This is a genomic window from Clostridium sp. CM042 (assembly GCF_055080995.1).
Map to the genome: position 1 here is coordinate 633,217 of NZ_CM143646.1, position 115,343 is coordinate 748,559.

At 30.7% G+C, this 115,343-nt stretch carries 114 protein-coding genes, 1 riboswitch and 1 other annotated feature (2 of these 116 only partly in view); of the genes, 22 read left to right on the plus strand and 92 right to left on the minus strand.

The window, feature by feature from the left end; translation table 11 throughout:
- A protein-coding gene (menA, locus tag ACWJJ7_RS02985; RefSeq protein ID WP_462963863.1) for a 1,4-dihydroxy-2-naphthoate polyprenyltransferase crosses the window boundary here: on the minus strand, window positions 1-312 show its start. The gene continues 639 nt to the left of window position 1, outside the view; the window shows 312 of its 951 coding nt (coding positions 1-312); its start codon is at window positions 310-312; the stop codon falls past the left edge of the window.
- 151 nt (window positions 313-463) lie between these two features.
- Here menA and ACWJJ7_RS02990 point away from each other — a divergent pair, with 151 nt between their 5' ends.
- On the plus strand, window positions 464-1,018 hold the full coding sequence (locus ACWJJ7_RS02990) for a biotin transporter BioY (protein WP_462963864.1): 555 nt from the start codon (window positions 464-466) through the stop codon (window positions 1,016-1,018).
- A 70-nt stretch (window positions 1,019-1,088) separates the two neighbouring features.
- Here the strand turns inward: ACWJJ7_RS02990 and ACWJJ7_RS02995 are convergent, their stop codons facing one another.
- Window positions 1,089-1,427 carry an arsenate reductase family protein gene (locus tag ACWJJ7_RS02995; protein ID WP_462963865.1) on the minus strand — a complete coding sequence of 113 codons (339 nt, stop codon included), beginning with the start codon at window positions 1,425-1,427 and terminating at the stop codon, window positions 1,089-1,091.
- A gap of 245 nt (window positions 1,428-1,672) precedes the next feature.
- Entirely contained in the window at window positions 1,673-3,043 is a 1,371-nt protein-coding gene (locus ACWJJ7_RS03000; RefSeq protein ID WP_462963866.1) for a hypothetical protein, read from the minus strand.
- A gap of 413 nt (window positions 3,044-3,456) precedes the next feature.
- On the opposite strand from ACWJJ7_RS03000, the gene ACWJJ7_RS03005 reads away from it, so the two are divergent.
- A complete protein-coding gene (locus ACWJJ7_RS03005) occupies window positions 3,457-3,729 on the plus strand; it encodes a hypothetical protein (RefSeq protein WP_462963867.1) in 273 nt (90 codons plus the stop codon).
- Window positions 3,730-3,748: 19 nt separating this feature from the next.
- Here ACWJJ7_RS03005 and ACWJJ7_RS03010 read toward each other — a convergent pair whose 3' ends face one another.
- From ACWJJ7_RS03010 to ACWJJ7_RS03025, 4 genes are all read right to left on the minus strand, one after another.
- A complete protein-coding gene (locus tag ACWJJ7_RS03010) occupies window positions 3,749-4,627 on the minus strand; it encodes a tRNA 2-thiocytidine biosynthesis TtcA family protein (protein ID WP_462963868.1) in 879 nt (292 codons plus the stop codon).
- A 100-nt stretch (window positions 4,628-4,727) separates the two neighbouring features.
- Entirely contained in the window at window positions 4,728-6,383 is a 1,656-nt protein-coding gene (locus tag ACWJJ7_RS03015; RefSeq protein ID WP_462963869.1) for a YncE family protein, read from the minus strand.
- Complete coding sequence (locus ACWJJ7_RS03020; RefSeq protein ID WP_462963870.1) at window positions 6,343-6,609, minus strand: putative Se/S carrier-like protein; 267 nt, start codon at window positions 6,607-6,609, stop codon at window positions 6,343-6,345. Before ACWJJ7_RS03020 ends, ACWJJ7_RS03015 begins: the two co-directional genes overlap by 41 nt.
- Window positions 6,610-6,716: 107 nt before the next feature.
- Entirely contained in the window at window positions 6,717-8,252 is a 1,536-nt protein-coding gene (locus ACWJJ7_RS03025) for a glycoside hydrolase family protein (RefSeq protein ID WP_462963871.1), read from the minus strand.
- Between the two features lie 242 nt (window positions 8,253-8,494).
- Between ACWJJ7_RS03025 and ACWJJ7_RS03030 the strand changes: the two genes are divergently transcribed.
- From ACWJJ7_RS03030 to ACWJJ7_RS03040, 3 genes are all read left to right on the plus strand, one after another.
- Window positions 8,495-9,268, plus strand: a complete 774-nt coding sequence (locus ACWJJ7_RS03030) for a hypothetical protein (RefSeq protein ID WP_462963872.1) — start codon at window positions 8,495-8,497, stop codon at window positions 9,266-9,268.
- A gap of 342 nt (window positions 9,269-9,610) precedes the next feature.
- The gene (locus ACWJJ7_RS03035) at window positions 9,611-10,369 is read left to right on the plus strand and encodes a hypothetical protein (protein WP_462963873.1); all 759 of its coding nucleotides are present in this window, start codon (window positions 9,611-9,613) and stop codon (window positions 10,367-10,369) included.
- Window positions 10,370-10,522: 153 nt separating this feature from the next.
- Window positions 10,523-11,188, plus strand: a complete 666-nt coding sequence (locus tag ACWJJ7_RS03040) for a DUF4489 domain-containing protein (RefSeq protein WP_462963874.1) — start codon at window positions 10,523-10,525, stop codon at window positions 11,186-11,188.
- A gap of 23 nt (window positions 11,189-11,211) precedes the next feature.
- Here ACWJJ7_RS03040 and ACWJJ7_RS03045 read toward each other — a convergent pair whose 3' ends face one another.
- From ACWJJ7_RS03045 to ACWJJ7_RS03055, 3 genes are all read right to left on the minus strand, one after another.
- Window positions 11,212-12,360 carry an aminotransferase class V-fold PLP-dependent enzyme gene (locus ACWJJ7_RS03045; protein ID WP_462963875.1) on the minus strand — a complete coding sequence of 383 codons (1,149 nt, stop codon included), beginning with the start codon at window positions 12,358-12,360 and terminating at the stop codon, window positions 11,212-11,214.
- A gap of 314 nt (window positions 12,361-12,674) precedes the next feature.
- Window positions 12,675-12,833, minus strand: a complete 159-nt coding sequence (locus ACWJJ7_RS03050; protein ID WP_462963876.1) for a hypothetical protein — start codon at window positions 12,831-12,833, stop codon at window positions 12,675-12,677.
- A 238-nt stretch (window positions 12,834-13,071) separates the two neighbouring features.
- Window positions 13,072-13,701, minus strand: a complete 630-nt coding sequence (locus tag ACWJJ7_RS03055) for a hypothetical protein (protein WP_462963877.1) — start codon at window positions 13,699-13,701, stop codon at window positions 13,072-13,074.
- 249 nt (window positions 13,702-13,950) lie between these two features.
- On the opposite strand from ACWJJ7_RS03055, the gene ACWJJ7_RS03060 reads away from it, so the two are divergent.
- Both ACWJJ7_RS03060 and ACWJJ7_RS03065 read left to right on the plus strand, forming a co-directional pair.
- Window positions 13,951-14,166, plus strand: a complete 216-nt coding sequence (locus ACWJJ7_RS03060; RefSeq protein ID WP_462963878.1) for a YwbE family protein — start codon at window positions 13,951-13,953, stop codon at window positions 14,164-14,166.
- 679 nt (window positions 14,167-14,845) lie between these two features.
- Window positions 14,846-15,028, plus strand: a complete 183-nt coding sequence (locus tag ACWJJ7_RS03065) for a hypothetical protein (protein ID WP_165412806.1) — start codon at window positions 14,846-14,848, stop codon at window positions 15,026-15,028.
- A 172-nt stretch (window positions 15,029-15,200) separates the two neighbouring features.
- Here ACWJJ7_RS03065 and pulA (ACWJJ7_RS03070) read toward each other — a convergent pair whose 3' ends face one another.
- Together pulA (ACWJJ7_RS03070) and ACWJJ7_RS03075 are read right to left on the minus strand one after the other, a co-directional pair.
- Window positions 15,201-17,093: a type I pullulanase gene (gene pulA / locus ACWJJ7_RS03070; protein WP_462963879.1), complete on the minus strand. Its 1,893-nt coding sequence runs from the start codon at window positions 17,091-17,093 to the stop codon at window positions 15,201-15,203.
- 277 nt (window positions 17,094-17,370) lie between these two features.
- Window positions 17,371-18,369, minus strand: coding sequence for a LacI family DNA-binding transcriptional regulator (locus ACWJJ7_RS03075; RefSeq protein WP_462963880.1), 999 nt, complete (start codon window positions 18,367-18,369; stop codon window positions 17,371-17,373).
- Window positions 18,370-18,598: 229 nt separating this feature from the next.
- Here ACWJJ7_RS03075 and ACWJJ7_RS03080 point away from each other — a divergent pair, with 229 nt between their 5' ends.
- Complete coding sequence (locus ACWJJ7_RS03080; RefSeq protein ID WP_462963881.1) at window positions 18,599-19,186, plus strand: protein kinase; 588 nt, start codon at window positions 18,599-18,601, stop codon at window positions 19,184-19,186.
- A 67-nt stretch (window positions 19,187-19,253) separates the two neighbouring features.
- On the opposite strand, the gene ACWJJ7_RS03085 is transcribed toward ACWJJ7_RS03080, so the two are convergent.
- On the minus strand, window positions 19,254-19,733 hold the full coding sequence (locus tag ACWJJ7_RS03085) for a PIN domain-containing protein (RefSeq protein WP_462963882.1): 480 nt from the start codon (window positions 19,731-19,733) through the stop codon (window positions 19,254-19,256).
- 288 nt (window positions 19,734-20,021) lie between these two features.
- Here ACWJJ7_RS03085 and ACWJJ7_RS03090 point away from each other — a divergent pair, with 288 nt between their 5' ends.
- Window positions 20,022-20,210, plus strand: a complete 189-nt coding sequence (locus ACWJJ7_RS03090) for a hypothetical protein (protein ID WP_462963883.1) — start codon at window positions 20,022-20,024, stop codon at window positions 20,208-20,210.
- A 47-nt stretch (window positions 20,211-20,257) separates the two neighbouring features.
- Here the strand turns inward: ACWJJ7_RS03090 and ACWJJ7_RS03095 are convergent, their stop codons facing one another.
- The gene (locus ACWJJ7_RS03095) at window positions 20,258-22,276 is read right to left on the minus strand and encodes a YgiQ family radical SAM protein (RefSeq protein WP_462963884.1); all 2,019 of its coding nucleotides are present in this window, start codon (window positions 22,274-22,276) and stop codon (window positions 20,258-20,260) included.
- Window positions 22,277-22,477: 201 nt separating this feature from the next.
- On the opposite strand from ACWJJ7_RS03095, the gene ACWJJ7_RS03100 reads away from it, so the two are divergent.
- Window positions 22,478-22,864 carry a hypothetical protein gene (locus ACWJJ7_RS03100; RefSeq protein WP_462963885.1) on the plus strand — a complete coding sequence of 129 codons (387 nt, stop codon included), beginning with the start codon at window positions 22,478-22,480 and terminating at the stop codon, window positions 22,862-22,864.
- Between the two features lie 206 nt (window positions 22,865-23,070).
- On the opposite strand, the gene ACWJJ7_RS03105 is transcribed toward ACWJJ7_RS03100, so the two are convergent.
- The 3 genes from ACWJJ7_RS03105 to ACWJJ7_RS03115 form a co-directional block, all read right to left on the minus strand.
- Window positions 23,071-23,382, minus strand: coding sequence for a hypothetical protein (locus ACWJJ7_RS03105; protein ID WP_462963886.1), 312 nt, complete (start codon window positions 23,380-23,382; stop codon window positions 23,071-23,073).
- A 119-nt stretch (window positions 23,383-23,501) separates the two neighbouring features.
- Complete coding sequence (locus ACWJJ7_RS03110) at window positions 23,502-24,458, minus strand: ROK family protein (RefSeq protein WP_462963887.1); 957 nt, start codon at window positions 24,456-24,458, stop codon at window positions 23,502-23,504.
- 310 nt (window positions 24,459-24,768) lie between these two features.
- Window positions 24,769-24,909 (minus strand): hypothetical protein, encoded by a 141-nt coding sequence (locus ACWJJ7_RS03115; RefSeq protein ID WP_462963888.1) that lies wholly within the window; start codon window positions 24,907-24,909, stop codon window positions 24,769-24,771.
- A gap of 168 nt (window positions 24,910-25,077) precedes the next feature.
- Between ACWJJ7_RS03115 and ACWJJ7_RS03120 the strand changes: the two genes are divergently transcribed.
- The gene (locus ACWJJ7_RS03120) at window positions 25,078-25,230 is read left to right on the plus strand and encodes a lmo0937 family membrane protein (RefSeq protein ID WP_462963889.1); all 153 of its coding nucleotides are present in this window, start codon (window positions 25,078-25,080) and stop codon (window positions 25,228-25,230) included.
- Window positions 25,231-25,304: 74 nt separating this feature from the next.
- Here the strand turns inward: ACWJJ7_RS03120 and ACWJJ7_RS03125 are convergent, their stop codons facing one another.
- From ACWJJ7_RS03125 to ACWJJ7_RS03145, 5 genes are all read right to left on the minus strand, one after another.
- Window positions 25,305-25,610: a hypothetical protein gene (locus tag ACWJJ7_RS03125; RefSeq protein WP_462963890.1), complete on the minus strand. Its 306-nt coding sequence runs from the start codon at window positions 25,608-25,610 to the stop codon at window positions 25,305-25,307.
- A 54-nt stretch (window positions 25,611-25,664) separates the two neighbouring features.
- Window positions 25,665-26,609, minus strand: coding sequence for a TRM11 family SAM-dependent methyltransferase (locus ACWJJ7_RS03130; RefSeq protein ID WP_462963891.1), 945 nt, complete (start codon window positions 26,607-26,609; stop codon window positions 25,665-25,667).
- A 14-nt stretch (window positions 26,610-26,623) separates the two neighbouring features.
- A complete protein-coding gene (locus tag ACWJJ7_RS03135; protein WP_462963892.1) occupies window positions 26,624-27,532 on the minus strand; it encodes an alpha/beta hydrolase in 909 nt (302 codons plus the stop codon).
- A 76-nt stretch (window positions 27,533-27,608) separates the two neighbouring features.
- Window positions 27,609-30,353, minus strand: coding sequence for a type I pullulanase (gene pulA / locus ACWJJ7_RS03140; protein ID WP_462963893.1), 2,745 nt, complete (start codon window positions 30,351-30,353; stop codon window positions 27,609-27,611).
- Between the two features lie 249 nt (window positions 30,354-30,602).
- Window positions 30,603-30,839 (minus strand): TIGR04540 family protein, encoded by a 237-nt coding sequence (locus ACWJJ7_RS03145; RefSeq protein WP_462963894.1) that lies wholly within the window; start codon window positions 30,837-30,839, stop codon window positions 30,603-30,605.
- A gap of 196 nt (window positions 30,840-31,035) precedes the next feature.
- Between ACWJJ7_RS03145 and ACWJJ7_RS03150 the strand changes: the two genes are divergently transcribed.
- Window positions 31,036-31,824, plus strand: coding sequence for an EFR1 family ferrodoxin (locus tag ACWJJ7_RS03150; RefSeq protein WP_462963895.1), 789 nt, complete (start codon window positions 31,036-31,038; stop codon window positions 31,822-31,824).
- A gap of 79 nt (window positions 31,825-31,903) precedes the next feature.
- Here ACWJJ7_RS03150 and deoD read toward each other — a convergent pair whose 3' ends face one another.
- A complete protein-coding gene (deoD, locus tag ACWJJ7_RS03155) occupies window positions 31,904-32,617 on the minus strand; it encodes a purine-nucleoside phosphorylase (RefSeq protein ID WP_462963896.1) in 714 nt (237 codons plus the stop codon).
- Window positions 32,618-33,061: 444 nt separating this feature from the next.
- Here deoD and nudC point away from each other — a divergent pair, with 444 nt between their 5' ends.
- Window positions 33,062-33,889: an NAD(+) diphosphatase gene (nudC, locus tag ACWJJ7_RS03160; RefSeq protein ID WP_462963897.1), complete on the plus strand. Its 828-nt coding sequence runs from the start codon at window positions 33,062-33,064 to the stop codon at window positions 33,887-33,889.
- A gap of 575 nt (window positions 33,890-34,464) precedes the next feature.
- Window positions 34,465-35,640 (plus strand): DUF4317 family protein, encoded by a 1,176-nt coding sequence (locus ACWJJ7_RS03165; protein WP_462963898.1) that lies wholly within the window; start codon window positions 34,465-34,467, stop codon window positions 35,638-35,640.
- Between the two features lie 101 nt (window positions 35,641-35,741).
- On the opposite strand, the gene ACWJJ7_RS03170 is transcribed toward ACWJJ7_RS03165, so the two are convergent.
- From ACWJJ7_RS03170 to ACWJJ7_RS03215, 10 genes are all read right to left on the minus strand, one after another.
- Window positions 35,742-36,437: a response regulator gene (locus ACWJJ7_RS03170; RefSeq protein ID WP_462963899.1), complete on the minus strand. Its 696-nt coding sequence runs from the start codon at window positions 36,435-36,437 to the stop codon at window positions 35,742-35,744.
- Window position 36,438: 1 nt separating this feature from the next.
- Complete coding sequence (locus ACWJJ7_RS03175) at window positions 36,439-38,013, minus strand: ATP-binding protein (protein ID WP_462963900.1); 1,575 nt, start codon at window positions 38,011-38,013, stop codon at window positions 36,439-36,441.
- Between the two features lie 20 nt (window positions 38,014-38,033).
- On the minus strand, window positions 38,034-38,384 hold the full coding sequence (locus tag ACWJJ7_RS03180) for an FMN-binding protein (protein ID WP_462963901.1): 351 nt from the start codon (window positions 38,382-38,384) through the stop codon (window positions 38,034-38,036).
- Between the two features lie 145 nt (window positions 38,385-38,529).
- Window positions 38,530-39,273, minus strand: coding sequence for an ABC transporter permease (locus ACWJJ7_RS03185; RefSeq protein ID WP_462963902.1), 744 nt, complete (start codon window positions 39,271-39,273; stop codon window positions 38,530-38,532).
- A gap of 2 nt (window positions 39,274-39,275) precedes the next feature.
- A complete protein-coding gene (locus tag ACWJJ7_RS03190) occupies window positions 39,276-40,022 on the minus strand; it encodes an ATP-binding cassette domain-containing protein (protein ID WP_462963903.1) in 747 nt (248 codons plus the stop codon).
- Window positions 40,019-40,600 carry a UbiX family flavin prenyltransferase gene (locus ACWJJ7_RS03195; protein WP_462963904.1) on the minus strand — a complete coding sequence of 194 codons (582 nt, stop codon included), beginning with the start codon at window positions 40,598-40,600 and terminating at the stop codon, window positions 40,019-40,021. The genes ACWJJ7_RS03190 and ACWJJ7_RS03195 overlap by 4 nt, the downstream gene beginning before the upstream one ends.
- Window positions 40,601-40,616: 16 nt before the next feature.
- Window positions 40,617-41,474: a UbiA-like polyprenyltransferase gene (locus ACWJJ7_RS03200; protein ID WP_462963905.1), complete on the minus strand. Its 858-nt coding sequence runs from the start codon at window positions 41,472-41,474 to the stop codon at window positions 40,617-40,619.
- On the minus strand, window positions 41,455-42,900 hold the full coding sequence (locus ACWJJ7_RS03205) for a menaquinone biosynthesis decarboxylase (protein WP_462963906.1): 1,446 nt from the start codon (window positions 42,898-42,900) through the stop codon (window positions 41,455-41,457). Before ACWJJ7_RS03205 ends, ACWJJ7_RS03200 begins: the two co-directional genes overlap by 20 nt.
- Window positions 42,901-42,924: 24 nt before the next feature.
- Window positions 42,925-43,896: a polyprenyl synthetase family protein gene (locus ACWJJ7_RS03210; protein WP_462963907.1), complete on the minus strand. Its 972-nt coding sequence runs from the start codon at window positions 43,894-43,896 to the stop codon at window positions 42,925-42,927.
- A gap of 178 nt (window positions 43,897-44,074) precedes the next feature.
- Complete coding sequence (locus ACWJJ7_RS03215) at window positions 44,075-45,931, minus strand: FAD-dependent oxidoreductase (protein WP_462963908.1); 1,857 nt, start codon at window positions 45,929-45,931, stop codon at window positions 44,075-44,077.
- A gap of 414 nt (window positions 45,932-46,345) precedes the next feature.
- On the opposite strand from ACWJJ7_RS03215, the gene ACWJJ7_RS03220 reads away from it, so the two are divergent.
- The 3 genes from ACWJJ7_RS03220 to ACWJJ7_RS03230 all read left to right on the plus strand — a co-directional run bounded on the left by ACWJJ7_RS03220 (window position 46,346) and on the right by ACWJJ7_RS03230 (window position 50,598).
- Window positions 46,346-47,296 (plus strand): ABC transporter substrate-binding protein, encoded by a 951-nt coding sequence (locus ACWJJ7_RS03220; RefSeq protein ID WP_462963909.1) that lies wholly within the window; start codon window positions 46,346-46,348, stop codon window positions 47,294-47,296.
- A gap of 82 nt (window positions 47,297-47,378) precedes the next feature.
- Window positions 47,379-49,304, plus strand: a complete 1,926-nt coding sequence (locus tag ACWJJ7_RS03225; RefSeq protein WP_462963910.1) for a peptidase U32 family protein — start codon at window positions 47,379-47,381, stop codon at window positions 49,302-49,304.
- 16 nt (window positions 49,305-49,320) lie between these two features.
- Window positions 49,321-50,598, plus strand: coding sequence for an aspartate aminotransferase family protein (locus tag ACWJJ7_RS03230; protein ID WP_462963911.1), 1,278 nt, complete (start codon window positions 49,321-49,323; stop codon window positions 50,596-50,598).
- Window positions 50,599-50,730: 132 nt separating this feature from the next.
- On the opposite strand, the gene ACWJJ7_RS03235 is transcribed toward ACWJJ7_RS03230, so the two are convergent.
- Both ACWJJ7_RS03235 and ACWJJ7_RS03240 read right to left on the minus strand, forming a co-directional pair.
- Window positions 50,731-51,096, minus strand: a complete 366-nt coding sequence (locus ACWJJ7_RS03235; protein WP_462963912.1) for a hypothetical protein — start codon at window positions 51,094-51,096, stop codon at window positions 50,731-50,733.
- 131 nt (window positions 51,097-51,227) lie between these two features.
- Window positions 51,228-51,350, minus strand: coding sequence for a hypothetical protein (locus tag ACWJJ7_RS03240; protein WP_462963913.1), 123 nt, complete (start codon window positions 51,348-51,350; stop codon window positions 51,228-51,230).
- A 196-nt stretch (window positions 51,351-51,546) separates the two neighbouring features.
- Here ACWJJ7_RS03240 and ACWJJ7_RS03245 point away from each other — a divergent pair, with 196 nt between their 5' ends.
- The gene (locus ACWJJ7_RS03245; RefSeq protein ID WP_462963914.1) at window positions 51,547-52,038 is read left to right on the plus strand and encodes a methylated-DNA--[protein]-cysteine S-methyltransferase; all 492 of its coding nucleotides are present in this window, start codon (window positions 51,547-51,549) and stop codon (window positions 52,036-52,038) included.
- Between the two features lie 60 nt (window positions 52,039-52,098).
- Here the strand turns inward: ACWJJ7_RS03245 and ACWJJ7_RS03250 are convergent, their stop codons facing one another.
- From ACWJJ7_RS03250 to ACWJJ7_RS03390, 29 genes are all read right to left on the minus strand, one after another.
- Complete coding sequence (locus ACWJJ7_RS03250; RefSeq protein WP_462963915.1) at window positions 52,099-52,305, minus strand: hypothetical protein; 207 nt, start codon at window positions 52,303-52,305, stop codon at window positions 52,099-52,101.
- A 68-nt stretch (window positions 52,306-52,373) separates the two neighbouring features.
- Window positions 52,374-53,117 (minus strand): amino acid ABC transporter ATP-binding protein, encoded by a 744-nt coding sequence (locus ACWJJ7_RS03255; protein ID WP_462963916.1) that lies wholly within the window; start codon window positions 53,115-53,117, stop codon window positions 52,374-52,376.
- Window positions 53,118-53,130: 13 nt separating this feature from the next.
- Window positions 53,131-53,814, minus strand: coding sequence for an amino acid ABC transporter permease (locus ACWJJ7_RS03260; RefSeq protein WP_462963917.1), 684 nt, complete (start codon window positions 53,812-53,814; stop codon window positions 53,131-53,133).
- A 12-nt stretch (window positions 53,815-53,826) separates the two neighbouring features.
- The gene (locus ACWJJ7_RS03265; RefSeq protein ID WP_462963918.1) at window positions 53,827-54,624 is read right to left on the minus strand and encodes an amino acid ABC transporter substrate-binding protein; all 798 of its coding nucleotides are present in this window, start codon (window positions 54,622-54,624) and stop codon (window positions 53,827-53,829) included.
- 181 nt (window positions 54,625-54,805) lie between these two features.
- Window positions 54,806-55,243: a hypothetical protein gene (locus tag ACWJJ7_RS03270; protein ID WP_462963919.1), complete on the minus strand. Its 438-nt coding sequence runs from the start codon at window positions 55,241-55,243 to the stop codon at window positions 54,806-54,808.
- A gap of 197 nt (window positions 55,244-55,440) precedes the next feature.
- Window positions 55,441-56,613 carry an NAD(P)-dependent malic enzyme gene (locus ACWJJ7_RS03275; protein ID WP_462963920.1) on the minus strand — a complete coding sequence of 391 codons (1,173 nt, stop codon included), beginning with the start codon at window positions 56,611-56,613 and terminating at the stop codon, window positions 55,441-55,443.
- 27 nt (window positions 56,614-56,640) lie between these two features.
- Complete coding sequence (locus ACWJJ7_RS03280) at window positions 56,641-57,921, minus strand: dicarboxylate/amino acid:cation symporter (RefSeq protein WP_462963921.1); 1,281 nt, start codon at window positions 57,919-57,921, stop codon at window positions 56,641-56,643.
- Window positions 57,922-58,291: 370 nt separating this feature from the next.
- Window positions 58,292-59,719, minus strand: coding sequence for an aspartate ammonia-lyase (locus ACWJJ7_RS03285; protein ID WP_462963922.1), 1,428 nt, complete (start codon window positions 59,717-59,719; stop codon window positions 58,292-58,294).
- Between the two features lie 506 nt (window positions 59,720-60,225).
- Entirely contained in the window at window positions 60,226-60,456 is a 231-nt protein-coding gene (locus tag ACWJJ7_RS03290) for a hypothetical protein (RefSeq protein WP_462963923.1), read from the minus strand.
- Window positions 60,410-60,661 (minus strand): hypothetical protein, encoded by a 252-nt coding sequence (locus ACWJJ7_RS03295; protein ID WP_462963924.1) that lies wholly within the window; start codon window positions 60,659-60,661, stop codon window positions 60,410-60,412. The genes ACWJJ7_RS03290 and ACWJJ7_RS03295 overlap by 47 nt, the downstream gene beginning before the upstream one ends.
- A gap of 200 nt (window positions 60,662-60,861) precedes the next feature.
- On the minus strand, window positions 60,862-61,398 hold the full coding sequence (locus tag ACWJJ7_RS03300; protein WP_462963925.1) for a group II intron maturase-specific domain-containing protein: 537 nt from the start codon (window positions 61,396-61,398) through the stop codon (window positions 60,862-60,864).
- A 118-nt stretch (window positions 61,399-61,516) separates the two neighbouring features.
- Complete coding sequence (ltrA, locus tag ACWJJ7_RS03305; RefSeq protein ID WP_224578743.1) at window positions 61,517-62,761, minus strand: group II intron reverse transcriptase/maturase; 1,245 nt, start codon at window positions 62,759-62,761, stop codon at window positions 61,517-61,519.
- 508 nt (window positions 62,762-63,269) lie between these two features.
- Complete coding sequence (gene ltrA, locus ACWJJ7_RS03310; RefSeq protein WP_462963926.1) at window positions 63,270-64,136, minus strand: group II intron reverse transcriptase/maturase; 867 nt, start codon at window positions 64,134-64,136, stop codon at window positions 63,270-63,272.
- A gap of 596 nt (window positions 64,137-64,732) precedes the next feature.
- The gene (locus ACWJJ7_RS03315) at window positions 64,733-65,698 is read right to left on the minus strand and encodes a hypothetical protein (RefSeq protein WP_462963927.1); all 966 of its coding nucleotides are present in this window, start codon (window positions 65,696-65,698) and stop codon (window positions 64,733-64,735) included.
- A gap of 72 nt (window positions 65,699-65,770) precedes the next feature.
- Window positions 65,771-66,427, minus strand: coding sequence for a DUF4135 domain-containing protein (locus ACWJJ7_RS03320; protein ID WP_462964932.1), 657 nt, complete (start codon window positions 66,425-66,427; stop codon window positions 65,771-65,773).
- Window positions 66,428-66,773: 346 nt separating this feature from the next.
- Window positions 66,774-68,216, minus strand: coding sequence for an IS4 family transposase (locus tag ACWJJ7_RS03325; RefSeq protein WP_462962131.1), 1,443 nt, complete (start codon window positions 68,214-68,216; stop codon window positions 66,774-66,776).
- A gap of 192 nt (window positions 68,217-68,408) precedes the next feature.
- The gene (locus ACWJJ7_RS03330) at window positions 68,409-68,849 is read right to left on the minus strand and encodes a GatB/YqeY domain-containing protein (RefSeq protein WP_462963928.1); all 441 of its coding nucleotides are present in this window, start codon (window positions 68,847-68,849) and stop codon (window positions 68,409-68,411) included.
- Window positions 68,850-68,994: 145 nt separating this feature from the next.
- Complete coding sequence (tenA, locus tag ACWJJ7_RS03335) at window positions 68,995-69,648, minus strand: thiaminase II (RefSeq protein WP_462963929.1); 654 nt, start codon at window positions 69,646-69,648, stop codon at window positions 68,995-68,997.
- A 127-nt stretch (window positions 69,649-69,775) separates the two neighbouring features.
- Window positions 69,776-69,875: riboswitch (TPP riboswitch) on the minus strand.
- Between the two features lie 113 nt (window positions 69,876-69,988).
- The gene (locus tag ACWJJ7_RS03340) at window positions 69,989-70,912 is read right to left on the minus strand and encodes a polysaccharide deacetylase family protein (protein WP_462963930.1); all 924 of its coding nucleotides are present in this window, start codon (window positions 70,910-70,912) and stop codon (window positions 69,989-69,991) included.
- A 207-nt stretch (window positions 70,913-71,119) separates the two neighbouring features.
- Entirely contained in the window at window positions 71,120-72,598 is a 1,479-nt protein-coding gene (spoIVA, locus tag ACWJJ7_RS03345) for a stage IV sporulation protein A (protein WP_462963931.1), read from the minus strand.
- Between the two features lie 146 nt (window positions 72,599-72,744).
- Complete coding sequence (locus ACWJJ7_RS03350; protein WP_462963932.1) at window positions 72,745-73,737, minus strand: NAD(P)H-dependent glycerol-3-phosphate dehydrogenase; 993 nt, start codon at window positions 73,735-73,737, stop codon at window positions 72,745-72,747.
- 1 nt (window position 73,738) lies between these two features.
- On the minus strand, window positions 73,739-75,055 hold the full coding sequence (gene der / locus ACWJJ7_RS03355; protein WP_462963933.1) for a ribosome biogenesis GTPase Der: 1,317 nt from the start codon (window positions 75,053-75,055) through the stop codon (window positions 73,739-73,741).
- Window positions 75,055-76,392: a DUF512 domain-containing protein gene (locus ACWJJ7_RS03360; protein ID WP_462963934.1), complete on the minus strand. Its 1,338-nt coding sequence runs from the start codon at window positions 76,390-76,392 to the stop codon at window positions 75,055-75,057. The genes der and ACWJJ7_RS03360 overlap by 1 nt, the downstream gene beginning before the upstream one ends.
- A 315-nt stretch (window positions 76,393-76,707) precedes the next feature.
- Window positions 76,708-77,532 (minus strand): substrate-binding domain-containing protein, encoded by an 825-nt coding sequence (locus ACWJJ7_RS03365; protein WP_462963935.1) that lies wholly within the window; start codon window positions 77,530-77,532, stop codon window positions 76,708-76,710.
- Window positions 77,533-77,597: 65 nt separating this feature from the next.
- Window positions 77,598-78,254, minus strand: coding sequence for a phosphate signaling complex protein PhoU (gene phoU / locus ACWJJ7_RS03370; protein ID WP_462963936.1), 657 nt, complete (start codon window positions 78,252-78,254; stop codon window positions 77,598-77,600).
- A gap of 23 nt (window positions 78,255-78,277) precedes the next feature.
- Entirely contained in the window at window positions 78,278-79,030 is a 753-nt protein-coding gene (gene pstB, locus ACWJJ7_RS03375; protein WP_462963937.1) for a phosphate ABC transporter ATP-binding protein PstB, read from the minus strand.
- A 12-nt stretch (window positions 79,031-79,042) separates the two neighbouring features.
- Window positions 79,043-79,930: a phosphate ABC transporter permease PstA gene (gene pstA, locus ACWJJ7_RS03380; protein ID WP_462963938.1), complete on the minus strand. Its 888-nt coding sequence runs from the start codon at window positions 79,928-79,930 to the stop codon at window positions 79,043-79,045.
- Window positions 79,930-80,841 carry a phosphate ABC transporter permease subunit PstC gene (gene pstC, locus ACWJJ7_RS03385; protein WP_462963939.1) on the minus strand — a complete coding sequence of 304 codons (912 nt, stop codon included), beginning with the start codon at window positions 80,839-80,841 and terminating at the stop codon, window positions 79,930-79,932. The genes pstA and pstC overlap by 1 nt, the downstream gene beginning before the upstream one ends.
- 118 nt (window positions 80,842-80,959) lie before the next feature.
- Complete coding sequence (locus tag ACWJJ7_RS03390) at window positions 80,960-81,847, minus strand: phosphate ABC transporter substrate-binding protein (protein WP_462963940.1); 888 nt, start codon at window positions 81,845-81,847, stop codon at window positions 80,960-80,962.
- Between the two features lie 252 nt (window positions 81,848-82,099).
- Here ACWJJ7_RS03390 and ACWJJ7_RS03395 point away from each other — a divergent pair, with 252 nt between their 5' ends.
- Window positions 82,100-83,422, plus strand: coding sequence for an IS3 family transposase (locus ACWJJ7_RS03395; protein ID WP_462961899.1), 1,323 nt, complete (start codon window positions 82,100-82,102; stop codon window positions 83,420-83,422).
- Between the two features lie 57 nt (window positions 83,423-83,479).
- On the opposite strand, the gene pnpS is transcribed toward ACWJJ7_RS03395, so the two are convergent.
- The 23 genes from pnpS to ACWJJ7_RS03510 form a co-directional block, all read right to left on the minus strand.
- Entirely contained in the window at window positions 83,480-85,183 is a 1,704-nt protein-coding gene (pnpS, locus tag ACWJJ7_RS03400; RefSeq protein ID WP_462963941.1) for a two-component system histidine kinase PnpS, read from the minus strand.
- A 2-nt stretch (window positions 85,184-85,185) separates the two neighbouring features.
- Entirely contained in the window at window positions 85,186-85,881 is a 696-nt protein-coding gene (locus tag ACWJJ7_RS03405; protein ID WP_462963942.1) for a response regulator, read from the minus strand.
- Window positions 85,882-86,141: 260 nt separating this feature from the next.
- The gene (gene nrdR / locus ACWJJ7_RS03410) at window positions 86,142-86,597 is read right to left on the minus strand and encodes a transcriptional regulator NrdR (RefSeq protein WP_462963943.1); all 456 of its coding nucleotides are present in this window, start codon (window positions 86,595-86,597) and stop codon (window positions 86,142-86,144) included.
- Between the two features lie 60 nt (window positions 86,598-86,657).
- Window positions 86,658-86,918, minus strand: a complete 261-nt coding sequence (locus tag ACWJJ7_RS03415) for a YlmC/YmxH family sporulation protein (RefSeq protein ID WP_462963944.1) — start codon at window positions 86,916-86,918, stop codon at window positions 86,658-86,660.
- Between the two features lie 239 nt (window positions 86,919-87,157).
- A complete protein-coding gene (sigE, locus tag ACWJJ7_RS03420; RefSeq protein WP_165412728.1) occupies window positions 87,158-87,865 on the minus strand; it encodes an RNA polymerase sporulation sigma factor SigE in 708 nt (235 codons plus the stop codon).
- 54 nt (window positions 87,866-87,919) lie between these two features.
- Entirely contained in the window at window positions 87,920-88,726 is an 807-nt protein-coding gene (gene spoIIGA, locus ACWJJ7_RS03425; RefSeq protein ID WP_462963945.1) for a sigma-E processing peptidase SpoIIGA, read from the minus strand.
- 285 nt (window positions 88,727-89,011) lie between these two features.
- Window positions 89,012-90,103 carry a cell division protein FtsZ gene (ftsZ, locus tag ACWJJ7_RS03430; protein ID WP_462955941.1) on the minus strand — a complete coding sequence of 364 codons (1,092 nt, stop codon included), beginning with the start codon at window positions 90,101-90,103 and terminating at the stop codon, window positions 89,012-89,014.
- 15 nt (window positions 90,104-90,118) lie between these two features.
- On the minus strand, window positions 90,119-91,372 hold the full coding sequence (gene ftsA / locus ACWJJ7_RS03435) for a cell division protein FtsA (RefSeq protein ID WP_462963946.1): 1,254 nt from the start codon (window positions 91,370-91,372) through the stop codon (window positions 90,119-90,121).
- Window positions 91,373-91,748: 376 nt separating this feature from the next.
- Window positions 91,749-92,804, minus strand: a complete 1,056-nt coding sequence (locus ACWJJ7_RS03440; protein WP_462963947.1) for a type IV pilus twitching motility protein PilT — start codon at window positions 92,802-92,804, stop codon at window positions 91,749-91,751.
- Window positions 92,805-93,049: 245 nt separating this feature from the next.
- Window positions 93,050-93,778, minus strand: a complete 729-nt coding sequence (gene sigK / locus ACWJJ7_RS03445) for an RNA polymerase sporulation sigma factor SigK (RefSeq protein ID WP_462963948.1) — start codon at window positions 93,776-93,778, stop codon at window positions 93,050-93,052.
- 113 nt (window positions 93,779-93,891) lie between these two features.
- On the minus strand, window positions 93,892-95,649 hold the full coding sequence (locus ACWJJ7_RS03450; protein WP_462963949.1) for a penicillin-binding transpeptidase domain-containing protein: 1,758 nt from the start codon (window positions 95,647-95,649) through the stop codon (window positions 93,892-93,894).
- Between the two features lie 60 nt (window positions 95,650-95,709).
- Window positions 95,710-96,345 (minus strand): uridine kinase, encoded by a 636-nt coding sequence (gene udk / locus ACWJJ7_RS03455; RefSeq protein ID WP_462963950.1) that lies wholly within the window; start codon window positions 96,343-96,345, stop codon window positions 95,710-95,712.
- Window positions 96,345-97,577: a peptidase U32 family protein gene (locus ACWJJ7_RS03460; protein ID WP_462963951.1), complete on the minus strand. Its 1,233-nt coding sequence runs from the start codon at window positions 97,575-97,577 to the stop codon at window positions 96,345-96,347. The genes udk and ACWJJ7_RS03460 overlap by 1 nt, the downstream gene beginning before the upstream one ends.
- The gene (locus ACWJJ7_RS03465; protein WP_462963952.1) at window positions 97,574-98,242 is read right to left on the minus strand and encodes an O-methyltransferase; all 669 of its coding nucleotides are present in this window, start codon (window positions 98,240-98,242) and stop codon (window positions 97,574-97,576) included. Before ACWJJ7_RS03465 ends, ACWJJ7_RS03460 begins: the two co-directional genes overlap by 4 nt.
- Window positions 98,243-98,342: 100 nt before the next feature.
- Window positions 98,343-99,341, minus strand: a complete 999-nt coding sequence (gene mltG / locus ACWJJ7_RS03470) for an endolytic transglycosylase MltG (protein ID WP_462963953.1) — start codon at window positions 99,339-99,341, stop codon at window positions 98,343-98,345.
- A 21-nt stretch (window positions 99,342-99,362) separates the two neighbouring features.
- Window positions 99,363-101,186, minus strand: a complete 1,824-nt coding sequence (gene typA, locus ACWJJ7_RS03475) for a translational GTPase TypA (protein WP_462963954.1) — start codon at window positions 101,184-101,186, stop codon at window positions 99,363-99,365.
- A 249-nt stretch (window positions 101,187-101,435) separates the two neighbouring features.
- Window positions 101,436-101,888 carry a Fur family transcriptional regulator gene (locus ACWJJ7_RS03480; RefSeq protein WP_462963955.1) on the minus strand — a complete coding sequence of 151 codons (453 nt, stop codon included), beginning with the start codon at window positions 101,886-101,888 and terminating at the stop codon, window positions 101,436-101,438.
- Between the two features lie 182 nt (window positions 101,889-102,070).
- Entirely contained in the window at window positions 102,071-102,328 is a 258-nt protein-coding gene (locus ACWJJ7_RS03485) for a DUF1292 domain-containing protein (RefSeq protein ID WP_462963956.1), read from the minus strand.
- A gap of 71 nt (window positions 102,329-102,399) precedes the next feature.
- On the minus strand, window positions 102,400-102,819 hold the full coding sequence (gene ruvX, locus ACWJJ7_RS03490; protein WP_462964933.1) for a Holliday junction resolvase RuvX: 420 nt from the start codon (window positions 102,817-102,819) through the stop codon (window positions 102,400-102,402).
- A gap of 76 nt (window positions 102,820-102,895) precedes the next feature.
- Window positions 102,896-103,153 carry an IreB family regulatory phosphoprotein gene (locus ACWJJ7_RS03495; RefSeq protein WP_165412743.1) on the minus strand — a complete coding sequence of 86 codons (258 nt, stop codon included), beginning with the start codon at window positions 103,151-103,153 and terminating at the stop codon, window positions 102,896-102,898.
- 184 nt (window positions 103,154-103,337) lie between these two features.
- Window positions 103,338-105,983 (minus strand): alanine--tRNA ligase, encoded by a 2,646-nt coding sequence (gene alaS, locus ACWJJ7_RS03500; protein WP_462963957.1) that lies wholly within the window; start codon window positions 105,981-105,983, stop codon window positions 103,338-103,340.
- Between the two features lie 118 nt (window positions 105,984-106,101).
- Window positions 106,102-106,295 (minus strand) — a binding site (T-box leader).
- A gap of 84 nt (window positions 106,296-106,379) precedes the next feature.
- The gene (locus ACWJJ7_RS03505) at window positions 106,380-107,408 is read right to left on the minus strand and encodes an AI-2E family transporter (protein WP_462963958.1); all 1,029 of its coding nucleotides are present in this window, start codon (window positions 107,406-107,408) and stop codon (window positions 106,380-106,382) included.
- Window positions 107,395-107,901 (minus strand): PRC-barrel domain-containing protein, encoded by a 507-nt coding sequence (locus ACWJJ7_RS03510; protein ID WP_462963959.1) that lies wholly within the window; start codon window positions 107,899-107,901, stop codon window positions 107,395-107,397. The genes ACWJJ7_RS03505 and ACWJJ7_RS03510 overlap by 14 nt, the downstream gene beginning before the upstream one ends.
- Before the next feature lie 450 nt (window positions 107,902-108,351).
- On the opposite strand from ACWJJ7_RS03510, the gene ACWJJ7_RS03515 reads away from it, so the two are divergent.
- Window positions 108,352-109,023, plus strand: a complete 672-nt coding sequence (locus ACWJJ7_RS03515; protein WP_462963960.1) for a YiiX/YebB-like N1pC/P60 family cysteine hydrolase — start codon at window positions 108,352-108,354, stop codon at window positions 109,021-109,023.
- A gap of 34 nt (window positions 109,024-109,057) precedes the next feature.
- Window positions 109,058-110,146, plus strand: a complete 1,089-nt coding sequence (locus ACWJJ7_RS03520) for a hypothetical protein (RefSeq protein WP_462963961.1) — start codon at window positions 109,058-109,060, stop codon at window positions 110,144-110,146.
- 24 nt (window positions 110,147-110,170) lie between these two features.
- On the opposite strand, the gene nifU (ACWJJ7_RS03525) is transcribed toward ACWJJ7_RS03520, so the two are convergent.
- The 5 genes from nifU (ACWJJ7_RS03525) to ACWJJ7_RS03545 all read right to left on the minus strand — a co-directional run bounded on the left by nifU (ACWJJ7_RS03525) (window position 110,171) and on the right by ACWJJ7_RS03545 (window position 113,811).
- Entirely contained in the window at window positions 110,171-110,563 is a 393-nt protein-coding gene (gene nifU / locus ACWJJ7_RS03525) for a Fe-S cluster assembly scaffold protein NifU (RefSeq protein ID WP_462963962.1), read from the minus strand.
- A gap of 113 nt (window positions 110,564-110,676) precedes the next feature.
- Entirely contained in the window at window positions 110,677-111,753 is a 1,077-nt protein-coding gene (gene mnmA, locus ACWJJ7_RS03530; protein ID WP_462963963.1) for a tRNA 2-thiouridine(34) synthase MnmA, read from the minus strand.
- A gap of 10 nt (window positions 111,754-111,763) precedes the next feature.
- Window positions 111,764-112,192 (minus strand): Fe-S cluster assembly scaffold protein NifU, encoded by a 429-nt coding sequence (gene nifU / locus ACWJJ7_RS03535; protein ID WP_462963964.1) that lies wholly within the window; start codon window positions 112,190-112,192, stop codon window positions 111,764-111,766.
- 1 nt (window position 112,193) lies between these two features.
- Window positions 112,194-113,378, minus strand: a complete 1,185-nt coding sequence (gene nifS / locus ACWJJ7_RS03540; RefSeq protein ID WP_462963965.1) for a cysteine desulfurase NifS — start codon at window positions 113,376-113,378, stop codon at window positions 112,194-112,196.
- Window positions 113,371-113,811, minus strand: a complete 441-nt coding sequence (locus ACWJJ7_RS03545; RefSeq protein ID WP_462963966.1) for an RrF2 family transcriptional regulator — start codon at window positions 113,809-113,811, stop codon at window positions 113,371-113,373. The genes nifS and ACWJJ7_RS03545 overlap by 8 nt, the downstream gene beginning before the upstream one ends.
- Window positions 113,812-114,149: 338 nt before the next feature.
- On the opposite strand from ACWJJ7_RS03545, the gene hisS reads away from it, so the two are divergent.
- Window positions 114,150-115,343, plus strand: partial view of a histidine--tRNA ligase gene (hisS, locus tag ACWJJ7_RS03550; RefSeq protein WP_462963967.1) — the 5' portion only. The gene runs 123 nt beyond the window's last position; 1,194 of the gene's 1,317 nt are visible here — the first part of the coding sequence; its start codon is at window positions 114,150-114,152; its stop codon lies off the right edge, out of view.

Genomic DNA, 115,343 nt, shown 5'->3' on the forward strand with positions numbered 1-115,343 from the left:
GAAAATTGCTATTGCAAGCAAGGTAAAAATTATAGCTACAGCTGTGGATTCTTTGATGTTATATCTGATGATTCCATTTTTATTTTCATGATTATGTCCGTTACCCTTTAAATCTTTTTTGTAATCAATATAATTGTTAATTGCGGTTGTAGCCATATCGAATGTTAATAGTGAGATACCCATAATAACAAAATTTTTCAAATTAAAGCTTTTATATCGGTATAAAGAATAAAGTGTTCCCAATATAAATGGTATCATACTGGCCAATTTTGTTTTAATTTCAATAAATTCAAGAAAACTGATTAAAGACAATTTTAAACCCTCCTGTTGAATAATAAATTCTTAGTTATAGTTTGTTTGACTTTCAAAATAATCCATGATAATATAATTGTAAACTACAAATTTTAATTTGGTTTACAATACTTTAGACATCATATTTATATTTTTTAGGGAGGAATTTATTTTGAAATTATCTACACGAGATTTAATAATTACTGGATTATTTACTTCACTAACGGCAGTTGGAGGCTTTATTTCTATACCTCTAGGTCCAGTTCCTATAACACTACAATCTTTTTTTGTTGTTTTATCTGGACTTATCTTAGGGGCCAAGTTAGGTGCACTATCTCAAATTACATACGTCATTTTAGGTTTAATTGGATTACCTGTTTTTGCTGGCGGAACTGGAGGATTAACTTCTGTAGTAAGTCCTACCTTTGGATTTGCAATGTCTTTTATTGTTGTAGCATATGTAATTGGTAAGATTACATATAAAAATAAATATCTTCCTAAAATAATATATTCTGTTATTTTAGGAAGTTTCGTAATGTATCTTATGGGGATACCCTACTTTTATTTTATTTTTACGAATTATTTAGGGAAAAATATAAATTTTTATGCAGCCCTTAAATACGCTTGCATACCGTTTATACCTGGCGATATTATAAAGGCAATTTTAGCTATAATCTTAGCTAAACAATTAATCCCTAGATTATCAAAACATTCGAATTCAAATTAATATTCATAAGTTATTGTAGCATTTTAGGAGATAGTCTAATGATATCTTCTAAAATACATATTTAATATTATTATTCCCAGGTTGTCCATATCTCTGGTACATAGCCCACAGTGGCCTCTTTTCCATTACGGACTATAGGGGTATTAAGAAGTTGCGGATTTTTTAATAAGATTTCTTCTTTGGTCTCCTCACCTCTAATTTGCTGCAAATTTAATTTTTTATAATCCTTTGCTTTTGTGTTAATTAAATTGTTTAATCCTACAGAATGCTTCACACTTTGTAATTCACCATTACTTAGTCCTTTAATATTTAAATCTATAAATTGATATTTTATATTTCTTTCCTTAAAGTATCGCTCAGTCTTTTGTGTGTTAAAACACTTTTTTCTTCCAAAACATTGAATATTCATTTTTAAAAATCTCCTTAAAATATATTATTCTATTTATTATTTAGATGATTAAATCATCACCTGCGGTGCTGCACAGCTTCGAAGAAGATGCATTAACGACTTCAGAAGGTAATTTGTACTCCCGCTGAAGTTTACTCTTTGTTATAGCATAACCCATTTGTAGGCCGCTGAAGCAGATAACAATTATCAATTGTTATCCCCCCACTTATAGAAGAGGGAGACTTTCCTTCTGAAATGTCGTTAAGCTATAATATTATCATAGCTAGTAGCACAGTAGCAACTATTCCACAAATAACAGGAATAACATTTTTTCTAGCTACGTCAAAGGGTTCAACCTTACATATTCCGGCTGCAGCAACTACACTCCAAGGAATTATAGTTCCTCCACCTATCCATATGGTAATTATTTGACCAAATGCCGCAACCTTTTCCTTGTCTATATTAATAGTATTTGAAAAGGTGTTAGCTAAAGTGCCTACGAGCGGTAGACCTGCGAAACCTGAACCGCTAAGTCCAAGAAGAGTGCTTACCGCTGTTTGTATACCTATAACAGAGTATTTAGATAATGGTATCCTGCTTGCAGCATATATTCCTATGTCACTTAGAAGGCCGCTAGCTCCATTACCAAGTATATCAACTGCGGTACTTTCACTTCCTAGAAAAAAGAAAGCACCAATAATTATAATTGGTGCAAATATGTTTATACCAAAAGTAAAACCGCTTTTAATATATTTAGTAACCTCCCCTAATGATGTTTTAAAATCAGTATTAATTATAGATGAAATTATCATTATTACTGCTGCTGTACCGCCTATTAGAGCTGTAGAGTCTGAACCTATGAAGTTGAATTTTTTTATGAATATAATATCTACTATAAATGCTAAAGGGGTAACTATTGCCATTATTTTTATTCCTATTGAATGATTTTGTATTGATTTTTTAGTTTCAATTATTGTTGCATCAACCATAATTGCAGAGGTTTTATCTTTTTTCATAAGTATAAATGCTAAAGTTATAGTAACTATACTCATTATACCCCAAAAGGGAAGGCATTCTTTTATAATTCCTAATGCATTAGGCAAGTTTGCAGTCTTAGCGGTTATTGATGGTGCTGCTTGAAGAACAAAATCGCTTGATAAAGCAACCCCATTTCCGAATAAACATAAAACTACTGCGGACCATACAGGTGGCAATCCAGATTCTATTGCCGCAGGCACCATTAAAGCACCTATAAAAACTATAGCAGGTGTTGGCCAAATAAACCATGAGGTCACAGTAACAGTAACTCCTAGAACAAAAAATGACATAGTTTTATTTATCATTAATTTCCTTATAGGTTTTATAATTAGTTCATCTGCACCCAGGTCATGTAATGAACTAGACATTGAATTAACTAATGCAATAACTACAACTATTTCAATAAATTCTTTACCCGATACTACTACTGCCTTATATATAATCTGAACAGCACTTAGAACATCACCTGTAAAAATATAACCTATTACGCCAATGCCTAAAATACATGGAAGTATTACATCTTTTTTAAGTGTAATTATAACTGTTATTATTAGAATAATGATTATATATGCATAATGAATTACACTTAAATTTATCATATGTTTTTATCCCTCCTATGTATTATTCACAATACATACAAATATTTGTATATTGATTTGATTAAGTATTTTAATAATCGAAACGCGCTGACTAATTATTTTTTTAAAATACATTAAATTGAGTATATGCAATATTTAAAGAAAATAATCAATTTTTACTGTTTTCAATTAAAATAAAAAATATGCAGCATATTATTGAGGCACATAAATATAAATTGGCTAGCATACTGTATTGCTATTTATTTTTATGGACATAACATATTACATGACTTTAACTTTCATTTATGATAAACTTGTGATTAGCAAAAAAATATTCGACTCTAAGGGACATTCAATCATATTATATTTTCTAAACCAAGAGGATAATAGATAACAGCTGTTATCTATATGCAAAGTTAATCAAGGAGGAAAAGATGTTAAAAATCTGGGGTAAATTAATCAAAGATAATAGAATTATTGAGGATGAAGTGTCAATGTCGAAGTTAGAAGATAATTACCAAGAAAATCTAAAAGCGTGCATATCAGAGTTATGTTACAAATTTGATATTTCAACACCGTACTGGCTAAAATCTAATATTAATGAATACAATAAAAGACATAAAACTGCCTTTGATGAAAATAATTTTATAGAGGAAATTTACTTTGATAAATTTATGATAGAAGAATTAAAACCAACTGAAAAATAGTGCCAATAAGCACTATTTTTTAATCTTCATCTTCATCTTTATCATAAAAGTCTAAATACGAATAATTCTCACCGTTTTTTTGCCAACCTAAGATAGAATCCATATTAACATTTTGTGCGGCTCTAAAAATAGATTTATCAGCACCGCTAAAATTCTTCTTTAGCCCTTTAACTAAATCTTTAATTTCATGACGTTTATTGCCTATCTTTTTAGCTGCCACCATGCATGCACAATTTAGTGGCCAAATACCACTGTTTTGAGTAAAATCCTCAATATATTGTTCTTCAATATAATAAAGAGGACGAATTAATTCCATACCCTCGAAATTTTGTGCTTTTAATTTTGGAAGCATAGTCTTAAAATTTCCTGAATAAAGAACATTTAACATAGTGGTTTCGACTACGTCATTAAAATGGTGGCCAAGGGCGAGTTTATTACAACCTAACTCTTTTGCCTTTGCATATAATGCACCTCTTCGCATTTTTGCACACATATAACAAGGATAATCTTTAGCTATGCTATCAATTATATCAAAAACTTTTGACTCAAAAATTTTCACAGGAATATTTAGATGTTTACAATTATCAATTAATAGTTCTTTTATATTTTTATGGTAACCAGGGTCCATAGCAATATACTCTAATTCAAACTTAAATTTACCGTGAAGTTGTAACTCTTGAAATAATTTAGACATTATTAGGCTATCCTTACCTCCAGAGATAGCTACAGCAATTTTATCACCCTCGCAAACTAAATTATAATCTATTATAGCCTTAATGAATTTTCTCCAAATAGGCTTTCTAAAGGTTGTAATAAGACTACGTTCTATTTCTGCTAGTGGTTTTCTTTCATTAAATGGAACTAATATTTCACAACCTTCTCCTGCAATACTACTCATAAAATCACCCCTTCTGTACATTAGAATATTATAACATAGTAAAGAGTGGTTTGTCTTTGCAAAGTAATACACGCCAATACACATTAATATAAAATTCTATCTAGAAAGGAAAAATTTTATCATCAGGGAAAATGGAACCATTAAAACCATCGAATGCTTCGAAGTGCTCTCCAACATTATCTGTGTTTTCTTTCGAATTAATAAGATATATTTCATCATCACCTATTATATTTAACTCCATCAAAGTAGTGACACCAAAGCTAATAACATTATTAAGAATTTTTGGAGTATCTGTAAGTTCAGTAGTTGTTTTAATATTGAGTTGAAATTCATTTAATTCACGTTCTTTGGGAATATCTAAAAAAACATCTATAGGTTTTTCAAAAAATCCATTTATACTGTTATTTTTGTTGTCTTCAAGATAATCAATTATATAATTAATTCTTTCAATAAATTTAATACTTGAAAAGCCAGATGTTGTAGATAAGCGGCTCCTGAATTCGGAATGCTCTACAATAATACCAGGTTCAAATTTTATTTTTTCGAAAATATAAGAACCGGTTATACCTTTAGGTAAATTTATATTTATTATAGGAAAATTAAGATTTTCATTGTATGACGCAAATATTTTTTTTACTATAATGGTTATTATCTGATTTCCTGGTTGTAAATTAGTTATTGCAGCTGGTGGGACATATGTATAAGGAAGTCTCAGTGAAATAACATCATACGGTTGGCTATTAAGTGTGTTCATCAGAATTGAACCAATTACAGAATTTGATTTTAAATCTATTATATCAATCCCGCCATGATTTTCACGGTTTCTGTTAGCTACCAAGAGCTTAGTATTGTCATCAGTTATAAAAAGTCTAGTAGGTTCAGGTTTCGAGGTAATAATAAAATCATATGCTTCATTAGTATGAATATTTATTAACTCTATTCTGTTTAGTCCAAAATTTGATGCATATAAGGTAGCGTCTTTTAATATCATTCCAGCAATTAAGGATCCTTCAGGTAAAATTAAATTAGTAACTTTTTCTGAGTTAATATCTATTTTTAATATATAATTTCGCATTGAAATGTAAGCAGTTTTATCATCGTCGGATATTAAAAGATAGGTTGGATTTATACCTAGGTTTTTAAATGAATGTATAAGGCTATAACTTTCTGTACTATAAATTTTTAATTCCTTTAGTAATGTATCTAATACATATAGCTTAGACCCTTCTTCGTTAAGTCTTAAATCAATAATTGCTGATAATCCTTTAATGCGACCTAGTAGATTTTCTAAATTTATATCATATATAGTGACTTCAGAAGTATTTGAAACATATATTTTTTTGTTTATGGTATCAATTTGAAGATTACCATTATTAGGGATTATGCTTTCTTTTATTTCACCAGTAATACAGTTAACAAATGAGATAGTATTACTCATATCACAAGCAACGCCAATGGTTTTATTATCTTTCAAGGCTAATTTAAATGGACTTTTTCCTACAGCTATTTCTTTTAATATCGTGTTGCAAAGACCATCAATTATAGTTAAGGTTCCAGTTTTAACATTTGAAACAAAATAAAAACTTTTTCTAATACTTTCAGCTATTTCAATCACATCCTTTATACTTATTAATAGAAAATATGCTTTAACAATAGAGAATATGTCAATAAAGGATTTGGAAATCCCAAATCCTAATAATTTCTGCGGATATGAACTAGACCCTTTCGTAGCTAGCAAATTTTCCTTTTTTAACAATTTTGTACACACCTTTTGCTTTTATACTAATCTTTCGAATTTCGTCACTAACAATATTCATATAGACTTCTTTAAATTTAATGGATTGACTGCAACCATAGGATATTATTGTTGGGGTTGATACTAATTCAACCTTGCAAGATTTCTTTAGAAGTCTTTGGTACAAAAGTGTTGCAACATTATGACCTGGGTAAACAACTAAATATTCACTTTCTTCTACTTTCATAGCTTTGAACATCTCCCTTATAGCTAATCAAGTTTATAAATCAATTTGTATAATAGATAAACTAGTAGACTACTCCATAATATGAAAATATGTTATTGATGTGATATCTATCTGACCGGTCTCTTTTTTAAAATTCTATCTACAATTCCTATGTTTTTTTCATAATTTAGTTCTTGTTTCAGACCTTCTTTTTCACTAGTTATTCGCTCTAGTTTATTGTTCAATTCATTTACAACAATATCTTTGAACATTTTCTGTTTTTTCAATCCTTCGTATTCATTAGTAAGTTGTTCTGATTTATTCTTTAATTCATTTATAACTACATCCGTAGATGTTTTTTCGATTTTCATTACTTCTAATTTTTTTATAGAAGTTTGGTGTATTTCAGCTATTATTTTCAATTTCTCTTCAGCTTTTTTCTTTGCATTTGAAATCTTAAAGAAATTATTATCTGATTCCGCTAGAATTCTTAGTTTTTGCTGATATTTTATTTGTAAATCTATTAGTTTTTTTTCTAAATCTTTGTTAATATTTTTTAGAACTAAAATCTCTTCTTGAATATCTAGTTTGTTTTTTTGCATATCAGAATCTAATTTAGTTTCAGGAGCTACTTTATTTAGTTCTGGAAAGTCATCTCTATAGTCATTATCTTTGTATTGAGGTAATAATAAATTTATTTCTGGAGAATTAGTTCCTAGCATATATTTACACTTTATATTACTATGCTTTTTACTTAAAGATAAAAATTTATATAGTAAAATTTCATTGTTTAATTTGGTATACTCTTTATTTGGTTCGCTCCATTGATTTTTATATGAAGAAGTTAGAATGTTTTTGCCTTCAGTCCATATTGCCCAAAGGACTCCACTAATTTCAACTAGTAATAGATTGGTTGGCTTATCGAAACTTTCATGAATTTTATAGCTTTTCATTTTTCCATCAGGTTCAATTAATACATGTTCTATAAAATGCAAAGAGCCCTCTTTAGACAGATTCATTATATTTATTTTATTTAAATATAATAATGTGCAAAAATTAATGCTATTACCGATAATACCATATAATCTTCTTGGAATACTCCAGTTACTGTTTTTGTATTCTGTGAAATTAATTACTATTTCATTTTTTTCATGCTTGATAAATATTATGGATAAACCTCCATTTTCTGAATACTGTACCTGATAATGGCATAAAACTTCTTTTAGAAATGGTATGTTATCTATTGTATTAAATAAACTTTTATTTTTATTTAAGCACAAATGCATTAAAGAACATTGGATTTTCTTTATGCTATTTTTGCCAATGAAAAATATATGAGTTTGTTCACCAATTGTAATAACATTTAATTCAGTCATCTCATAGCCTTCATTTTCAAAACTATAAATGGTTTTTCCAAACCATTTATTTTGTTCCCAAACACAATACTTAAGATCGCTAGCTCCAACACTATATATAATGTAAATTTTGTTATCTATATCAAAATTAACGGTGAAATCAAAAACTTCATTGTCAATTTTGGTTTCTTTAGTCCATTTATCTTCATCATACATAATACTGTACATTAAATCCCTATCATCATTTACATAGAATCTCCATATATGATCTTCACTATCATAAAATAAACATGGACTACATATTCTCATATTACTCATCTCCTTATAGAAATTATATTTTATTCCAAAGTAATATATGACCTAAAAATTAATATTAGAGGCCATATATAAAGTATTTGCATAATATAGTATTAGATAATTTTAAATTAACACTTAGGCACTATTTGTATTACTAAACAAGTATACCAATCACACCTTGTAGATACCTGCATACAATATTATCGAGAACACGCATTAGAGGTGTATCCATTGACATAAAAGGAGGATAATTTATGGCTATTACTCGTGATGAGTTTATTCCAAGACCTGGTGTTGTTAACAGACAAGGACACCTTCCCGATCCAGCTGAGCTGGTTTGCGTTGAAATTCCAAAAGTTTTTGACCAGTGCCTGATTAAAAGATGCTTAGGTTATGATTGCGGACCAGATACGCTAGATACAGATGCTGACTTAAGAAGTGGCATTCTTGATAATCCCAAAACATTCACGGGGTGTAGGGATTTTGAGTTAAAGCTTATTTCAGTAGAGAAAATTCCACTTAATAAAAATCATAGTTATAAAAAAGTAATAATTTGTTTTGTTATTTCATTTTATGCAGATTTTATAAATTGTAATGGAGAGACAAAATGTGAGTTTTATGAAATTAATCGTACAGAAGTTATATCGAAACTATATTGTCCAGATTCAATAGCACAAATATCTGCTAGCTTTGTGTCTGGCTTATCAGAGGATTTTGATTCTGAAATTGTAAAACTTGAATTGGTAGCAGAATGTTTAGATGGAGTTTTCTGTGAAAATGATTGTTGCGAAAGTGTTTTAGATATCACTTTAGGGTTTCATCTTATTGTAAAATGTGAACTAATGGTTCAACTATTAATTCCTGTTTATGGTTATTGCCCAGTCCCTGAGGAATGTGAAGAAGACTTTGAAGAAAACCCTTGCGAAAAATTTGATCGTGCACCAGTTCCAAAATTCTTCCCAGATCAAAATCTTGGACCTTTGTTTGATAATGACTGTGAATGTAATGAAAGTGAATCTGATAAATAAGGTGAATTTACAAATCAAACTTCAGTACAAATGGTAGATGGTACTGAGGCTTGATATTGATTATACAGTTGGTGCTCAACTAAAAATGCAATACTTTCAGCTATAGTAGTACAAACCCAACGTCGTTGCTACTAGTACTGTAATAGATAAAAAGGCTCTATAAAAGGATGCTTTTTTTAATTCATTTAGTACTAAATCTCCATATATAAATTTAAAGTAACATTTAAAAACTATTTATTTTAATTGAAAAATATATTAATCACAACTTATAGGCAACTGCATAATATAATATAGAGAACACGAATTAAACGTGTATCGCTTAACATAAAAGGAGGATAATTTATGGCTATTACTCGTGAAGAGTTTATTGCAAGACCTGGTATTATTAACAAACAAGGGCACCTTCCTGATCCATCAGAACTAGTTTGTGTTGAAGTTCCAAAAGTTTTTGACCAGTGCCTAATTAAAAGATGTTTAGTTTATGCTTGCGGACAAGATACGGTAGATACAGATGAAGAATTAAGAAGTGACGCCCTTGATAACCCAAAAGTATTTACAGGATGCAGGGATTTTCAACTTAAGCTTATATCAGTAGAGAAAATCCCACTAAAGAAAAATCCTAGTTACAAAAAGGTGATTATTTGTTTTAGAATTTCATTTTATGCAGATTTTATAAATTGTAACGGAGAGACTAAATGCGAGTTTTTTGAAATTAATCGTACAGAGGTTATATCAAAACTATATTGCCCAGATTCAATAGCACAAATCTCTGCTAGCTTTATGCCTGGTAAATCCGAGGATCTTGATTCTGAAATTATAAAACTAGAATTGGTGGCAGAATGCTTAGATGGAGTTTTCTGTAAAGCTGACGATTGTCATAGTTTTTTAGATATAACTTTAGGATTCCATCTTATTGTAAAATGTGAACTAATTGTTCAATTATTAATTCCTGCATATGGTTATTGTCCTGTACCTTGTCAATGTGAAGAGGAATGTGAAGAAGATGCTTGTGAAAAATTTGATCGCGCACCAGTTCCAAAATTCTTCCCAGATCAAAAGCTTAGACCTTTATTTGATGATGAATGTGAAGATGATGAGTAAGTAAATTCTAGAAAAATTACGAATAATTAGAACATTTATAGGCCTATCTCATATATTATAGTATGAGAATTCTAAGATATCCGACTTTGTAAACAGTACATTTAGAATTCTTTTACTATATATAACGAATTAAAATTTAGGAGGAATTAATATATGAATTCAATGTCAAAATGTCATTGTCAAGATGAGAAAGAGGATTGCTTTAAAAGAGACAGAGAAAATGAGGGTTGTTGTAAAAGAGACAGAGATAGAGAAAAAGAGGAATGTTGTAAAAGAGACGTAGACAGAGATAGAGAAAGAGAAAATGAAGCTGAAATTTTATTAAAGTGTAAGCCTGGGACCGCAGCATCAGTGGCAGCAGCAACAGATGATGAAGTTACTAAACGACTTGCTACTCTTAGCTTAAATACTGAAAAATTTTGTAATCCATGCTTTAAGTTTGAATTTTCAACCAATATATTTTCTACACTACCAAAAGCAGATGATGAAGGTAATGATAAAAAAATGGCAAGTGTAACTGTTAGATTCCAACTATTTAAGCTTTGTAGACGTGATAGAGTTGCAACCGAAGTTGGACCTGAATGGATATTTGATTTATCAAATCCTTCAGACGATTTCCAATTAATGAAGCATGATATTGTTACTTTTATCGTTTGTGATTGTGATTGTGATTGTGATTGTGATTCTGAATGCTGCACCTATTTTGTACAGTCAACTACTACGGGCACACCTGGTGATGATCATAAGCCAGCAAGCGTCACTTTTAACAATCCAACACTTTCAGTTTTAGTAGCAGAAAACAAACGTCATTGCTGCTAGTACTATAACAGATAAAAAAGGCTCTATAAAAAGGGCCTTTTTTCATGTATATCTTTTAAAGCTTTAATGAGTTTTTCAATATCTTCTAAATTATTAAAATATCCTGGACTTATTCTAACTGTGCCTTTACGATTTGTGCCAAGTATATCATGTATTAGTGGTGCACAGTGAAACCCGGTTCTCACAGCTATTCCTTTTTTATTTAAGAAATATCCCACTTCAGAAACATCAATATTGTCTATAGCCAAAGAAACTACAGCTCCTCTGTTTTTATAATCGCATCCTCCATAAATTTTAACATAAGATAATTTACTTAATTCTTCTACTAAATATTCTACGAGCATTATTTCATGTTTTCTTATATTTTCTATTCCAACTTTTCTAACAAACTTTATACCCTCACATAATCCTGCTATTCCTGGCGTATTTAAGGTTCCACTTTCAAATCTATCAGGTAAAAAGTAAGGCTGTTTCATAGAAAAGGACTCACTTCCAGTTCCTCCTTGAATAAACGAATCAAGCTCTATCTCTTCTCTTATATATAAGCACCCTGTTCCCTGGGGACCATATAATCCCTTATGACCCGGAAAAGCTAATAAATCAATATTGTCGCATGCTACATCTATTGGTATAATACCAGCGCTTTGAGACGCATCAACCATGAATATTATACCTAATCCTTTAGCAAGCTCCCCTATTGATCTTATATCTTGAACTGTTCCTAATACATTGGAAGTATGGTTTATTATTATTGCTCTGGTATTTCTACGTATCTTCTTTTTTAGATTATTAATATTCAAATATCCATTTTCATCTACACCAATAAGAGTAAATGTTATTCCTTTTCCACTTAGATAATTTAATGGTCTAAGAACTGAGTTATGTTCAATTATCGAGCTAATAACATGATCTCCTGGCTTTAAGATTCCTTTTATCCCTATATTCAGCGCCTGGGTAGCATTACATGTAAAAATAATATTTAATAAATTAGGGATGTTGAAAAATTCACTTAGCTCTTGTCTGGTATCCATAATTTTAGATGAAGCCTCGATTGCCATATCATGAGAACCTCTACCGGGATTTGCAGCATAATTTTCCATGCATCTTAAAACTTCGGAATAGACTCCCACTGGCTTTGGAAAACTAGTGGCAGCATTATCAAGATATATCATAAATCCTCCTATTTTGAATATAGCGTTTTATTCTTTATATAGTATAAATATTTTGATATACTTAATAGTATGCTTAATAAATTGTTAATTTTTTTACCTATTTCCTGCGGAGCTGAAGTATTAACGACTTCAGAAGGAGATTTATACTCCCACTTATAGAAGTGGGAGACTTCCTTCTGAAATATCGTTAAAATAATAACACAAAAAATGAGCCTCTAAAAATAAGAGCTCATTTATTTTAACCATTATTAATTTAATTTTAGTATTATCGTATAAATATATTATTGAAACAAGGTCCCATTAATAATATAATCCTATTTATCAAATAAACCACCAGTTTTTTTTGTGCTCCTTGCTGCTTTTTTTGATTTCCCGATTACTTTATCAGCTCTTGAAAGACCACTTTGTTCAGAACTTCTCTTTTTCTTTTCCTCGATAATTTTCTTCATCATTTCAATATTATTATTTGACATAAATTTTTCCTCCTTTGGCATCAAATCAAAGAATGTTAGATACTATAGAATTTATGTTTCAATTTATAATCTCTATATTTTTATTTTCTACACTCAAACTCAACTTGTTGTTTTCCCTACTAATCAGTTTATCTCAATTGTTGTAAAAATTCAATATAATATTGAAAGATAACAGTACTTTTTTATTAAAATGCCATTTAGTCTGTAAAATATTTTTAGATTTTCATATACATAGCAATTAATAAGTAATTCTGTTTAACTTAATTAGTACATTTTTATATCCTGGTTTTATAATTTCATTATCATACAAATTTTCATAGGTTGCTTTATCGATATCAAAGGCTAATGCTTTTGAGAAATTGTTTCCGTAAAGTTTTTTAATAAACATCTCAAAATCTCCTTTTATTAAAATATGATGTATTTCATCACAATGATACCCTTTTGTATCATTATTTAATTTTTCTATAATTCCATATAATTGATAAAGATAACTCATTTCTTTTAAACTGAAAATTTTATCTAAAGCTACAATAGCTTCAGCATATTTAAAGTTCATAGGTATAGGATAAATACTAATTTTATTCCTACCATCAATTTCTTTTAACATTCTTAAACTTTGGAATAAAGTGGTGCATATATCTAATTGTATAATAGCGGCATATTCACTGAGCCTTAAACATTTAGTTTGTTTCTGATGATCTTCATTAGCTTTTTCAATTTTGCTTTCCCTCTCAATTTCAATATTAGTAGAATGTTTATTTATGAACCAACTGAAAACTCCACCTAAAATAGCACCAATTATAATGGAAACAGAGGATATAATTGGATTTATAAGATTAGCAGGTATGAATAGCAAAGATTTTAGCATTCCAATTTCTCCTTTTTAAAAAAGTATTTTCTATAATATAGTTTCCTTACAAATTTATTTTATTCGTCTACAATTCTATACTTTTAGTTTGTATTTTCTAATCATAGAGGAATTAACGAGTTGAAATATATTTTGACAAGACAACGGTAATTAGAGTATTATTTGTATATAAAGTTTACAAAAATAAGATCTTTACTAAAAATTCAAAATATGATTTAAAGTAATTTTAATGAAGGAGACTACAAATTCATGAATATACAAAGTGATAACAGAGGACAAAAAAGAAATAATATACCAATAGGTATTACAGTAGATGTTGTATTAAAAAAAGACCAAAGAACAACTAAACTAACAAGAGGTGTAGTAAAAAGGTTGTTAACCAACTCTGCAGTACACCCAAGAGGTATAAAGGTTATGCTAGAAGATGGACAGGTAGGAAGAGTTCAAGCCATTATATCAAAATAAAAATTAATAGTTTAAAGTCAATTTACTATTGTAGATTGACTTTTGAATTTTTATTTAAAATTCTTCTTGCACTCCTAATCGAAATGATATATAATAATAAAGTTACGTAGTGGAAATAAAACATCTGTAAATACATTGCAAAGTCGGATCATTAAACACTTAGCAAAAGAGAAGACATGAATTTTAAAACTCCAATTCTTAAATTCTTACCCTTTTCACTCTGAAATTTCTTAATGAATCCCTTATTAAAATTTTGTTGAATAACGTACTGATAACGCTTATAACATATCCTAATTTGTTATAGTAGGATTTCAAATCACACTAAAGAAGCAAAGCAATTAATATTTATTTTATGATCTCATAGAATAGCAAGGAGGTGTTTATATGAGAAAAGATGAACTAGTTGAAATTACAGAAGATGTAATTAATGAATGTTTAGAATGTTTAGACTAACAACAAAAAAGCAAATCTGTCACTATTGACGTTCTAGTGTAGGTTTCTTTTTTTTATATAAATATGGTTTATAACTATTAACTTTAAAGTAATATTAAGGAGTATTTTCAAATTCTTAATCTCTAATGAATGTTTTAAAATAAATAATGCTATAAATAGAGGGAATTTCTTTTAAGTAGAGAATATGTGTTAGTAGAGAGAATGTAATTAAAAAGGAGTGTTTATAATGTTAACGATTTCTTTTATTAGTGGTGATACGGAACTATTTGATTTAAAACAATCTGAATGTGATCTGTTTAAAAGTTGGTTTTATAATTTTGAAAACTCCAGGCCTCATGAAGTTAATTCTATGGGTAAAAAATATTTGTTTAATAAAAAAGCAATAGCTTATATTGAGATAGAGCCTTAGGGTTTACTGATATATCAAAGTAGTGAATAATTCTTGATATGAATTGGAATAAAATAGAAAAAACTGCATTTCTATAAGGATGCAGTTTTTTCTATATTAATTATATTTTTTCCAACCTTAGATACTTTTCGCATTATCTAATAAGACGACCTTTAGGTGGCCTTTTTAATGGTTATTTACATAATATATAGGTAGAAAGAGAAGGTACACGTACCTCATTAATACAAGTTTTAATGCCTCTACTTACCCCTGTTTTATTAACTTCATATTCGTTTGCTATAATAGTCCATTCTTTAGTATCTGGTAAAATTATTTTTATTTCTTCTTTATTAGCATTATGAATTATAATTAATTTACTATAATCATCTTTGAATGGGGAAGTTAATTCATAAGCCACGCAGTTACAAGGTGACTCAAGGAATACCAAGGATTTTCTTACATCGCTTGCATTGTCTAGGGTCATAACCTTTTGACTTTTTCTTAAAGCGATTAACCCCTTAATATATTCATAGGTTTCTGAGAAATCAGCTTTTCTACTCCATCGTATTTCATTCACAGCGTCAGCAGAATTATAGCTATTATGATTTCCTTGTTTGGTCCTTAGTATTTCTGTTCCACCTTGAATAAAAGGCACTCCTTGAGATGTAAGGACTATAGATAAAGCCAATCTATTCATTTTTTCTCTTTCCAAAGGAGTATTATTAGAATTGCTTTTTTCAAATTTATCATATAAGCATAAATTATCGTGAGCACTTACATAGTTTATTGTTTCTCCAGGATCTTGCGAGAAATCATATATTTCATTGCTATATTTAATGCCACCAACAATCCCCTTTTTAACTTCTAGCTCGAGGCCTACTCCACCATTTACAAATCCTGATTGGATACCATCATTATCTCCCTTAATTGCATTTCTTAGAGCATCATTATATACAGATACTTGCATACCCTTTTGGCTACCTTTTCTTAGCTGCATAGAAGATGGTAATGATGATGTTCCCCCTGTCCATGGTTCACCATAAATAATAATATTTGGATTAATAATTTTTGCTTGCAATGCTACTTCTTTCATTGTATCAATGTCATGAAGCGCCATTAAATCAAATCTAAACCCATCTATCTTGTATTCTCGGGCCCAGAATTTAACACTATCTACTATAAATTTTCTCATCATTGGTTTTTCTGACGCTGTTTCATTTCCACAGCCTGAACCATTAGTATAGTTTCCTTCGCTATCTGTTCTATAATAATAGCCAGGCACCAAGATGTCCATTGGTGAGTTACCTGTTGTAAAGGTGTGATTATATACAACGTCCATAATTACGCTGATGCCATTTTCATGCAAAGTTTGAACCATGCTCTTAAACTCTCTAATTCGCACAGTACCATCATAGGGATTCGTAGCATAAGAACCCTCTGGAACATTATATAAATAAGGGTCATATCCCCAATTATAGCCACCCTTAGTTTCATCCACACTTTTGAAATCAAAAACAGGCATCAAATGAACATGAGTTATTCCTAAATCTTTAAGGTGATCTAGGCCTGTAACAACACCCGTAGAAGTTTTGGTGCTTTTTTCAGAAAATGCTAAATATTTTCCTTTATTTTTAATTCCGGAATCTTCTGATACTGAAAAATCTCTAACATGAATTTCGTATATTACTGCCTCAGTTCTATTAATTGGTACAGGTTTTTTATGATTTTCCCAATTAGGGGGATTTAAAGAAGGGAAATCAATAATCATACCCCTTTCACCATTGGCACTTGATCCTTTAGTATATATATCTGGTGTTTCCTTTTCCTCGCCACCATTTGATACTAAATAATTATAGTATTTATTTTTAAAATCACCCTTAAGTTTAAACTCCCAAACTCCTTTTTCTTCTTTGGTCATTTCATATTTTTGTCCTAAGTCATCATCGGGAGTTTCATACACTATTACTATAAGTTTTTCAGCAGTAGGTGCCCAAACTTTAAATGTTGTGTAGTCAATAGTATAAACTGCGCCTAAATCATTCCCATAGTATGTGAATTCTTGATTTTCTAATACTTTTATCATCATCAACCTCTCTCCTTAAAAATCCATTAAATCATCACCTGCAGAGCTGTTCATCTTCTTTAAGATGAATTGACGACTCCAGAAGGAGATTTATACTCCCACTGAAGTTTCTTTTTTCTAGGGTAACAAACACCCACATATAAAAGTGAAGGACTTCATTGTAAAATGCTGTTAGACTTTTTATGAAATGGACACGCGTTTGCACAGATATAAAAAAGAGTAAGTGATTCTTACTTTATAATATGTAGTATGAATGAAAAATAATCCTAAAAATCTAGAGTTATTTAGTTGATTCCCTTTCAACTAATTTTGTGTCAATAATATAATTGTCTATAGATCCTTTTTCATTTTCTAATTTGTTTATTAACAGCTTAACTGCAAAATAGCCTAATTCTTCAGAATTAATATCAACTGAAGATAGTGCTGGAGTTCTATAAGCTGAGAGTGGCGTGTTATTAAATCCAACAATTGAAATATGACGCTCTGACATTTCGCTTATAGCTTTGGATGCACCAAAGGCAATTAAATCATCAGTAGTGACAACAGCTGTAGGGGTAGAGCTATTTAAAATTTTTTTCATAGCATTATAACCACTAATTTCTGTAAACTCTCCTAATTGTACCATATTTTCGTCTATTTCCACTCCAATATTTTCTAGCGCTCTCTTGTAACCTTCTAATCTATTTATGGTTACATTAAGCGTAGTCGGACCTCCTATAAATGCAATTTTTCTCTCACCCTTTTGTATAAGAGAATTAACAACACTGTACATGGCGTTAAAGTTATCATTATCAACCCATAAAACCCCTTCGGTACTTTCGGGTTTACCTATTACTACGAAAGGATAATCTGCTTCTTTTAAATAAGCAACACATTTGTCATCCTTCCTTACTGTTGGTAAAATAATCCCATCAACCCTTCTACTATTAATTAAACTTGATATGTATTCAACTTCTTGATCCTCATTGCTGCTGTAAGCATACATAATATAATATCCTTTTTTTTGAGCATAATGACTTATACCTCTCATAACTTGAATGAAAAAAGGATTAACAAATAAATCTTCATCAGTATTAGGTAAAATAAGTCCTATAGTCTTTGTTGTTTTGCTAACCAGGCTTCTAGCTATTGCATTAGGATGATAATTTATTTCCTTCATTGCTTTATAAACCCTATCTTTTGTGGCGTCACTAATTTTAGGATTATCCGCAATTACTCTTGAAACTGTGGATGGCGATACATTTGCTAGCTTAGCTACTTCTTTTATAGTTACAGACATGAAAAATTCACTTCCTAATTTCTAAAAATATTCTATGCTCATTATATTATTAAACATAATATTAATCAAGTTTAGCTTGTATAACTAGCATAATAAACTAACATAACTAAGCTATATGTTAGTTTATTTTTATTAATGTAATACATATAATTTTTTATCCATATGTAGGAAATATTTACAAGACTTAATCATATAATATAGTAATATCTCTTATAAAGAAGATGATAATATGAATGAGGACGGAAATTATTATATCCAATTAAATAGTAGAGTTGAAAAAATGATTAGAAAATCAGAATTTTTAGGTTCGGGTCATAATGGAATAGTTTATTTACTTCCTGACAAAAAAGTAATTAAAATTTTTAAAGATAAGAAAGTTTGTGAGGATGAATATAATATTCTTATAAAAACTAAAAGAAGTAAATACTTCCCTAAAGTTTATGAACATGGAGCCTACTACATTGTACGAGATTATGCAAGTGGAGAGCGGCTAGATAAGTATATCAAGAAGCATGGTCTAAACAAAAAAATATCACTCAACATAATCAAACTTATTCTAGAATTTAAGAAGCTTAAATTTAAAAGACTAGATATTAGGTGTAAAGATTTATACTTAATGGATGATTTTTCGATTAATGTAATCGATCCTAAAAACAATTATTCTAAAAATGTAATTTATCCCAGACATCTAATGAAGGGCCTAAACAACTTAGGTGTAGTTGATGAATTTTTATCAGTGGTTCGTGATGAAAATCCTGAAATCTATGAGTTGTGGAATTTTAAATTCAAACAGTATTTAGAAGAAAATATTAAATAAGTGAACATCAAAATAGTATAGGAGGCTGTAATCCACTAAAGGAGCAGCCTCTTATACTATTGTATTATTATAATACATTTAATTCTCTTAACTCATCTAAAAATTCTTGAAAGTTTATTGCCCTTGAAGGATCTAATATAATTTTTGCGCTTCGAATTAGTTTTTTATCATCCGTCACAAGGATGTAGTCTTTATTCTGCTTGCAAATATCAATTAAACTATAGTCATTTATAGAAATTTTATCTCCATTAACTAAATATATATTTTTATTCTGCTCATATTTAATAAAATCACGACCTACACACTCTTCAGTAAAAGTATGATCATTATTAGTAATAATATGTCCTAATAATTTTAAAAATTTATTAGAGAGTACAAAGTCTTCATTGAATTTTACATACTCTTTCACTGATAATTCTCCAGCTATATCTTCAGATATTTTAAAATTAATATATTTCATATTTTCAATAGTATCAAGCAAGGTAGGATATTTATTCCACATTTTTATAACTATATTAGTATCCAACAAATACTCTTTACAAATCATTGTATTATCTCCTTTTCTAAGTAAGTCTAAATTGAATTTTTAATAAAAAGATATCTGAATCATTAGTTCTATTTATATTATATTCATTAATAATTAAATGGTTAACGACATTTAAGAAGGAAAGTCGTTAACCATTAAATTTCTTGCTTCTTTCAACTTGATAAATATAAATAATGGCATTATAATTTAGATAGTAATATATAATTTTAAAGAATTCTTAAACAAAAATCTTAGTAAATCAAAAATAAATAGGAAGGAGTAGCTGCTTTGCAGCTAATAAATAAAACTATGGAAGTACACGTATTTTTAAAAGGTAATAAAAAAGCTGTTATTTATAAAGGTGACAGAATTGATGTTTTAGATTTTGAAATGAACGGAGTTAAATATAAGCAAATCAGATATTTTAAAAAGGGTTTCAGTAAAAGTGAACTGGTAGAAGAAGAAAGTATAAGTAAAATAGTTAAAACAGAGTTGTAATAAATACCTACATCCACGACGTGGATGTAGGTATTTATTATAACACACTATTTTCTTTTTTTGTTCTTTGCCTTGTTCTTGTTATCTTGTCTGGTTCCATAATTTGGATTGTCGTGATTGCTTAGGGGCTTACTTTTCTTTTTAAAATTTTTATCTAAAGGTTTATCATTACTTTTGATTTTTATATTTTCACCATTGTTCTTGCCCTTTTGTTGTTTTGACTTTATGTTTGAATTACTTAAATGTTCCTTATTTTTTTTACCCCTTGGTTTTACTAAACACTTAGGTTCATAACCAATGAGGTCTTCTCTATTAGCCTCTGTTAAAGCTGATAATACTAAATCGTATTTCATAGGATCTTTATATTGAAGCAATGCCCTTTGCATAGCTTTTTCATTTTTGGTTTTAGGTATATGGACTTCTTCAAGAGTATTTGGATCAAGTCCTGAATAAAACATAGTTGTTGACGGTGTTCCTGGGGTTGGATAAAAATCTTGAACCTGTTCAGGTTGATAATTAATATCTCTAAGGTATTCTGCAAGTTCTATTGCAGAATCAAGTGTAGCCCCTGGGTGACTAGACATTAAATAAGGAATTATGTATTGCTTTTTTCCTATTTTCTCAGTAGCTTTATAAAACTTTTCCATAAATTTATCATAAGTTTTTCCCGCTGGTTTACCCATATATTTTAAAACTTTATGAGAAACATGCTCTGGGGCAACTTTTAGCTGTCCACTGACATGATACTTAATAAGTTCATTGAAAAAGGTATCATTTTTATCTGCCATAATATAATCATAACGCAACCCTGAACGCACAAAAACTTTTTTAACATCTGGCAATGCTCGAAGCGATCGTAGTAAATTTAAATACTCCATATGATCAACATTTAAATTCTTACATGGGCTAGGATGTAAGCATTGCTTATCTATACAAGCTCCTACTTTCAATTGCTTAGCACATGCAGGCTGTCTAAAATTGGCGGTAGGCCCACCTACATCATGAATATATCCTTTAAAATCCTTAAATTTTGTAATTTGTATTGCTTCTTCTATTATTGAATTTTCACTTCTACTTTGTACAATTCTACCTTGATGAAAGGTTATTGCACAGAAAGCACAGCTACCAAAACATCCCCTTGAACTAACTAAACTGAATTTAACCTCCTCTATAGCAGGTATGCCACCTAAATCTTCATAAATAGGATGATAATTTCTTTTATATGGAAGGCCATAAACAGTATCTAATTCCTCTCTAGTAAGAGGCATTTCCGGTTTGTTTTGTACAAGAAACTTATTACTATGCTTTTGAAGTATAGCCCTTCCCCTAATAGGGTCCTGTTCATCATATTGTATTTTAAATGATTTTGCATATTTCTTTTTATCTCTGCATACTTCTTTATAGGAGTCTATTTCAATGTAGTCACATACATTCTCAATATCCTCAATATTATCTACAACATAACATGTGCCAGGTACTTGTGTAATGAATTTTATATCTACACCTTCATTTAATTCTTTTGCAATTTTAACAACTTGTTTTTCTCCCATACCATATATTAATAGATCTGCCCCACTATCGATTAACATAGATTTTCTTACTTTGTCACTCCAATAATCGTAATGTGCAAAACGTCTTAAACTTGCTTCTATTCCTCCAATAACAATAGGAACATTTTTATATGCTTCCCTTACTCTATTGCAATAGACTATTGTTGCTCTGTCAGGCCTTAGACCCATCTTTGCGCCTGGAGAATACATATCTTTTTCTCTTATTTTCTTACTTACTGTATAATGATTAACCATAGAATCCATATTCCCAGAATTAACTAGGAATCCAAGTCTTGGTTTGCCTAATTTTTTAAAGTCTTCTGTATCCTTCCAATCAGGTTGAGCTATTATTCCTACTTTATAGCCTTCACTTTCTAGAACTCTTGAAATAATTGCAGTTCCAAAACTATGATGATCTACATATGCATCACCAGTAACTATAATAAAATCTAACTCAGTCCAACCTCTATCTATAATATCTTTCTTGCTAATGGGTAAATATTTATTATCACTCATTACTTCCACCTTCTTTTGCTTTAATCGTGAATCTCAATATATAATTTAAAATATAATTATATCATTCTTTACGATTTAATTCTTTGAAAATAATAAATAACATTACTAATAACATTTTTTATATAACTACGTATAATAAAATATGATGAATTTATTTTAGAAAATTGACATTCGATGAGAATAATAAAAAGGAGAAAATATATGAAAAAGTTCATTAATAATATAAAAAATGAAAATATTGAATTAACAGAAGTAGCAGCAACAGGTAGCAGTGGCAATATTCAGCAAGCCTTTAAAATAAATATTCATGATGGAAAAGGCTTTTATGAAACTGGGGTAAGTAATGCTTTTTGGTCAACTTTAACTATTACCGCAAAAATTTCTCAGCCTAAAAATGGAGAATGGACAATTATTATTAAAGATAAAGCAAGAAAAAATTTAGTTGTTTATGAAAATTATCATGTGGCACATGATAAAGAGATTTCATTTAATTATAAAACAGGCTTAAAAGTAAATCTTTTAATTGAAGCTACTTGGAATCAAGCTAAAGATACAATTTTGAGTGGAGAATTATCAATTAAGTACTAAAGTGCTGTTTTGAAAATAAAAATCTATCCATATTAAATCATCTCCTGGGTAACTGCAATATTAACGACTTCAGAAGGAGATTTATACCACCACTTGTAGAAGTGGAGACTTTCCTTCTGAAATGTCGTTAAAACAAAAAATCCATTAAAATCTTGAGATTTTAATGGATTTTTTGTTTTATAGAAAATTTAAAAGTGATTATAATATTAGACTTGTTCATTAACTTTTTCTAACAAAATAAAAAAGTCCTCTTCATTTTTACGTTCTAAATATGCGTCTATAAGTGACTGAGTAGACAATTTACTAAAGCCCTTATATCCATTATCTAATATATCAGTTAAAGCATTTATGAAATAATCTTTACTTTTATCTATATCCTTAAGCATATTATACGATATATCCTTTATTAATTCTTCTTTTATATTTTCTCGTAGCTTTTCAGTGTATTCTTTCATAAAAATTTGTGTTTCTTCAGGATATGCAGAAAAATCTCCTGAAATTATATCTTGAATTTCCATCATAGCCACTCCTTAGTAATTTCTGTTTTAAAGCGTATGTTCATTAAAGAATATGAGGGGATCTCATAAAATAAATTACAATAAACTTCTTTTATGGTAATATATTTTTATTTTATTGTTTATTCTATAGTCCCATGTTTTGCAATCATTGCTGCACCAATTATACCTGCTTTATTACCTAGTTCTGCTAAAACAATTTTAGCAATAGGTAATTCAGAATAAGATTTATTCGCCGCTACTTCATTTATAACCTTATCCAAAAGATATTGGCCTGCCCCTGCAACACCACCACCTAATGCTATTATTTCTGGATCAATGAAATTGACTATATTAAGTATGCCTATACCTAGATATTTTACTAAGCGATTCACTGCTATATTTGCTATTTTATCGCCTTCTCTAGCACAATCAAATATTATTTTTGCATCAATATTGTTAATATTTCCTCCTGCCCTTTCTATTATTATAGTGCTTTCATTCATTTCCTCAATTAATTTTTTTGTATGTTTTATTATAGCAGTAGAGGAAGCGAAGGTTTCTAAGCAACCATTTCTTCCACAATTGCAATTATAAAAATTTTCACCAACAACCATATGTCCAATTTCTGAGCCTATACCATTAAATCCACTATATACTTCACCATTTATAATAATTCCACCACCAATACCTGTTCCTAATGTAAGCATTAAGCTACTTTTACAATTCTTCATTGAGCCATTCTCATATTCCGCAAGTGCAGCCACAGTAGCATCATTATCTATATAAATTGGTTTATTAAGTGCATTTCCTAACATCTCTCTTAAATGTACATTTTTCCATCCAAGATTCACACAGAATATCACATTTCCATTTTTATCAGCTAAGCCTGGAATACCTATACCTATCGCTTTTATTCTTTTTAGTGGCATATTGTAATCCTCTAAAGTATTTAAAACTAGAGCTACCATATCCTCTATTATCTCATGGGGGTCCCTCCCAACTCTTGTAGCACATGACTTTTCATACTTTATGTTTCCCTGATCATCAACGATACCAACTGCAATATTAGTGCCTCCTAAATCAATACCTATATACATATACTTCTTCCTTTCATAGCCTCTGCTACTGTTCTTTTATTTAATAAATATATATTCAATTTAAAACCATAAATTTTATTTAAAGGTATTCACCAGCAAGCTAAAAAATGATTGAGTTTTTCATAAATTGTATTCCAATACGCTTTAACATTATATTCATAGAGGATTATAAAGAAATCAGTTCAAACAATTTCAGACGGATTAGTAGTGAATATTTTTAAAATTGGTTTGTTTTTGTATATGAATAAATTATACCATATATACGTATTTTTACTTTATAAATTTACAAAAGAGCCCAAGTAATTTAAAATTACTTGAGCTCTTTTTTAACAGATTTATATTTCGAATTATTTTTTTCATCCGGATTTATATATTCATAATCACCTACTTCATTTTTCCTGATTCCTAAAGATGCCATTTGTTTATTAGTAGTTTTAAGTTTATTAGTCATGTATCCACCTCTTTCTATAATATGGTTGCCATAAAAAAAATATTTATACATTATTTTTATACAAAAACTGGAGTTAAAATCACTTCGCATATTTTAGCTGAATTTAGGTAATTATAATATTAAAATGTATTTAGCAAATAAATATATATGTGAAAGGTGATGTTTTATATGGGAGTTTTACGTTGGATAGGCGGAATAGTAGTATTATTTTGGGCATTAGGTCTTATATTTAGAATTGGTGGCGGTATGATCCATATATTACTTGTAATAGCTGCAATAGTATTCATCGTGGATATGATTTCAGGAAAAAGAAGAACCTAGGGACAATTCTATTGGCATACATGAGAAAAAATAATGTTACACAGGATATCTATTGTTAAACATCCTGTGTAACATTATTTTTTCGCCTTTTTTGCTATGCCAGCATATAAATATTCTAGGTGCTTCGTATTAACGTCTCCCATTTTTAATATATCGATTCTACTTTTAGCCTTATTTAGAACTTCCTTTGCTTCATCAAAGTCCAGTTGCTTTATGCAAGAACTTGCATATTCTAGTAAATAATCGACTTTTATAACTACTTTTGCTAAGTCTTCTTTATCCTCATTTATTAAATTAATCAATAGAGAATATATTTGGGGAGAAGCCGTTGCCTTATAATTATATAAAAGATCATTGTTTTTACTACTTTTTTTTGTCATATTTAATACCTCTTTATTTTTTGACGTTTTGTATGTAACATTACTATTAAAATATTAACTACATATGAATATATGCCTTTTAAAGGCCCCTTTAGACACAGTACACCGATCATCTATGTGAAAGCCAACGGAAGTAATTTGCTCTTCCATATCCTCAAAAGTAATTATTACCATTCTATCTGCTATTCTACGAGTACTACCCATAATAGCTAACTGTTCCCCGGTCGTAATTTGAGTAAATATACCATAAGGAAGATCAACGATGGCCACATTAAATTTATTCACAATATCATTCATATCACAAATAGTTATTACATCATCATATCCGAAATACTGGAGGTTTGCCTTTGCATTTTCACCTATATATGGATTTATCTCATAACCTTTAATATTAATATCCATTGAAATAGCTTCAATTAGCACCGTTCCAATGCCACAACATGGATCTACAACGCTGCAATTTAAATTATTAGCTACAGCTATATTAACAAGGGCCCTACAAACATTCACCTTTAGTGCATTAGAATAAGAAAAAGGTTTTTTATTGTGTAATAGCCAGTCCGAAGTATTGCTCTCACATTCACCAAATATCCATTTGTTAGCTATTTTTGTTATGCCAAAAATAATTCCGGGATTTTTCATTTCAGCTTCTCCTAGTATATTAAAGCCTATTTCGAATTCAATCCTACGCCTCTCATGAAAACCAATATTTTCATCAGTAGCATTGATATAAGCAACTTTATAATTTATGCCGGTAAGTTTGTCCATAACAATTTGATCGATAATTTGTTTCAGTGTTTCTCCTGTATACATTATAGAAATGCATTTTTTTATAAAAGGACTTCTAGAAGGATCCACATAAATATTAGAAAATAAGTGCTTTTCATCAAGGGTTTTATCAAAGAGGCACTTTATTTCCATTTTGCATAAGCTTTCTTCATCACTGGAATAATTAGTTGTGTATAAATACTCCTTTTCATTTTGTGGTAGCTGAAACATTAAAGCACATCCTTTTAAATTATATTGATAGCTTTTAAAAATCCATCAACTTTTTTTTCGTATTCATCTTTGTTCTTCCAATACGCCTCTGCATGTCCGGCACCCGGGGCAATATATATATCTTTGTAGCCCTTCTTTACTGAGTACATTTGTTTACACATAAAAGTAGGTACATAGTCATCTTCGTCACCATGAATAAACAATATTGGGGTTTTCACATTAGGTAAAGTAGTTATAGGTGATACATCTTTGAAGTCCCAGCCAACTCGGATTTTGTTGATTTTACTTGATAATTTTATAAGTGGTAATCTTTTTATACCGTAATCTTTTTCTAATCTGTGTTTAAATAAATCTTGTGCATCAGAGTATCCACAGTCATCTATACAAAACTTAATTCTATCATCTATTGCAATATTCTGAAGAACTATGCCAGCACCCATGGACTCGCCATGCAATCCGACGATGATACTATTTCCTAATTTATTAAAAAGCCAATCAGTACATTTTTTCAAATCAAACTTTTCGTAATAACCAAAAGATGTATCTTTTCCACCACTTAGGCCGTGATTTCTATGATCATAAATAAAGATAGCGAAGCCTCTTTTTAAAAACATATCCATATATTTAACAGAGCCATACAAACTCCAAGTTATTCCATGACACAATATTATAGTTTTTTTTGAATTGTTATTTGGAAAGAAGAAACCATGAATTTTATAACCATATTGAGAATCTAGGTATACTTCTTGTTTTTCCAAATTATTAAATTTTTCTGTTTCTATTTTTCCTTGTTCTACTTCGTAATCGTAGGTATAATTATATTTTGAAACCTTAGGATATATAATTATGCTAGAAAAATACCACCCTATAATAAAAACAGTAATAATAATTAAAATTGATATAAAAAATGTTATATTTAACATTATAATACCCTCCCTAAAAAAAGAGCCCTTGTATTTTACCATAAGGGCCCTTTGGAATACACAATAAGTTGTAATACTAAGATTTCTTTCTAACCTTTAAAACATATATTATGCAAGCAATCCCAGCTAAAATTAATAAGGCATAAATCCAAAAGGTTAATGTCATAAAGATATATTCTGATTCGAAATAAATTACAGTAGAGCTGAGAGCAGGGATTACTAATGAATCACCTTTAAATTGTTTTATAGTTTTAACACCTGCTTTTTCTCCATCTACTACAACATTCCATTTGCCTTTCTTAGATAATTTAATGGTTGTGTCTTCTCTATTTGCATTAAAAGCTACTACAATATTCGCCCAAGTATCCATATTTGCACTGTAGTTCATTTCGTATGCTACCACATTCTCCGGGACTGTTAAAAAATTCAAGTTTTTCTTAATCATATCCGCAGAAGACATTCTGAAGGCAGGATGTGCTTTTCTTAACTCTATTAAACCCTTGAAATAATTAACTGTGCTAATGTTTTCTGATTTTCGAGTCCAATCAAGCTTATTTACACTATCAGGAGACTTATAAGAGTTCTTATCTCCGCCTTTAGTTCTCAAAAATTCCTGTCCTGATTGAAAGAATGGAATACCTTGGGAAGTAAGAATTATAGCATCTGCCATTTTGTGCATTTTTAATTTTACTTCATTATTATCCTTTTGGTTTGTTAAAAGAAGTTTATCCCATAATGTAGTATTGTCGTGAGATTCAGCATAAGTAATAGATTGTACAGGGTCTATCTTTTCCCAAGTTTTTATACCACTTGAGTAATCTATACCTCCGACTATTCCTTTTTTAATCTCTGTCTCCCCATTAGTTTTACCATTAACGAAGCCCTTTGATTTTGATTCGAATACGCTACCTTTTATTCCATCTCTTATTTTATCATTGAAATGTGATATTCCAGGCATTTTACTCGCATTTTTCTGTATTGCCGCTTTATCTTCTGAAAGAGTAGTACCAATATTAGAGCTCTCACCGATAATGAGAATGGAAGGATCTATATTATTTAATTTTTTTCTAACTTCATTCATTGTATTTATATCAAGGAGACCCATATTATCGAATTTAAATCCATCTATATTATATTCTTTTGCCCAATACATTACGGAATCTACAATAAACTTTCTTGCCATTGCATTTTCTGAAGCAATGGTATTCCCATTACCACTTTCATCTGTATTGCTACCATCTTTATCGTATCTATAATAATATCCAGGTACTAATTTATTGAAATTAGAATCATAGCTACTGTACATATGATTATAAACTACGTCCATGTTTACCCTTAATCCATTATCGTGAAGAGATTGCACTGCTTGTTTCAATTCCTTAACTCTAGTGATAGGATTGTATGGATCCGTTGAATAACTTCCTTCAGGTGCATTATAGTTTTTAGGATTGTAACCCCAGTTAAATTGTGGCTTTTTTGAAGTCTCATCCACACTAGCATAATCAAATATTGGCATAAGCTGCACATGAGTTACCCCTAGGGATTTTATATAATCAACACCCGTCTTGGTACCATCTGTTCCCTTTGTACCTGTTTCAGTAAACGCTAAGAATTTACCTTTCTTTTCCATGCCGCTGTTTTGGTCTATAGAAAAGTCTCTAACATGTAGTTCGTATATAATTGCATCATTTAGATTTTTAAAATTAGGCTTTTCACTTGGATTCCATTTTTCAGGAGTTGTTTCCTTTAAGTTGATTACAGCACCCTTGTCTCCGTTTACAGACACAGAACGAGCATAAGGATCTACAGCCTCATTCCAAACCCCTGCAATATTGACCTTATAAGTATAAAATATGTCCTTTTGATCTCCATTTAAGTCAAAGGTCCAGGTACCTTTGACACTTTTTTTCATGCTAGATTCATTACCAATTTTATCATCCCATTTTTTATAGGTTACAAGCTTTACCTCTGTTGCAGTTGGTGCCCATACCCTAAAGCTTGTTTTATTGGTAGAATAAGTATTACCTAAATCATTTCCTTCATAATAAAACATTTTTTCAAAACCAGCACTTCCCATTACATCCCCAATCACTACGTCTTTTTCCGGAAAACCTTTTTTTGAAATCGTAAGTTTTTGATTTAGTTTCACGTTTTCACTAAGCTCTATCTTCGCAACTTTTGTAGTACCATCCTTTACTTCATTACTTGTTACTTTTTTTATTTTTACAGACTTTCCATCGGCATTAACTGTAATGCCTTCAGTACCTTGCGGGATAAATGAAAATGCTAAGTTTGTTTCTATACTTATGCTATTCAAGTCATCTAATTTTGCAACTACAAATTTACCTGACTTATCTAAATCATTTTCAGCAGGTGATACCACCTTGGTAGCACCTGCTTTAGCTTCAGCTACTGAATAGTATACTTTAGAGTCACCTCCATTAATCCAAACTTCTCTAGCACCATCATTGAATTTTTCAATAAACCTATTCTCCTCAGTGTCCTTTTCCCCTTTGTCTGTGCGTACTATAAAACCTACTTTATTAAATTTATCATCGAATTTAACTTCACATATCTGACCAAATGCATCCTTGCCAGTGAAATCAAACTTACTTCCCTCTTCGTTATCAGTCAACAACCATATGTTCCATTTTAAATCACTGGTTGGATTTTTAGCATAATGAACAATTATATTCATCTTACCGCTTTTAGCAAAAGTGTGCATGCTTGGGAACAGAAAAAACAATTCTGTTATAACTAAAATAGCTGCAAGAAAAATGCTAACTGCCTTACTTTTGTTACTCTGTATATCAAAGTTCATAAATTTCTCCTCTAAAAAAATTATGGTAATCTAATGTACTACCCCTTACTATATAAACATTTTTCAACTTAATCCATTATATAATTTTAGAGAGATATATACAAGTAATTTATTAATCTATTAAATCATCTTTGGGGTCACTGCAATATTAACGACTTCAGAAGGAGAATTATATATTACTCCACAAGGGAAAAACCGTACACTTTATCTCTAGTGCACGGTTTTCATTAATTTTATTTGTAACATTAATTAATCTTGTCTTTCTGAGAACACCTTGTTAATAATGTCTACTCTAGAACTACCTATTATATTAGATATTTTTAAAGATATATTACCATCCTTATAAATTCTATCCTCATTTGCATTAACTAATACCATTATTTTTTCTTTTAACTTTTCATATGCTATAACATCGTCTAAATATAAATCTACTAAATCCTTCAAACATGATGCTAATTCTTTTGGGTCCTTATAAACTTTTCTCATACTGTACTCCTTATTATTCATTTTAATGTGTATCTTCTCATTATAGCCTAATATCTTTAAAATTTAAAGATATGTTGAAGGAATTCTAGCTATTTTCTATATAATTACCTTGGAAAATGTATTGTTTACAATTTTAACTAAAGAAATTATACTAATATTAGGCAAGCATGATGTAATTGCTAATTGGAGGTATTTTATGATATTTTATTTTTCAGGAACTGGTAATTCACTTTATATTGCTAAAAACATAGCAATGCAAAATAACGAAAATCTAATTTCCATAGCAGCTACTATGAAGAAAGATAACGAATCCTATGAATACACATTAAAAGATAACGAGTTAATAGGATTTGTTTATCCTGTTTATGCATGGGGACCACCAAAACAGGTTCTTGAATTTATTAATAAATTCAAATTTATGAACTACAATAATAACTATATATTTACTGTAGCAACTTGTGGAGCGAATATAGGCAATACTGTTCAGGTTTTTGATAAAGCCTTGAAAAAAAAGAGTTTGCATCTAAATAGTGGATTTTCAGTAGTAATGCCCAATAATTATATTATTTTCGGGGATGTTGACACTAAGGAAGTTGAAAATAAAAAACTTTTAGAATCTAAGCAGGTAGTAGCTATCATAAACAATACATTAAAGAGTAGGCTAAATAATGTTTATCATCTTGAAAAAGGATTGATACCTAGGGCGATGACCTATATAGCAAATCCACTATTTAATAAGCACGCTCTTAACACAAAGAATTTTCATGTCAATGAAAAATGTAATGGCTGTGGGTTATGCGAAAAGGCATGTAACAGCGGAACAATTAAAGTTCAGGAAAAGCCTATATGGGGCAAAAGTTGTACCCAATGTTTATCTTGCATTCATTTATGTCCTACTAATGCAATTCAATATGGTAAAAGTACAGAAAAGAAAGGCAGGTATAAGCATCCTAAAATTACAGTTAATGATATGATAATAAATTAAGTATAAAAACCCCTCAATAATTTTATATTGAGGGGTTTTTATTTTTCCGATGAATGGAACTATATTTGCTACTTGACTATTATTCAGCCATCTCTAAAGCTATTTTCATCATATTAGTAAAGGCTTCTTGTCTTTCTTCAGACGTAGTCACCTCATGAGTTACTAAATTATCAGAGACTGTTAATAAACAAGATGCTTTCTTCCCCAATATATTTGCATTATGGAATAGAGCAAATGATTCCATTTCTACGCAAGTACAACCTTGCTTTTCATAAATATCTTTATATTCATCAAAATTTTCACGATAAAATACATCCGATGAGTGAACTCTATTTTTATGAACTTTTATGCCTAAATCGTCTGCCATTTTCTCTAACTTACTATTTAAAACAGATGATGCAGCGATTGTATCAGATTCATATCCACTTTGAATCTTTGCATAAGTGGATTCACTCCAAGCTTCAGTGCAAAGTATTACATCATATAAATTTAAATCATTAGTGTAAGCACCACATGAACCAATTCGTATAATATTTTCTACACCATAAAAATCAAATAATTCATATGAGTAGATACCAATACTAGGCATACCCATTCCACTTGCCATTACAGAAATTTTACGTCCTTTATATGTACCCGTGTATCCAAATATATTTCGTACGTTATTAAATTTTGATACATTTTGTAAAAATGTTTCTGCAATAAATTGTGCCCGTAATGGATCCCCTGGCATTAATACTGTTTTTGCAATAATTCCTTCTTCTTTTACTTCAATATGCGCTGTTGGTATCATATTGAAACCTCCTTATACTTATATTTATTTTTTGAAATATAGTGAATTGTACTCCTAACTAATAATTAATGATACATTAATTATTATACCAAATTAAAAGCATAAGAAAATGCTAGATGATACTTATTTGAGAATTTTTTTTATTTTAACGACAATCAGTGACCCAGTAGATGATTTAATTCACAAAATCAAGCATATATATCGTTATTTCAGGTTTTTACAATATTAATTATTAATTAGGTTTACATTTTTATAGGTTTACATAATTGAAATTATGTAAACCTATTTTGTAATATTTCCAAATCTCTTTATTTATTTTTATAATATTAATAAATTTTTGTATATGATATAATCATATGATAAATAATATGATAAATAATATGATAAATAATGAATTCTAATTGTTTAGGCAATTTAAAATTATAGATTGGAGATATGATACAAATGCATAACTATGAAACTATACCAAATTTTATACCAGCAGTAGCTTCAATTTTACCTGAAACAAATAATGATATTTATTTTTTATTTTACAATAATGAGTTATTAGTTAAATCTGAAGTTAATAAAACAATAATACCCACAATTAAAGATCTAGCAGATTTAAAATTATATAATATTCAATATCTTGGTTCCATAAATGGTGAAAATTGCTTTTGTGGAGAAATGAACAAAGATGCTATTATCCCAAACAGTATGTGTTTTCTCAACCTTAAATCTTTAACTCATCAGTTATCTAACAACATGTTTTGGATAGCTGGGAGAGCTAAACAAATAGTAAACTTTAATAATGATCATAAATATTGTGGCAGATGTGGTACATTAGTTCAGAGAATTGATGGAGAAATAGCTAAAAAATGCTCCAAATGTGGACTTGTAAATTACCCTAGGATTTGCCCAGCCATAATTGTAGCTGTTGTAAAGGATGGGAAATTACTTCTTGCTCATAATAATCAATTTCCTAAAGATTTATATAGTGTAGTTTCTGGCTTTGTAGATGTTGGAGAGACTTTTGAGGAGTGTGTTGTTCGCGAAGTTCGTGAAGAAACAGGAATCACTGTAAAAAGTATAAAATATTTTGGGAATCAGCCTTGGCCTTTCCCTAATTCACTAATGATAGGATTTACTTGCGAATACGAAAGCGGAGAAATACAAGTAGATGGAAAAGAAATTGGGCATGCTAAATGGTATAGTTCTAATGAAATGCCTTTAACACCTGATACCATAAGCATAGCTAAAAAATTGATTGACTGGTTTACTGAAAATAATTAAATAAAGAAGTATATATTAATTTAACAAAATAGAAGTTAGAATTCTTAATTCTTAGCGAATTAGATTCTAACTTCTATTTTTTCTTAATATATTTAACAATATTTTTTCTCCTTAAACTATATTTTCTTTTTTAATTTTAATCATTAAATCAGTATAGTGTTACAATCTAATACTTAATTTATTACGGTTAAACTTAACTTTTGTATTCCTAAGTAATTAATAAAATGGCTTCTTAGCCGATTGCAATGGCAATCATCTTTGAATTCTTAGTTTACGTATAGTTTCTATATATTTTTTATGACCTCTCCCCACTCTCTTATATTTTATTGGGGGTATCAAGTTTGTTTAAAGATTTTACTAAATATATGATAAGTTGCGCTTCTTATATTTATAATATAACATGACAATGATAATTTGTCAATAGTTATTATTAATCAATAAAGGAAATTTTATAATTCCAATCCATAATTTTGTGTTATAATTTTATATATATAAAAGAAAATAACAAGTCACTGATTTCGAGAATATTTTGTTGAATTGCTTAATATAAAATAACAATGAAAAGAGGTTTAATGATGAATAAGAAAGAGTTGGCAAACATAAGAAAAGAGTTTAAATTAGATAGTGGCATGATGAAAATCCAGGAAATTTATAGTGTTTATCTAAAAAAAGATAATGTACAAATTGATTATGAGCCAGTTATTCATTCGGAATTTGATTATTTTGATAGAATGGATATGGATAAAAAAGAGTTATTTCTAGGTAATTTTAAAAAAGTTCTTACTGGTGCTATTGATACTAAAATTTTCGAGTTGGATGTTCAAAATATAGAAGAAGAAAATAACACTCAAAAAATTTTAGGTGGCGCTTTAAAATCAAGTGATAAAAATGAAATTCAAAGCTATATTAATAAGCTTATTGAAAAAATTGCGGCTAACTATAAATATGAAACTGATGTGGTTGTTACTTTCATTAAAGCTGAATACTGGCTAGGCTCTAACCACAAAAATATGGATGCAAATGAAAGTATCGATGATTCTGTCCAAGCCTTTAATTTTATTCTAGCAAGTGTAAACAAAATAGATATTCCGAAGAGAACTCTAAAATTCGACTACACTGATAAGGAATTTAAAGCAAATTCAGCCCTAGATTCTGTTATCAATCTTAATGCCCCCTTGGAGGGCTTTATGTTCCCAAGTCTTACTAATGGGTATTCAGATATTAATAAAATTTTATATTATGCTTCAAAACCTAAGGAATTAAACACAGCCTTTATTGAAAATGTTCTTAACTGTGCTTTTAAATTTACTGCTGAAGATGAAAAAAATTGCTTTAGTGATATATTAAAATCTATAATTGGAGATAAAATAAAACCTGAACTTATGCAAGATATTTATGTGAATATCCACGAATTTTCGGAGCAAGCTGAAGAAGGTGAAACTCCTACTCTTGGATCTAGCGATATTAAAAATATCCTTAATAATTGTGGCGCAGAGATTATATGCGATATAGAAACCGCTTTTGAAGAAACTTGCGGTAGCAAATATGATTTTAAGATAAACAATATTGTACCTGAATTTAATTCAAAATCCATTAAAATTACTAGTGAAATTGCAAATATTACTTTAACCCCTAAGGAACTAACTTCAATTAAACAAGTAAAAAATAAGGACGGTAGAAGATGTCTGCTTATTGAAATTGATGAGGATATTGTTATAGAAGGATTTAAATTAGAAACTGAGGAGTTTTAAATTCTAACCTCCATATTAAATCATCTCCTGGGGAGATGCAATATTAACGACTTCAGTAGGAAAGTCGATAAAAGGAGAATATTAGTGCATCTTAGATGACACTAATATTCTCCTTTTATTCTATATTTATTCTTAGGCCTACCGACTTTACCGTATTCCATTTCAACTACAAGTTTTTGTTCTTTCTCTAAATAATCTAAATATCTTCTAGCAGTTATTCTAGAAACTCCGATATTTTTTGCCATCTGATCTGATGTAAAAGGAGTATCTTTCATGTTAGATATACCCACTAAAACTTTTTTATAGGTGTATTGATTAAATCCCTTAATGTCACCAATATTCTCATCATATTCTATCACGTGTTTATTCGTTTTTATGGTATATTTATCAATAGCTCCTTGCTCCATACTATCAAAGTTTTTAAAACTATTCTTTCTATTTTTAAATTGAAGAAGTGCTTCTTTAAATCTATTGAATATAAAGGGTTTTACTAAATAATCTACTGCACCATATCGAAAGGCTTCTTCAACCGTTTCTGTGTTCCTATCTGCAGTGATTAATATAACATCACATTTTAAATTTTCGAGTCGTATCCACTTTAATAAATCTATACCCTTCCCTTGCGGAAAAAAAACATCTAATAATATTAAGTCAGGTTTCCCACTTAATACAACTTCTTTTGCTTTTTCAATTGAGTTAACACAATCATATAGTGTAAATCCCTCAACCTTTTTTAAAAATTTTTCGTTGATCTTTGCCACCATCGGGTCATCTTCAACAATAAGAACCTTAATCATATCATCTACCCCTTTTCATTGGTATAAATATATCCCATATAGTCCCATTTTCTTGTAAAATATTTATATCTCCACCAGCATAATCTATTATTTGTTTTACAATACTAAGCCCAAATCCTCTATTTCCAACTTTAGTTGTAAATCCGCGAACAAAAACACTATCTATTATATTTTCACTAATTCCAGGTCCATTATCCTGTATCCTTATTATAAGTGCTTCATTAGTAGAATTTAATCTTATAAATATCCTACCATTTTCAAATTTCACTAATTCTTCAATAGAATTTTCTATTAAGTTTCCAATAACAGAACAAATTTCATCTACTGTTATGTTTTCAGGAATTTTATCTATATAAGAATTTGTATCAATTTCTAAAGAAATCTTTGCTTCTGTTGCCTTATTATATTTGGCAAGTAAGATCCCCGCTATGTGTATATTCTTAATTTTTTTATTGAGAATATCAGAAACTTCGCCTCGTAGCTTCGATATATGACAAATATATTCAATTACCTCATCATATTCTTCTAATTGTATAAGTCCTGAAATAGTGTGAAGTTTATTCATAAACTCGTGATTTTGTGCTCTTAATGCACAGGTCATTTTTTTAATTCCCGTTAATTCTTCGGCCATATTCTTAACCTCTGTTAAGTCCTGAAAACTGGATACAACACCTATAATTTCTTCTCTATGATTTTTTAATAATGTATGACTGCACATAAGGGTTCTATTCTGTCGTATTTTAATTTCTTGGTTATATACCCCTTCATGAGTCCTCAATACTTCCATCATTTCATCTGTATAATTAAAGTTAAAATTAGCAACCTTTTTACCTATATCCTCATCTTCTAATTTTAGGATTTCCTTAGCTATTTTGTTAAAGAGTATTACTTTACCATCTTTATCAATAGCTAGAATTCCATTTTTCAGATTCTGCAAAATTAAGTCTCTCTGGCCTAATAGAAGTGCAATTTCCTTTGGCTCTAGCCCAAATATGCTTTTCTTTATTAAATTTGATAGAATGGCCGCACCAATTATTCCCATTAAAAGGCCACCTACTAAAGCTATCTTTAAATAAAATAAATGAAAGCTAAGTTCACCATATACGGTATCTGTTAAAAGGCCCACTAAAACTGCTCCTACTTGTTCTCCTTTATAATATATTGGTACAAAGGCTCTTATTGCAGAAATCAGCACATTTCTATCCTTAGATACATAAGATTCGCCCTTTGTAATCACCCGTTCTTCTCCACCGTCGGCATATTTTTTGCCTAGCGAATTTCCATAGGGATAGGAATATTTTATTCCCTTCATATCCATAACAATAATATATTTAAATCTAGTTTTTTCTCTGAAACTTTCTATAGTCTTTTGAACAGTTTCATAATCTTTTGAGGTTGCTAAAGTTTCTTCAATTATATCAATAGACGCAATAGTTACAGCTAAATCCATAGCATTATTTCCCATTTGAGTTTCCACAGAATTTTGAGCTTGGTAATAAGTAACAACTCCTATACTACCAATCACGATAAATATTATAATGCTCATAAATATTGTTAATCTATACTGTAATTTCAATAACACTCCACCTCATATTGTCATTTATTTACTTTTGCTTTATCTAACCCATCCTTTATAGCTTTTATAAGCCCATTACTTGTATATGTAGCTCCTGCCACAACCGCAACATCTGAGCTATTGGATTTAATTACTCTCGCTGGTATTTTTTTATAAACTATATCAGCTATTATTGGAATTTCTTGTTGTTCTAATATATTAATTTCTTTTATTTCATATTTATCCGTTACTATTTCTACCTTTATAGGCCCAATATGCCCCTCTGCATTTCCCTCATAGATTCCTTCTTTATAAATTATATTTTTAGAACCACAAGCCACTAGGCTAGTTGCTAAAACTATTGTTAAAGTTAGTCCTAATAATTTTTTCAAATAAGTCTCCCCTCTTGTTATTACCCTTGACCTTCTCTGTTGTAAATATCGATTATTATAATAATATCGGTTTTGAGCTTCTTTCTCCTTTCAATTATACCATTAACTATGCCATTGTAAAACTTTTGAGATGATTTAATAATCCTTATATCCAAGGACAAAATACCCCCTCTAAAATATCAATTATAATAAAGAAAAACAATCCAATTATACTTAGAATTAAAATTCCTGAGTACATTTGTATATAATTTATTCTCATCCAGGAGTCCATAATAAAATATCCCATGCCATATTCAGTTCCGAAATTTTCAGTAAAAAATAAAACCGATATCGCTGTACCTATGCCTATCCTAAGAGATGTTAATATAGCTTTAAGAATTCCTGGAAAAACAATTTCTTTTATTATTTGAAAATTTGTTGCTCCCAATGAATACATAGGATAAAAAACGTCTTCAGGAATATTTTTCACTTCATCTCGTATATTAACTACTACCGGAAAAAAGGTAATTAAAAAGATCATAACTATTTTTGTCAAATCTCCTAACCCAAAAATAAGCATTACTATCGGAAGTAATGCAATCTTAGGTATTGGATAATTAAAATATATAATTGGTGAAAATATTAAATCAATTTTTTTAAAGTATCCCATTAAAATCCCCACTGGCACACCTATTGCCAAAGTAAATAATATCCCTACCATAATTCTATTAAAACTGTAAATAACATGGATTGATATATCGCTATGAAAAGTTCTAAATATATTTATAATTATTGCATATGGTGGTGGAAATAAAGGCTTATTAATAATCATAGCTATTATTTGCCATAAACTAAAAATAATAATAAAAGCAATAACAAAATTAATTATTTTATATTCTTTAAGTCTCATTACTACGTGTCCCCTTTAAGAATTTTTCTAAGTTTACTATTTATATGTATGTACTCTAAATCTACTTCTGTAGTTACACGTCCAAACAATGGATTGCTTATAACTTCAACTATTTTTCCTGGAGACGATGAGATTACAGCTATGTCCTTTGCTAAATATATTGCTTCCTTAATATCATGGGTTACAAGGATGGTGGTAACCTTATGTTCTTCCCATACTTCTAAAAACAATTTTTGAACATCCTCCCTAGTCATAGCATCTAATGCAGAAAAAGATTCATCCATTAAAAGTAAATCTGGTTTTAATAATAGAGCTCTAGCCAGGGAAACTCTCTGCATTTGTCCCCCACTTAGCTGACTAGGGTACCTTTTAACAAAGTCTTCAATCTTTAACTCCTTTAGAATTTTTTTGTAAAATTCTATATCTATATTACCCTTGCCATCTTTAATTTTCGTTGAGAGAAATATGTTATCTTCTACGGTTTTCCATTTAACTAGTCCATAATTCTGAGGTATTAATCCAATTCTATGTATTTTAGGATCTGCTTTTTTTCCATCTATTAAAACTTTACCTTCATAGTCTACAATAATTCCTGCTAGAACTTTTAATAAGGTTGATTTGCCTCCACCTGAGGGTCCAATTACAGCACATATTTCCCCTTTTTTCACTGTTAAATTTAGATTTTCTATAACCTTGACCTGTTTGTCTACATTTTTATAACAAACATTTAAGTTGTTTATTTTTATCATTTATTTCCACTCCACTCATGACATAAATCACTATCTATATCTAAGTTTTCAAGAATTCTCCCCACAGTGATATTTATAATATCGTCAATGGTTTTAGGCTTTTGATAAAAAGCTGGCATAGGCGGCATTATCCTAACATTTAAATTACTTAAAAAAAGCATGTTCTGAAGATGAATAGAACTAAGGGGCGTTTCTCTTGGAATCAAAATCAACTTTCTTTTTTCTTTAATAATTACATCCGCAGCTCTTATTAGTAAACTATCGGAAGTACCACTTCTTATTTTTGAAAGAGTTCCCATTGAGCATGGCACAATTACCATTCCATTAGTCTTAAAGGAACCACTTGCTATAGAAGAAAACATATCGTCTATTGCACATAATTTAAGTCTGCCTTTGGTTTTATTAATATTTTGGAGCCATTCCTCAAAATTAATTTCAACCTCATATTCTAAAACTTTTCTACCATTATCCGTAATAACTAAATAAACTTCATTATCTTTTTTTATTAGTTCTTCTATAAGTCGTACACCATAAATGCTTCCACTGGCTCCAGTAATTCCTACTATATATCTTCCCAAATAAATCACCTCTTAATTATAATATAAACATATCTAATACAGTAAAAACAAATATCAAAACACTTACAACTTGGTTTATGTGATAAGAAGCAATTTTCATCTTCTTTTCGTTTGTTGGCGATACAATATAATGTTCCAATGCTAATAAAATAGCACTTATAAAAATACCAAATAAATATATAAAGCCTGTATGCATTATAAAATATAAGCTAATTAACAGTAAAATCATAATAAAGTGAAACAATGTGGATATGTATAAAGCACCCTTTAGACCAAATTTAGCAGGTATAGAAAATAAACCTGTTTTTCTATCAAAGTTAATATCTTGAGTTGCATAAATTATATCAAAACCTGATACCCATAAAGTTACTACAGCGCCTAAAATAATTGGTGTGAGCGCAAATTTTCCTGTTACTGCAAGCCATGCTCCCACAGGAGCTCCCCCACAGGTAATACCTAGAATAATATGGCATATCCATGTAAATCTTTTAGTATAGGAATAAATTATAAAAAGAAAAAGTGCCACTGGTGATAATACAAAACATAAAGTATTTAATTCATATGCTGCTAAAACAAAGATTGAAAAACACAGTATTACAATTCCCCAGACTTCATAATCCTTTACTACTCCTTTTGGCAAATGTCTATTTGCCGTTCTAGGATTCTTTTTATCAATATCTTTATCTACAATTCTATTGAGAGCATTAGCTCCATTCCGTGCTCCAATCAAAGCAATTAATATCCAAAATATTGTGAGACCTGAAGGTAACCCATCAGCTGCCCAAATCATTGCTATTAAAGCGAAAGGAAGAGAGAATAGTGTATGCGAAAACATAACTAACTCTCCATACTTTTTAAGTTTCTTTAATACCATATTCCTTCCACCTCTTATCTACCATTTCTTTAATTTCATCCGACATTTCTATATCATCTGGCCAAGGCCTTAAATGTCCTTCTGTGGGCCATTTTTTTGTAGCATCTATACCTATTCTAGAACCATAATGAGGAGTATTTGATGCATGATCTAGTGCATCTAAAGGTCCTTCTGAAATTACTAAATCCCTTTTAGGGTCTATATTGTTAAATACTTTCCATGCAACGGTTGAAATATCATGTGGATCTATATTTTCATCTACAACTATAATCATTTTCGTATACATCATTTGTCCAAGCCCCCATAGCGCATTCATAATTTTATGAGCATGCTTTGGATAAGATTTTTTAATAGAAACAATTACACAATTATGAAACACCCCTTCTAAAGGGAAATTCATGTCTATTATTTCAGGGCATTGAACCTTTATTAGGGGTAAAAAAATCCGTTCTGTAGCTTTTCCTAGGTAGCAATCTTCCATAGGAGGCTTACCTACAATTGTTGTAACATACACTGGATTTTTTTTTCTTGTAATCTTTTCAATATGAAACACGGGATACATATCTTCAAGAGAATAATATCCTGTATGGTCACCGAAGGGGCCTTCTAGTCTTTTTTCATCTAAATCTACATATCCTTCTAGTACAAATTCAGCATTAGCAGGTACATAAATGTCATTGGTAATACATTTAACAATTTCTAAAGGTGATTTTCTAAGAAATCCTGCAAAAATCATTTCATCTATCATTTTTGGAAGTGGTGCAGTTGCTGCATATATAGTTGCTGGGTCACATCCTATAGCTACAGATACAGGCATTTTCATTCCAAGCTTCCTATATTTTTCATATATCTCTTTGCCGTCTTTATGTAGATGCCAATGCATACCAGTGGTATTTTTATCATACACTTGAAGCCTATACATTCCAACGTTCTGCTGGTTAGTCTCTGGATCCTTTGTTATTACGAGTGGAAGCGTTATGTATCGTCCTCCATCTTTTGGCCAGCACTTTAATATTGGAAGTGTACTTAAATCTGCTTCCTCTATTATCTCTTGACAAGGTGCATTTTTCACTTTTTTAGGAAACACTCTTGCAAGCCTAGCAAGTTTGGGAATAGATTTCACCTTATTCATTAAGGTTATGTAATTAGTAACATCCATAAAATCCATTATAGTTTCAGCAATTTCATCAAGATCTTCCACTTCTAGTCCATAGTTAATTCTTTCGTAGCTTCCTAAAGAATTAATTAATACTGGATAGTCAGAATTTTTTACATTCTTAAAAAGCAATGCGTTGCCATTTTTTTTTGAAACCCTATCAGCTATCTCCGTAATTTCAAGATCGCTATCTACTTCTATTTCAATTTCATCTAAAAGTTCTTTTTCTTTCAATTTCTTTATAAAATCCTGTAAATCTTTATAAGCCATAAAACGACTCCTTTCTAGAATTGATTAGGAATTACGATTTAATAATTTTTGTGTTATATCTTTAACTATTTCTTTACTTTCACAATCAGGTAATTTTTCTATATAATCAAAAGCTTTTTTTGTATATTTATTCGCTAAGTTTTGAGCTTTATCTATTCCTTTGTATTTATTAACTAATATAGTTATTTCGCGTACATCCTCATCATTTAATGAAGAGTTATCTAAAATAGTAGAAATTCTATTTTCTTTATCCTCTGCCATAGCATATATTAGTGGCAGTGTGTAATAACCTTTTATTAAATCGCTTTGAGGATTTTTCCCCAGTTTAGTAGTATCTCCACTATAATCTAGCAGATCATCTATAATTTGAAAAGCCATTCCAATATAGTAACCAACTCTTCCGAGTAATTTTGAAGTTTTCTCACTACAGTTAGATTCCTTTGCACCAGTGTAAAAGCTGATAGCAAATAAAGCTGCTGTTTTTCCAGATATAATCTTTATGTATTTTTTAAGGCTTGTGTTTCTTGCGTATCTGATATTATATTGTCTTATTTCCCCCATACATATTTTAGATATAGCCTTTGAAATATCTCTTAAGTTTTCCGTAGAATAATCAAATCCAGATAGCATTATAAAACATTGACAAAATAAAAAATCACCTATATACACTGCATATTCTTTACTGTATTTATGTTGTATGGTTTCTGTGCCACGTCTCAGTTTAGATTCATCTACAACGTCGTCATGAACTAATGTTGCCATATGCATCATTTCGATGGCAGCCGCTAAATTATGCATTTTATCATAGTTATATTCTCCGAATTTTGCTGCTAATAGTAGAAATGCAGGCCTTAACATCTTTCCTCCTGCGTCAACTAATGGAGAAATAGCTTCATCAAACTCCTTCTCACTAGATTTTACATTGGTCTTAATTATTTTCTTTATGTTTTTCAATTCTTCTGCAACGTCAGGGTAATTGTCCCAAAACTTACTCATTTTATCACCTATGTCCAATTATTATTTTAAAAATCTTTGCTTTTTTTTTATAACTATTAATTACTTATTATAAATATTCCACTATAAAATCAAATGTCCTTTTAATTATTTTTAAAAGGACATTTGATTTAAAAAATTCAATTTTTAATTACAGTACTGTTGTTTAAATGTATAATTCTTAATCAATGTATAAATAAGATTTTTTAACAAATCCTATACGCTTCCAATATTTTTTAAGTACTGGTAATACATAGTAATCTAACCCGAAAGTACTTCCAGATCCACCTATAAGCGCAATTCCTGCACTTAAGTACCATAACATCTCGGTAGGAGCCATTCCCGAAGTCCAAATCATCATACCCATAGCAATTGACATAAGTGAAGCTAATGCTGTAAATAATCCAACTATCAATAATAATCCTACGCATATTTCTGCAATTACCATACCTGTTTGGAAAATTGAAGCTAAAGTCGTAAATCCACCGTCCCCTGTATAAAAGAAAGCATCCATAGACCATTTAACCATTTTTCCTATAAAACCTGGCACTGGCAATGCTGCCACTGCAGTCGTTGCCGCTTCTACTGCAGTCTTTGCTCCTTCTGCTGCAGCTGTTGCTGCAGTTGCTCCATCAACTACTGGAGCAGGTATTAAGAATATTTTTGAAGGATCAGCTATTATTTTAGGTAATTTTGCAAGTCCTTCTGATAACCACTTGTAACCAACGAACATTCTTAGTACTACTAGCCAGAAATTTGGAGATGATTTTGAAAAATATCCACCCACAAGGCTTCTATTATCTTTAATATGGAAAAATTCATGCAATAAATATGAAAAGCATTTGTTAAATCCAGCAACCTGGATAAAGTATACAATATTTATAAAGTGTTTAACAAATAATGCAAAGAAACCAGATAAACTATAGAATTTTTTGCCGGATCCAATGCTCGCTAATCCATATTTACCGCCTATACATACCATTGCACCATGGAATGTAGGTTTATAGGATTTTTTTTCTGTGCCTTTTATATCACTATAAACATTATGTGCAATTAAATCAGCAGATGCTTCTGCATTTTCTACCATCTGAGGAACAGGTCTTTCCTCACCTTCAGGAATAAAGAAGATATTATCACCAACAATATAAACATTTTTATAATCTAAAGATTGTAACTTGTCGTCAGTTACTATTCTTTTCCTACCCTTTTGCGCTATATCCATTTTACCGACAATATCTGAACCCTCAACACCAGCTGTCCAAATTACTGTATAGGTATTAACGGTACCATTATTTCTTATTGTAGCACAATCTTTTGTAACTTCCGTAACACCGGCATTAGTGAGTACTTTAACTCCTAATTTGTTAAGTCTTTTTTTAGCTTTTGCAATTAACTTGTCTGGAAAAGTAGGTAATATTTTAGGTAAGTCATCCGCTAAATATAAGGTTACTTCTTCTTCTCCTATGTAAAATTCCTTGCATAATCTTTCTTTCCACTCACCTAATTCACCCATCATTTCAACACCTGTGAACCCACCACCAACAACAATAAATGTTAGCAATTTTTGTCTTTCTGCTTTGTTTGGTTCTTTCACAGCTTTTCTGAACATTTGAAGGATATGCTCTTTTAAATTTACAGCATCTTCGTATGACCATAATTTATGGCAGTATTCCTGCGCGCCTTTTATGCCAAAGTAAGTTGGCTTGGAGCCAGCACCAATAACTAGATAATCGTATTCGTAGCTATTATTTTTAGATTTTAATACATTATTTTTAAAATCTAAATCTGTAATTTCATCAAGTACAACCTCTACTTTTCTTTTTGCAAATATTTTTTTCAGATCAATTCTGATTGATTCTTCTGTTACCCTTCCTGCTGCCACTTCATGAAGTTCAGTAAGTAATGTATGGTATGGATTTTGATCTATAAGAGTAATTTCAACATTCTCATCTTTTTTAAACTTTTTAGCTAGTTTCTTCGCGGTTAATATTCCTCCATATCCGCCTCCAAGTATAGCTATTCTTTTCTTTTCACTCATACTATATCCCCTTCTGTTTAAAAATTATTGTTTATAGGACTGTTTTTATAAAAAATCATAGTTTATAAATATCAAACCATAGAATTATTAATACATTAAAATATATTACTTTATAAAAAATTAAATACATTATTAACACTTCACCAAGTCTTTATTTATTTTCAACTTCCTTAGTTAAAATTTTATCATAATAATTTTAGCTATGCAAATAAGAAAGCGATTTGTTCATTAATATGTATTTTGTTAATTTAGTTCATGTATATGTTCCACAGATTGGGTTTATAGCTGTTTACACTAGGTTAAATAAGTGTTATGATGACTGCGTTATTTACATTACATTACTGTGCTTTATATTATTTTATCCATACTTCACTTTATTTAAACTTTCTAAAATTATATTATTGGAGGCACATTATGAAAAAAAATTTTTTAGCACTTATATTAGTGTTGATAATGGGCGTAAGCATCGTTGGTTGTTCTAACAATCAAAAAAAAGATTCAAGTTCGCAATCGATAAAAACTCTAACTATTGGTGTTATGCCTGATTTAGACTCCCTTCCATTTATTATAGCAGATCACAATGGATATTTTAAACAAGAAGGTATTCAGGTAAAACTAGAGCATTTTAAAAGTGCATCAGATAGGGATACAGCCCTTCAAGCTGGGAAAATTCATGGAGCAATATCTGATATGCTTTCGGTAGTATTTTTTAACGATAATAAATTTGATGTTAAAATCACATCAAAAACAGAAGGTAGCTTTAAATTGATTTCCGGAAAAAACTCTAATATTTCTAAAATTGAACAATCTGCTGGAAAATCCATAGGAATTTCTAAAAATACTATAATTGAATACTTAACAGATAGGATTATAGAGAGTTCAAACATAGATGTTAACTCACCAAAAAAAGTTGCAATACCAAAGATACCTACTCGCCTTGAGATGCTAACTAATGGGAAACTAGATATTGCTACATTACCAGAACCCCTTGCAAGTACTGCGATTTCTGCCGGTGGCAAAGTTTTGAGTAGTTCTGATAAACTAGGTATAAACCCTGGTGTAATGTTATTCACAAAAGATACAGTATCCTCGAAATCTGAAGAGATAAAATCATTTTATAAAGCGTATAATAAAGCTGTTGAATATTTAAAAAAAGAAAAGCCGGAAAGCTATATTGATTTTGTAATTAAAGAAGCTGGCTTCCCTGCTACTGTAAAAACCACACTAACTGTTCCGAATTATTCAAAGGCTTCTATGCCATCTGAAAAAGAGTTACAGGAAGTTATAACTTGGCTTAAAGCAAAAAAACTAACTACTAATAATTACAAATTACAAGATTTATCAAATAGTTCATTTATTAAATAATATGCCATGGTAATAATATATAACCTCTTTTTCACTAAGTGTAGAAAGAGGTTATATCACTAGTAAAGGAAGGTGTTTTCATATGAGTAGATTTTTTAATAACAAGGAAATAGAATTATTAGCTCCCGCAGGAACTTTCGAAATTTTTGAAAAGGTTATTCACAGCGGTGCTGATGCTGTATATTTGGGTGGTAAAAAATTAAATATGCGTATGCATAGAAAAGACTACAACCTGTCAAATGATGAACTAGAAAAAGCAATCACTATTGCTCATTCTTTAAATAAAAAAGTTTATGTAACAGTAAACAATCTTTTTAGTCAGCAGGATTTAAAAGATGCAGAGGAATATCTAAAATTCTTAGAAAAAGCTGGACCAGATGCTTTAATTATTCAAGATTTTAGCATATTAGAATTTATCAATAGTTTAAATTTAAACCTAACTATCCATTCATCTGTAATGATGAATGTTCACAACTTAGAAACTATTAAAGCACTTCGAGATTGTGGAATTACTAGGATTGTTGCGTCCAGGGACATGGATTTACAAACCATAAAGAACTTGCATTGCCAAACCGATATGGAATTCGAATATTTTGCTCATGGAGATATGTGCATTGCCCATGGTGCTCAATGTTTGTACAGTGGCATGCTTTTCGGAAAAAGTAGTAATCGAGGACTTTGCATGAAGCCCTGCCGTTGGGATTTTACAATGAAACAAGATGGCCTAGCTTATCCTACAGAATATCCAATGGCTGTTAAAGATATGTATATGTATGAACATCTACCTGAAATGATTGAGGCAGGTATCCTCTCCTTTAAAATAGAAGGAAGAATGAAAGATGCAGATTATCTAGTTACCATGATTAATTACTACAGCGACGCTATAAATAGATATATTGATGACCCTATTTGCTATGATAGAAAAAAAGATGCCCAAAGTATTTATGGAACTCGCATTAGAGACTTATCTACCTGCAGTGCCTTTGGAACACCAGGGCTCTCAAATATCAATAGACGTTATGAAGGTACGGGGAAATTTTATAGCCATGGTAAAGTTTTTAGTAAGCCTGTAGAAGAAATCGAAATTAGTAAAGAAACGGTAGAACAAATCAAAACCCTTTTGAAGGAAAAAACTTCTCTAGCACAGAAACCTAATCTAAGTGTAAAAGTCAATTCCTATTCACAAGCTAAAGTAGCAATAGAGGTCGGTGTAGACGCAATTTATTTATCAGGAGAAGTTTTTGCACCAAACCTTCCTTTTAGTAAGAGTGAAATACTTAAGTTAACTAAAGACAAAAGAAATACAAAGATATATCTAGGTTTCCCAAAAATGATGTTTGAAGCGGATTTTTCAAAATACAATCATTTACTTAATGAAAATAATCTAGGACTTGATGGCTTATTAGTAACCAATTTAGGAGCTATTCATAAATACAAATCATTAGGACTTGAGCTTATTGGTGATTATTCTTTAAATATTTATAATCAATATGCGGCTAGTTTCTACGAAAATCAAGGGTTATCTATTGCTACTCTTTCTGTAGAGACACCACTGCTAGACGCTAAGGAGGCTATTGCTAAATCACCAATTCCTATTGAAATCATAGTTCACGGTTCTCCAACAGTTATGTATATGGATCATGATTTATACGAGAATACCAAAGTTTTAGAGCCTGCTTTATGTGAGAATAATTCTCACGTTGATAACAATGTGTTAGTTTTAGTTGATGAAAAAAAACATGAACACCCAATATACCGAGATAACTATGGCAGGAATCATATGACGCTTTATAAAGAGCTTTGTTATCTTCCCTTTTTAAAAGAACTTAATGATATTGGCGTAAATCATTTTAGAATTGAAGCTTGTCATTATGATACTAATAATCTACGAAAAGTTTTAAGTATTTACAGAGAAGCCCTTAATGACTTAAGCAAATGCGAGGACTTATTCCATTCCCTAAGTCCTAGTGATGCTGGATTTACTCTTGGAGCTTTTCAATTTAATTAATGAAGGAGGTATAATATTGTCTAATTATATAGGTCCAGAAAAAATTATTCAAAAGAAAAAAGAGTTTCTTTTTCCCTGTTCACAGCATTTTTATAAAAGCCCTCCCCAGATTGTACGTGGGGAAATGCAGTATTTATTTGATTCAGAAGGTAAAAAATATCTTGATTTTTTTGCAGGGGTTTCTGTTGTCAATTGTGGTCATTGTAACCCGGAGATTTTAAGTGCAACAATAGAACAAATGAAAATTCTTGAGCATACAAGTACAATATATTTAACTCAGCCAATAGTTAATCTTGCTGAAAAGCTTTCATATGTATTACCTGGGGATATTAAGCATTCCTTTTTCTGCTGTACGGGTTCTGAGGCTAATGAGGGTGCTCTTTTACTTGCTAGACTTTATACAGGAAGAAATGAATTTATTTCATTGAATAACAGCTTACATGGTCGAACTTATTTAACTATGAGTGCTACAGCAATCCCTATGTGGAGAGCAGACCCTATGCTTTCTGATTGTGTTACTTTTGTCCCCAATGCTTATGACAAAGAGAAAAGCATTGACGCAGCAGCTACAGAGTCCTTAGAATCTATAGAAAAGGTAATTGAGGCTAAAGGGCCAGATAAAATCGCTGCTTTAATTGCAGAACCGGTACAAGGTAATGGAGGCATTATAACTCCACCTCAGTGGTACTTCAAAAAACTAAAAACTCTACTTGAAAAACACGGAATATTATTAATTATAGATGAAGTTCAAACAGGATTTGCAAGAACGGGTAAGATGTTTGCCATAGATCATTATGATATAGTTCCAGATATAATTACAGTGGCAAAAGCTCTTGGAAACGGAATACCTATATCGGCTTTCTGTACAAATGATAAAATTGCAGCAGCATTTACTAAAGCTTCCGCCTCTACTTTAGGTGGAAATCCAGTAGCTGCAAGTACTGCTATAGCGGTACTTGATTACATTGAAAAGAACAATTTATGCATAAACTCAGAAAATTTAGGAATGAAATTAAAAGACGGCCTTCTTAAACTTAAGGAAAAGTACCCAATAATTTATGATGTTAGAGGTATCGGACTTATGTTAGGCGTTGAACTGTTAAAAGAAAATGGTGAACCAGCGTTTAAAGAAACTGACTTTGTATTAGAGATGTTAAAGGATGAAGGTATTCTTTTGGGCAAAAATGGAATAGGCAGAAATGTGCTAGCTTTCCAGCCACCTCTTGTTATAACAGAAAATGATGTAGATTTTATGATAGATAAATTAAATTTAGCTTTGAGCCATTTATGTTAGCTTCCACGTGCTAATGTAATACAAATATATTCATTAATGACATATTTGCATAAAAAACTAAGTCTTAACTTTTAAGACTTAGTTTTTTTTTGTGGTTATGTGTTTGTATTGATGAAAAACAAATGATATATATTACATATCTCTAGGGTCTATATCATTAATCATTTTTGCAGTCCCCATTATGTACCATTTAACTTCCCTTTTTTCTACACTTGATACTTTACCAAGTATTCGAGATTTAGACATAAGTCCTGCAAGTGAACCTACAAATGAAGGTGTGTTCAATTGTACTTTCTTGATTTTTTTTACACTATCTTTGTCTTTAACTGTAGGCTCCTTAGGAATAGAGTTGTTTATTTCTTTGCTCGTTTTACCCTTTTCTTTACTGGTAGCCCCCAATTCTTCTAGTGTTTTATAGATTTTTTCCATCATATGTTTTTTTCTTTCAATACTTATGCTAGGACTTTCAACTTCTGTGTATTCTAGTGATCTTTTCATAATCATCGTTCCTTCCTTTAATTACAATAACCTAATAATGTGTTTATATCTATTATAACATGATTGTTAACACTTTTTTTAAAAATACTGAAATATAAAATAGTGCAACTAGTTACACTATTTCATTTCAATTAAATTATCCCAGTATTTCCTATGCCGTCCTTTGTATTCTTTCTATTAGAACTACTCGAAGAACAAGACGCATTATACTTTGCTGAATTAGATAATATTTCAAGTTTTTTCATTATATCCATTTCTATCGACTCACAAACGTTCGTTCTCACTTTATCACATTTTGTCCAATTTTAAAAGAGTTATTTACTAACAGTACTTGTTTTTGTACTCATTTAAATTATTTTCCGGTGTGATTATGGCTTTAAACTGGACATGAAGGGAATCTTATGCTACCTTTTATTTATGGTTCCTATAATACAATTGAGGAGGTGTTTTATGAAAATCGGTTATGATATTTATGATTCGCCTATTGGGCTGATCCATGTAGTTGTGAATGAGATTGGTGTTATAAAAGTAGAAATTTTCGAAGAAGATTGGGTAGAATACAAGAAGAAACATGAACCCATTCCCAAAGATAATGAGTTATGCAAGGAAGTTATAGTTCAGCTAGACGAATATTTCAAAGGAAAAAGGAAAAATTTCGATATACCTTTATCTATAGAAGGTACGCAGTTCAGAAAAAAAGTATGGAAAGCCCTTAGAGATATACCTTATGGCGAAACGCGGAATTATTTGCAAATTGCAGAATCCATCGGAAACTCTAAAGCTGTAAGGGCAGTAGGTCAAGCTAATAAATATAATCAATTGCCTATAATTATACCCTGTCACAGGGTTATTGGTAAAAGTGGAAATTTGGTAGGCTTTGCAGGTAATAGAACGCCTACGCAAAAATTACTATTGGAAATTGAAGGAATCAATTTCCAATAGTAATTTTTACACATTAATAACAAACATAGACATAGCCCTAATAATGGTTATGTCTATAATCTAATTTAAAATTTTTATCAAATACAATCCATCATCTAAAATGCTTAGTTCACAACTAAACTTAACACCCACATCAATCAGTTCAAAGCATACATCCCTTGTACTATCTATATCAAATAGGCACTTTCCCTTTTCATCTAACGCAATTACAGCATCCTCATGAATGCCTTCTCTCAATAGATTCTCTTTAACTTCTTTATTTAACATTTTAACGCCTCCAACTTAACCATAGAATTTGTAGTGTCGAAATTATTTTTTCTCAAATAATCTATTATCTAATCTGATACTAAATTTAAAAATTGTTTTATTCTTGGGTTAGTTGTGTTAATTAATAATTGCTTCGGAGTTCCCCTGTCAACAATGACTCCGTTATCCATAAATATTATATTGTCTGCTACTTCTCTTGCAAAACTCATATTATGAGTAACAACTACCATTGTCATACCTTCAAGCGATAGCTCTTTCATAACTTTAAGCACCTCTGCTTCAAGCTCAGGATCCAGTGCAGATGTTGGTTCGTCAAATAAAAGTACTGATGGTTCTATAGCCATAGCACGTGCTATAGCAACTCTTTGTTGTTGTCCTCCTGAAATCTCATGAGGATAACTGTTGCACTTGTCTAAAAGCCCAACCTTATCTAAAAGCTTAAGTGCTTTATCATGAGCTGTCTTCTTAGATTGCTTAAGTACAGTAACAAGACCTTCCATAATATTTTCCACCACATTCATGTGAGGAAATAAGTGGAATCCTTGAAATACCATTCCAGTATTTTTACGCATTGATATTATCTCTTTATCAGTTGGATTTTTGTTTTCACCAAACACCAATTCATTATTTCCAATTTTTATTGTTCCTTTGTTAGGCAGTTCTAACAAATTCATACATCTAAGAAGTGTGGTTTTACCCGAACCTGAAGGTCCTATAATAATAGTCGCTTCGCCTCTTACAATTCGCAAATCTATCCCTTTTAATATTTCATTATCTCCAAAGCTCTTGTGTAAATTTTGTATATTAATCATGAATTTCCTCCAATTACCTAGCAACATATTTTTCAAGATTTTTCTCTATCTTCTGTTGAATTGTAGATAGTATAGTACAAAATAATAGATATATAAAGGCTGCTTCACAGTACAATACAAGTGGTTCATATGTTGATGCAGTTATTCTTTGAGCAATCTGGAACATTTCCGTTAAAGTAATCGACGCAGCGAGGGATGTATCTTTAACAAGACTTATAAATGAATTTGACAGCGGTGGTACAGATACTCTAGCTGCTTGTGGCAAAATTATACGGATCAACGACTGAGTATGAGTCATACCAATCGAAGATGCTGCTTCCCACTGCCCCTTAGGTATAGATAGAATTGCAGCTCTAATTACTTCTGAATTATAAGCTCCAACATTTAATGTAAAACCTATAATTGCTGCTGGTAAAGCTCCCATCGTTATACCAGCAGCTGGTAATCCGTAGAATATTATAAATAACTGCACGAGAAGTGGCGTCCCTCTTATTATCCAAACATAAAAACTTGATATTAAAACTAATGATTTATGTTTGGATATACGTGCAAGCGCAGTTGCCATAGCCACGATTGAACCGAGTATGAAAGAAACCACTGCCACTGGAATGGTAAATTTCACACCAGCTATTAATAAAGGAAAAAAAGAATCTTTAATTATATTTAATATTCTTAGTGTTTGCACATCAAAATTCATCTTATCACCCTCTTATTTTGATACATCGCTGCCAAACCACTTATTTGAGATTTTTGAATAAGTACCATCTGCTTTCATATCAGTAAACGCTTTATTAACTGCATCTACTAATTCTTTATTTCCCTTTTTAAACATAATTGCACTTGGTTGTGCATTTCCTTCCTCATCAACAACTTTTATAGCAAGGTCTGGTTTTTGCTTTTTAAGATCAAGATAAGATAAACTGTCATTAACTGTGGCATCTACCCTTTTAGAACCCAAAAGGTCAATTGCTTGATTAAAGCTGTCAATTGGTTGAATTATCGCACCATTATCTTTTGCAATTTTAGATAAGTTACTCTTTAATGATTGAGCAGATTTCTTACCCTTCAAATCTTCAAATTTTTTGATAGTATTATCATCACTGTTTACTATAAGTACTGCTTTTGAAACTATATATGGTTCTGAAAAATCATATTTTTCTTGTCTATCTGGTTGAATTCCAACTAGATTTACTACCATATCAAATCTCTTTGCGTCTAGCCCAGCAAACATCCCATCCCACTTTGTTTCCACAAATTCTGGTTTTACGGAAAGACGTTTAGATACTTCCTCTGCAATTTCAACATCAAATCCAGTTAACTTTCCTGATTTATCATGGAAGCTATATGGTGCATATGTTCCTTCAGTACCAATTTGTATTTTTCCTTCACTCTTTATTTTTGATAATAGATCTTTAGATTCAGTATTTTTACTGCTACTTGTGGTGCATCCTACAAGTCCCATTGATGCTATTAGTAAAGTACTAATTAATATAGATATTTTTTTCATTTATTGCCCCCTAGTATTCCTATCGTTTTAGTAATGTATTGTATTTATAATACCATAGCTTTTCTTTTGTTGTCAATATATATTTTTAAGTTACTAAATTGAAGACTATTTACATATTATCACTATATTCATTTGTTTTGAAAACAAAAAAAAGCCCTGGTGAGCTCTTTTTTCATTTTCCCTATAATGAACAGCCATATTCAAAGCAATTCTTCGACTCTTTCATCCCTCTACAATCTATTTCAATAGATTGTTTAATTTTTCTAGATTCTAGTGAATTTAAATTGATTATTTCCACATACTCATCTTCTGCAAGTTGCCTTATGAATTCATATTCTTTTACATACATTAACCGGATTTTTTTGCCCTCTTTGCTTGAAGTTTGAGACTCTTTCTTATTAACTTTCATTTCAATTATATCCGCTTCAATTAACCTATCATCATCAATACCGATTCTAAGTTTATATGTATTAGCAACATTTTCATTCCAAGATTCTAGGTAAACCGCTTGCATTATCGTATTTTCACATTTTGAGCACTTGATATATAGTTCCTGTCCAGCTTTTTCTATGACTACTCTATTGTTATCACATGTTTTACACACGATAGTTCTATTCATATTTAACCACCTCCACTATTTGTATGTAATAATGCGGAGCTTTATTCTAAAAAATACTATAAGTTATTAATAGAAAAAAAGATAGCAAAACCTTATTATAAAGTTTTTACTATCTTTTTTAAATTAGAAAAACAAATCATTTATAATTTATTCATGATTCTCAAGGGTCACGAAGAGGTAATCATGGCAGAGCTTGGTTATATTCTTGCTACACCTGTTTCTTTTGCAGCTTTCGCAATTGCTTCTGCTACTTTTGTTGCTACACCTCTGTCTAACGCACTTGGAATTACATTGTTTTCGTTTAAATCTTCATCTTTTATATAATTTGCAATAGCATATGCTGCTGCAAGCTTCATTTCTTCGTTTATTTCTTTTGCTCTCACATCTAATGTGCCTCTAAATAACCCCGGAAATACAAGAACATTATTTACTTGATTTGGAAAATCAGAACGTCCTGAACCACATACTCTTGCGCCTGCTTTTTTAGCGACCTCTGGCATGATTTCTGGAGTTGGATTTGCCATTCCAAATACTATAGAATCTTTGTTCATGGATTTAACCATCTCAGTTGTTACTATTCCTGGTGCAGAAACTCCTATAAATACATCTGCATCTACTAATGCATCACTTAAGCTTCCTTTTATATTTTCTGGATTAGTTATTTCTGTAAGGGCTGTTTTTGCATCATCAATTTTTACCATTCCTCTATAAAGTACTCCTACTTTGTCACAGACAATTAGATTTTTCACTCCTGAGGAGAGTAAAAGCTTTGATATTGCTGTTCCAGCAGAACCAGCACCGTTTACAACAACCTTTAAATTCTCAAGCTTCTTTCCGACTACTTTACAAGCATTGATAAGACCTGCAAGAACTACAATTGCTGTCCCATGTTGGTCATCGTGAAATACCGGTATATCTAATATTTTTTTAAGCTTATCTTCTATCTCAAAACATCTTGGAGCACTAATATCTTCTAAGTTTATACCCCCAAAACCTGGAGAGATAAGCTGTATTGTGCGAACAATTTCATCTACGTCCTTTGTGTCTAAACAGATTGGAAAAGCATCTACATTACCAAACTCTTTAAACAATATAGCCTTACCTTCCATAACCGGAAGTCCTGCTTTGGGTCCTATATCTCCAAGACCTAGAATAGCAGTGCCATCAGTAACCACTGCAACCATATTTCCTTTAGCAGTATATTTATATACATTTTCATTATTTTCATGAATTTTCTTACATGGTTCTGCAACACCAGGAGTATATGCAAGTGCCAAATCATCTTTTGTTTCTATTTTTATTTTTGATATTACTTCAATTTTACCGATATGTTTTTCATGCAGTTTTAAGCTTTCTTCAAAATAATTCATTCAATATTTCTCCTTTTGCTAAATTATTTATGCAGTTTTAGTTAATTCTTTATTTTCATTATTAAATACATCAACGTCTAATTCCCCTTCTTGCTTAGCTATTATAACAGTACAAATAGCATCTCCAGTAATATTGACAACCGTTCTGCCCATATCTACCAATCTATCTACACCCATTATAAGGCCGATCCCTTCTAATGGAAGACCTACAGCTTGAAATACCATAGATAGCATTATGATGGAAGCACCAGGGACGCCGGCTGTACCTACAGACGCAATAGTTGAAGTTAGAACTACTGTTAACATCATATTTAGTGTAACAGGAATACCATATGCTTGAGCTACGAAGAATGTTGCTACCCCTTGCATGATAGCAGTCCCATTCATATTAACTGTTGCACCTAATGGAATAGTGAAAGCAGCAATTCCCTTTGAGACCCCTAATTCTTTTTCACATGTATCCATATTTACTGGTACTGTAGCATTACTACTAGCTGTTGAGAAAGCTACAGACATAACTGGGAAGAATTTTTTGTAAAACTTTTTTATAGATAACCCAGTAAAACTTTTTAAAAGACTTGCATATCCTAATATTGAGATAAGTAATAGACCCAAATATATTGTAAGAATATATTTCATTAAAGGCATCATAGCTACATACCCTACAGTAGCAAAGGTTTTAGCTATAAGCCCAAATACACCTATAGGTGCAAATGTCATAACGATTTCTACTAATTTCATTATTAAATCATTTAGGCTTTCAAGTAAATTAATTAAGGGCTGACCTTTTTTACCTAATAAAGATAAGCCTATACCAGTTAATACAGCAACCACAATAATTTGAAGCATATTTCCTTCAGACATAGCTAAAATTGGATTGCTTGGCACCATTTCATATAACGTTTGTACCAATGGAGTTTTAACAGCAATTGTAGTTTTCACTGCTTTTGCAGCTGTTAAATCCAACCCTGATCCCGGTTTTATAAAATAACCTAAGACTAGCGCAATAACAATAGCTATTGCTGTAGTTGATAGATAAAAAGCTACAGTTTTACCCCCGACCCTACCTAATTTCTTTATATCTCCCATACTGGCCGCACCATTTGCTAAAGAAATAAATACTAGTGGAACTACAAGCATCATTATTCCTCTTAAAAAAAGTTGACCTACTAATTGGAAAACACCATTTATTAAAATAGTATCTTTAAAAAGTCCATTAGGCAATTGAAAAACAATAATTCCAGTTATTGCTCCTAATGCTAGAGCAATAAGGATCTTAGTTGTCAAACTTATCTTTTTTTTACTCATACAAAACCCCTCCTTCATATATTTTTATTAGCTGGTCGTGAAATGTCACAACCAGCATAAAGACTACCTTTTTATATATTTAAATGGATGTAATCCACACATTTTGGATGTATATACATTGACAAGATATGTATACACTAAAAATGGATTTAGAAAGAAGGAGCATATCAGTAATCGTTTTCTCAGTGTTCACTCAATACGATTAGCCATTTTCGGAGTATATGCGGTACTAAGATTATTTCTAATCTCAATCTTCGAAACTAACTAAGCCTTTACTTTATTACTATAATGTATCCAATTTCACTATATAATAATAACACAAGTAATACTTAAATACATATTATTGTTTACATTTAACTAAAAAAATAATTTATATAGCCATTAAATGCTTTGCTGCTATTCCAGGTTCAGTCATTGCTATTGTATCTAGTATTTCATTAAGTTGTGCTTTCGTTAAAATACTCTCTTTAAGTACCAATTCACTTACAGGCTCGCCTGTTGAAATCGCTCTATCTGCAATTTTTGCAGCTGCCTTATAGCCTACATGAGGTACTATTGCTGTAATTATACCTACACTATTATCTACTAAGTATTTGCACCTTTTCCTATTAGCCGTAATACCTGCAATACAATTTTCTCTAAGGGTATTAACTCCGTTCCCTAGTGTTTCTATAGATTCATACAAGTTATAGAATATAACTGGTTCAAATGCATTTAATTCTAATTGTCCGGCTTCTGCTGCCATAGTTATAGTAATATCATTGCCTATTATATTGAAAGATATTTGACTCATAACTTCAGGAATTACAGGATTTATCTTTCCTGGCATTATTGAGGATCCATTTTGTTTTGCTGGAAGATTGATTTCTCCAAAGCCTGTTCTAGGACCTGAAGACATTAATCTTAAGTCATTTGACATCTTGGATAGACTTACTGCACAACTTTTAAGAGCTGATGAAACGTCCACAAAAACATCTATATTTTGTGTTCCATCTACTAAGTCTTCTGCTTGATGTAAATCTAGATTAACAACATCATTAATTGCTGGTACGATTTTTTTAAAATATCCTGTATCCACATTTATTCCTGTTCCTATAGCTGAAGCGCCCATATTTACACTCTTTAGACCTTCACTGGCTTTTTCTATCCTATCAATATTTCTTTTTATTGCTGAGCTATATGCATGGAATTCCTGGCCTAATCTAATAGGTACAGCATCTTGCATTTGAGTTCTTCCCATTTTAATAACATCATCAAATTCTTTAGACTTTTCAATAAGCACATCATCAAGTTTTCTTAACTCCTCTAATGTTTTTGGAATAAGTTTTAGGGCTGTCATCTTGCCTGCTGTTGGGAATACATCATTTGTAGATTGTCCCATATTTACATGATCATTTGGATGAACTTTATCATACGCTCCCAATTTACCGCCCAATATTTCATTTGCTCTATTAGCAATTACTTCATTTGCATTCATATTACCCGATGTACCTGCTCCACCTTGAATAGGATCAATTATAAATTCATCATGTAATTTACCAACTATTATTTCATCACATGTTTCTACTATAGCGTCTCTGATCTTTTTACTCATTAATCCAGCTTCATTATTTGCAATAGCTGTCGCTTTTTTTACTTGTGCAAGGCTAACTATTAAATCTTTGTGCATCCTTCTACCTGTAATATTAAAGTTTTCTGCCGCTCTTAATGATTGAACGCCGTAATATGCTTCGACAGGTACATTCTTAGGGCCCACAGAATCGCTTTCCACCCTGGATTTTTGCATGTTTTCATTCATAATATTTCCTCCTTGTTTACTATAATATACTAATAATACCCTTCAAAAGAAATTTTGTCAAATTAATATCTATGTTTTTAAGTATCGCAAGTAATTGTTTAAACTAAATTAAGCTTGGTTTTTTTCTTTATATTTATTGATTTATGGTGCTTTAAAGCATTTAAAACTGAAAATTAATTCTTAATATACCTAGGATTATTTCGAATACATCCTTTTGTTTGAATATTTTGAATATTGTTTATTTTGCATGATTGCCGTTAAGTTTAATTTTACATTTGCTCTCCAACCGATACTACACATAAAAAAATAAGTACCTCAAGGGTACTATGATAAGACCGGAAGTTAACTCCTTGCTACTAGGAGTTTTTTGATATTTACAGGCAGATAACATCACAATGAATTAATTAACCTGTTAATAACTCATATTGTAATTGTTTACTTGATACATTTACAATTATTTAATACTTACTAAATGCATCTCCATTACCCAAATATAATGCGGAAGCCTAGTATGTACTTTTAGCAGATGATAAAGCTGTATTGGCATCTGCATAAGCAACTACAGCCTGACTTGGATACATTGATACAAATGTTAGTTCAAGTCTATTTAAATTTTTGCCCCATATAGTATATGACCTAATGGTAACTGAAATTGCTGTTTTTACATTGATTTTTTCTACAATTAATTTTTTAACAATCGTTATCAGTAAATTTTTTACCGCTTTTTTGTATTTCATCTTGAATCATTGAGAAATCCTCATATGATAATATATTACCATTTTTCGTTATAATATCATCATAAGTATTTATTTCTTGTTGTGTCACTTTAGAACTATTTAAGTTATTTGCAACTGTACTAGTTTGGGCAAACACAACTGAATTTGATAACGCGGCTATTAATAGTGTCGCTAATATATAATGTATTATATAGGTATAAATCATGCATAAATGGAGTGTATATTCTCAATTAGACACTCATTTATGCAGTTAAATAGTATATACTGACATACATTAAAGCAACTATGAGTATATAAGCTCTATATAGATAATCGAGTAGGAGGTAGATAATTAATTTATCTACCGACCTCTCACACCACCGTGCATACCGTTCGGTACACGGCGGTTCAATAAGAATTTCCTAATTATAAATATTTTTCAGTTAATGTTATAAACCCTTGTTCTTTAAGGTATTTATTAGTTAGAGTTCTTGTTAAAACTGGGCTATGGGATATTCTCCAATAGCCTTTTCTTGTATTCGCATACTCCCAAGCCTTGTATTCATTGATACCAAGCCTTTTGAGATTATCATGTTTTGTTTTAATTCTCTTCCATTGTTTCCAATAGCATAAGCGAATCCTTCGTCTTAGCCACTCATCTAAGGTTTTAAGTGTGCTTTTCATATCTGCTAATTTAAAATAATTTACCCATCCAACTATAACTTGTCTTAGTTTAATAGCACGAAGCTCCATACTCATAGCATTACTTCTTCCTGTTATTTCTTTAAGCTTACATTTCAGTTTCTTAACAGAATTTTGATGTACCCTTATTCCCATTTCACCTTTTTTCGGATAAAATGTAAATCCTAAATACTTCAACTTCCACGGTCTATCGACCTTGCTCTTGTCTTTATTGACTTTGAGTTTCAAACCCTCTTCTATAAACCTTGTTATACTTGCCATTACTCTACATGCTGATTTCTTTGATTTTAAATAAATATTACAGTAAGTAAACCAAGGGAACTTCACCCTTAGTTTCTCTCAGAACCGTACGTGAACCTCTCAGCTCATACGGCTCCCATCATTCAGTCGTTGGTAATATTCCCATTTTCCAGTGTGCAAACAAATTTCTATCTCTTTTCGCAATACTTCCCAACCAATATTCTGCTCTTCGTTTATGTTTTCGTTTCTTATACTTTCTTCGAACCCATTTTACTAAAGCATTATTGATATATCTTAATACTGAATACATTTCCGTTTTATAGAAATGTGTATAATAGTTAATCCACCCCTGTATCTTTTTATTAAACATACTTGATATATCCCACAAGTCTTTATCTACCTTCAACTGTACTCTCCAACTTCTTACTTCTTTCCTAATTCTTTTCTTTGCATTATCTGCTATCGCTGGTAAGAAACTTGTAAAATACTTTCCATATTTACTTTTTGCGCCTCTAGGCTTAAATGTATACCCTAGGAAGTCAAATGATATATTTGGATAATCTCCCTTTCTATCATCATCTTTACAGTATACAATCTTTGTTTTATCAAGGTTCAGTTGCAATCCGTATTCTTCGAACCTTTCTTGCAACCGTCTTTGTAGATATTTAGCCTGTTTTAGGGATACACAGTGTGCTATTCCATCATCTGCGTATCTTGCCCACGGAATTGTTTTGAATTCTTTTGTTATAAAATCATCAAACACATAATGTAAAAACAGATTCGCAAGTACTGGACTTATGACACCCCCTTGCGGAGTTCCAGAGATTCTTGGCACTAGTTTTCCCGTTTCCATTTGAAATGGTGCAGTTAACCACCTTTGAATATATAGAATAATCCATTCTTCATTTGTATGTTTTTTTACCATTTTAATTAAAATGTCATGTTTGATATTATCAAATAGTCCCTTTATATCAAATTCAAGGACCCAATCTTTCCTCCAACACCTTTTTCTTGTAACATCAAGTGCCTGTATTGCAGATTTATTAGGTCTATATCCGTAGGAATCCTCATAAAACATAGTCTCTACTTCTGGTTCAAAGTATAGTTTAACTAGCATTTGTGCAATTCTATCCTCAACAGTCGGTATCCCTAGTAATCTAGTTCCTCCACTTTTCTTTGGAATTGCAACTGCTTTTACAGGTTGGGGAAAGTAACTTCCTGATGACATCCTATTCCAGATTTTATATAGATTATTTTTCAAGTTCTTTTCAAAATCTTCAATTGACTGTCCATCAACTCCATATGTTCCCTTGTTTGCTTTCACCTTTTCGTAAGCTGTAACTACAGCTCTTTTAGAAATATTAAACGGCTTTGTTTCCATCATAAGCTCCTCCTCCTTTTCAAAGTTGACTTATTTCTGAAACTGAATAACTTGAAGTCCTTTGCTCCACTTCCATTACAGAAGTTTCTTCACTACTACGACCCAATCTGCCCCTATGCTTGCATCGATACTCTTTTCTCACAGTTCTTCTGCTTGAAATACTCTCTTAACATCAAGCCGTAGGTTCCCACGTTCCATACAAATGCCCATACTAAAGTCATGCCACCTTTATGCCGCCCACCGCCTAGCCAGTAAACAGGTTTCCTCTAGGCTTATCCCAAGTTAACGACTACCCCCTGGTTTTGATGGAGTCTCTACGCTTTCGACATTTTCGTAAGTGATTCACATGCTCGTTCATCTCTTTAGTACATACTTGACAGATTTACCTCTGCCTTTTCCTTAACGCTAAGCACCATAACTTTTGATTACAGCACCTTAAGGTAGTTTGAAATCTCCACCTGCATGGCGATTTCGGAGGACCTTCCTCCATCATCTGTATAGCACAGCTATATTAATCAACTCTTGCGAGTTGATTACCACGCTTTCGTGGCGCACAATCATCAGCATAACGACAGAAGTGTAATCCGCGCTTTTCTAATTCTTTATCCAGCTCATTTAACATGACGTTACTGAGTAATGGTGAAAGATTGCCACCTTGCGGTACGCCTTTTTGTGAGGTATTAAAAATGCCTCTTTCCATTACTCCTGCTTGAAGATATTTTCTTATAAGGGCTATTACCCTAACATCTTTTACTTCTTTATAAAGCAAGCCTATTAATTTATCATGATTTACAGTATCGAAGTATTTCTCCAAATCAATATCTACTGCCCACTTGTAACCTTTATCCATGTATTCTTTGCATTTTTGAATTGCTTGGTGTGCACTTCTGTTCGGTCTAAATCCATAACTATTATCTGAAAATTTCTCTTCAAATATTGGATTTAAAACTTGAGCGATAGCTTGTTGTATTACTCGGTCTACAGCTGTTGGTATTCCTAGTGGTCGTTTCTTTCCATCAGGCTTAGGTATTTCTACTCGCCTTACTGGATTAGGTTTATAACTACCTTCCAATAATGATTGCCGAAGGCTGGCGCCATTTTCTTTCAAGTATTGTAGAAGTTCATCTACCTTCATACCATCAACTCCATGACTACCTTTATTGGCTCTAACTTTCTTAAATGCTTGATTTAAGTTTTTTCTGTCAATAATCCTTTCAAACAGTCCATTGGTATATTTATTTTCGGCGTTCTGTCGCTTTTCTATCGTCAATGAAATGCTCGGCGCTCCTACATACTCTTCGAGTTCCACTCTATCCTTTTGTAGGTAACCTTCATTATGAAGTTGTCTGCTGTTATCACATTTCTCTGTGTTTTTCAAAGTTTCAAAACCTCCTATCGTTCAGTCCTTCACCTAAGGTTCATGAACCTTCTGCTACTATGACCTCTGCTGACTTCTTAGATTTCAGCTTTACATCACTGCAAAGGTTGTTACTTCAGAATTCATTTCCATAACATTTATCTAAGACCTCCCCAGGTAAGAACGCAATCTTTCACTCCATCTATCTGCTACATTTACACCACTTGTTTCGAATAGTTTTGGGCTTCGTTTTGTATGGCAAACTAACCCACAAGCAACTGCCTTATATGTAGTTTCTGTTCGTCAGACCAGAGTTTTGCCGCCGACTTCCTTCAGATTCCACGTCACCATGGACACCCTTGACTTAAGCTATGCACTTGGCACTATCAACCCGTGCTAGGGACTTTCACCCTTTAGATTGCGCCCATGCTGGGCGCACCATAACGAATGACGTGAAAATTCAATTTCACGTCATTCAACTTTAATTACTTTTACAACGATGTTCATGATAAAGATAATAATTTTTTTTAAAAGCCATCTGAGCTCAGATGGCTTTTTTCTTTTGGTTCACTATAACCATTATTATGTAGAATGATTATAATGTACAATATTGAAATTTAATATTGCACATTATAATCATTTACAAAGCCATCATTTTTATTAAAAATCTTAGAAGTTTTTTTTGTAGTTAAATCATAATAATATATGGCCCTAGTTTTTTCCACATGTTGTCCATCATCTAAAAGCACTTTGGAATCAGAAGTAATTGCTAAAAAGTAAAATCCTTTCGCATTTAATGAAAAAATTGGATGAGACGCTATATAATCCATAGTAGATTTTATAACAAGTTTTTTACTTGAATTATTTAAGTCCACAAGGTAAATTTCATTTATGGGTGTAGCCCCACTAACTGAAACTAAGGCAGTACTACCATTTTTAGATACAGAGATATTATTAATAAATCCTTTAATTTGGAACAATTCTTTGATTTTATTCCCATTTTCATCATATTCGATGATTTTATTAAGAGGTATATCGGGGAGATGGGAATTATTAAAATCTTCTATTGAAGATTCAATAGAATAGAGTTTATGAGTAAATTGATTATACTCTAGACTAAATACATCTGAATCAGTTTCTTCTTTATAACAAACGGTTAACTTATTATTTGATAAATTTAATATAGCTATACTATTGTTGCTATGATTTGGTTGTCTGGCTCTACAAAATATTTTATTATCACCTAAACAAAACATATCTATTTTTATATTTTCAGTTAATTGAATACTATCAGAAGAATTACCATTTGTTTTTACTTTGTATAGATTATAGTTACCATTTACCTTGTTGGTATAATATAAGCCGCTTCCATCTTTTGCCGCCAAACCATCCGAATAGCCGTTGTTTTCTTTAGAATAAATTGTTTTATATGTATTATGCTTAAAATCATATTTATAATAATAAGTCTTGGTATTAGTATTGTACATTATTATCATAAAAGGATTCTTAGTATTGTAGTATTTAAAATATATACTAACAATAAGTATTAAACATATACCTGTTGTTATCACTATTTTTTTCATATAAATCTCCTTATTTAGTTAATATGATATTTAAATATGGCGGACTCTTTATGAATTCGCCTATATTTAAATTTATATATGAAAATAATATCCAGTGAAAGAACCATAATCATGATCCTTAGAGTCATATCCAGCTGCTACTCCGAAATATTCCATTTCAGGTAATCTTATATCTAAAACCACACTTGGTAAAGCACCCCAGTCTTGTTTGCTAAGAAGATCCATTTTATCGTTGCCAGGATTAGATGATCCGTGTGTACCTTTATATGCATATATCTTTGTACCATCCACTGGATTATCCAAAACTCCTTTTGTTGCATAATCTTTTGGCTTCAAGACTTGTCCATTATCTCCAAAATAATCATTAAACCAAGTGATTTTACCGACTGGCGACCTATAACTTCCATAGGTTGGGAGTAAGTTAGGAACGACTGCATTAGTGTGTAGCGTTTCTGCATGGTGCATTTGTTTTAAGGGCTCCAAGAAATTTCTTTTCATTTTCTTCAAAACTCTTTTTATACTAATTTTTGTCACGAGAATCTGCATATCAGAAAATATTGGAATATCTTCATATAACATATCTAAGATTTCAGCCTCTATATTTATCTTGTCGATATATGGGTATTCCCATGAGTTCTCAAATAGCTTTTCTCTTTCTTTAAAATCTTGAGTACAATTTGGATGATATGAATAAGTTAACATTTCACCATATGTACTAGTATTCTTTATTACCTAACGTGTTAAGCAACCCTAATCCAGTATCATCAACTATTGTTATACTCTTAAAGTGATTATTCAACAAGGACTCATTACTTATTAAAGCTTCATTTTATAAATTTTAGATTTTAAAAAATACTTTCTTAATAAAAAATAAAAGTGAATCTTACCCCATAGCCATCAAGCTAAGCCACATTAAATAATATTGGATTATCACCAACTACAATATTTTACCATTAATTTTTCATTTGTGAATTTAAATGGTGTATTTTAAGTGCATACTAGTATTCAAATAATTTCATGGCACGCCAAAAAAACCACTATATAGTGGGAATATTCGCAATTTTGTTAAATTGGTTTATGCTGCAACTTTAGCCTGCGATGATGTTAATTTATAACAAACTCCAAGAATATCAAAAACAGTTTTCTTATCCTTTTTATGAGATTTCAGACCATTCCTAACTACATTTTCAAATATTAATTTTAAGGTATTAAAAACTTTATTAGGGAATTTGATAAACTCAAAATATAGACTATCAATATATTCATGAACTATTTCACAAGTCTTAATTTCACTGGCTTCAAGGCCTTTATTTTCTAATGCTAAAGTCCTCATTTTAAACATTACAGCAGAACTTATGAGTAGCAAAATAAGTTTTCCATAAAGCTGACATTGAAACCGTTCTATTTTAACTAACTTTACAACATGTATACTAAATATGGATTTCCACGTTTTAAAAATTATTTCCACCTGCCATCTTAAGCTGTAAAACTCATGAACCTGTTTTGCGCTTAAAACTTCTTCTGTAATATTGGTTATATAAATAGATATTCCTAATAATTCAATAGTATTATCACTTTTTTCTATGCCCTTCTTTTTAGCATTCTTCACAGACTTTTCTGTTCTTTTTTTTAATTGATCATTTGTTAGTTTATATAAAATAAGCCTTGTTTTTAGCGTCTTTTCCTTACCTACATAGACATCCTTAATTTCATAACGGTCACCCTCGCCCATCTGTTTCATTATGTCAGAAATGTAGATTCTTTTAAAAAAGCTTGATTTTTTAGGGGAACCATTCTTATAGTACTCTATATCCTTATTTTCTATATATACTGCTATATTAGGTTTGAGTCTTGATATGTAAAATGCTTCTCTATCTTCTATATCCAAAAAATCTTCAAAATTGAAGTATCCAAGATCTCTTAAAATAAGATCACCAGATTTGATAGTATCTCTTATTTTGCTCCCAAAAGTATTGTCACTTCCCGAACCAGCTCCTACTTGTACATTAAGAAGATTTCCAGATTTCAATTCATATTCTAGTTGTATTTTTACACCTGAAGCTTGAGAGCAGCCGCCAGACCCAGGATAAATATCTTTATAGCTTTCCGGTACTTGAAAAGCAGTAGAATCAAGTATTCTTATTCGTTTGTAATGTTCATCCCATACACTTGGTATACAAGTATTATTCGTTATTGTTTGGAGCAACAGATTCTCAAAAATCTTCTTTAAAAATTCAACACATTTTTCATTTAAACGTTGATCTAATGCTTGATTAGAAATAATTATTCCTATTTTTGCACTAAGTTTTGTACATAAGGTAACAAGTGTATTATTCGCAACCTCTGCATCCATAAAACAGCATAAGCAAATGAATTCCCATGCGCAAATCTTACCTTTTCTTTTCACAAAACCTGTTTCTCTCGCAATTTCTTCAATCTCCTCTTTTGAAAAACATCTTTTAATTTCAGCTGCAAAATGTTTCATATCTTTATCCAATTTTAAGTTTTCTTCTATCATTTGTAAATTACCCCCATTGATGTGTTTTTATTATCTTTTAAATGATAACATTTTTACAAATGGGGGGTTTTATTTTTATAGAATTCTCTTAGCTTGATGGCTATGGAATCTTACCCCTACATATGGGATAAAACTCACTCTTAATTACTAATTTACCTTTAAATTTAAAAGGATATCATTACTCCATTTTTCCTATGCCAATAATTGATTTACAAGGGGATTCACCTTCCTGCCATCATACTTTCCTTTTAACTTAGGCATAACAGCCTTCATAACCTTCCCCATGTCACCCTTTCCACTAAAGTGATTTTCGGCAATAACTTCACTGATAATTATTTTTGCTTCATCGTCACTTAATTGCTTGGGCATATAAAATGTGAACATTTCGATAGCGATTTCTGTTTCAGCTATAATATCTTCTTTACTCGCTTGTTTCGCATAACTAAGAGTTTCATTTAATTGTTTAATTGTTTTCTCAATAATACCAATTAACTCGTCGTCAGAAAGTTCTTTTTTCAAATCCATTTCTTTATATTTAACGTCAGCCATTAAAGTCCTTAAAGCAGTCAGTCTTACCTTATCCCTACTCTTCATATATTTAATAATATCGTCTTTAAATGTTTGTTTTAACATATATGTTGCCTCCTAAATAATTCAGTATTTTTTAACAAGTTATCTTGTTTCTTTATTAAAACTATACTTATATATACATTATACTCTTATAATCTCACTTTAACGACATTTCAGAAGGAAAGTTTCCCAATTTTTTAATCTAATATTAATTATATGCCCTATTCCAAAATTCTAATTCATACATGCATGATTTCATAAAAATAGCTAATAGTTTTTTCTTTTCTACCTCATCTATGTCCTTGCATAAATCATTTATATAACCCAGCCAGTCATTAGTGAATTTTTCAAAATCTTCAGAAGCGTATTCTTCAATCCAAGGATTGAAAAAATTCCCCTCTAGCTTATGTCCATAAGTCTTTTTAATATATTTGCCTATGTAGCTATAACTCCACGTACACGGCATAGTAACAAGGGCAATCTCCTTTAAATCTCCAGTAAGCGCGACACCTTGCATATAGCTTGTATAACTTGTAGTTATTAACTCATATTCACATTTTTCCGTTTCTTTATCAGTTAATCCAAAGCCTTCTAAATATTTTATATGAACAGCTGTTTCATCCTCCATAATTCCTCTTATTGAATTATAATAAAATTTCATCTCGTCCATATTTTTTGCCTTAATTAACCCTACAGAAAATACCTTTGAATATTCTTTTAAATATAGATAATCCTGTATAAGATAGTTTTTAAACTTTTCCTTATCTAAGGTACCTTCTCCTATCTCCTTTATAAATGGATGCTCTAAATATGAATTCCAAAATTCCTTTACCTCTTCAAATATATAATCTGTAAATTTCATACTATTCCACCCTTCTATCGTCATTTAATTTCTCAAACAGTTCTAAGCCCAAAAATGTCTATATTCCATAATGGAATATAGACGTACAGTTTACTCTTAAAAACATTATATAGCTTTACTACTATATAATGTTTTTAATAAGCTTCCCTACGCTGGTATTATCCAAATCAGGTTTAAGGGTCAATAGTAAAACTATCTCTCAGCATAAGGCACCCCTAGCAAATATTCTATTTTCTTTTATTATAACCCTATGTAACCGCTTGTCAACAAAACTTTGTAGTTTTTTTACTAAACAACTTAAAAATAACATGTATAACCTTACATTATTCTATGCTATTTTCTAAGGAAGATCATTCAATGTTTTAAATTCATATCCCTGACTTTTCCACTCTTTAATCAGACTGTCGAGTATTTTTGCATTGGTTTCTGAAACTGCATGCAGTAAACATATCATTCCAGGTTTCGTTTCTTTTAAAAGATTTTTTTTTGCTGTTTCAGGGTTTGGCTGGTTCTTAGGGTCATAATCTTTATAAGCAAGTGTGAAAAAAACTGATTTATAACCAAGCTTTTGAGTGTAATAAAGAGAAAGTTCACTGAAGTCACCCATAGGCGGTCTAAAAAACTTCGACATTTTTAAACCAGAGATATTATTCACAGTAGTTTCGTTTTCTGTAATCTCTGAATTAAAATCCGTTTCATTGGTTATAGAAGGCATAGATTTATGATGCACCGAATGATTTCCTATAATATGGCCTTCATCCATCATTCTTTTTACAAGATCAATATCTTTTGTACCATTAAAAGAACCCGTTACATAGGGTTTTGTTACAAAGAAAGCAGCTTTAACATTGTTAGCTTTTAAAGTATCTAGAATACTTGTTGTATAGCCATTCTCATATCCTTCATCAAAAGTTAGGTAAATTACTTTTGATGAAGTTTCGCCAAAAGCATAAGCATGGTATTTCGATAATAATGTTGAGTTATCTCTTGGTGAATAAGCCCATGACCAGTTAATAGTTTTTGTCTGTAGACTTGAACTATTATCTAATATAATTGGGGAAAATAGTTTTGAACTAATATTAGACTCACTATTATCTTTTAAAGTTGATTTAGAGTTTGTATTTCCATTACTATCCGTTTTAAGACTACTATTTGTTTGCTTTGCATTACTTAAATTTATCTGATTTTGATTTTGTCTGTCATTTGCACAACCACAAAGCGCAAGTGTTAATACTATTAATAACGATATTTTTTTAAATTGCAATTAGATCACCTCTATGTATATTTTAATATACGCTAAACTTCCACATAGCTATTATACCTCTTTTAATAAATTTTATAATATTTTTTGTATGTGCTATTAAACAGAGGTTGTACACTATGTCGACAATTACTCACATAAAAAAAATAAGCTTTGAGCCATAAGGAATACTCCTTATAACTCAAAGCTACTATATACTTAAAAATATTATTATAATATAATGCATATTAAGCTCCCATTACCCTCATTTATAATTCTTTGTAGAGTCTTTTGAATTTTTATTTGAACGTCATCAGGCATCTTAAATAATTTATTTTGAAGGCCTTCTTTAACTAACACTTCTAAAGATTTACCAAACATATTACTCTGCCAAATTTGAGATTTATCATTCTCAAACTGTTCTACAATGGATTTATAGAAATCTTCGCTTTGCTTTTCTGTACCCATAATAGGTGATATTTCTGTTTGTATATCTGCCTTAATAAAGTGAAGAGAAGGTGCAGATGCTTTTAATTTAACTCCATACCTACCACCATGTTGTACAATTTCAGGTTCTTCTAAGGTCATTTCTGAAAGCTGTGGTGCAACTAATCCATAGCCTTTTTCTTTAACATCTTTTAAAGCCTCTGCAATTTTATCATATTCTACTTTAGCTCTAGAGAATTCTCCCATTAATGTTAATAAATCATTTTCTCCTTTTATTTCACACTCACAAGTTTCGCCAAGTATTTTGTAAAATAATTCGTGTTTAGGAATTATATTGACTCTAGCAGTACCTTCTCCCATATTCATTTCATCAAGTATTGCAGAGTCTAAAAAATCAACTTCTTTAAAGCTTAGTAGTGATTTATTTATATCCCTAACTTTAAAAATATCTTTGCACGTATCTTTTAAGAACTTCATAAAGTTAATTTTTACCCAATGCTTAGAACTTAAGTTTTCAATCCATTCTGGCATATCTATGTTAATTTCTTTAACTGGAAATTCTCTAAGAATTCTTTGAAATATATTAGCTATATCCTCCTCTTTCATATTTATAACATCCATGACTTGAACTGGAACATCATATTTTTCTTCTAATCCCCTTGCTAAAACTTGTGTTTCAGGAGCATCTGCATTTTTAGAATTTAATACCATTATGAAAGGTTTATTAATGGATTTAAGTTCATCAACTACCCTTCCTTCTGCTTCTAAATATTCTTCCCTTTCTATACCTGTGATAGAACCATCTGTAGTAATTAAAAGACCAATAGTTGAATGCTCATTTATTACCTTTTTTGTTCCAATCTCTGCTGCTTCCTCAAATGGGATTTCGTAGTCATACCAAGGGGTTGTCACCATTTTAGGCGTCTCTCCTTCAGCGTATCCTACCGCTCCTTTAACAATATACCCAACACAATCAACCATCCTAACTTTGAATTTAGTACCTCCTTCAAACTCAATTTCAACTGCCTCGTTGGGTACAAATTTAGGTTCAGTAGTATGAATCGATTTCCCTGAACCGCTTTGAGGAAGTTCATCTTTTGCTCTTTCTTTCTTATGAGGATTCTCTATGTTAGGAATTACCATAAGCTCCATAAATCTTTTTATAAATGTTGATTTTCCAGTCCTTACAGGCCCCACGACACCTACATAAATATCCCCTTGTGTTCTCTCTGCTATATCTTTATATATATCAAAATTATCCAAGATATACCTCCCAATACTTATTATTATCACTATAAATATATTTTAGAGATCAATGAATTATTACTATAGATTAAAAATATATAAAAAAAACCAATTTTTTATTAACTTCTTAATAAAAAATTGGTCTTTTTATACTAATTTTTTTCTTAAAACTCATCTTTTTTGTTTCTTGACATCAATTCGTATACTCCATATTTAGGGTCTTTACCTTCAAATAATACTTTGTATAACACATCCGTAATAGGCATAGAGATCTGCTCTTTTTCTTTAAGTTCATAGAAGGCTCTTACAGCTTTTATACCCTCTACTACCATTCCTATATCTTCGCATGCTTTTTCCATTGGAACACCCTTTCCAATCAAAATACCAGCTCTTCTATTTCTACTGTGCATACTAGTGCAAGTTACTATAAGATCACCCATACCCGTTAAGCCATAGAATGTTTCAATTCTACCTCCAAGCTTTGTGCCTATTCGTATAATTTCACTCATTCCTCTTGTCATAAGCGCAGCCTTAGCATTGTCACCGTAGCCTATGCCATCAGATACCCCTGCGGCTAGTGCAATAATGTTTTTAACTGCTCCACCTATCTCTACACCAACAATATCTTCATTAGTGTAAATTCTAAATTTACTAGTCATAAATGCATCTTGCACTATGCTGGCATACTCCATTTTTTTAGATGTAACTACTACCGTTGTAGGTATATCTAATGCAACCTCTTCTGCGTGACTAGGACCAGATAGTATTACTATAGGGTTACTTACGATTTCTTCCTCTATAACTTCTGAAATCCTTTTTGCTGAACCCTCTTCGATTCCTTTTGCAATGCTAACCACAATTTGATTTTGTTTTAAATGTGGTGCTATCATCTTACTTAAGCCTCTTATTGCATGTGAAGGCACCGCTAATACAATTAGCTCACTATCACTTATAACCTTTTCTATGTCCGTAAATGCTGTTACTCCTGCTGGCACGATAATGCCTGGTAAATATTTAATGTTTTCTCTCTTAATGTTAATATCATCAATAACACTAAGCTTTCTATCCCAGATATTAACGTTCGTACCTTTTTTGGCAAGCATTATTGATAATGCAGTACCAAAACTCCCACCACCTAAAAAAGCAACTTTTGACATTTTATTCCTTCCTTTCCCTAAATATAAGTCTTATGCCTGTTCCGATAAATTCAAAGCTATTTCTCAATTGATTTTCTAAATATCTTTGATAAGAAAAATGTAGTAAATTTTCATTATTTACAAAGAATACAAATGTTGGTGGTTTAGAGTCTACTTGAGTAACGTAGAATATTTTTAATCTTTTATTTGCCACTGTTGGAGGTTCTTTCATAAGTACAGCCTTATTTACAACTTCATTAAGTATCCCTGTAGAAATTCTTTTTGAATAATTCTCATAACTTTCTTTTACTGTTTTTAATACCTTATGAACTCTTTGGCCTGTTTTAGCGGATATAAATAAATAAGGTGCATATGTCATGAAATTTAATCCTGCTTGCAATTTTTGTTTATATTCAAGCATAGTTTTTGTATCTTTTTCAATAAGATCCCATTTATTCACTATAACAAAAATTGCTTTTTTCATCTCATGAGCATAACCTATAATTTTCTCATCTTGATCACTTAATTCATCCGTGGCATCAAGAATAAGTATAACTACATCAGCTCTCTCAACAGCAGCTAATGATCTAATAACACTATACCTTTCAATTCCTTCTTCTACTTTACTTTTTCTTCTTATTCCTGCAGTATCTATAAGAATAAATTTACCTTCTTCAGTTTCTATTTTACTATCAATAGCATCTCTTGTAGTACCTGCAATATCAGTTACTATATTTCTTTCTTCTCCAATTATTTTATTTATAAGCGATGATTTACCAACATTCGGCTTACCTACCACTGCAACTTGAATATATTCTTCATCTTCTGTGTTTGAATAAACACTTTCAAAATGGGCTACTACTTCATCTAGCATATCTCCAATTCCAAGGGCTTGAGTTGCAGAAATAGCTATAGGAGTCCCTATACCTAAATTATAGAATTCAAAGGCATTAGCTTCTAGTTCAAGATGGTCTATTTTATTTACTACGAGTACTATCGCTTTTTTGCTTTGTCTAAGCATCTGTGCTACTTCAGTATCCGCACCTGTAAGTCCTTGTTTACCATCTACAATAAATATTATAACATCTGCTGTTTCTATAGCTATTTGTGCCTGTCTTCTCATTTGAGCTAAAATAATATCTTGACTTTCAATTTCGATACCGCCTGTATCAATTAATGTGAAATTGTGTCTAAGCCAATCTGCATCTGCATATACTCTGTCTCTTGTTACACCTGGTTTATCATCAACTATTGAAATTCTTTTACCTGCTAACTTATTAAATAATGTAGATTTTCCTACATTGGGTCTCCCTACTATTGCTACGATTGGTTTTGCCATTATTCTTCCTCCCGACTATTTTGGTTTATTATATGGATTAAATCTTCTCCTGAATAATCGCATATTAAAATTTTTGTATTTAAGCTTTTTTCTAAATCACTTATCGTAATATTATCTAAGAATATTTGCTGCTCATAGCTTCCTAGTTCATATCCTTTTTTTAGCATATTGCTAGGAATTATTAAATAATCCCCTAGCTTTTCATCCCTTAGCTGCTTAATTATGTCGCTTCCTGTTAAAAGACCCGCTACTGTAATAGTTTCTCCAAAAAAAATGTTATCTATTTTTTTAACATCAGTTTTTATTTTGTTATTACATGCAGTAATTTTCTCAGCTACCTTTAATATTTCTGTATAAGCTGAATGCCCTGTTACGAATGTAAAGCTTCCCTTATTATTTGGCTTTAGATCTGCTACATCTTTATCAATAACACTTCTAAGTAGTCTAATCATACCAATGCCATCTTCTAATTGATCATACCCATCATAAAACTCCTCTTGTGGTACATCAATATGTGCTACAACATAGAATTCATCAGACAATCTTATAAAAGGTGAGCCTATTTCACTAATATATTTTTCTTGTAATCGCTTTACACTTTCTATTTCCTCTGCTGCAGTATTTTTATCATACAATGTTAAATTAAATAAGCCTTTTCGATACTTTGTTATTCCAACTGGAACAACTGCTAAATTTTCTATGCTAGGATAAAGTTTATATAAATCCTCAATGGTTTTTATAAGCTCTTCTCCATTATTAATACCTGGACAAGAAACCACTTGACAATTAATTTTAATACCCGCTTCAGCCAGCCTTTTTAACCTATCATACACATTTCCAGCAAATTTATTGTTCAACATTATCTTTCTAAGCTCTGGATCAGTAGTGTGAACCGATACATTAATAGGGCTTATCTTGTATCGAATAATTCTATCTATGTCCTCTTCCTTCATATTAGTTAAAGTTACAAAATTACCTTGAAAAAACGATAATCTTGAATCATCATCTTTAAAATACAAAGTTTCTCTCATTCCTTCTGGCAATTGGTCAATAAAACAAAATATACATTTATTATGACAGCTCATTGGTTTATCCAAAATAGCATCAACAAATTGGATTCCTAAATCTTCATCATATTCCTTTTCAAATTCAATCTCCCAAATTTCACCGTCTACCTTTTCAATTTCAATTTCAAGAAGTTCATCTGTAATTAAAAATTTGTAGTCTATAATGTCTACTACGTAATTGCCATTTATACTAATTAATCTATCTCCTACTTCTAATTCAATTTCTTCTGCGATACTTCCTGGAAGTATCTTAGCTATTTGGTTTTTCATTTTTACCTCCTGCTCAACCATAACCTTTCATCTAAAAGGTTTTATGAGGAATTAGAAATATTATATTAAGATTAAATCACACATTTAAATATATAATATTAAATTTATAATAAGAAATTAGTTAAGTAATAAATTATAGTATTCCATTAAGTTATATTACATTAATTAAATACCTAAGTCAACGCTATTAGTCGTTAAAAGAAGAAAAAAAGCATATTTCGCTCATTTTGCGGTTTTTTAGCTACCTTATACTAATGGATTTAAAACTGATATGTAATTTACTACAGAATAAAAATACCTCCTAAGAAGGAGGTATTAAAATGCTTCTATGCAATATTTTCTTATAATTTTCCTACCATCTTCACTTTTAAAATACTGAAAAAGATCCTTTAAACTATCTTCTTTTTCTTTAGAATAATACATTTTTATTGGGATTCTTAGAAAATAAAGTTCATTTTGCAAATTTGATTTAGTAATCTCAATACCACTTAATTTTAAAAATTTACTTTCTTTATTATACCACTGTCCAGGTATAAAACCTATAGAATTTTTATTCTGAGCAACAAAATTTTTCATTTCTTCAACACTTGATACATATTGAGTGCTATTACTCATTTGTTCTTTTACAGGAGTATCCATTATTTTTATGTTAAATTCCTGCTGGGCTGAATTTAACATATTTTTATATGCTACAGGTACTATTGTTTTTGATTCACCATTTAATTTTTCCCAGTTTACTATATTTCCAGTATATATTTTTTTTAATTCCTGAGTTCCCACACCATTTACTTTATTGCTAGTATTAACAATAATACCTATCCCATCACAAGCCAGCATGTCAGTCTCAATTTTCTTCTTATCTGGCTGGACATATCCAATTAATACATCCCCTTCAGAATTATCTAATTTATTAAAAGCGCTTTCTTTCTCAGCAGATTCCACAATAACTGCATGATCATTATTTAAATTATAATCACGTGCTAAATCATTTACCATAGGCAAAACTGTGTCTTCACAAATTATTTTAATACTTTTGGGCTGTTTTTCTTTGGATTCTGCACCTTTTTTACATCCTGTACTTAGCATTATCATACTAATGGAAAAAAATATTAAAAAAGTTTTTAGTTTTTTTTTCTTCATAATCACAACTCCACTACAATATTTTAAATTTATGTTTATTGTAGTTTTTGTATTTTCTCTAAAAACTATTCGTTTAAATTAATTTTTTCACCAGTAACTAAATAAATTGTCCATTCACATATGTTTGTTGTATGATCCGCAATTCTTTCTAGCCACTTACAAATAAATATAAATTGATTAGCTTGATTTACTTTATTTTGATCTTCAATCATTAATTGTAGAAGCTCTCTAAATACTTCTTTATATATAGCATCTACCTCATCATCTCGTTTGCAAACAGCATAAGCCTTTTCAACATCTCCCGCCACATAGGCATCCAAGGAATCTCTTATCATAAGCACTACTATTTCAGCCATTTTAGGTATACTTATTAGTTGCTTTACATATTTTTCATCTTTTAATCTTAATGTAATTTTAGCAACATCAACAGCATAATCAGCCATTCTCTCAAGGTCCGTTACTATTTTTGTCATGGTGAAAATATTTCTTAAATCTATTGCTAAAGGCTGCTGCATGGCGATTAATTTTATTGCTTTATCTTCTATGTCTCGCTCCATTTCATCAACTATGTCATCATTCTTCATTATTTTTTCAGCTTTTTCGGTGTTTTGAGTAACTAAGGCATCGATGCAGTCATAAATTTGTTTTTCTACTAGGCTTCCCATTCTAATTAAATCGTTATGAAGCTCTTGAAGATTTGCTTCAAATACTTTTCTTGCCATAAAATCACCTTCCTTATTATATTTTAGCCAAATCTTCCTGTAATATAATCCTCTGTTCTTTTATCTTGAGGTTTGTAAAATATCCCCTCCGTTTTCCCATTCTCAACGATTTCTCCATTTAAGAAAAATGCTGTATAATCAGATATTCTACCTGCTTGTTGCATATTATGCGTAACAATTATAACTGTATACTTTTTTTTGAGAACATCCATTAATTCTTCAACCTTTAAAGTTGAAATAGGGTCTAATGCAGAAGTTGGTTCATCCATCAGTAAAACTTCAGGTTCTACAGCCAAAGTTCTAGCTATGCATAAACGTTGCTGTTGTCCACCAGATAATCCTAGTGCACTCTTTTTAAGCCTATCTTTTACTTCATTCCAAAGTGCAGCTCCCTTTAAACTATTCTCTACAACTTTATCAAGCTGTTTCTTATTAGTTAGACCATGAATTCTGGGTCCATAAGCCACATTATCGTATATTGACATAGGGAAAGGATTAGGCTTTTGGAATACCATTCCTATTTTTTTTCTTAAATCTATAACATCATAATCTGATTTGTATATATTTTTATTTTCGTAAAATACTTCTCCATCTATTTTAACAGCATCTATTAAATCATTCATTCTGTTTATAGTACGTAAAAATGTCGATTTACCACAACCTGATGGTCCTATAAGTGCAGTAACCGAATTTTTCTCTATATTTATGTTTACATTTTTTAGTGCTTGAACGTTCCCATAATATAGATTTAAATTCTTTGCTATAACAATTCCCATATTGTACCCTCCTTATTTACTTCCTGTATGAAATTCATATAATTTTTTCCCAATTATTCTTGCAGATACGTTAAATATAAGCACTGCAATTATTAAAACTGCTGAAGCTCCATTTGCTATCTTAGTAGCATCAGGTACCATTCCTTCAGAATTTAACTTCCATATATATACAGACAAGGTTTCAGCAGGCCTTAATAAACTATAAGCTGAAGCTTTACTGGTTAAACTTAAATTAGTAAAATTTAAAGTTGGTGCACTCATACCTGCAGTATACAGTAATGCCGCTGCTTCTCCAAATATTCTTCCCGATGCTAGTATAACACCTGTTAGAATTTGAGGCATTGCAGATGGCAATATAACATTTTTAATAGTCTGCCATCTAGTTGCACCTAATCCTAAGCTTGCTTCTTTAACACCAAAAGAAGCGGCTTTAATAGCGTTTTCACTAACTCTAGTAAGTCCTGGTAGATTTATTATAGTTATAGCTAATGCTCCAGAAATAAGAGAATATCCCCATCCTGACATATTAACAAACACTAAAAGTCCAAATAGGCCAACTACTATAGATGGTAGCGATGCCATAGTTTCAATACTCAATCTAATAACATTTAATAGCTTGCCTTCTTTTGCGTATTCAGCTAAATATATTCCAGCCCCTACACCTAGTGGTATTGTAATTATAAGTGTTACTACAAGCAGATGCAACGAGTTATATAATTGACGTCCAATCCCTCCACCGGCTTCACCAATTTTTGGTTCACCAAATATAAAGTTTAAATTCAATGACTGTCTTCCATTATATAGTATATAACCTATGAGGCTTACGAGTAAAAGAATTACTAAAGCAGAAATTATATATAAAACTATGGTTGCTAATTTATCTTTAACTTTAGAACTCATTATACCTCACCTCTTTTCCCAAGTTTTCTAATTATAAGTATAAATACAAAGGATATTATTAGTAATAATAGTGCCATTGACCATAACGCATCATTCCAAGCTGTACCATATATTGTATTTGCCATATCCATAGTAAGTATGCTTGTTAATGTAGATGTAGTTCCGAGTAACCCCTTAGGGAATGTAACTGAGTTTCCTATAACCATTTGCACTGCTAGTGCTTCTCCAAATGCTCTTGAAACTCCGAGTACTATTCCTGTTAATATTCCACTTTTAGCTGCTGGAATAATTACTTTAATTATAGTTTGCCATCTAGTTGCTCCAAGGCCATAAGATGCCTCTATATAATCTTTGGGTATGGTTTTTATAGCATCGGACGCAATACTTGTGATTGTTGGTAAAATCATTACGCTTATAACTAATACTCCTGCAAGCAAACTAAAACCAATTCCTCCGAACCAAAGCTTAATAATAGGTACTAAAACACTTACACCTATCCAACCATAAACAACTGAAGGTATTCCCACAAATAACTCTATGGCAGGTTGAAGAACCTTTGTGCCAATTTTTGGTGAAATTACATTCATAAACACTGCTAAAGCTACCCCTATTGGTGCACTTACTAGCACTGCAAGAAAAGACACTGCTGAAGACCCAAGAATAAATATCAAAGTTCCAAATTGAGGAGATAAAAATTCTCCACCCCCCTCCGGATTCCAATTTCCAGAGAATATAAAGTGAAATATTGAGTATCCGTGCTTTATAAAGGTATTTAAACCTTTAGTCGTTAGGAAAAATATGATTGAAAAAGTAAGAATAACTATAACAGCACCACAAACTGTTGCAAATCCACGTCCTAAATATTCATTTTTAAGTTTTAAATATATTTTTTTCATATCATTTTTTTTCATATCAATCTACCTCAAAAAAATTATTTTAACGACATTTATGAAGTCGTTAATGTTACAACTGAGAATGTTATGTTTTAATGTAAAATAAAGACTGGTTTTACCCAGCCCTTAAAAGACTTTACTCTCTCGTAGCCTTCATATCTGCCATTGGAATATATCCTAATTTTGTTATTCCTGCTTTCATTTCATCACTTACCATATAATCCAAGTATGCTTTTGTTATTTCTTTAGGTTCACCTTTGGTGTACATATGTTCATATGCCCAAATTTTATATTTATCTGTGATTATATTTTGTGCATTTGGTTCAACACCATCAATTTTTAATATGGTTAATCCTTCTTTGTTAACTGTATCAGCGAAATAGGATAATGCTAAGTAACTTATTGCTCCGTCCGTTTGTTTAACTGATTGTTTAACTTGCCCACTTGAATCCTGAGTTAAACCAGTTGCTTCTTCCTTCTTATCCAAACCAAATTCTTTAAATGTTACTCTAGTCCCTGAAGATTTTGGTCTATTTATAACAGTGATTTTCATGTCAGCTCCGCCAACTTCTTTCCAGTTTTTTATCTTACCTGTAAATATGTCTATTAATTGCGCCTTTGTTAAAGATTCAACCTTAGATTTTGGATTTGTTACTGCTGCAATTCCTATAACACATACCTTATTATCTTTTAATGCAGCTGCGTCAATTCCTTCTTTATCTTTTGCATATATATCTGAATTCCCTATTTCTGCACTACCCTCCAATACTAATTTAAGTCCGGTACCACTTCCACCACCTTGAACATTTACAGTTGCTTCCGGGTTTTTATCTAGGAAACCTTTAGCAGCTAATTCAGCCAAAGGCTGAAGTGCAGTTGATCCTGCCGCTGTTATTGACCCTGATAATTCAGATTTTTTAAATTCAGTTTTAGGCGAAGTTTTACTTGAACAACCCGTGAAAATGCCTGCTGTCATTGCAACTGCTAGTGCAGCCACCATCAATTTCAAGTTATTTCTTTTCATTGATAATTCCCCCGTTCATTTATTTAGATTGTTTTATTAACTATTCATTACACTTATAATATTATACCCTGAAAGTTAACTTTGTATTAAGCCAAAGTTAACTAAAGTTTAGCTAATGTTAATTAAACTTTACAATGAATAAAAATAAAGCTATCACGATAATTAAAATGGATCCTATATGATAGACACTAAAAAAGTCTATTCATATGGGATTTTTTTTTGTACAATTAAATTAGAAAGGTTGTGAGCATTATGAGTAAAAAAGTATTTACTAATGAACAAATTTTAGCGCTCTCAAAAAACAGATATATTAAACGAGTTAGTGAAAAAGGAATTACATATACAGATGAGTTCAAATCCTTATTTGTAGCTGAGCATATAATGGGGAAATTATCGTCTCAGATTTTTCAAGATGCAGGGTTCGATATAGAAACACTTGGTAATACTAGAATCAAGTCTTCTAGTAAGAGGTGGCGCAAGGCTTATAAGGAATCTGGCGAATTAGGCCTTAGAGATACTAGAAAATTCAGCAGTGGACGCCCACTTAAACGTGAATTAACCCTAGAAGAAATAATCACAAGAAAAGATGCTGAGATTGAATACTGGAAGGCAGAAGCAGAACTATTAAAAAAAATCGAGCTGCAAGAAAGGCAGGTGAAAAACGGTAGTTTAAGGATCTCTTCAATTTTTGCACTTATTCAGAACATTCTCTCTAAATCTAAATATAAAAATATGATTAGACATCTATGTGGTGTAATTGGAGTATCAAGATCAGGTTATTATAATTACCTAAAATCAGAATCTACACGTAATATTCGAGAACAAAGAGATTTACAATTAAGGAAAATAGTTCTTAAGGCATTTGAACATAGGGGTTACAAGAAGGGTTCACGTTCTATTAAGATGGTACTCGAGCAAGAGTTCAATTTAATTATTAATAGAAAATGTATTCAAAGAATTATGCGTAAATATAATATCAAATGTCCAATTAGGAAAGCAAATCCTTATCGTAGGATGATGAAAGCAACTCGAGAACATACTGTTGTACCAAATCTTTTAAATAGAAAATTCAAACAGGACATAGCTGGAAAGGTTTTGTTAACGGATATCACTTATATGCCATATGGAGCTTCTTGTATGGCTTATTTATCAACAATTAAAGATGCTTCTACAAACGAAATACTTTCATACCACCTGTCTAAGCGCATTACATTAGATATTGCAACGGAAACGATTGAAAGATTAATTAGACGTCATAAGAAATTATTGACTTCAGAATCGTTTATACATTCTGATCAAGGGGCTCATTATACCAGTCCCAAATTTCAAAAACTACTTAAAAAATATAAACTTGGACAGTCAATGTCTAGAAGAGGAAACTGTTGGGACAATGCCCCACAAGAATCATTTTTTGGTCATATGAAGGATGAGATTGACTATAAAAGTTGTGATACATTTACTGATTTACAGAATCTAATTGATAATTATATGGATTATTATAACAACTATAGATATCAATGGGGATTAAAAAAGTTGACTCCTGTACAATACAGAAATCAACTTTTAGTTGCATAGTCTTTTTTAAATGTCCTTGACATAGGATCCATTTTAAATAACGCGATAGCTTTATTTTTATTTAACGTACGGAATTTCAACTATAAATTTACTACCTAATCCTAGCTGACTTTCCACATATATTTTTCCATTTAATTTAAGTACTATATGCTTAACAATAGCAAGTCCTAATCCTGTGCCACCTTTTGATCTAGAACGAGCCTTATCCACTCTGTAAAACCTCTCAAATATGCGTGGAATTTGTTCTTTAGCTATTCCAAACCCAGTGTCCTTAACCCATAGAATGCATCTATCATCTTTGCTCTCCATTCCAATACTAACACTATCTCCTGTTTCTGAGTAGTTTATTGCATTATCTACTAAGTTAATTAACATTTGTTTAAACCTATCAGCATCACCTATTATTGCTTTTACGTCCTGCTGCTCAACTGATAACTGGATTCCTTTTAATTCTGCTATGTTTTTCATTAAGTTGTAGACATCTTCTACAATTTTATTAATGTCAATTTTTTCATTTTTAATTTCCTTTTGTTGTTCTATATGTGAAAGTGTTAAAATATCTGTACTTAATCTAGTTAATCTTTCAGCTTCTTCATTGATTATATTTAAAAATTTTTCCTTTGTGTCAGCATCATCAACATATTTTAGAGTTTCTGCAAACCCTTTAATAGATGTTAAAGGTGTTTTAAGTTCATGAGAAACATTAGCAACGAATTGTGTTCTCATATTTTCCAATTGTTTCACTTCTGTAATATCTTGAACAACTGCCACAGTGCCTATATGTTCGCTTCTGTTAATTATATCTGTAGTTTTTATTCTAAGCTCTCTTTCTTGTGGCCAAACTATCTTTATTTCTTTATAATCATTATCACTTTGGTGGAAGATATTTTCTAATTCAAAATCCCTTATATTATCCAGGAGATTTTGTCCTATAATATCTTTAGTAATTCCAAATGTTTTTTTAGCATATGGATTAATCATTATAACTTTATTTTTTCTATCTACAGCAATGACTCCACTATCCATACTTTGCAAAATAGCCTCTAGCCTGTTTTGCTTGTCTGTAACTTCATTCAATGTAGACTCTAGTTTATCCGCCATCTCATTAAAATTCTTAGCTAGTTGTCCTATTTCACCATCTGATAATATCCTAGCTCTTCTATGAAATTCGCCCTTACTAATTCTTGAAGTAATAAAAATCAAGTCGGTAATTGGTTTTACTATAATATGGGATAGTTTTAGAGAAAACCAAATTGACATTATTGCTGAAAAAATTATGGCTAAGATGTAAAGCTTAAAATATTTACTACCTAATCCATTTACAATTTCAAGAGGCATAGAACTTCTAATAATAAATCCATCACCAAAAGTAGTTGCAAAATACATCATATTATGATCAGTAGATTTACTATATCTCACTGTAAATCCACTGCCACTTTTTCTTGCGTCTATTATTTCTTGCCTATCATTATGGTTATCCATAGTTTCCCCGCTTACATTTGAATCATAAATAACTTTACCATTCTTATCAACGTAGGTAACTCTTAGCTGCGAACTTTCTAAGTTCTCCATAAAAAATTTCTTAGGGTCTCTTAAATTATTACTTTGCAATAATCTAATAATCATATTGTTATTCATTTGAAGCTTCCCTTTTAAATTCTGCTGGTATTCATAATTAAAAATAGACGTGAATAATGCAGTTACTACCACAAATATAAAAATCACAGTGCTTAACAAATATATAAGTAATTTTTTTTTCATAATTACTCTCCAAAATTAAATCTATATCCTATGCCCCTAATAGTCTGGATATACATTGGATTTTTATCATCTTCTTCGATTTTTTGCCTTAAATGTCTTATATGAACGTCAACAGTTCTTGTTTCTCCTAAGTATTCATAACCCCATATTTTATCTAATAAAAAGTCTCTAGTCATAACTCTTCCTTTATTCTTTATCAAGATTTCCAGTAGTTCGAATTCCTTTAATGTTAAATCAATTTTGATTTCACCTTTAATAACCTCGTGCTTACCAAAATCAATATTCAAATTTCCAACACTAAAAGACTTTTCAACTGCTTGCATATTGATTCTTCTAAGTATAGCTTTGATTCTTGCTACTAACTCCCTTACTGAGAATGGCTTTGTAATATAATCGTCTGCCCCTAGCTCAAGTCCTACTATTTTATCTATTTCTTCTGCTTTTGCTGTTATCATTATTATTGGCATATTTGACATAGTTGAATCTTTTCTAATTTCCTTACACACATCTAAGCCATCCATTCCAGGTAACATTAAATCTAGTAACATCAATTGCGGCAATTGTTCTTTAGCAAGTTTTATAGCATCTATACCATTGTCAGCACACATAACTTTATAACCATTCTTCTCCAAATTAAATTTGATTAACTCTTGTATATGTTCCTCATCATCCACCACTAATATTTTTTCTTCAGCCATGTTAATCCCTCCATATTCCAGCGTTAGTTTATTGTTTTTAATAAACAATAATACATTTTCTTTTGTTTATTATTATTAGTCTTAATATTACTATAAATATCTTCACTAGTAAACTGTTCTATTACTTACCTGCTAGTTTCATAGCATCAGTCTCCAATATGTGCCCCCATGTACCCCTAATATATTTAGCTCTTCAGCCATAATTTTCTCGTAGTTTTAAAAAAATTATAATTTCTAAAAAAAAATGCCTAAAGGCATTTTCATTCCTTAGACATTAATTTTCTTATCTCTTCCATGAATGTATTAATATCTTTGAATTGCCTATAAACTGAAGCAAACCTCACATAAGATACCTCATCTACATTTTTTAATATGCTCATAATGATTTCTCCTATATAATCAGATTTCACTTCTGTAAGCATTTCATTATTTAACTGTTTTTCTACTTCATCACAAATAGCTTCAATTTGTTTTCTTGATACCGGTCTCTTTTGGCATGCCTTCATAAGACCATTTAATATTTTCGTTCTATCAAAATATTCTCTATTAAAATCTTTCTTTATTACTAAGATAGGTACATCTTCCACTTTTTCATATGTAGTATATCGCTTAAAACAACTTAGACACTCTCTTCTTCTTCTAGTTGCAATATTATCATCTGTTGATCTAGAGTCAACTACTTTACTTTCTTCACAGCTGCAATATGGACATTTCAATGGCCTTCACGTCCTTTTCATAGTATAGTTAGCAAATATACTAACATTATACACTTTTTCCTATTCGTTTTCCATATTTACATCACTACCATCTACAAGGATAACATCCACCCCAATTTTCTTTACTTTTTCCCAAGGTATCTCAACACTATTATTTTTATTGAACCAAGATGACTTTTGGGTTGGCATTAGGATTGAAATAATTCTATATTCTTCACAATCAACTTTTAAATCTTTGATATATCCCATTTTTGAGCCTGAATTTATATCTATAATTTCCATCTGTCTTAAATTATTTATTGCAAACATTAAACTTTCCATTTTATTCACCCCCACTAAGTTTTCGTAAAACCGGTTTTTAAAACAGCTAGTCACTATTCAATTCTATTTTTAGAGTCCTAGCACTTTATATTATTCATATTCATAAGTTATTAAAAATATTATTTATAATTAGAACATTTCTTTATTTATTTCATTTTGACTAATATTTAATTTTGAAATAAGAGCTTTTATAGTTGGTTTCTAAAATATAATTATAAAAAGGGTCCTACTGGAGGCCCCTACACCATTTTATTAATTTCTTTTTGTAATCTTTTTATTATTCTTTTTTCAAGCCTTGAGATATAAGATTGTGATATTCCGAGTATATCAGCCACTTCCTTTTGTGTTTTTTCTATGGTTCCGTTTAAGCCAAATCTTAATTGAACAATTTCTTTTTCTCTTGAATTTAAACGTTGCATAGCAAGCCAAAGCAATTGTTTATCTACATCCTCTTCAATAATATTGTAAACCACATCGTTGTCCGTTCCAATAATGTCTGAGAGTAACAATTCATTACCGTCCCAATCAACATTTAGGGGCTCGTAAAGAGAAATTTCTGTTTTAATTTTACTATTTCGCCTAAGATACATTAAAATTTCATTCTCAATACATCTTGAAGCATATGTAGCTAGCTTAATGTTCTTTTCAGGATCAAAAGTATTAACTGCTTTTATAAGCCCTATGGTTCCTACAGAAATTAAATCTTCAACATTTAAACCTGTATTCTCAAACTTCCTTGCTATATATACTACCAGTCTTAAATTTCTTTCAATTAAGGTAGCTCTCACCTGCTTATCTCCTGTATCTAATTTAACTACTAACTCATACTCTTCATCTTTAGTTAAAGGAGGTGGTAATGCATCATTCCCTCCTATATAAAACAAATTGTTTGAAAATATTTTGAATTTAGCAAATAACTTGTTTAACATCACTTTAAAATTGAACATAATTTCCTCCCCATCTCTATTATTAGCACATAGTAATCATTTCTATTAACCCTACTAACTAAGTATACCTCTAGACATAAGAGCGTTATAGTCATTATCTTTGCTTAATTTATACTCACAAAAGGCTATAATTACATCTCTTGTTTCAATATTTTTTTTATCAATATGAATATTAATATACTGTGGTTTAAACCCTATGAGTCTTCCGTTAGTTCCATTCACTACATTATAAGGAATAAAATAGGTATTATTTTTTTCTAGCAAAATTTCGCTTAAAATATCCCGTTCAACAATTAATACAGGTAAATTGGTAGCAGGTTCACGAAGCTCATTTCCAGTATCTAAAAATGCCTTAATAGTTTTTTTATAGCTTTTATTTATTATATCAACAGTGTATATAAGTGTTGATATTTTTTTTCTATCCTTAATAAAAATCATGATCCTGTATATCAATATATAAATTATCATTACTGAAAGCATTAATTTTTCGTAAGGAAAATTTATTATGATTATATCAAATGACATATCTTTACTATTATTCATTTGTATAAATAAACACATTCCGGCTAAAAGTATTGAATATAATATAAATATTAAAGAAGCCTTAATATTAAATAAAATATTTTTTTCTCTAAAAACAATTAAAATCATTACAACGGGTACTAATATTTTAAAAGGTAAATATGTTAGATATTTGAGCTTTGGATACACTACTGTTAAAACATATAAGCTACCTACAAAGCTTGATACACACATCCACATAAACTTTACTCTTTTTCTTAATATTTGAACTGTAACATGCAATATGAATAGATTAACTATAAAATTCACTAATATAAGGACATCTATATATACTATCACTTGCTCTTCCTCCTTTAAAAATATTATATAACTTATTCAATCAAAATTTTGTCATTTTTTACAACATTTTTTTATTTTTATTCTTCTATAAAACATCATTTTTTCCCATATTATGTTAAAAGTTACAAAATAAAAAAGGACCATTACCTATAAATTCGCTACGTTAACTATCACCTCTAAAACGGCATTAAGTTAACGCAGTGAATTTGCATAGACATTATGTCCTATTAGCAATTAAAATTGCCCTAAACGCAAATAAAGTGCCAAAAGGCACTTTACTATTTATTACTTGCTTTGTCTTCTTAAAAAAGCTGGAATTTCTAAATCAGAATCTCCATACTCTTTAGTATATGCAACTTCTTCAATAGGATTAACTGGTTCTTTTACTTTAGGCTTTGGCACAGTTTTATTTTGCACAACTTTATCACTTTCAAAACCGGTTGCAATAACTGTTATTCTTATTTCATCTTTTAGGTCTTCATCTATAACTGCACCAAATATAATATTAGCATCTGGATCAGCTGCTCCTTGTACAATTTCCGCAGCTTCATTTATTTCAAGTAAACCTAAGTCCATTCCACCAGTAATATTTAAAAGTACCCCTGTAGCACCGACTATAGAAGTTTCTAGTAACGGGCTTGAAATAGCTTGTTTTGCTGCCTCTTGAGATCTATTATCACCAGCGGCTCTACCAACACCCATATGTGCAAGACCTTTAGCAAGCATAATTGTTCTCACATCTGCAAAATCCAAATTTACAAGACCGGGTATAGTAATCAAATCAGATATACCTTGTATACCTTGTCTTAAAACATCATCTGCCATTTTGAAAGAATCCATCAATGTAGTTTTCTTATCTACCATTGTTAATAATCTTTCATTTGGTATTGTTACTAAAGTATCTACTACTTCTTTAAGAGTTTTTATTCCGATTTCAGCATTAATCATCCTTTTTCTGCCTTCAAAAGGGAATGGTTTTGTTACAACTCCTACAGTAAGTATTCCCATGGATTTAGCGATTTCTGCAACTACAGGTGCAGCTCCAGTACCTGTACCGCCTCCCATACCTGCAGTAATAAATACCATATCCGCTCCTTTTATTGCTTGAGAAATTTCTTCTTTACTTTCTTCTGCTGCTTTCATACCTATTTCTGGATTAGCACCTGCTCCTAGCCCCTTAGTTAGCTTATCACCAATTTGAATTTTTTGAACTGCATGAGAAAGAATTAAAGCTTGTTTATCCGTATTTATAGCTATAAACTCCACGTTTTTGAGTCCTTCTATAATCATTCTGTTTATAGCATTGTTTCCTCCGCCTCCACACCCAATTACTTTAATTTGAGCAAATTCCTGAACATCAACATCAAAATCTAGCACAACACTACCTCCTCTTTAGAAAAAATCTGCAAAAAAACCTTTTATTTTTGATGCAAATCCTTTTTCCACTTTTATATTTTTGTTTTTTGACCATTTGTTATCATATGAATGTTCATCTGACTCTTCCAATGAACTATTACTAGTTTTAATATTATTAACAGCTTGAAGCACTATACCTACTGCTGTAACATATATAGGACTAGCTGCTCCTACATACTCTGGTGAACCTATTCTCACTGACTTATCGAGTATATCTTTACTTAGTTCATTAGTGCCCCTAAATAAAGCGATACCTCCACCAACTATTACTACTCCAGAAGTTTCTTTATAAAATCCGCTATTCACTAAGTTTCTTTTAATTAAATGTAATAACTCATCTACTCTAGCATAAATTATATCAACTAATAAATTATTATCAATTTCCATTAAATTATCATAAGAATCTTTGACTCTAATTTTCTCAACGCTTTCTCCTTTTTCTTTAATTAAGCTTCCATATTTAAGCTTTAATCTTTCACCTTCGCTAAAAGGAACTTTAAGACAAACTGAGATATCATTGGTTATGTTATCTCCACCTAATTGAATAATAGAAGTATGTTTTAATTTTCCACTCTTGTAAATAGAAATATCAATAGTTTGTGCTCCAACATCAACTAGTGCTATGCCCATGTCTTTTTCTTCTTTTCGTAATACAGACTCTGATATAGCTGATGGTTGAAGTACTATACCATTAACTTTAATTCCAGCTCGCTTCAAACTTTTCAATAAATTACTAACTACTGTAGATTGTGCCATGACTACTTGTCCTTCAACTTCGAGCCTTACACCACTCATTCCTATAGGGTCTTTGATATTATCATATCCATCAACAATATATTGTTCGGGCTCAACGCCTACTATTTCTTTATCGGGCGGAACTGAGATGAGTTTAGCTGCTTCAATTACCCTGTCCACGTCACTCTGTTTGATTTCTCTGTCTTCAGAAGATATCGCAATCATACCTGTATTTCTTACTAATTCACAAATCCCTCCAGGTAAAGATATATACCCTTCATTGATTTGTGTATCTGTCATACGCTCTAATTGTGTAATACATTTTTTTATAGCTTCAGCTGTACTATCAATATCTATTACAACTGATTTATTTAAACCACTACATACAACTGATGTAATGCCTATAATCTGAAGTTTTCCATTACTACTGATTTTACCAACTGATCCACATATTTTTGATGATCCTAAATCAATTCCTACTATTTGTTCATTCATTAAGTTTATCCCCCCTCATAAGAGAAACCTTAAGTGTATATATTCAACAAAAAAATAAATTTTCCTTTTAATTTAAATATTTTTTTTAAATATTTATTATAAATTTAAATATAATCAAAATTAATTTCATTTTATTGTATATTTGCGGATATATATAAACTTAATTTCAAATTAGTAAACTACATTATATTAATGATGTTAAAAAGCTAACTTGTTCTTCAAGACTAATTATAATAGCAAAATATAGAAAAAGCAATATCATATTGTTAAGTAAATTAACCAAATAGTATATAATTTGGTTAATTTTACATTGAATTAAAAATAAAGCTGAAAGCTATACTTTATCTATGCTTTTAGCTTATTTTAAAATTATTTACTAAAGTGATAGCATTCTTACAATCATCTCATTGTCGACTGAGTAAGTAATTGCTTCTTCTTTAGATATAATACCTTTTTTATATAACTCTGCGATTGACATGTCCATAGTTTTCATACCATATTTCCCTCCAGTTTGAACACAAGACTGTAATTGATGTGTCTTGCCTTCGCGAATAAGGTTTTGAATTGCTGGAGTTGATATCATTACCTCAAGCGCCGCTACTCTCCCTCTTCCACTTATCTTAGGTATTAATTGTTGAGAGACTATCCCCTGCATTACCGCAGATAATTGAACTTTAATTTGTTGCTGCTGATATGGAGGAAATACATCAACTATTCTATCTACTGTTTTTGCTGCACCTATAGTATGTAGCGTAGAGAAAACCAAATGTCCAGTTTCAGCTGCAGTAATAGCAATAGAAATCGTTTCAAGATCTCGCATTTCACCTACTAATATAACATCTGGATCTTCTCTAAGAATAGCCCTTAAGGCATTTTTATAATTTTTACTGTCTTTTCCGATTTCTCTTTGATTAATAATGGATTTGTTATGTTTGTGTAAATATTCAATAGGGTCCTCGAGTGTTATAATATTACATGCTCTAGTAGAATTAATTTCATTAACCATAGCAGCGAGAGTTGTACTTTTACCACTACCTGTAGGACCGGTCACTAAAACTAGCCCTCTTTGCTTTGTGGTAAGAACCCTAACAACATCTGGAAGCTCAAGCTGTTCAATAGTAGGTATTTTTAATGCAACTACTCTAATAGCTATAGTATCGCTTCCCCTTTGTTTATAAACATTAACTCTAAATCTTCCAAGGCCGTAAATAGAGTAAGAAGTATCAATTTCTCCATTTTGACAATATTCTTCATAAGAATTTTCTAAAATTTCTCTTGAGTATTTTTCAGTGTCTGCTGGAGTTAATTTATCTTTCCCTGTTTGCATTAAATCACCATTGACTCTAATGATTGGCACTGATCCCACTGTAAGGTGTAAATCTGATGCATTTTGTTCTGTTGTCTTTTTTAGTAATTCACTAAGAGGTATCATTATTAGTCCTCCTGTTCTTTTAATGGAGCTTCCAAATATATATGCCAAATTGAGTTCTAAATTTTAGAATCTTCTTGTCACTTAAAATTTTTGCTCCATTTTCATCACCTAGCTGCCGATATTTTATTTTCTCAGATAAATAATTTAAATCCATTCTTTCCCGAAATGTTTTGTATCTTTAACTAAAATTGTTTAAGATGCTTTATTTTCCTAACGGTGTACATTTTATAATTATACCATAGTTGTTACAATTTATTAGAACTATTCAACCTATTTTTATTAGCACCATTTAATTCCTTATTAAGTTTCTTTAATGCTCTCTTTTCAATTCTAGAAACATATGATCTTGAAATCCCTAAAATCAATGCAATTTCTCTTTGAGTTCTAGGGTTACCATCAAGTAATCCATATCTCATTTGAATTATCGTTTTTTCTCTATCCATTAAAGCTACGTTTATCTTATTATAAAGCTTTTTAATTTGTATTTTGCTCTCTACTATATCAATAATAGAATCTTCATCGCTACTTAACACATCCATCAGTGATATCTCATTGCCCTCTTTATCGATACCAATAGGGTCTTGTAGGTAAACTTCCCCTTTTGTTTTCTTATTATTGCGAATAAGCATAAGTATCTCGTTTTCTATACACCTTGCAGCATAGGTAGCAAGCCTTGTTCCCTTACTTATATCAAAGGAATCAATGGCTTTAATAAGTCCTACAGTTCCAATAGATATGAGGTCATCTACATCCTTTCCTGGATAGGAATATTTTTTTACTATATGTGCAACTAGTCTTAGATTTCGTTCAACTAATATACCTTTAGCTAGTAACTCGCCGTCCTTTAACTTTGTTAAATAGGATTTCTCTTCTTCTTCACTTAATGGTTGAGGGAATGAACTACTACCAGTTATATAAGCCGTCAAAAGTGTAACATTTCCAATCATATCTAATAAACAATTTATGAAAAACACAGATGTTCCTCCTAATAGAGCTTATTAATATACTATGATTTATTTTATTAAAAGTGCCTGTACATGGAAATTTATTTTATTATTTTATAAATTTCTTATCATCTCCTGCGGATCTATTGCAGCAACCCAGGATATGATTTAATGGCATTAACTACTTTTTTAAATATTGGAGCTGCTGTCCCTCCACCTTCTTCATCTGCTTTACCTTTTACATTACTCATCTCAATATTATTCACATATACAACCATAGAATAATTTTTTCCGTTTGAATTGAAAAAACCAACAAACCATCCATCGGAACACTTCTGACTTTCTTTTTTCCCATTTACTAATTTGTTTACATAGTATGTAGTAGTGCCTGTTTTCCCACCTATATCCATGCCTTTAATTGAAGCCTGGGTTCCTGTGCCTTTGTTTACTACATCCATCATATGAAGTTTCACAGCTTCTGCTGTTTCTCTTTTTAATATGGTCGTATTTTTAGGGGTAATTTCCCCTAGAATTTTATTATCATCATTTACGTATGCATCTATTATGCTTGGCTGAACATATACTCCATTATTTATAATAGTATTAGGCATACTCATGGCTTCTAGCGGCGTTATTCTAACATTCTGTCCAATAGCTGTTTGACTTGTATCACCATACGTAGGATTTAATAAATCCGCTACGTCAAACTTACCACTGGCCTCTTGATGAATATTTAATACTTTACGTAACATCCCTTGTTTTTCTGCATAATCATATATATTTTTAAAACCTATCTTCCAACCTAATTGAGCGAATATGTTATTAGAAGATTTGGCTAACGCCTCCGCAACTGTAAATGTTTCTCCCTTAAAAGGCTCTTCTGGAAATATTTTAGGATTTACTGTATATTTTCTATAGTTATCTATTTTATTCGTATCTAACCCAGCTTCATCTACAATAACTTTAAAAATTGATCCCGGCAAAGCACCATTAGTACTTGGATATCCTAAGTTTGCATTATAAGCGTTATCATCCTTTTGTACCATCGCTCTTATCTTTCCATTGCTGCTCTCCATTACTACAACACCAATTTGGCTATACTTTTTGTATGTTTCCTCATGAAGAATAGCGCAAGCTTTATCTTGGATTTCTTTATCTAAGGTAAGTCTTACATTAACATTGTTTTTAGGATTAATAATTTTACCTGCAGCTATTTCACCATTAACACCTTTAGCAAATCTAATTTTTGTATAATCATTATTTTTAGTTTTATTGTATATTTCCATTTCCAAAGAATCAGCGCCTTTGAATACATAATCACTAACGACTTTTTTAGATACAGGATCAACATGTTCTTTATTGTATTTCGGGTCTATCAATATATTTTCAATTTCCCAATTCCTATCCTTGATCACATCATTAGCTACATAAGTATAAAACCCTTTTACTTTTTTAATATCCTTAAGTTTATTATAAGTCACTTCATCAATTTTATATCTTATTTTCTCTCCATTACCGTTACCTTTTATTTTTTCTAAATCATAGCTTTTATCATAGTTTCTTAAAGTAATAGTTAACGCTTGCATATCATATTTGCTAGTATATTCATTAAATCTCAAATAATCAACTGGATCAATAATCGCATAATAATTTACAACATACTTCAAAAGATCGCGCCCATTACAGTCAGTTAAACTATATAGTGACCCGTATTGTTCATCTATTGTATATTGTGAATTAAACATAGTTTTCAAGGGCTCGGATTTAAAATACATGTAATTCATGATTCTCCAAATTAAAAAACAAAATAATAACGTAAACACACCCATTACTGTCCAAGTTCTTTTTCTAATTTCACTTCTTTGATTTGAGTAACCAAAGATATTATTTCTGCTATACATAAAAACACCTCACCTAGACTAATTCTCGCCTAAAATGAGATGTTTTATACTTCACATATGCTATTTTTGCTTTTGCTGTTTCTGCAGTATTTGGCTTATATTAGCTGTAATTATATCTATAGCTACCTTATTATGTCCACCTTCTGGTATAATAATGTCAGCGTGTCTTTTGGTAGGTTCAATAAATTGTTCGTGCATTGGTTTAACAACATTTAAATATTGATTTATAACAGAATCTGTTGTTCTACCCCTCTCGTTAATATCTCTTGTAAGTCTTCGTATAAACCTAACATCTGCATCTGTATCTACATATATTTTAATGTCAAGCATTTCACGAAGAACCTTTTCCTGGAGTACAAGAATTCCTTCAAATATAATAATTTCCCTTGGATGCACGGAAACTGTTTCTTCTATTCTATTATGTATTTCAAAATTATATATAGGCTTTTCAATAACTTTTCCTTGTAAAAGAAGATTTAGATGTCCCACTAATAGTGAAGTATCAAAAGCATCCGGATGATCATAATTTGTTTTTATTCTTTCTTCAAAAGAAAGATTACTTTGATCCTTATAATAAGAATCTTGTTCAATCATTGTAATACATGACTCATCAAAATGCTTATAAATTTCTCTAGCTATAGTGCTTTTCCCTGAACCCGTTCCTCCGGTTATCCCTATTAAAATCGGACGGCACATTATTTTTTCTCCTTGGATTTGATAAGTATATCATTCTCATGTAGTTTTTCTTTAACATTTACAGTGAATAACATCTGAGCACTGGGGGCATCAGCTATGCTCTCGCCCTTAGAATTTCTCATATCATTAAGCACAATTAAAACATTATCTCCCACAGGCCTTAATACTTCAACAGTATCACCCTGGAATACTTTATTCCTTTGCTCTATTAATGCAATATTATTTTCCGTGTGGTATTCACGTACAATTCCAACTATATCGTAATCTCTAATATATGACGAGGATTCATATATCTGTTTGTTTGGGTCTCCAAAGTAAAATCCAGTATAATATTGTCTGTGGCTAGGTTTCAAGAGATTATCCATCCATTTTTTCTGAAATTTATAATTTACTGAATCCGCCATATATGTATCCAAAGCCTCTCTATAGGATTTACATACAGAAGCAACATAATATGAGCTTTTCATTCTTCCTTCTATTTTAAATGATGCTATCCCTGATTCTACAAGTTCCGGTATATGTTCTATCATGCATAAGTCCTTTGAATTCATTATGTAAGTACCTTTATCATCTTCAATTATAGGAAAGTATTCACCATCCCTTTTTTCTTCCATTAAGAAATATTTATATCTACATGGCTGAGCGCATTGTCCACGATTTGCATCTCTTCCCGTCATATAATTTGACATAAGACATCTTCCCGAATAGGACATACACATAGATCCATGAACAAAAGCTTCAAGTTCACAAGTATCCGGTATTTTTTCTCTAATTTCTTTAATTTCACCTAGAGATAATTCTCTTGCAAGGACAATTCTTTTAACCCCTTGCTTATGCCAAAAAATAGCTGATTTGTAGTTTACATTGTTAGCTTGAGTGCTTAAATGAATTTCCAGATTTGGTACAACTTCTCTAGATGTCATAACAATTCCTGGGTCAGAAACAATAATAGCATCCGCACCTATTTCATATATTTCTTTTAGATAATCTTCTAAGCCGTCTAAATCCTCATTGTGAGGAAATACATTTAATGTAACATATACTCTTTTACCTTTTGAATGTGCAAAGTCTATACCTTCTTTTAATTGTTCATTGCTAAAATTATCTGCAAAAGCTCTTAAATTCAATTTACTTCCGCCTAAATAAACTGCGTCTGCTCCAAAATTTATAGCTGCTTTTAATTTCTCCAAATTACCTGCCGGTGCTAATATTTCTGGTTTCATTAGTTTCATTCCTCCTTACTGACCCCTGTACACTTTCTTACTGTAACTGAGATGCCATCACCCATTGGTATTACAGAAGTTACAAGGTCATCATTATTAGATACTAGTTCTAAATAGCTTTTCATACGTTTTATTATAGTAATTTTTCTACGTGTTGCGAGTTCTTTCGATGCAACCATTCCTCGAAAAAGTACATTGTCAGCAATAAGAACTCCTTCTTTTTTTAAGAGTCTCAAGCAGTGAGGAAGAAAATGATTATAGTGACCTTTACCTGCATCCATAAAAATCATATCATATTCATCTTGGACACTTTCTAAAATTTCTAAACAATCTCCTTTTAGAACAGTAATTTTATTCTGCATTCCGTGCTTTATTATATTCGCATTTGCAATTTCTATCATTTTTTCATCTCTTTCAATAGTTGTAATTTCACTTAAACCACCGGAAGTTAAATTCATTAAAATAGAAGAATATCCTATAGCCGTGCCCAGCTCTAAAATTTTTTTAGGTCTATTCATGGTTATCATTAATTCCAAAAATTTAGCAGTTTCTTTTTGAACTATAGGGACTCTATTCTCAAGAGCAAATTTTTCTAACTCTTCTAAAATACCAACATTACTTGGAATGAGTTCTCTTAAATATTGTTCCATATAATCATATGTTATCCCACTCATTTAATTTCCTCCAAAATTCATTAATGCACATAAAAACAAATAACAAGTCAAAGATGTAATTATACTGACTTGTTATTTATTCTCATGTGACTTACACTAACTAAAATCCTTGTGTTACATCTTTGACCTTTAAAAATTCATCATAGTCATCTGTAAAAAAATGCTTTCCATCATTACTTAAAACAAAGTATAAATAATTTGTTTTAACAGGAGATAACGCTGCTTTAATAGATTCTTTTCCTGGGTTACATATTGGGCCTACAGGAAGTCCTGTTACCTTATAGGTATTATAAGGTGACATAACTTCTAAATCTTTATTATATAATTTTTCCTTATGTTTACCTAAAGAATATAAAACAGTTGCACAAGATTGTAACTTCATGTCTTTATTTAGTCTATTATAAAAAACTGATGCTACTTTAGCTTTTTCATTTTTATCACTAGTTTCTCTTTCAACAATTGATGCCATTATTATTATATTATCTAATTTCTTCATCTCTATAGGCTTTTCTTTATTTATTTCATTTATAGTACTATAAAACTTATCCACCATTAATTTTATTATTTCATTTCCACTCATACCGGATTTAAGATCATATGTAGATGGAAAAAGAAAACCTTCCAAATTAAATTTTCGGTTTTCTTTTTCTATGATATAAGTAGGTAGCTTGTAAGTTTTACAGCTATCCATAAATTTTTCTTTGTTTATTATTCCTTTTTCTTGTAGCATCTTTGCAATATTATTTATATCAAATCCCTCAGGTATTGTTACTTTTATAATGTCTTTTTCATTTCCTTCAGTCGATAAAATCTTTATAAGCTCCACAACTGTAACATCGTTCGGTATCAGGAACTTTCCTGTATGCACATTGGATTTTATTTTATTTGATTTGATATAAAACTTTATGATACTTGCATTTTTTATAGCCCCCATTTGGTTTAAATCATCTAGTACACTATACAAAGCGTCTCCATTTTTCACATTAACATAGATATCTTTATTAGTTTTAATAGGATGCTGTATTATCTTTTTATACTGAAAATTACCAGCTACTACGCAAACTATTAAACCCACAATTAATAGCACTATCTTTTTCATTAAACCACCCCATAATTTATGCTATTTGCTTTTTTTGCTAGTTGCTCTTTTTCTTTCTCCTGAATCTAATATTCTTTTTCTCATTCTGATATTTAGAGGAGTAATTTCAACTAACTCATCAATAGCTATAAATTCTAAGCATTGTTCTAGTGTCATTTGTTTTACTGGAACTAGTTTTGGTGATTCATCTGCTCCTGAAGATCTAGTATTTGTTAATTGTTTCTTTCTACAAATATTTATCTCCATATCTCCAGCTCTTGCACATTCTCCTGCAATCATTCCCGCATATACAGGTACTCCTGGTTCTAGGAAAAGAGTACCACGATCTTGAGCATTAAATAATCCGTAAGTAATTGATTCTCCTGTTTCAAATACAATTAAAGAACCTCTACTTCTATCTGGAATATCTCCTCTAAATTTATCGTAACCGTCTAGAACGTGATTCATTATACCATTACCCTTGGTATCAGTCATAAGTTCACTTCTAAATCCAATTAATCCTCTTGATGGTATTTTAAATTCTAATCTAGTGTATCCATTTATAGCTGAAGTCATATTTACCATTTCTGCTTTTCTAGGTCCCATTTTTTCCATTACTACGCCCATAAATTCTTCTGGTACGTCAATTGTAAGGTACTCAATTGGCTCTGTTTTATGGCCATTTTCTTCTTTATATATAACATTTGCTTTTGACACTTGGAATTCATATCCTTCACGTCTCATAGTTTCAATTAGAACTGAAAGATGAAGTTCTCCTCTTCCACTTACTTCAAAACCATCATCAATTTCGTTTACTCTCAAACTAACATTGGTTTCAAGTTCTTTCATAAGTCTATCTCTTATGTGTCTTGATGTAACATAAGTTCCTTCTTTTCCTGCAAAAGGAGAATTATTAACCATGAAATTCATAGTTAGTGTAGGCTCATCAATTTCAACGAATGGAAGAGCTTCTGGTGTATTAATATCAGCTATTGTCTCTCCGATGTTAATGTCTGGAATACCAGCAACTGCTACGATATCACCAATCATTGCTTCTTCCGTTTCTTCTCTTTTAAGGCCATTGTAAACGAAAAGAGCTGAAACTTTAACATTGTTTATTGTGCCATCTTTTCTTATAAGTGCGATGGGTTGATTTCTTTTGATTGATCCTCTTTCGATTTTTCCTATTCCAATCTTACCAACATACTCATTATAATCAATAGTTGAAATAAGCAATTGAAGTGGCATATCTAAATATCCTTCTGGTGCCTTTACATTCTTTACTATAGAATCAAATAATGGTTCCATGTTGTCATTTACATCATCAACATTAAATTTAGCAAATCCTTCTCTAGCAGAAGCATATACCACTGCAAAGTCTAATTGTTCATCATCCGCTCCAAGTTCAACAAATAGGTCAAAGACTTCATCAAGAACATGTGTAGGACGACCATCTTTTCTATCAATTTTGTTTATAACAACGATTGGCTTAAGGTTTAATTCTAATGCCTTTTTTAAAACGAATTTAGTTTGTGGCATTGGACCTTCATATGCATCAACTACAAGAAGTACGCTATCAACCATCTTAAGTACTCGTTCAACCTCTCCACCAAAGTCAGCGTGGCCAGGAGTATCAACTATATTTATTTTAATTCCATTATGCATTACTGCAGTATTTTTAGAAAGAATTGTTATTCCTCTTTCTTTTTCTAAATCGTTAGAGTCCATTACTCTTTCTTGCACTTTTTCATTTTCTCTAAAAACATGGCTTTGTTTAAGTAAACAATCCACTAGTGTTGTCTTACCGTGATCTACGTGCGCAATTATTGCTATATTTCTAACATCATTTCTTGTAAATAAATTCATATTAATCCTCCAATTTTTTTTCGTAAGTTAAACATGTTACACAAACAAAAATTGGATACGTCTTGAAGTATCCAACTTTCGCATTTACTATACTTATTTTAATGTTATCTTGCAAAAAAGTCAACTATGTATAGCATTCATTATTAAAAAACTGATAAATTTACTCAAATTACATCATTTAGTTGGTTTTTTCATCACAACATCCCACGTAACTCCAAATGATTCCTCTGTAGAATATCCAAGACTACATTATTTACCTATACACTTATCGCAAACACCATAGAATTTCAAACTATGATCTTCAATCTTAAAGTTATATTTTTTTTCAACAATAGTCTCTAATTCCTCTAGCAAATCCCCCTGCACCTCTAATACTTTACCACAGCGGTTACATATTAGGTGGTGATGTTGATGTCTCTCATTTTCATGGTTAAGTTCATATCTACTACAGCCATCATCTAAATCAAACTTTCGAATTACACCCATTTCTTCTAAAAGTTGAACTGTTCTATAAATTGTAGCAAGACCTATCTCTGGGCAGTCAGATTTAACCAAATCATATAGTTCTTCCGCAGTCAGATGGCTACCTTCACTCTTAATTATTCCATTTAAAATAGCTCTCCTCTGCGGAGTAAGCTTATATCCCTCTTGTTTTAGGGTTTCTTTTAAACTCTCTATGCTCTCTGGAGATACCTTTGACATATATATACCCCTTTTCTACAACTATCATTTGACTCATCAACAAAATTATATTTAGTATAGTTTTATTCTAATCCTTTATTATAGTATTGTCAATTGATAGTCATTTAGTTTTAAGAAAATAGGTTAATTAGTTTAAAAATATACTAAATTGTCTTAATTAGAATCTTTTTGTTTAAATGCGTTTATAGTTCACCTGAAGAAATTGCGTCATACGCCTCTGAAATCATTTCAAACTCTTCATCGTCATCTATTGTAACTAAAATATCATTATCATCTGCATCCTTATCTATTCTTAGCGCAATTGCATCAATATCTTCTTCTCCAGTTGGTACAACTATCACATATTCCTTATCTTTAATGTCCAATTTTGTTAATACATCAAATTCTATTTCTTTACCCTCTTCATCATATAATAGTACGGTTTCAACATTGTTATCCATTTTATTTTCTCCTTTCAAATTATGCAATCAATAATATCTTAATATCCGTTGCATATTTTGTAAATTTCTTATTATAGTCGTGTACCTAAACTATCTAAATATCCTTGTAAAATGAATGTAGCCGCAATTTTATCTACAATCTTTTTTCTTTTTGCTCTAGATAAATCGCCCTCGAGCATTACTCTATTAGCAGATACTGTTGTTAATCTTTCATCCCACATTGTCACTTCTAAATTCAATGTTTCTTTAAGCTTTTCACAAAAGCGCTGAACCTTTTCCCCTTGTGGTCCTACAGTGCCATTCATATTTTTAGGGAGCCCTGATACAAAGCTTTCTACATTGTATTGCTTACATATTTTAGAAAGTTCCTCTATATCTAGAACTATGCTTTTCCTTTTAATTGTTGTAATCCCCTGTGCTGTTAATCCTAATGGGTCGCATACAGCTACCCCTATTGTTCTGTCTCCAATATCTAACCCTAATATTCTCATCCACATGCTCCTTTAATAATAGCCTAGTTAATGTACACCATTAACTTTAAAAAATAAAATGCCCCCTATGGGCATTTTACTTTTTTATATCTAGATAAGATTTCAAAACTTCTTCCAATATTTCATCTCTCTCTAGCTTTCTTACCATCGCTCTTGCTCCATTGTAGTTTGTTATATATGTCGGATCTCCTGAAATTAAATATCCTACCATTTGGTTTACTGGATTATAGCCCTTTTTTATAAGTGAATTATATACGTCAGTCAAAATAGTTTTTGTTAAATCTTTTTTATCTTTTACAAAATCAAATTGGACTGTATTTTGATTATTATCCATTATATACACCCCTTTCCTCATCATACGCTAAACACTAAAATTTATCCCATTTGAATACGCTAGGAAATTATTTGGTAATATAGTAAATTTTTTTCAGTTATAATAAGTTACAAAATTACATACTAACTATAATTAAATTACTTATTATTAATTATATTATAAAACAACTATTGCAAAAAGTATACTATTTTACCAATCTTTCAATTATAGAGCATACATTAGCTATTGCTTCATCTATTTTTTCGGGAAGTTTTCCACCTGCCTCTGCCATGTCAGGCCTTCCACCACCACCACCACCAGCGATTTTAGCAACTTCTTTAATTATTTTCCCACAGTGTATTCCTTTATCTATTGCAGACTTAGACGCCATTGCAACAAATTGTACTTTATCACCTGTACAGCTTCCTATTACAACTACACCATCAACAATCTTATTACGAATTTTGTCAGCTAAATCTCTTAAAGCATCTCCGTTTATATTTTTTACAGTTCCAGAAATCACTTTAACACCTTTCACCTCTTTAATATTCTCTAAAATTTCATCTACTGAAGAACTAGCTAATTTCCCTTTTAATAATACTATTTCCTTTTCTTTGTCTTTTAATTCTACCACTTGAGTTTGTAATTTATTTATTATGTCTTTTTCTGAACATTTTAATGTACTGGCAATATCTTTTAATAAATTGCTTTTATCTTCTACATATTTTATAGATTCACTACCTGTTATAGCTTCAACTCTTCTAACCCCTGCTGCTACTCCTGCTTCCGATAAAATTTTAAATAATCCGATTTCGCCTGAGTTTCTAACATGAGTACCGCCACATAATTCCTTACTATACTCTCCTACAGATACTACTCTAACATCACCTTGATACTTTTCATCAAATAATGCTATGGCTCCAGTTTCCTTAGCTTTCTCTATGGTCATAACATTAGTCTCTACCTTATACGCCTTCATAATATTGTCATTTACAATTTGCTGAACTTTAGTAATCTCTTTCTCAGTTAGTGCAGAAAAATGAGTGAAGTCAAACCTTAACCTATCTTCATTTACATAAGAACCTGATTGATGAACGTGATCACCTAAAACTCTTTTTAATGCTTCTTGTAGCATGTGAGTTACAGTATGATTTTTACAAATTTGAGCTCTCCTATCTTCGTCAACCTTAAGAGTTACTATTTCATCTGCCATCAATGTTCCTTCTAACATTTCAACAAAATGTATTATTTTACCAGAAACATTTTTTTGGCAATCGTACACTTTTGCTTTAAAATTGTCATTAAAAATTATTCCCTTATCTCCAATTTGTCCTCCCATTTCAGCATAAAAAGGAGTAACTTCAGTTACAATAATCCCTTTTGAACCCTCCGAAAGGTCTGTAACATGCTCTTCGCCGCTAATTAAAAATTTAGCCTTAGATTTCAATTGTATTTTATCATATCCATCAAATTTTGTTTCCATATTTTTAGGAATCAAGTTCATTGAACTTTCTCCGCTGCCCATATAATTTGACTGTCCTCTAGCAGCTCTTGCTCTTTGCTTTTGACTTTGCATTTCAGTATTAAATCTTTCTAAATCAATTTTTATACCCGCGTCATCAAGTATTTCTTCTGTAAGCTCATATGGAAAACCATAGGTATCGTATAATTTAAAAGCTTTATCTCCACCTAAAATTTTATTATTATTTTTTTGAAGCTCTTCTATGTAAACTTTTAAAATATCCATACCAGAATCTATAGTTTCTAAAAATCTTTCCTCTTCAATTTTTATAACTTTCTTAATATAGGATTCTTTTTCTTTTAATTCTGGGTATGCTTTAGAGGAATTTTCAATAACAGTATCGCAAAGTTCACTTAAAAAAGTATTTTTAATTCCAAGTAGCCTACCATGTCTTGCCGCACGCCTTAGTAGCCTCCTAAGAACATAACCTCTTCCCTCATTAGACGGAAGTACACCATCACTTATCATGAAGGTTGTGCTTCTAACATGGTCTGTTATAACTTTTAAAGATATCGACTCATTACGGCTATCTCCACATTTTACACCTGAAATTCTAGAAACTTCTTCTAAAATATTTTTTATAGTATCTATTTCAAATATACTATCTGTGTCTTGCATTATGCCAGCTATTCTCTCGAGACCCATACCTGTATCTATATTAGGATTCTTTAATTTGTTGTAGTTACCATGCTCATCCTTATTAAATTGAGTGAATACTAAATTCCAAAATTCTATTACTCTATCTTCATTTCCTGCTTTAATAAACTCTTCTTCTGTTTTTATTTGGCCCACTTCTATATTTCTATCGAAGTGTATTTCTGAACTTGGTCCACAAGGTCCTTGACCTATTTCCCAAAAGTTTTCTTCTTTTCCTAATCTAAAAATACGTGAAGGATCAACATCAGTATTTTTACTCCATACATCAAAAGCCTCATCATCCTCTAAATATATAGTTATATATAAATTTTCTTTTGGTATTTTTAAAACCTCTGTTACATATTCCCAAGCCCATGGTATAACCTCTTTTTTGAAATAATCACCAAAAGAAAAATTTCCAAGCATTTCAAAGAAAGTACCATGTCTTGATGTCTTTCCTACATTCTCAATATCACCTGTCCTAATACATTTTTGACAATTAGTTATCCTAGTATTAGGTGGTGTTTTAATTCCTGTAAAATATGGTTTAAGTGGTTGCATACCTGCATTTACAAGTAATAAACTGCTATCATTCTTAGGTACTAGAGGAAAACTTTCTAGTCTAAGATGCTCTTTACCTTCAAAAAAATTTAGAAACGATTCCCTAATTTCATTTAATCCTAATTTTTCCATAATATCTCCTCCGATTATTTATAGATAGTGTTAACACGATCTATTTATACTAATTTTATACATAAAATTTTAAAATTCATAATTTTCTAAAATATAAAAAAACCTTCACTTCCCTAATGCAAGGGACGAAAGTTTTCCGCGTTACCACCCTAATTATATCACTATATAATTAATAAAAATTAATTACGCTGCAATATCTCTCAATAAAATAAGGTTCAAAGACAGCTTCAATATATCTATCAAGAAGTTTTCACCCTCCACTTCCTCTCTAAATGATTAACTATATTTACTAATTCTTATCATTACCTGGTATTAACTTGTATTTATATACTATAGTACATTTTACCTTAATACTTCAACATATGCAAATTATAAGTAAAAATATATTGGTTACGCCTAGAATAGGTAATAGTTTAAGTCCTCATATATAACTTTAATCACTACTCCTAGTGGCACTGCTAGTATCATGCCTAAAATTCCTCCAACCTTCCCTCCTATCACCAACAATAATATTACTGTTAATGGATGCATACTTATACTATCTCCAATTATTTTTGGTGACAATATGCTTCCTTCGATTTGTTGAAGTGCAAATAACCACAATGCTGTATATAAAGCTATTTTTGGAGAGGCAAGCAGAGCTATTAAAATGATAGGTATTACCCCAAATATAGGTCCAAAGTAAGGTATTATATTAAAAATTCCATTTATCAATGAAAGTATCAAAGGAAAATCAACTTTCATAAACATTAATATCAAAAATGTAGCAATGGTTATAATTCCACATAAGATAAATTGACTTATAATATACCTTCCTAACACCTTATCAATATCCTCTATGATTTTCTTTATTATATTTCTGCTCTCTGGCGGAAAAACTATCAATGCCTTATTTATCATATTTTCACTATCGCATAAAAAGTAATATATTATTAAAGGCGAAACCATGTAAGTTAATATATTCTCACCGAGGCCCATGATAGAATCTAATATTTTATCAAATATTAGAAGTATTTGAGCATTTGATTTATGGTATATAGTAGTCATAATACTACTCATGACTTTGCTTCTACTTAATACTTTTATCTTCATATTTGCATTAATTAAATATTTTTGCAAATCATTTATTGCCTTATTTATGTCTAAACTTTCTCTAAATATAGATGGAATTACCACTATAAAGGTTAATAATATTAAACTTAATAAACCGACTATTATTAAAGAAGAAGCTGCTTTTTTATTTACTCCTTTTCTAATTAAAAGCATATATAATGGTTTTAGTATATATGCCACAATGAAGGAAATAAAGACTAAATTTATTAATTGTTTAACAATAGGAATTTTTGTTGCCATAAAGATTACAACTGCAAAAATAATAATGCTGATGATAGTCATAGCTAACTTCTTTTTACTAATTTTTTTCATCGGCTTTTCCCTCCACAAAGAAGTTATGTGGCATACTTTTAAAACAAGATTCATCACAATTGGGAATATAGAGAATATTCTCTTCTCCAAGTATTAGTTCATTTATTAGCATTATTCTTTTTCCTCTAAGTAAATTTGTAACGAATCCGGAAGACACTATAATTCCTTTTATTTCAAATGTATCACATGAAAAAGTGATATCCTCCACCATACCAAATACATTGCTGCATTTATCTATTACATCCATATTGACGAAGTTATGTAAACATAGATATTTATTTTCCTCTACTTTTTTAACTACCATATGCTTGTTAAAATATATGATGTCCTCTTTTAATACACTTAAATTTTTATGAAAAAATTTATAAGGAGATATTAAAAAACCAATTACCTTTCCTCTATTAAAATCTATTAACAAGTCTTTGATAAAGCCAATTTTTTTACCCTCCACACTCACAACATTCATAAATATAAAATCTTTACTTTTAAACATATTATCTCCTAATTGAAAAGAATTTAATTATTATTTATTTATGATTATGTTTTCCAATTAGTCTAAAAATTATTACATAAACTAAATATAAATGTTGATAAAAATCAGATGATTGTTTTTAAGTTATCATCACTATATATTATATTAACTCGGCTAATAACAAAATCCAAATTTGCGTATACGCTACTCCGCTTCTTACTTACCTTTTCGGTATCCAAATACATTTTCATCTAATAATTTCACAAATTCATCCATAAAATAGTCTCATTTCCAAAGTAAATTCTAGTGTTATTGTCATGCGAAAGTTGAGTTAATATTAATTACATTTTACGCTCAAAAAAGCCCATTTTAGGAAATAATATAGAATTAAGCAATAATACTATGTTAAAATAATGTCATGGTAATTCAAGTAAAGCAATAGAAAAATTGAGAAATAAGGGGGATTAAAACATGAAAATGCAAAGTTTACTTAAAAAGTTAATTTGTACTTCTCTAGTCTTAACATCATTATCTACAATGTCTATTTCTGTTACTGCAATAACTAATGGTAATGATATAAAATCTGAACGGCAATGTGTGTATAGCCAAGCATATACCGACGCGGAATGGTCAAAAGCAAAAAAGCAACCGGTAATGACAGATAAAGTTACCGCAAATTCTTCAACCAAAGGGTTTGCTAGTGGGGCCTCAGTAGGAACATATCCAACAAGATTTGGAGTTATTTTAGTAACATCTGATGCTTACAAAGGCTTAATACCAACTGGACATGCCGCTATTATCTGGGATACGGATAAGGTAATAGAATCAGTTTCAAATGGCGTAATTATAGGACCTAGCAATTGGAATACCACCAAAAATGCCTGTTATGGTGTTACAGTAGATGGGACAACAGTAGCTCAAGATAATGCTGCTTCAAACTGGTGCCGAACTAAAGTAGGTCTACCATATAATTATAATTACTTAAATCCATATACAAGAAGTTCATTTTATTGTTCACAACTTGTTTATGCATCTTTTCTAGATTTGTATGATATTAACTTAGATGGTATTGCTTACCTGCAAGCAGTTCATCCAATGGAGCTTGTTAATACATCAAAAACATATACTATATACCAAAAGTAACCTTTCTATAAGTTCATAAAAAGGAGTTGTGATTATGAATAAACTCAAATTAGTAGTTATCTCAATAATAGCATTGATATTAACGTTTTGTTTAGTATTTTTTTTTAATACTAAGCAACCTAAAGATAAAGAAATCTTTGATAAGGATTTTAAAATAGCAGTAATCGAAACTACTGAACAAGATAATATAAGCAACTTTACTTTTTATAACAAAGATTTTAAAAAAACTGGAACACAAGAAATTAAATTAGGTTCCATGGGCTCGTCATTTGACCTTCCAAGAATATACAACAATAATATGTATGTTATTCCGAAGGGAATAGGTAATCAGAAAGAATTAACTGTAATTTTTGAATATAATATAGAAACAGGTAAATATAGAACATTTGATATGAAGCAGCCTGGCATTAACAGTTTTTCTGTTAATGATAAATCAATCTACACCGCAAACACATTAAATTATACCTCTATAATAAGTTGGTATGATAAAATTTCTAGCAATGTAAAAACAATATCGATAGGAGATATTTATATTGACCGTATTGACTTGTATGATGATACTTTATATGCTTTTGCAATGACAAAAAATAATGTTGGAACAAAATCCTATTTATATTTGATTGATACAAAAAGTTTTAAAATAACAGATATAATAGATATAAGTAAATGTGGTAAAGGTCAACTTTACTCAACTAAAATAGGCAATGATATTTATTTTACTAACCAAAACGAAATATCTGATATTGATCAAGGCTCCTATAACCTAACTAAATTTAATATTAAGGATAAAACTATTTCGAACATAAAGCTTAAAGAAAAATATCCATTTCAAATAATAAATTATAATGATAAATTAATAATATCCCATTATAATCTGGTTCAGATTCAAGGAAATAAAATTACTATATATGACCCGAAGACCAACGAACAGCAGCTTGTAACTCTTGAAAACAATTTGTCACAAATACTTATTAAAGATGATAAGCTTTATTCAAATGATAGAGAATATTTATATGTTTACAGTATTAAGGATACATATTTCAAATTAACCAACAAGATTGATATTTATACAAAGAGAAAAGACAGAATGTTTTTTTATTTATCGGGATTTTTTACTAAATAGCGGACTTATATCATCAATTCATTTTTAATCATTCTTCCAAAGATCAAGCTTTTGTGACTCTCTATAATTATTTATCGCATTATGTATAGTTTGTTCTGCAAGGACTGAGCAATGCTCTTTTAAAACCGGTAATCCTTCAAGGGCTTCAATAACGGACTTGTTGGTTAATTTCCATGCCTGTTCTAAGGTTTTACCCTTTATAAGCTCTGTCGCAATGCTAGAAGAAGCAATAGCTGAACCACAACCAAAAGCCTTAAACTTAACATTAGTTATTATATTATTCTCAACCTTTATATAAATCTTCATTATATCCCCACAATTAGGGTCTCCTGCCTCTCCAATACCGTTAGCATCACCTAATACTCCCATATTTCTTGGGCTATAAAAATGTTCCATAACCTTATCACTATACATCATAGATATCTCCCTTATTAATTATTATCTCCTATAAAAACAGAGGGATACCTAGTTTTTAACTAGATATCCCTTTTTCTAAATTATCTATCTAAATAATTTTATATATATTATACTTATAAAATTTCTTCGATTATCCCTCCACCAACTACTAAGTTTTCTAAGTAGAAAACTATTGATTGGCCTTTGGTTATAGCTCTTTGCTTTTCGTCAAAAACAACCTTTATCCTATTATTTTCTAAAGGGATTAAAGTAGCTAATTGAGGAATAGCCGAATATCTAATCTTAGCTGAAACTCTTAAATTTGACGTAAGTCTATCAAATGGAATGAAATTTAAATCTTTTGCTATAAGCTCAGTTTTAAAAATATCCTCTTCATCACCTAAAACTACTTGATTAGTTAGAGGATTAATATCATTAACGAAAATAGGCTTACCTACTGCTATACCCAGTCCTTTTCGCTGTCCTATAGTATAATACACTATTCCTTTGTGTCTTCCCATAATTTCCCCTTGCTTATTAACAAAGTTACCTGGCTTTATTTCTCTACCACTGTACTTCTTAATATAAGCTCCATGGTCATTATCAGGTATAAAGCAAATTTCTTGGCTGTCCCTTTTTTTAAAGACCTCTAGTCCAATTCGCTCTGCAATATTTCGTATTTCTGGTTTAGAATAATTTCCACAGGGCATTAAAGTGTGACTTAATTGCTCTTGAGTTAATGTATACAATGCATAAGTTTGATCTTTTCTATCATCTTCTGATTTTTTAAGAATATATCGTTCTTCTTGTTTTTCAATTTTAGCATAGTGACCTGTAGCTATATAATCCGCTCCAAGTGCCTTAGCTTTTCTTAAAAATTCATCGAATTTAATTATCTTATTACATACAATACATGGATTAGGCGTTCTACCTTCCATATATTCATCAATAAAGTTATCAATAACATTTTTCTTAAAAACATCCTTAAAATTCATAACATAAAAGGGTATATCTAGTACATCTGCAACGCGCCTTGCATCATTTGCCGCAGAAATAGAACAACATCCGCCTTCATTTTCTTCATAACCCTGATTATCTGGTGATAGCTTCATCATAATTCCTATAACTTCATATCCTTGTTCTTTCAAAAGATATGCAGCTACGGAACTATCTACTCCACCACTCATTCCAATAACTACTTTTTTCTTCATTTAATATCACCTATTCTCCGTGTACTTCACCATGTATATCGTCATGTTCTACGAAATCCCATACTTCAAGTCCAGCCTTACTTCTATAATCATTAATTGCTTTGTGAATAGCTTCTTCAGCGAGTACTGAGCAATGCATTTTTATTGCTGGAAGTCCATCTAACGCTTCAGCCACAGCTAAATTTGTAAGTGTCCATGCATCATCTACAGATTTGCCTTTAATAAGCTCTGTTGCCATACTTGAAGATGCTATAGCGGATCCACAACCAAAAGTTTTAAACTTTGCATCTACTACTATGTTGTCTTCTACTTTTAAATAAACTTTCATAATATCCCCACATTTAGCGTTACCAACTTCACCAATTCCACTTGCATTTTCAATTTCTCCTACATTTCTTGGGTTAGTAAAATGGTCCATAACTTTTTCACTGTACATCATATTAATTTTCCCCTTTCTTTAAGTAGTCATCCCATAGCGGAGACATCTCTCTTAATCTTTGGATTATTTTTGGTATTGTTTCTAATGCAAAATCTACTTCTTCCTCTGTGGTAGCATCACCTAAAGTTAATCTTAAGGATCCATGTGCTATCTCATGCTTAAGACCTATGGCAAGTAACACGTGTGATGGGTCTAAAGAACCCGATGTGCATGCGCTTCCGCTTGACGCTGCAATGCCCTTTGCATCTAACATCAATAATATAGATTCACCTTCTATAAATCTAAAACAGATATTCGAATTACCTGGAAGCCTTTTTGCTCCTATTGGTCCATTTAATCTTGTGTGAGGTACTTCTAATAATCCGTTCATAAGCTTATCTCTTAAATACACTAGTTTTTTATTATTTTCTTCCATGTTTTCTACAGCTAGTTCAAGAGCTTTACCAATTCCCACTATGCTAGCAACATTTTCAGTTCCCGCTCTTCTATTTCTTTCTTGTCCACCACCATGTATTAAATTATCTATTTTAATTCCTTTTCTTACATATAGAGCTCCTATGCCCTTAGGTCCATAAAACTTATGACCAGCAAGTGATAATAAATCTATATTCATTTCTTTTACATCTACTGGAATATGACCTACAGCCTGAACTGCATCTGTATGGAAAAGTACTTTTTTACTTCTACATAATGCTCCTATTTCTTTTATTGGCTCTATTGTTCCAATTTCATTGTTAGCAAACATTACTGATACTAGAATAGTTTTATCTGTAATAGCATTTTCTAAATCTTTAATACTGATAAGCCCGTATTCGTCAACTGGTAAATATGTAATATCAAATCCATTCTTAGCTAAATATTCACAAGTATGAAGTACTGCATGATGTTCAATAGTTGTTGTTATTATATGATTTCCCTTTTGCTTATAAGCAGAAGCTATACCCTTTATTGCCCAATTATCTGCTTCTGAACCTCCGCCAGTAAAATAAATTTCATTTTCATTAGCATTTACTGCTTTTGCTATCTTGTCTCTAGCAACATCGATTGCTTTTTTAGTTTCTCTTGATAGAGAGTAAATTGAAGAAGGATTTCCAAAGTATTTTGTAAAATAAGGAATCATCACATCCAAAACTTCTGGTTTAGTATAAGTGGTTGCAGCGTGGTCCATGTAAATTGATTTATTCATTATCTTTCACTCCTTTAATTAATGTAATTTCATTGTAATCATCTACAATATCTTTTAAAGTTATTGATGAAGTTACACTATCTATGCTATTTTTTAATTTCTTCCATAATAATCTCGTAGCACAACAATCAATATTATTGCATTCTCCGTCCTCTAAACAATTTGACACCTCAATTGGACCTTCAAGAACGTCAAGAACGTCTTGTATAGTTATTTCCTCTGGTTTTCTATTCAGTATGTATCCACCCTGAGCTCCCCTTACACTTTTAATAAGCTTAGCACGCCTTAGTGATGAAAATAATTGTTCTAAATAATATTCAGAAATATTTTGTCTTTCTGATATGCTTTTTATAGATACAGGTTGTTCTCCATAATTTATTGCTAAATCCACCATGGCTTTAACCCCATATCTTCCTTTAGTAGATAATTTCATATAATCACTCCTTCAAAGTAGAGTGTTTTGCTATACTTTCTAAAACAATAATATCAAATCCCAGTAATCTTGTCAACTATAAATAACTCAATTTTTCATTATTATTCCTATATATAATGAAATCATTCAATTATTCATTAATAATCCATGTATATATCCATAATGCTCAAATTTATATATTATGAGCAGTATTTAAGTTTATACTAAAAAAGTTCATATTCATCCTTGAAGTATTTAATTATATATAGTATAATTTAAAAAACGCTTTGGAAGAATATCACCCACGTAGGTACATCACTTGCGTGGGGTTTTTTATATTTTTAGAGGAGGTATTAAAAATGAAAAATGAAATTGTAAAACCATCAATTTTACCTGGCTTCATGGAGTTACTGCCAGCAGATCAAATTCAGTTCAACAAATTAGCAGATACAATAAGGGAAACATATGAGAGCTTTGGGTTTATGCCCATAGACACACCAGTAATAGAGAAATCAGAAATACTCCTGGCAAAAGGAGGCGGAGAAACTGAAAAACAAATTTATAGATTTTTAAAGGGTAGTAATGATTTATCCCTTAGATTTGATTTAACAGTGCCACTCGCAAGATATGTGGCTCAAAATTTTAGTTCTTTAACTTTTCCCTTTAGAAGATATCAAATCGGTAAGGTATATAGAGGAGAGAGAAATCAAAAAGGACGTTTCCGTGAATTTTATCAATGCGATATTGATATTGTTGGAAACAACAGTTTAAGTATTTTGAATGATGCCGAAATACCTAGCATTATTTATTCAATATTCAACAATCTTGGCTTTAAGGATTTCACAATAAAAATAAACAATAGAAAGTTATTAAATGGATTTTTTGAATCTTTAGAGATCCAAGATAAATCTGAGGTTTTAAAGATTATTGATAAAATAGATAAAATTGGAGTAACAACCGCAACCGAGGAACTCTTAAATAGTGGTTTAAGCAAAGAAGTCGTAGAGAAAATTCTTGAATTCATTAATATTAATGGAAGCAACGATGATATTTTATTATTATTAAAGAATTTAAACATTTCTAATTCAAACTTTAAAGACGGTGTATGTGAGCTTTCAACAGTTGCTAAATACATTAAATTATTTGGAGTTCCTGATGATAATTTTAAAATAGATTTAAAAATATCCAGAGGTCTTGATTATTACACCGGCACTGTTTATGAAACATTTTTAAACGAATACCCTTCTATCGGTTCTGTATGTTCAGGTGGACGCTATGATGATTTAGCAGAGTATTATACAAAACAAAAACTACCGGGAGTAGGAATATCAATTGGTCTTACTAGACTATTTTATCAATTAAATGAAGTTGGATTCTTTAAAAAGAGTACTATCTCTTCAATAACAAAAGTACTAGTAATACCACTAGATAATAATATTGATTATGGGATTTCTCTTGCAAATGATTTAAGAGATAACGGAGTAATCACAGAAATATACCTTGATGATGCTAAAATGGCAAAAAAACTTGGATATGCAAATAAATTAAACATT

Coding starts and splice junctions, on each gene's coding strand:
- ACWJJ7_RS02995 (WP_462963865.1), bottom strand. CDS start 1,427: ATGAATATTCAATGTTTTGGAAGAAAAAAGTGTTTTAACACACAAAAG.
- ACWJJ7_RS03000 (WP_462963866.1), bottom strand. CDS start 3,043: ATGATAAATTTAAGTGTAATTCATTATGCATATATAATCATTATTCTA.
- ACWJJ7_RS03005 (WP_462963867.1), top strand. CDS start 3,457: ATGTTAAAAATCTGGGGTAAATTAATCAAAGATAATAGAATTATTGAG.
- ACWJJ7_RS03010 (WP_462963868.1), bottom strand. CDS start 4,627: ATGAGTAGTATTGCAGGAGAAGGTTGTGAAATATTAGTTCCATTTAAT.
- ACWJJ7_RS03020 (WP_462963870.1), bottom strand. CDS start 6,609: ATGAAAGTAGAAGAAAGTGAATATTTAGTTGTTTACCCAGGTCATAAT.
- ACWJJ7_RS03025 (WP_462963871.1), bottom strand. CDS start 8,252: ATGAGAATATGTAGTCCATGTTTATTTTATGATAGTGAAGATCATATA.
- ACWJJ7_RS03030 (WP_462963872.1), top strand. CDS start 8,495: ATGGCTATTACTCGTGATGAGTTTATTCCAAGACCTGGTGTTGTTAAC.
- ACWJJ7_RS03035 (WP_462963873.1), top strand. CDS start 9,611: ATGGCTATTACTCGTGAAGAGTTTATTGCAAGACCTGGTATTATTAAC.
- ACWJJ7_RS03040 (WP_462963874.1), top strand. CDS start 10,523: ATGAATTCAATGTCAAAATGTCATTGTCAAGATGAGAAAGAGGATTGC.
- ACWJJ7_RS03045 (WP_462963875.1), bottom strand. CDS start 12,360: ATGATATATCTTGATAATGCTGCCACTAGTTTTCCAAAGCCAGTGGGA.
- ACWJJ7_RS03050 (WP_462963876.1), bottom strand. CDS start 12,833: ATGTCAAATAATAATATTGAAATGATGAAGAAAATTATCGAGGAAAAG.
- ACWJJ7_RS03055 (WP_462963877.1), bottom strand. CDS start 13,701: ATGCTAAAATCTTTGCTATTCATACCTGCTAATCTTATAAATCCAATT.
- ACWJJ7_RS03060 (WP_462963878.1), top strand. CDS start 13,951: ATGAATATACAAAGTGATAACAGAGGACAAAAAAGAAATAATATACCA.
- ACWJJ7_RS03065 (WP_165412806.1), top strand. CDS start 14,846: ATGTTAACGATTTCTTTTATTAGTGGTGATACGGAACTATTTGATTTA.
- pulA (WP_462963879.1), bottom strand. CDS start 17,093: ATGATGATAAAAGTATTAGAAAATCAAGAATTCACATACTATGGGAAT.
- ACWJJ7_RS03075 (WP_462963880.1), bottom strand. CDS start 18,369: ATGTCTGTAACTATAAAAGAAGTAGCTAAGCTAGCAAATGTATCGCCA.
- ACWJJ7_RS03080 (WP_462963881.1), top strand. CDS start 18,599: ATGAATGAGGACGGAAATTATTATATCCAATTAAATAGTAGAGTTGAA.
- ACWJJ7_RS03085 (WP_462963882.1), bottom strand. CDS start 19,733: ATGATTTGTAAAGAGTATTTGTTGGATACTAATATAGTTATAAAAATG.
- ACWJJ7_RS03090 (WP_462963883.1), top strand. CDS start 20,022: ATGGAAGTACACGTATTTTTAAAAGGTAATAAAAAAGCTGTTATTTAT.
- ACWJJ7_RS03095 (WP_462963884.1), bottom strand. CDS start 22,276: ATGAGTGATAATAAATATTTACCCATTAGCAAGAAAGATATTATAGAT.
- ACWJJ7_RS03100 (WP_462963885.1), top strand. CDS start 22,478: ATGAAAAAGTTCATTAATAATATAAAAAATGAAAATATTGAATTAACA.
- ACWJJ7_RS03105 (WP_462963886.1), bottom strand. CDS start 23,382: ATGGAAATTCAAGATATAATTTCAGGAGATTTTTCTGCATATCCTGAA.
- ACWJJ7_RS03110 (WP_462963887.1), bottom strand. CDS start 24,458: ATGTATATAGGTATTGATTTAGGAGGCACTAATATTGCAGTTGGTATC.
- ACWJJ7_RS03115 (WP_462963888.1), bottom strand. CDS start 24,909: ATGACTAATAAACTTAAAACTACTAATAAACAAATGGCATCTTTAGGA.
- ACWJJ7_RS03120 (WP_462963889.1), top strand. CDS start 25,078: ATGGGAGTTTTACGTTGGATAGGCGGAATAGTAGTATTATTTTGGGCA.
- ACWJJ7_RS03125 (WP_462963890.1), bottom strand. CDS start 25,610: ATGACAAAAAAAAGTAGTAAAAACAATGATCTTTTATATAATTATAAG.
- ACWJJ7_RS03130 (WP_462963891.1), bottom strand. CDS start 26,609: ATGTTTCAGCTACCACAAAATGAAAAGGAGTATTTATACACAACTAAT.
- ACWJJ7_RS03135 (WP_462963892.1), bottom strand. CDS start 27,532: ATGTTAAATATAACATTTTTTATATCAATTTTAATTATTATTACTGTT.
- pulA (WP_462963893.1), bottom strand. CDS start 30,353: ATGAACTTTGATATACAGAGTAACAAAAGTAAGGCAGTTAGCATTTTT.
- ACWJJ7_RS03145 (WP_462963894.1), bottom strand. CDS start 30,839: ATGAGAAAAGTTTATAAGGACCCAAAAGAATTAGCATCATGTTTGAAG.
- ACWJJ7_RS03150 (WP_462963895.1), top strand. CDS start 31,036: ATGATATTTTATTTTTCAGGAACTGGTAATTCACTTTATATTGCTAAA.
- deoD (WP_462963896.1), bottom strand. CDS start 32,617: ATGATACCAACAGCGCATATTGAAGTAAAAGAAGAAGGAATTATTGCA.
- nudC (WP_462963897.1), top strand. CDS start 33,062: ATGCATAACTATGAAACTATACCAAATTTTATACCAGCAGTAGCTTCA.
- ACWJJ7_RS03165 (WP_462963898.1), top strand. CDS start 34,465: ATGAATAAGAAAGAGTTGGCAAACATAAGAAAAGAGTTTAAATTAGAT.
- ACWJJ7_RS03170 (WP_462963899.1), bottom strand. CDS start 36,437: ATGATTAAGGTTCTTATTGTTGAAGATGACCCGATGGTGGCAAAGATC.
- ACWJJ7_RS03185 (WP_462963902.1), bottom strand. CDS start 39,273: ATGAGACTTAAAGAATATAAAATAATTAATTTTGTTATTGCTTTTATT.
- ACWJJ7_RS03190 (WP_462963903.1), bottom strand. CDS start 40,022: ATGATAAAAATAAACAACTTAAATGTTTGTTATAAAAATGTAGACAAA.
- ACWJJ7_RS03200 (WP_462963905.1), bottom strand. CDS start 41,474: ATGGTATTAAAGAAACTTAAAAAGTATGGAGAGTTAGTTATGTTTTCG.
- ACWJJ7_RS03205 (WP_462963906.1), bottom strand. CDS start 42,900: ATGGCTTATAAAGATTTACAGGATTTTATAAAGAAATTGAAAGAAAAA.
- ACWJJ7_RS03210 (WP_462963907.1), bottom strand. CDS start 43,896: ATGAGTAAGTTTTGGGACAATTACCCTGACGTTGCAGAAGAATTGAAA.
- ACWJJ7_RS03215 (WP_462963908.1), bottom strand. CDS start 45,931: ATGAGTGAAAAGAAAAGAATAGCTATACTTGGAGGCGGATATGGAGGA.
- ACWJJ7_RS03220 (WP_462963909.1), top strand. CDS start 46,346: ATGAAAAAAAATTTTTTAGCACTTATATTAGTGTTGATAATGGGCGTA.
- ACWJJ7_RS03225 (WP_462963910.1), top strand. CDS start 47,379: ATGAGTAGATTTTTTAATAACAAGGAAATAGAATTATTAGCTCCCGCA.
- ACWJJ7_RS03235 (WP_462963912.1), bottom strand. CDS start 51,096: ATGAAAAGATCACTAGAATACACAGAAGTTGAAAGTCCTAGCATAAGT.
- ACWJJ7_RS03240 (WP_462963913.1), bottom strand. CDS start 51,350: ATGGATATAATGAAAAAACTTGAAATATTATCTAATTCAGCAAAGTAT.
- ACWJJ7_RS03245 (WP_462963914.1), top strand. CDS start 51,547: ATGAAAATCGGTTATGATATTTATGATTCGCCTATTGGGCTGATCCAT.
- ACWJJ7_RS03250 (WP_462963915.1), bottom strand. CDS start 52,305: ATGTTAAATAAAGAAGTTAAAGAGAATCTATTGAGAGAAGGCATTCAT.
- ACWJJ7_RS03255 (WP_462963916.1), bottom strand. CDS start 53,117: ATGATTAATATACAAAATTTACACAAGAGCTTTGGAGATAATGAAATA.
- ACWJJ7_RS03260 (WP_462963917.1), bottom strand. CDS start 53,814: ATGAATTTTGATGTGCAAACACTAAGAATATTAAATATAATTAAAGAT.
- ACWJJ7_RS03265 (WP_462963918.1), bottom strand. CDS start 54,624: ATGAAAAAAATATCTATATTAATTAGTACTTTACTAATAGCATCAATG.
- ACWJJ7_RS03270 (WP_462963919.1), bottom strand. CDS start 55,243: ATGAATAGAACTATCGTGTGTAAAACATGTGATAACAATAGAGTAGTC.
- ACWJJ7_RS03275 (WP_462963920.1), bottom strand. CDS start 56,613: ATGAATTATTTTGAAGAAAGCTTAAAACTGCATGAAAAACATATCGGT.
- ACWJJ7_RS03280 (WP_462963921.1), bottom strand. CDS start 57,921: ATGAGTAAAAAAAAGATAAGTTTGACAACTAAGATCCTTATTGCTCTA.
- ACWJJ7_RS03285 (WP_462963922.1), bottom strand. CDS start 59,719: ATGAATGAAAACATGCAAAAATCCAGGGTGGAAAGCGATTCTGTGGGC.
- ACWJJ7_RS03290 (WP_462963923.1), bottom strand. CDS start 60,456: ATGAAATACAAAAAAGCGGTAAAAAATTTACTGATAACGATTGTTAAA.
- ACWJJ7_RS03295 (WP_462963924.1), bottom strand. CDS start 60,661: ATGATTTATACCTATATAATACATTATATATTAGCGACACTATTAATA.
- ACWJJ7_RS03300 (WP_462963925.1), bottom strand. CDS start 61,398: ATGGCAAGTATAACAAGGTTTATAGAAGAGGGTTTGAAACTCAAAGTC.
- ltrA (WP_224578743.1), bottom strand. CDS start 62,761: ATGATGGAAACAAAGCCGTTTAATATTTCTAAAAGAGCTGTAGTTACA.
- ACWJJ7_RS03315 (WP_462963927.1), bottom strand. CDS start 65,698: ATGAAAAAAATAGTGATAACAACAGGTATATGTTTAATACTTATTGTT.
- ACWJJ7_RS03325 (WP_462962131.1), bottom strand. CDS start 68,216: ATGATAGAAGAAAACTTAAAATTGGATAAAGATATGAAACATTTTGCA.
- ACWJJ7_RS03330 (WP_462963928.1), bottom strand. CDS start 68,849: ATGTTAAAACAAACATTTAAAGACGATATTATTAAATATATGAAGAGT.
- tenA (WP_462963929.1), bottom strand. CDS start 69,648: ATGAAATTTACAGATTATATATTTGAAGAGGTAAAGGAATTTTGGAAT.
- ACWJJ7_RS03350 (WP_462963932.1), bottom strand. CDS start 73,737: ATGTCAAAAGTTGCTTTTTTAGGTGGTGGGAGTTTTGGTACTGCATTA.
- der (WP_462963933.1), bottom strand. CDS start 75,055: ATGGCAAAACCAATCGTAGCAATAGTAGGGAGACCCAATGTAGGAAAA.
- ACWJJ7_RS03360 (WP_462963934.1), bottom strand. CDS start 76,392: ATGAAAAACCAAATAGCTAAGATACTTCCAGGAAGTATCGCAGAAGAA.
- ACWJJ7_RS03365 (WP_462963935.1), bottom strand. CDS start 77,532: ATGAAGAAAAAAAAACTAAAAACTTTTTTAATATTTTTTTCCATTAGT.
- phoU (WP_462963936.1), bottom strand. CDS start 78,254: ATGGCAAGAAAAGTATTTGAAGCAAATCTTCAAGAGCTTCATAACGAT.
- pstB (WP_462963937.1), bottom strand. CDS start 79,030: ATGGGAATTGTTATAGCAAAGAATTTAAATCTATATTATGGGAACGTT.
- pstA (WP_462963938.1), bottom strand. CDS start 79,930: ATGAGTTCTAAAGTTAAAGATAAATTAGCAACCATAGTTTTATATATA.
- pstC (WP_462963939.1), bottom strand. CDS start 80,841: ATGAAAAAAAATGATATGAAAAAAATATATTTAAAACTTAAAAATGAA.
- ACWJJ7_RS03390 (WP_462963940.1), bottom strand. CDS start 81,847: ATGAAAAGAAATAACTTGAAATTGATGGTGGCTGCACTAGCAGTTGCA.
- ACWJJ7_RS03395 (WP_462961899.1), top strand. CDS start 82,100: ATGAGTAAAAAAGTATTTACTAATGAACAAATTTTAGCGCTCTCAAAA.
- pnpS (WP_462963941.1), bottom strand. CDS start 85,183: ATGAAAAAAAAATTACTTATATATTTGTTAAGCACTGTGATTTTTATA.
- ACWJJ7_RS03405 (WP_462963942.1), bottom strand. CDS start 85,881: ATGGCTGAAGAAAAAATATTAGTGGTGGATGATGAGGAACATATACAA.
- ACWJJ7_RS03415 (WP_462963944.1), bottom strand. CDS start 86,918: ATGGAAAGTTTAATGTTTGCAATAAATAATTTAAGACAGATGGAAATT.
- sigE (WP_165412728.1), bottom strand. CDS start 87,865: ATGTTCAATTTTAAAGTGATGTTAAACAAGTTATTTGCTAAATTCAAA.
- ftsA (WP_462963946.1), bottom strand. CDS start 91,372: ATGAATGAACAAATAGTAGGAATTGATTTAGGATCATCAAAAATATGT.
- ACWJJ7_RS03440 (WP_462963947.1), bottom strand. CDS start 92,804: ATGATACCTCTTAGTGAATTACTAAAAAAGACAACAGAACAAAATGCA.
- ACWJJ7_RS03450 (WP_462963949.1), bottom strand. CDS start 95,649: ATGTATAGCAGAAATAATATCTTTGGTTACTCAAATCAAAGAAGTGAA.
- udk (WP_462963950.1), bottom strand. CDS start 96,345: ATGTGCCGTCCGATTTTAATAGGGATAACCGGAGGAACGGGTTCAGGG.
- ACWJJ7_RS03460 (WP_462963951.1), bottom strand. CDS start 97,577: ATGAAACTAATGAAACCAGAAATATTAGCACCGGCAGGTAATTTGGAG.
- ACWJJ7_RS03465 (WP_462963952.1), bottom strand. CDS start 98,242: ATGAGTGGGATAACATATGATTATATGGAACAATATTTAAGAGAACTC.
- mltG (WP_462963953.1), bottom strand. CDS start 99,341: ATGAAAAAGATAGTGCTATTAATTGTGGGTTTAATAGTTTGCGTAGTA.
- typA (WP_462963954.1), bottom strand. CDS start 101,186: ATGAATTTATTTACAAGAAATGATGTTAGAAATATAGCAATAATTGCG.
- ACWJJ7_RS03480 (WP_462963955.1), bottom strand. CDS start 101,888: ATGTCAAAGGTATCTCCAGAGAGCATAGAGAGTTTAAAAGAAACCCTA.
- ACWJJ7_RS03485 (WP_462963956.1), bottom strand. CDS start 102,328: ATGGATAACAATGTTGAAACCGTACTATTATATGATGAAGAGGGTAAA.
- ruvX (WP_462964933.1), bottom strand. CDS start 102,819: ATGAGAATATTAGGGTTAGATATTGGAGACAGAACAATAGGGGTAGCT.
- ACWJJ7_RS03495 (WP_165412743.1), bottom strand. CDS start 103,153: ATGGATAATAATCAAAATACAGTCCAATTTGATTTTGTAAAAGATAAA.
- alaS (WP_462963957.1), bottom strand. CDS start 105,983: ATGGAAAAATTAGGATTAAATGAAATTAGGGAATCGTTTCTAAATTTT.
- ACWJJ7_RS03505 (WP_462963958.1), bottom strand. CDS start 107,408: ATGAAAAAAATTAGTAAAAAGAAGTTAGCTATGACTATCATCAGCATT.
- ACWJJ7_RS03510 (WP_462963959.1), bottom strand. CDS start 107,901: ATGTTTAAAAGTAAAGATTTTATATTTATGAATGTTGTGAGTGTGGAG.
- ACWJJ7_RS03515 (WP_462963960.1), top strand. CDS start 108,352: ATGAAAATGCAAAGTTTACTTAAAAAGTTAATTTGTACTTCTCTAGTC.
- ACWJJ7_RS03520 (WP_462963961.1), top strand. CDS start 109,058: ATGAATAAACTCAAATTAGTAGTTATCTCAATAATAGCATTGATATTA.
- nifU (WP_462963962.1), bottom strand. CDS start 110,563: ATGATGTATAGTGATAAGGTTATGGAACATTTTTATAGCCCAAGAAAT.
- mnmA (WP_462963963.1), bottom strand. CDS start 111,753: ATGAAGAAAAAAGTAGTTATTGGAATGAGTGGTGGAGTAGATAGTTCC.
- nifU (WP_462963964.1), bottom strand. CDS start 112,192: ATGATGTACAGTGAAAAAGTTATGGACCATTTTACTAACCCAAGAAAT.
- nifS (WP_462963965.1), bottom strand. CDS start 113,378: ATGAATAAATCAATTTACATGGACCACGCTGCAACCACTTATACTAAA.
- ACWJJ7_RS03545 (WP_462963966.1), bottom strand. CDS start 113,811: ATGAAATTATCTACTAAAGGAAGATATGGGGTTAAAGCCATGGTGGAT.